Consider the following 102529-nt stretch of genomic DNA (forward strand, 5'->3'; position numbering starts at 1 on the left):
GGGCTTACGGGTACCGCGACGACGAATACTTCTTCCTCAAGATCCGCGCCGCGTTCCCCGGTAATCCTCGATGAACCGAAAAAAAGCCGCCCGGATCGACTCCGGGCGGCTTTCCTTGCTGCATCCTGCGTGCGCTGCGTCAGACCACGACCGTCTGCGCTTCGCCTTCGCGGCTCGCACGCACGGTGCCGATCTTCCACACCTGTTCGCCGGCGGCCGTCAGGTCGGCGATCGCCGCGTCGGCATCGGCTGCCGAAACGATCACGGCCATCCCGATCCCGCAGTTGAACACGCGGTGCATTTCCGCGTCGGCGACGCCGCCGTGCTCCTGCAGCCACTTGAACAGCGGCGGCAGCGGCCACGCGTTCTGGTCGAGCTCGGCCGTGAGACCTTCGCGCAGCACGCGCGGAATGTTCTCGACGAGGCCGCCGCCGGTGATGTGGGCCATGCCCTTCACCGACAGCTTCTGCATCAGCGCGAGCAGCGGCTTCACGTAGATGCGCGTCGGCGCCATCAGCGTGTCGGCCAGCGAGTGGCCGTGGAAATCGGCCGACAGGTCGGGGTTCGCGCGCTCGATGATCTTGCGCACGAGCGAGAAGCCGTTCGAGTGGATGCCGCTCGAGGCAAGGCCGAGCACCACGTCGCCTTCGGCGATCGTGCTGCCGTCGATGATCTTGCTCTTCTCGACCGCGCCGACCGCGAAACCGGCCAGGTCGTATTCGCCGTCCGGGTACATGCCCGGCATTTCGGCCGTTTCACCGCCGATCAGCGCGCAGCCCGACAGTTCGCAGCCGTGCGCGATGCCCTTGACGACGGTCGCGGCCGTGTCGACGTCGAGCTTGCCGCACGCGAAGTAATCGAGGAAGAACAGCGGCTCGGCGCCCTGCACGAGGATGTCGTTCACGCTCATCGCCACCAGATCCTGGCCGACGGTGTCGTGTTTGTTCAGATGAAAGGCCAGCTTGAGCTTGGTGCCCACGCCGTCGGTGCCCGACACGAGCACGGGCTCCTGGTACTTCTTCGGCACTTCGAACAGCGCGCCGAACCCGCCGATGCCGCCGAGCACGCCGTCGCGCAGGGTTTTCTTCGCAAAAGGCTTGATCTTGTCGATGAGCGCGTCGCCCGCGTCGATGTCGACGCCTGCGTCGCGGTAGGACAGACCTTGGGCGTCGGGAGCGGATTTCGGAGGATTCATGGGGGAATGCGAGAAGGTCGGTAAAATGCGATTTTACCCGAAGCCGGCCCGTTGGCCGGAATTCCCAGCACCGAATCGTCAGGGATTGCATCTTGGTCGACACGTCCCCGTTTTCATCGCCCCGCGAGCCGCGCCGGAAACCGCGCGCCGCCGTGCGTGCGGCCGCGTGTTCAGGCACCGGAGCAGCCCCCCGCGCGTGCCCGGCGTACGGCGCGCGTTTCATCAACCGACCTGCATTGTGACTGTTGTGTCCCGTCAACTGACGCTCGATCTCGGCACGCCGCCGCCCGCCACGTTCGACAACTTCATCATGAATGAGGAGAACGACGAGCTCATCTCGCGGCTCCAGAAGCTCGACCTCGCGCTCGCGGCGGGGCCCGTGCCGGACCGGTCGTTCTACATCTGGGGCGAGCCCGGCAGCGGCCGCACCCACCTGCTGCAGGCGCTCGTGAGCGACGCGTCGTACGGCTACGCGCGCTATCTGACGCCGCAAAGCCCGCTCGGCGCGTTCACGTTCGACCCGCGCATCGGCATCTACGCGATCGACGACTGCGACAAGATGAGCGACACGCAGCAGGTCGCGCTGTTCAACCTGTTCAACGAGGTCCGCGCGCACCCGTCGAGCGCGTTCGTCGCGGCGGGCCCCGCGGCGCCGCTCGCGCTCGACGTGCGCGAGGATCTGCGCACGCGCCTCGGCTGGGGGCTCGTGTTCCACCTGTCGCCGCCGTCCGACGCCGGCAAGATCGCCGTACTGAAGCTCGCGGCGAAGGAGCGCGGGATCGCGCTCACCGACGACATCGCCGCTTACCTGCTCACCCATTTCCGCCGCGACATGCCGAGCCTGATGGCGCTGCTCGACGCGCTCGACCGCTTCTCGCTCGAGCAGAAACGCGCCGTCACGCTGCCGCTGCTGCGCCGGATGCTGGCCCGCCCCGGCGACGACATCGCACCACCGGGCACAGGCCCGAACCGCTTCGAGTAAAATGCGCTTCCATGACTAATCTGGCACTCTTTGACCTCGATCACACGCTGATCCCGACCGATAGCGACCACGAATGGGGCCGCTTCATGGTGAAGCTCGGCATCGTCGACGCGGAAAGCTTCTCGCGTCAGAACGATCAGTTCTTCGCCGACTACAAGGCCGGCAAGCTCGACATCCATGCGTACCTGTGCGCGATGCTCACGCCGCTCGCGAAGTATTCGCGCGCGCAGCTGGCCGAATGGCACGAGCAGTACATGCACGAGGTGATCCGCCCCGCGATGACGCCCGCCGCGCTCGAACTCGTGCGCAAGCACCTCGATACCGGCGACCTGTGCTGCGTCGTGACCGCGACCAACGAGTTCATCACGCGTCCGATCGCGACCGCGTTCGGCGTCGACACGCTGATCGCGTGCGAGGTCGAAACGACCGACGGCCATCCCGACTCGCCGTACACGGGCCGGCCGACCGGCACGCCGAGCTATCGCGAAGGCAAGATCGTGCGCACCGAAGCGTGGCTCGCGTCGCTCGGCAAGCACTGGGACGACTTCGAACACAGCTACTTCTACAGCGACTCGCACAACGACATCCCGTTGCTCGAGAAAGTCACCGACCCGATCGCGACCAACCCCGACGACACGCTGCGTGCGCATGCAAGCGACCGCGGCTGGCGCATCCTCGATCTCTTCTGAACGTCGTGATCAAAAAATTCATTCGCAAGCTGCTCGGCCAGGACGGCGCCGAACACACGTCGCCCGTCGAGGCGCCCGCCGTCGAAACGGCCCCTGCCCCGCGCCCCGCGAAGGGGAGCCGCGGCGGCGGCGCCAGGAAGGCGCGCAGCAACCACGAGCCGACCGTCGTGCCGGCCAGCGTGCACCAGATCGATCCGTCGCTGATCTCGCGGAACGCCGTGCGCGTGACCGACACGCTGCAGCAGGCGGGCTTTCGCGCGTTCATCGTCGGCGGCGCCGTGCGCGACCTGCTGCTCGGCATCGCGCCGAAGGACTTCGACGTCGCGACCGACGCGACGCCGACCGAGGTGCAGCGCCTGTTCCGCCGCGCGCGCCTGATCGGCCGCCGCTTCCAGATCGTCCACGTGCAGTTCGGCCAGGAACTGATCGAGGTGTCGACCTTCCGCGCGCTGGTCGACGCGCCGCCCGAAGCCGCCGCGGCCGAGCCGCCGAAGCGCCTGAAGCGCGACGAGCTCGACCGCCGCACGCACGCGGTGGACGCGAGCGGCCGCGTGCTGCGCGACAACGTGTGGGGCGAACAGCACGAAGACGCCGCGCGCCGCGACTTCACGATCAACGCGATGTACTACGACCCGTCGACACAGACGGTGCTCGACTACCACGACGGGATGGCCGACATGCGCGCCCGCCTGTTGCGGATGATCGGCGACCCGGCCACGCGCTTCCGCGAGGATCCGGTGCGGATGCTGCGCGTCGTGCGCTTCGCGGCGAAGCTCGGCTTCGAGATCGAGCCGCACACGCGCGAGCCGATCAACGCGCTCGCCGACCTGATCAACAACGTGCCGGCCGCGCGCCTGTTCGACGAAATGCTGAAGCTGCTGCTGTCGGGCCATGCGCTCGCGTGCCTGCAGCAGCTGCGCAAGGAAGGCCTGCACCACGGGCTGCTGCCGCTGCTCGACGTCGTGCTCGAGCAGCCGCAGGGCGAGAAGTTCATCACGCTTGCGCTGAACAACACCGACGCGCGCGTGCGCGCCGGCAAGCCGGTGTCGCCGGGCTTCCTGTTCGCGACGCTGCTGTGGCACGACATGCGCCAGCGCTTCGAGCAATACACGGCGGAGGGCGAAATCCCGGTGCCGGCGCTCCATCGCGCGATGGACGACGTGCTCGACATGCAGACCGAGAAGCTCGCGATCCACAAGCGCTACTCGGCCGACATGCGCGAGATCTGGGGCCTGCAACTGCGCCTCGAAAAACGCTCGGGCCGCAGCGCGATGCGGCTGCTGGAACACCAAAGGTTTAGAGCGGGGTATGATTTCCTCCTGTTACGCTGCGAATCCGGCGAGCTCGATGCGGAAGTCGGACAGTGGTGGACGGATTTCATCGAAGGCGACGCGGCCGCCCGTGAGGCACTCCTCACGCAGGGCGGCTCGAAGGAAAAATCGCCCCGCAAGCGGCGCCGCCGCGGCGGTGCGCGAAACCGCAAGCCGGGCGAAGGCGCCGCCGAGCAGGCGCCGGACACCGCGGGCGGTTCCGACGACTGACGCGCTCGCCGGCGAACGACGTAGGAAGTGATGCCATGACGGTTGCATATATCGGACTGGGGGCGAATCTCGGCGATGCGCGCCAGACCCTGAAGGACGCGGTGGTGTGCCTCGCGCAGCAGCGCACCATCTCGATCCTCGGCAAATCGAGCCTGTATCGCACGGCGCCCTTCGAAGCGGGCGGCGACGATTACTACAACTGCGTCGTCAAGCTCGACACGACGCTGTCGGCCCGGGAGCTGCTCGCGCTCTGCCAGAAGATCGAACATCACTTCGGGCGCGAGCGCCCGTATCGCAACGCGCCGCGCACGCTCGACCTCGACATCCTGCTGTTCGGCTCCGATTCGATCGACGAACCCGACCTGATCGTCCCGCATCCGCGCCTCACCGATCGCGCATTCGCGCTCGTGCCGCTCGTCGAAATCGAACCGGCGCTCGACATCCCCGCGCGCGGCCGCGCCGATGCGTTCCTCGCCGCCGTCGCCGATCAGCGCGTCGAGAAGGTGCAGACCTGCCAATGCCTGATGCAGAAGGCCCTTGCCGCCGGCGCTGACGCCGACAAGAACCCCTGCCGATGAACACCACTCCGCTGACCGTCACCGCGCCCGACCTGCGCGCCCCGCATCGCTACCTCGTGATCGAAGGCCCGATCGGCGTCGGCAAGACGACGCTCGCGCGCCTCTTCGCCGAGCGCTGGTCGATGCAGGCGCTGCTCGAACGCCCGCAGGACAACCCGTTCCTCGAACGCTTCTATCGCGACACCGCGCGCTATGCGCTGCCCGCGCAGCTGTCGTTCGCGCTGCAGCGCGCGCAGCAGGCGCGCGAACTGATCGGCGCGCTCGATACGGGCCGGCCCGTCGTCGCCGATTTCATGCCGCAGAAGAACGACATCTTCGCGCGGCTGAACCTGCCGGAAGACGAATGGCAGCTGTACCGGTCGATCGCGACGCACCTCGACGTGCCGCAGGCACCCGCGCCCGATCTCGTCGTCTACCTGCAGGCGAGCCCCGAGGTGCTGTTCTCGCGCATCCAGAAGCGCGGGCTGCCGATGGAGCTGCAGATCAGCGACGCGTACCTGCGCTCGCTCGTCGATGCATACAACGAATTCTTCTATCACTACGACCGCACGCCGGTGCTGACGGTCGCAGCCGAACACCTGAACCCGCTGGATTCCCCCGAAGACCTCGCGCTGCTGATCGAGCGCATCGACACGATGCGCGGCCGCAAGGAATTCTTCGTCAAGGGCGAGACGACGCGCTGACGCGTCCTCGCCTGTCGTTCCTCCCCATCGAACCGGATTTCCCATGACCTATCTCCAGGAATCGAGCCGGCCTGCCGTCACGGTGCCCAAGCTGCAGGCAATGCGCGAAGCCGACGAGAAGATCGCGATGCTCACCTGCTACGACGCGAGCTTTTCCGCGCTGCTCGATCGCGCCGGCACCGACGTGCTGCTGATCGGCGATTCGCTCGGCAACGTGCTGCAGGGCCACACGACCACGCTCCCGGTGTCGCTCGACGACATCGCGTACCACACCGCATGCGTCGCGCGCGTGCAGCCGCGCGCGCTCGTCGTCGCCGATCTGCCGTTCGGCACGTACGGCACGCCGGCCGAGGCGTTCGCGAACGCGGTCACGCTGATGCGCGCCGGCGCGCAGATGGTGAAGCTCGAAGGCGGCGAATGGCTCGCCGACACGATCCGCTTCCTCGTCGAACGCTCGGTGCCGGTGTGCGCGCACCTCGGCCTCACGCCGCAGTCGGTGCATGCGTTCGGCGGCTTCAAGGTGCAGGGCCGCACGGAAGCCGGCGCCGCGCAGCTGCTGCGCGATGCGCGGGCGATCGAAGATGCGGGCGCGCAGCTCGTGGTGCTCGAGGCGGTGCCGACGCTCGTCGCGTCCGAAGTCACGCACATGCTGAAGATCCCGACGATCGGCATCGGCGCAGGGCTCGATTGCTCGGGTCAGGTGCTGGTGCTGCACGACATGCTCGGCATCTTCCCCGGCAAGCGGCCGCGTTTCGTGAAGGATTTCATGCAGGGCCAGCCGAACATCCAGGCGGCCGTCGAGGCGTACGTGAGCGCGGTGAAGGACCGCACGTTCCCGGGCCCGGAACACTCGTTCTGACGCGGGACGGGCGTGCCGTGGCGCGCGGTCGGCGCTTGCTGCGGCACACTCGCTGACGTGGCCGCGATGCGGTGCGCCGTTGCTCGTAGTGCATGACGAACAGCGCGTACTTTCTAACTCGTCCTATTCCTGCACACCTTCGTCGCTGCGACCATCAAGCCTTCGTCGATCGAAGGAGTGGAAAGGATGGCGCATGTGTATGAAAAGGCGGCTGAACATCGGCTGCTCGCCATCGCCGCGCTCGCATGCAGTTCACTCGTCGCATTACCCGCGTCCGCTGCGACCGAAGACTGCCCCGCACGCGTTGCCGTTACCCAGCAACTTGACGGTCAACCACCCGATGGCTGGAAAAGCTTCGACACGCAAAGCACCTACCCGCTTGCCAGCGTCACCTTCTGGTCAGGGCCGCCGGACCGGATGATGTCCTTGCTGCCGAACCGCTCGCGCTCCGAACCCAAAAGCGACGTCTATACCTGGTCGCTCGCTGAAAACCGTGAGGATTACTGGGTCTCATGCGACTACGGGAATACGAGCGTCGTGATCGCACGACCGCTCGGCAGACAGGCGCAGACTTGCGTCGCGCGTTACAGGCGTGGGCACGCCATCGTACAAAGCTGGCAATGCACGCCGCGGAAGTAATCCGCGTTCAGGCCGGTGCGCTGCCTTGAATCAGCCGCGCCGCGACCGACCCGCGCAACGCATTGCAGATCATCAACTCGTCTGCGTTCAGCACATCGTCGAGCGTCAGCACACGCTCTTTTGCGCCTAGCGCCGGATCGTCGAGCAGCACACCGCGCATCACGCCGGGCAACACGCCGCACGACAACGGCGGCGTCAACCACACGCCATCACGCTTCACGAACACATTCGACCGCCCGCCTTCCGTCACCTCGCCGCGCTCGTTCACGAACAGCATGTCGAAGCCGCCGAGCGCTTCCGCCGCCTGCCACGCGCGATCGTACTCGGCGCGGCGCGTCGTCTTGTGCAGCAGCAGCGCGTCGTCCGTGCGGGTTGGCGCAAAGCCGTGCGCGGACGCGAGCATCACGCCGACCGGCCCCGCGGGCAGCGGCTTCAATACCGCGGCCGTGATGTCGACCGTGCCGTCCTTCGCGAGCGCGAGCTTCATCCGGTACGGGCCGTCGCCGTCGAGCGCCGCGCAGCGCACGTCGATCTCGCGGCGCAACGCGTCGGCGTCGAGGCGGAAGCCGAACGCATCCGCGCTGCGCTGCAGCCGCGCGAGATGACGCTCGAGATGCCGGATGCCGTCCGCACGTGTCGCGGCCGTGGTTTCGAACAAATGGAAGCCGGGATCGGCATCGGTCAGGAATCGCGCTTTCAATTCGCACTCCGCATATTCGTCGGCGGCGACGCTGTCGAGCACGATGCCCGCGCCGACACCCATCCTGCCGCGCCGCCGGCCGCTAGCGGCCGTTGCCGCGTCGCGCGCGTCGATCGTTGCGGCCGCATCGACGGCGATCGCATCGAGCGTCAGCGTCCGGATCGCGACCGACAGGCAGAAATCGCCGCAGCCGGCCACGCCGTCGGGCACCGCAGCGCCTGCCGAAGGGCCTTCCTTCGGTGCATCGAGCCAGCCGATCGCGCCCGTATAGAGCCCGCGCGGCGTCGACTCGATTGCGTCGATCAGTTCCATCGTCTTGTGCTTCGGCGCACCGGTGATCGATCCGCACGGAAACAGCGCACGCAGCATCTGCGCGAACGTGGTGCCGTCGCGCCAGCCGGCCTCGACCGTCGACGTCATCTGCCACACCGACGCGTACGGCTCGACCGAGAACAGCGCCGGCACCTTGACCGTGCCCGTGCGCGCGATCCGCGACACGTCGTTGCGCAGCAGGTCGACGATCATCACGTTTTCCGCGCGGTTCTTCGGATCGCTCGCGAGGAACGCGGCGGCCGCCGCATCGTCGCGCGGATCGGCCGAGCGCGGCGCGGTGCCCTTCATCGGCCGCGCGCGCAGCACGTCGCCGTGCTTCTCGACGAACAGCTCCGGCGAGCACGACACGACCCACGCGCCGTCGGGCAGCGCGATCAGCGCGCCGTAACGCACGGGCTGACGCGCGCGTAGCCGCCGGTACAGCGCGAGCGGCGTGCCGAACATGTCGAAATTCAGCCGGTACGTGTAGTTGATCTGATACGAATCGCCCGCCCGCAGCGCGTCGTGCACCGCGGCGATCGCCGCGTCGAACGCGTCGCGCGACACACTCTTCGCGACGTGCGCGACGCCCGCGATCGACGGCGGGCCGCCGCCGTCCTGCTGCGCGAGCCATGCATCGACTTCATCGCGCGACAGGCGCTCGCAGCGCGCATACAGCAAAAAGCGCAGCGGGGCATGGCCCGGCTGCGCTCTGTCCAGATTGCGTCCGAATTCGTAGTCGCCGACGACGATCGCATGCAGCCCGTCGCGCAGATCCTGCGCCACCGCCGCATCGACTTCGTCGAGCCGTGCCGGATCCGTGCACACGCGTTCGCGCACGAAACCGGAATACAAACGACTCGACCGCGCGGACGCGGTCGAGTCGCAATCGTCCAAGAGCGCGAACGACGCGCTCTCGTTGCCTTCAGTCATGCCGTTACTCGAAGAAGCTCTTCACCCGGTCGAACCAGCTCTTGCTCTGCGGGCTGTGACGCGCACCGCCCTCGGCCAGCGACTTCTCGAACTGCTTGAGCAGATCGCGCTGCTGGTCGGTCAGCTTCACGGGCGTCTCGACCTGCACGTGTACGTACAGATCGCCCGCGATGCTCGAACGCAGACCCTTGATCCCCTTGCCGCGCAGGCGGAACGTCTTGCCCGACTGCGTGCCTTCCGGCACCGGGAACGACGCACGGCCGGCCAGCGTCGGCACCTCGATCTCGCCGCCCAGTGCGGCGGTCGTGAACGGGATCGGCATCTGGCAGTGGAGATCGTCGCCGTCGCGCTCGAACACCGAGTGCGGCTTGATGTGGATCTCGACGTACAGGTCGCCCGGCGGCCCGCCGTTGATGCCCGGCTCGCCGTTGCCGGCGGAGCGGATCCGCATCCCGTCGTCGATGCCGGCCGGGATCTTCACTTCGAGCGTCTTGGTTTCCTTCACCTTGCCCGAGCCGTGGCAGTGCACGCACGGTTCCGGGATGTAGGTGCCGGTGCCGTGGCACTTCGGGCAGGTCTGCTGGATGCTGAAGAAGCCCTGCGACATGCGCACCGTGCCCTGGCCGTGACAGGTCGGGCAGGTTTCCGGCTTCGTGCCGGGCTTCGCGCCCGACCCGTGACAGACTTCGCACGATACCCAGCTCGGCACGCGGATCTGCGTGTCGTAGCCGTGCGCGGCCTGCTCGAGCGTGATTTCCATGCTGTAGCGCAGGTCGGCGCCGCGATACACCTGCGGACCGCCGCGGCCGCCGCGCGCGGCACCGCCCGCGGCCTGGCCGAAGATGTCGCCGAAGATGTCGCCGAACGCATCCGCGAAGCCGCCGAAACCCTGTGCGCCCGCACCGCCCATGTTCGGATCGACGCCCGCGTGGCCGTACTGGTCGTACGCCGCGCGCTTCTGGTCGTCCGACAGCATTTCATAGGCTTCCTTCGCCTCCTTGAAATGCTCTTCCGCATCCTTGTTGTCCGGATTGCGGTCAGGGTGATACTTCATCGCAAGCTTGCGATACGCCTTCTTGATTTCGTCGTCGCTCGCGTTCTTCGCGACGCCCAGAACCTCGTAGTAATCCCGTTTCGCCATATCGATTCACTGTGCCGTCGCGCGTCACGCACGCGGCGGCTCCTTTCGCCCGCAGTAAAGTCTCTCGACTCGTCTGGCGCTGCGCCGTCCGCGGACGGCTCGCGCAGCACCCGCCAAAAAACAAATGTGCCCGGAGGGCCGCGAAGCCCGCCAGGCGTGGAGTCGATCCGGCCATCCGGAAGGAAAGACAGACCGCTTTCAGTCGTTGGTCAACCGCGCCGCGCGCGTTTCCACGCGCGGCGTACGGTGCCATTGCAACCCGGCTTAGTCCTTCTTCACTTCCTTGAACTCGGCGTCGACGACGTCATCGGCAGCCTGCTGCGCACCGCCCGCCTGGGCCGCGCCTTCCGCTGCACCCGCCGCGCCGGCTTGCTGCGCCTGCATGTCGGCGTACATCTTTTCGCCGAGCTTCTGCGAAGCCTGACCGAGTTCCTCGACCTTCGCGTCGATCGCCGCCTTGTCGGCCGACGTATCCTTCAGCACGTCCTCGAGCGACTTCAGCGCCGCTTCGATCTTTTCCTTCTCGCCCGCGTCCAGCTTGTCGCCGTACTCGGTGAGCGCCTTCTTCGTGCTGTGGACCAGCGCGTCGCCCTGGTTGCGCGAATCAGCCAGCTCGCGCAGCTTGTGGTCTTCCGCTGCGTTCGCTTCCGCGTCCTTGATCATCTGGTCGATTTCAGCGTCGGACAGGCCCGAGTTCGCCTTGATCGTGATCTTGTTTTCCTTGCCGGTCGCCTTGTCCTTCGCGCCGACGTGCAGGATGCCGTTCGCGTCGATGTCGAAGGTCACTTCGATCTGCGGCACGCCGCGCGGCGACGGCGGGATGCCTTCGAGGTTGAACTCGCCGAGCAGCTTGTTGCCTGCCGCCATCTCGCGTTCGCCCTGGAACACCTTGATCGTCACGGCCGACTGGTTGTCGTCCGCCGTCGAATACACCTGAGCGTGCTTCGTCGGGATCGTCGTGTTCTTGTTGATCATCTTCGTCATCACGCCGCCGAGCGTCTCGATACCGAGCGACAGCGGGGTCACGTCGAGCAGCAGCACGTCCTTGCGGTCGCCCGACAGGACCTGGCCCTGGATCGCCGCGCCGACTGCGACGGCTTCGTCCGGGTTCACGTCACGGCGCGGATCCTTGCCGAAGAACTCCTTCACCTTCTCCTGCACCTTCGGCATGCGGGTCTGGCCGCCGACCAGGATCACGTCGTCGATGTCCGACACCTTGACGCCGGCGTCCTTGATCGCGATGCGGCACGGTTCGATCGTGCGCTCGACCAGATCCTCGACCAGCGCTTCCAGCTTCGCGCGGGTGATCTTCAGGTTCAAGTGCTTCGGACCCGATGCGTCGGCCGTGATGTACGGCAGGTTGATTTCGGTCTGCTGGCTCGACGACAGCTCGATCTTCGCCTTTTCAGCGGCTTCCTTCAGGCGCTGCAGCGCGAGCACGTCCTTCGACAGGTCGACGCCCTGCTCCTTCTTGAACTCGCCGATGATGTAATCGATGATGCGCTGGTCGAAGTCCTCGCCGCCGAGGAACGTGTCGCCGTTGGTCGACAGCACTTCGAACTGCATTTCGCCGTCGACGTCCGCGATCTCGATGATCGACACGTCGAACGTACCGCCGCCGAGGTCATACACGGCGATCTTGCGGTCGCCCTTCTCGGCCTTGTCGAGGCCGAACGCGAGCGCGGCTGCCGTCGGCTCGTTGATGATCCGCTTGACTTCCAGGCCCGCGATGCGGCCGGCGTCCTTGGTTGCCTGGCGCTGGCTGTCGTTGAAGTACGCCGGCACCGTGATCACGGCTTCCGTGACCGGCTCGCCGAGGTAGTCTTCGGCCGTCTTCTTCATCTTGCGCAGCACTTCGGCCGAAACCTGCGGCGGCGCGAGCTTCTCGCCGTGCGCTTCGACCCATGCGTCGCCGTTGTCGGCCTTGATGATCGCGTACGGCATCAGGCCGATGTCCTTCTGGACTTCCTTCTCTTCGAAGCGGCGGCCGATCAGGCGCTTCACGGCGAACAGCGTGTTCTTCGGGTTGGTCACGGACTGACGCTTGGCCGGCGCGCCGACGAGCACTTCGTTGTCGTCCATGTAGGCGATGATCGACGGCGTCGTGCGCGTGCCTTCCGAGTTCTCGATGACCTTGACCTGGTTGCCTTCCATGATGGCGACGCACGAGTTCGTGGTGCCGAGGTCAATACCGATGATCTTTCCCATTTTCACTAATCTCCAGAAATGCTTGTTTGCTGCGCGAAACCCCGCGTTTTGGGCAGTTTCGCGCGCCAGAATTCAACTCTGTTCCCGAAATGCGTCCGGCCGATCCGTTTTCAAGACCCGCCAAGCGATGCGGATATTAAATTTTTTCAATCGCCGCCGGTAGCCGGATCGTACGAACCGGCGTCGCGGCCCGACTGCGCGCCAGCCGCCGCGGCGATCTTCGCGCGCGCCGCCGACACCGCCGCCTGGAACTGCGCGAGGCCATGCCAGCCGGTCGCGCGGCCGAGCCGCTTGCCGCGGTGGAAGAAGAACCACGTCGGCACGCCGTGCAGGCCGAAGCGGCGTCCCAGCTCATGATGTTCGTACACGTTGCAATGGAACCACTTCAGATCCAGCGCGCGGATCGCGTCCGGCTGGGCGAGCATCGCCTTCTTGGCGATCTCGCAGTTGAAGCAGTCGACGCCCCAGAAGAACACCACGGCGAGCGCATCACCGGCGCCGGCGATCGCGGCGTCGAACGTGTCGGCCGCCAGCGCCTGCATGTCGAACGCGTCGAACGCGGCCGGATCGACGCCGGCGGGAACCATTGCGTCGGCCTTACTTCGGCTGGGCGACCGTGACGAGCGCCGGGCGCAGCACGCGGTCGGCGATCATGTAACCCTTTTGCAGGACGGTCACGACGGTGTTCGGCTCCTGCTCGGCCGGCACCATCGAAATCGCCTGGTGCTGGTGCGGATCGAACTTCTCGCCGACCGGGTTGATCGCGACGACGCGGCCCTTCTCGAGCGCGCTCGTCAGCTGGCGCAGCGTCAGTTCGACGCCTTCGCGCACCTTCGTGATGTCGCCGGACGTATCGCCGACGGCAGCCTCGAGGCTGTCCAGCACGGGCAGCAGGTGCTCCGCGAAGCCCTCGATCGCGAACTTGTGCGCCTTCGAGACATCTTCCTGCGCGCGGCGGCGGACGTTCTCGGTCTCGGCCTTCGCCCGCAGGAAGCTCTCCTGCAGCTCGGCGACCTTGGCTTGAGCCTCCGCGAGCGCCGCGTCGGCTGCTTCGGCGGCGGGCGCCGCGCCTTGCGCCGCCTGCTTCTCGCTGCCGATGTCTTCGGCCGATTGGGTAGCCGGGTTCTCTTGCGTGTTTTCCATGTCGCTGAAAGTCGATTAGAGGTTGAAGCCAAATCGGCAACCGCCGGACCGTATGCCGGCGGCACCGCACATTGTTGGTGCAAATAAGGGCGAAAACTGCGATTTCAAGGGGGTTATTCACCGGCATTCGCCAATGCCGTGAAACAACCGCGCTGCGCGCCGCCGATTACGTGCATTTGTCGCCGGATCGGACGAAACGACCGGTAACAACGCTTACCAGGCAAGTACTAGCTCGGCACAGGGGGGTGCACTACACTCCATTCAAGCGTCGAAAAAGCGCGTTTACCCTAGCTTACCGGCGCCTGACATCCACCTGGCGCTGCATTCACAGTCCCATCGAGGCGCGTACCGTGAAACTGACCTTTGCCATATCGGTGGTCGCGCTGGTACTGATTGCCGGCACCACCACCATCTGCCTGTCCGGAGCCGTCACCGACCGCACGACCGAATACGGAAGCGCGCGGGCGACGTTCGACCAGATGTTCAGCTCCCACCAGAAAATCTGTCGATGATGCGCCGGTCGCGCTTGGTCGGCCGGCCGTGCAGTTCCGCCGCCGGCTCGCGATAGGTGCGGCGCCGTTCCAGTTCGGCGAGCCGCGCGACGCGCCCCGCTTCCGTTTCCTCGTAAAGCGTCTGCGCGATGCTCGCGGGCCCGCGCACGTCGCAAATGCCAAGCACGGCAATGTGCCAGACGACACCGTCGATCGCAATCTCGACCTCGTCGCCGACGCGCACGTCCTTGGCCGGCTTCACCGCCGCGCCGCCGATCTTCACGTGGCCCTTGTCGACCGCGTCGGACGCGAGCGAGCGCGTCTTGAAGAAGCGGGCCGCCCACAGCCATTTGTCGATGCGCAGCTTCGCGCCGGGTTCAGTCGAAACCCTGTAGTTCATCGCGTTCAACTCACCGTTTCGGGCTGCGCGGCCTTCACCGGCCAGCCCTGCAGATTCTCGGCGACGATCTCGCCCAACGCGCCGATCCACGCGGGCGCGCCGTTCAGGCACGGAATCCGGTGGAACGCCTGGCCGCCGCCCGCGATGAACTCGTCGCGCACCTCCATCCCGATCTCCTCGATCGTCTCCAGACAATCGGCCGTAAAACCGGGACAGAACACGTCGGCCCGCCGCACGCCCGCCTCGCCGAGTTCGCGCAGCGTCGGCGCCGTGTACGGCTGCAGCCACTCGGCCTTGCCGAAGCGCGACTGGAACGTCACGCGGCATTCGAGCGTCGACAGCCCGAGCGCGGCCATCAGCAGCGCGCCCGTCTGCTGGCACTGGTCGTGATAGGGGTCGCCCAGGTCGAGCGTGCGCTTCGGCACGCCGTGGAAACTCAGCACGAGCTTGTCGCCGGCCGCGAAGTCGGGCCGGCCATGCTGCGCCCAGTACTGGCGCACCTGTTCGGCGAGCGCGTGGATGTAGGCCGGATGGTCGGCGTAGTGCCGCACCGTGCGCACTTCCGGCTGGTTGCGCATCCGCGCGAGCGCGGCGAACGCGGCATCGAATGCCGTCGCGGTGGTGGACGCCGAGTATTGCGGGTACATCGGCATCAGCAGCACGCGCTCGACGCCAGCACGCTTGAATTGCGCGAGCGCCTGCGCAATGCCCGGGCTGCCGTAGCGCATCGCGTAGTCGACCGTCACCTGATAGCCGTTCGACGCGAGCAGGTGGCGCACGCCGTCGGTCTGGCGCTCGGTGTATACGCGCAGCGGCGAGCCTTCGGGCATCCAGACGGCCGCGTACTTCTTCGCGGACGCGCGACCGCGCAGCGGCAGGATCAGCGTGCGCAGCAGCACCTGCCAGACGACCTGCGGGATTTCGACGACGCGCGGGTCCGACAGGAACTCGGCCAGATAGCGCCGCACCGCGCGTGGTGTCGGGGCGTCGGGCGTGCCGAGATTGATCAGCAGCACGCCGATGCGATGGGCAGCTGCGACGCTCGAAGGCGGCTCAAGATCGAAACGCATGGGCAGGAACGTGCTCGGGGCACGCAGTCGGACGGCCCTCAATTATAGCGGGCCGTCTCGCCCGGGTCGGCTGGCCGTTCGGCCGACTGGCGGTACGCACGGCGCCGCGGCACGATGGCGGGACGGTATCGGTCGGGTTACTGCTGGCTCAGCGTGAGCGACAGCAGCCGCGCGGTGATGTCGACGATCGGGATCACGCGGTTGTACGCCATGCGGGTCGGGCCGATCACGCCGAGCGTGCCGACGATCTGGCCGTTCACCTCGTAGGGCGCGGTCACGACGCTCATTTCCTCGATCGGCACGAGCGTCGATTCGCCGCCGATGAAGATCTGCACGCCCTGGGCGTGGCTCGACACGTCGAGCAATTGCAGGAGGCCCGTCTTTTGGTCGAACACGTCGAACAGCTTGCGCAGCCGCGCCATGTCGGACGACAGATCCGCCACTTCGAGCAGGTTGCGCTCGCCGGAAATGAGCACGGTGTCCTCGGTATCGGGCACCTCGGTGCTGGCCGTCACGGCCGCATGCATCAGCGTGGTCATGTCGCCGCGCAGCTGGTCGATCTCGTCGCGCAGGCGGCGGCGCACCTCGTCGAACGACAGCCCGGCGAAGTGCGCGTTGATGTAGTTGGACGCCTCGGTGAGCTGCGACGGCGAATAGTCGCGCGGCGTCGCGAGCATCCGGTTCTGCACGTCGCCCTCGGGCGTGACGATGATCAGCAGGATGCGCTTGTCCGACAGCCGCATGAACTCGATCTGCTTGAACACGTGGCTGCGGCGCGGCGTCAGCACGACACCCGCGAACTGCGACAGGTTCGACAGCACGCTCGCCGCGGCCGCCACGACCCGCTGCTGCGGTTCGCCGGCCTGCAGCGTGTTCTGCACCTGGCGCGCGACGGCCTCGGCGTCGATCGGCGCCTCGACCGTCAGCATCGTGTCGACGAACAGCCGGTAGCCGCGCGGCGTCGGCACGCGGCCGGCCGACGTATGCGGGCTCGACACGAGGCCGAGCTCCTCCAGGTCGGACATCACGTTGCGGATCGTTGCCGGGCTCAGTTCGAGCCCGGAGTAACGGGACAACGTGCGCGAGCCGACCGGCTGACCGTCGGCGATATACCGTTCGATCAGGGTTTTCAGGAGGGTTCGTGCGCGAGGATCTAGCATGGTGGAAAATTTTAGCGCAACCGCGCGAGCACGGCGAGTGGCCGCGGCCACTGTCGCCCGGGCCGACCGATCCGGCCCCGTTCGCGCACAGCCGGTTCTTTTCGTCAACGAGCTATGGTGTAATGCCGGCATGAAAACCGGTAATCAGTTCAACACCGTCGCGCTCGTCGGCCGGAGCAACACGCCCGGCATCGCCGAGCCGCTCGCCACGCTGGCTGGCTGCATCGCGAAGCTCGGCTTCGAGGTCGTGTTCGAAGCCGAAACGGCGCGCGAGATCGGCATCTCCGGCTATCCGGCGCTCACCCCGGCGGAGATCGGCGCGCGCGCGGACGTGGCGGTCGTGCTCGGCGGCGACGGCACGATGCTCGGCATCGGCCGCCAGCTCGCGCCGTACAAGACGCCGCTGATCGGGATCAACCACGGGCGGCTCGGCTTCATCACCGACATCGCGGCGGCCGACATGCAGGCGCGCGTCCCGGTGATCCTGTCGGGCAAGTTCGAGCGCGAGGAGCGCTCGCTGCTCGAGGCCCGGATCGTGCGCGACGGCGAACCGATCTACCACGCGCTTGCGTTCAACGACGTCGTCGTGAACCGCAGCGGCTTTTCCGGGATGGTCGAGCTGCGCGCGTCGGTCGACGGCCGGTACATGTACAACCAGCGTTCGGACGGCCTGATCGTCGCCACGCCGACCGGCTCGACCGCGTACGCGCTGTCGTCGGCCGGCCCGATCCTGCATCCGCAGCTCCAGGGCATCGTGCTCGTGCCGATCGCGCCGCACGCGCTGTCGAACCGGCCGATCGTGCTGCCCGACGATTCGAAGATCGCGATCCAGATCGTCGGCGGCCGCGACGTCAACGTGAACTTCGACATGCAGTCGTTCACCTCGCTCGAGCTGAACGACACGATCGAGGTGCGCCGCTCGAAGCACACGGTGCCGTTCCTGCACCCGGTCGGCTACAGCTACTACGCGACGCTGCGCAAGAAGCTGCACTGGAACGAACACGCATCGAACGAAGACGACAAGGCGTCCTGACGCACCCACGCCCGACACCATGCTCCGCCACCTCTCGATTCGCGACTTCGTCATCGTCGCCGCGCTCGATCTCGAATTCGACAGCGGCTTTACCGTCTTTTCCGGCGAAACCGGCGCCGGCAAATCAATCCTGATCGACGCCCTGGCCCTCGCGCTCGGCGAACGCGCCGACGCGAGCGTCGTGCGCGCCGGCTGCGGCCGCGCCGACATCACCGCCGAATTCACGCCGCACGACCGCGTCGCGCGCTGGCTCGACGAACACGCGTTCGACGCCGAGGACACCGTGATGCTGCGCCGCGTGATCGACGCGAACGGCCGCTCGCGCGCGTTCATCAACGGCACCAGCGCGACGCTCGCGCAGCTGCGCGAGCTCGGCGAGATGCTGGTCGACATCCACGGTCAGCACGCGCACCAGCTGCTGATGCGGCCCGACGCGCAGCGCGAGCTGTTCGACACTCACGCGGGGCTCGTGGCAGATGCCGCGAACGTCGCACGCGCGTGGCGCGTCTGGCGCGACGCAACGCAGGCGATCGACGCCGCGAAGGCGCACGAGCGCGAACTGCAGCTCGAACGCGAGAAGCTCGCCTGGCAGCTCGCCGAGCTCGACAAGCTCGCACCGCAACCCGGCGAATGGGACGAAGTCGGCAGCGAGCACAAGCGCCTGTCGCATTCGGCGAACCTGATCGCCGGCGTGCAGGGCGCGCTCAACGCGCTGTCCGAGGCCGACGACGCGATGCTCCCGCAGCTCGGCGCGATCGTGTCGAAGTTGCGCAGCCTGGCCGACTACGACACGGGGCTCGGCGATGCGCTCGCGTCGCTCGAACCGGCCGAAATCCAGCTGCAGGAAGCCGTCTATTCGCTGTCGCACTACGCGCAGCGCCTCGATCTCGACCCGGCCCGGCTCGCGCAGGTCGAAACGCGCCTCGACGCGCTGCACTCGACCGCCCGCAAGTTCCGGCTGCCGCCCGACACGCTGCACGAGGAACATGCGGCACGCCGCGCGCAGCTCGCCGCGCTCGACGCGGCCGCCGATCTCGGCGCGCTCGAAGCCGCGCAGGCGAAGGCACGGGAAGCCTATCTCGCCGACGCGAAACACCTGTCGACGGCCCGCGCGCAGGCCGCGAAGGCGCTCGGCACGGCCGTCACGGCCGGCATGCAGGAACTGTCGATGGCGGGCGGCAGCTTTGAAGTCGCGCTCGTGCCGCTCGCCGACGGCGGCCCGCACGGGCTCGAACAGGTCGAATTCCGGGTCGCCGGGCACCCCGGCGTGCCGCTGCGGCCGCTCGCGAAAGTCGCGTCGGGCGGCGAACTCGCACGGATCAGCCTCGCGCTGGCCGTGATCGCTAGCGCCGCCAGCCCGACGCCGACGCTGATTTTCGACGAAGTCGACACGGGGATCGGCGGCGGCGTCGCCGAGGTGGTCGGCCGCCTGCTGCACCAGCTCGGGCGCGACCGCCAGGTGCTGTGCGTGACGCACCTGCCGCAGGTCGCCGCACGCGGCGACCATCACTTCCAGGTCGCGAAAGGCGCCGACGAGCGCGGCGGCACCGTATCGTCGGTCGTCCCGCTCGACAAGGCGAGCCGGGTCGAGGAAGTCGCGCGGATGCTCGGCGGGCTCGAGATCACCGCCACCACGCGCAAGCACGCGAAGGAAATGCTGGCGGCCTGACGCCGGCTTCGTCGGCCGAAATGCAGAAGATCGGCGCATGCGCCGGTCCCGGACCGCCGACGAACCCCACGTTTTTCGGAACGCGGCGTGTCGCCTTTCCCGGAACAGGCCTGCAGCGGCACGGCGAGCAGGCAGACCGATCTGCCGGTCGAACCGCTCGCACGGCGCAGTTTTTCGATGGACGGGCGCCGCCCGAGCGCCGCCCGCCCTACCCCGCGGATTCGAGCGTCCTGCCGCGAACGCGGGATTCAAACGTCCGCATCAAACGCCCGTTTCGACCGCGCCGAACACACGCTCCCACAACGCCGTCACGGCCGCCCGCTCGTCGGCCACCAGCGCCGGATCGACCCGCGCCTTCTCCATCCCGTCGAGCCGCAGCTTGTGCTGCAGCTTCCGGTACTTGCGGTACGCGGCGCCGACGCGCTCGGCCTCGTCCTCGCCCATCAGCCCGAACCGCGCGACCTCGCGCAGCAGCGCGATGTTGCCGGTGTTGCGGATCAGCTCGGCATCGCTCGACGCATGCAGCAGCACCCAGTACTGGACGATGAACTCGATGTCGACCATCCCGCCGCGATCGTGCTTCAGGTCGAACAGCTCGGTCTGGTTCGGGTGGCCGGCGAACACCTTGCCGCGCATGTCGACGATTTCCTTCGCGAGCACCGCCCCGTCGCGCGGCGTCGTCAGCACCTGCTGGCGGATCGCCTCGAAGTCCGTGCCGATCTGCGGGTCGCCCGCGCTGTAGCGGGCGCGCGTCAGCGCCTGGTGTTCCCACACCCACGCGGTATTGGCCGCGTCGCCCTCGCGCAGCTGGTAGCGGCGGAACGCGTCGAGATCGGTCACGAGCAGCCCGGCCTCGCCGTTCGGCCGCAGCCGCAGGTCGATGTCGAACAGCGCGCCCGCGCCGGTCGCGGTCGTGAGCCACGTGATCAGCCGGCGCGTGAACGTCGTGTAGACGTCCGCCGAGCGCTCGTCGGGGTCGTCGTACAGGAAGATCAGGTCGAGATCGGATGCGTAGCCGAGCTCCTTTCCGCCGAGCTTGCCGTATGCGATCACCGCGAACTTCGGCACGTCGCGGTGGCGCTTCGCGAGCTGCGACCAGACGACTTCGATCGTCACGTCGAGCACCGCGTCGGCGAGCTCGGACAGGCGGTCGCTCACATGCTCGACCGACAGCTGGCCGGCCAGGTCGATCAGCAGGATGCGGAACACTTCCGCGTGCTGCGCGTGCCGCAGCAGGTCCATCTGCTGCTCGGGGCCGTCGGCGGCCGCGAGGCGCGCACGCAATGCGTCCTTGAACGCAGGCCAGTCGAACGGGCTCGCGATCGCTTCGTCGTCGAGCAGTTCGTCGAGCAGCTGCGGATGGCGAATCAGGTAGCCGCCGCCCCAGCGCGTCGCGCCGAGCACCGACAGCACGCGGTCGAGCGCGGCCGGATATTCGGTCAGCAGCGCGAGATAAACGCCGCGCCGGCTGACCGTCTCGAGCAGGTCGAACAGCCGCACGATGGTGTCGTCGCGGCGCGCGGCGTCGATCTGCGGCGCGGCCTCGAGCGCGCGCTGCGCGACGCTGTCGAAGCGCTGCCGGCTCTTTTCGGGCAGGCCCGCGTAGCGCGACGACTGCCAGATCGCGCGCAGCCGCGCGAGCACGGCCGCCGGATCGGTGAAGCCCACGCCGTCGAGGCGCGCGAGCAGCGCGTCGTCTTCGCCGTCGTCGGCGAGCGCCCCGCTCCAGATCCACGTGGCGGCCGTGTCCTCGCCCGCCGCGCAGGGGCCGCCGTTCACCTTGTCGGCAAAGATCTGGTCGAACTGCGCCTCGACGAACGTCCGGTGACCGTCGAGCACCGTCATCAGCGCAGCATAGTCGGCAAAGCCGAGCGACGCGGCCAGCACCGCCCGCTCGCCCGCATCGACCGGCATCGCGTGCGTCTGCGCGTCGTCGCGGTACTGCAGCCGGTGCTCGAGCGTGCGCAGGAAGTTGTAGGCGTCGGTCAGGCGCTCGCGCACGTCCTCGCCGATCAGCCCGCGCGCCTGCGCATGGCGCAGCACCGCGAGCGTCGGCCGCACGCGGAATTCCGCATCCTGGCCGCCGCGGATCAGCTGGAACACCTGCGCGCTGAATTCGATCTCGCGGATTCCGCCGCGCCCGAGCTTGATGTCGTCGGCCTTGTCGGGCCGCATCGACGCGCGGCGCGCGGCTTCCTGGCGAATCTGCTGGTGCAGCGCACGGATCGCGCCGATCACGCCGAAGTCGAGATAGCGGCGGTATACGAACGGCTTGACGATCGATTCGAGCTGCGCCGCCAGCCGCCGCGCCGCGTCGCTGTCGCCTTCGGATACGAGCCGCCCCTTGATCCACGCGTAGCGCTCCCATTCGCGCCCCTGCACGTAGAAATACTCCTCGAGCATCCCGAGACTGCAGACGAGCGGCCCCGAATCGCCGTTCGGGCGCAGTCGCATGTCGACGCGAAACACGTAGCCGTCGGCCGTGACCTCGGACAGCACGCCGATCAGGCGGCGGCCGAGCCGCGTGAAATATTCCTGGGTGGACAGCGGCGAGCGCGTGCCGCCGGCCGTTTCGCCGTCGTCCTCGTAGACGAAGATCAGGTCGATGTCCGACGACACGTTCAGCTCGCGGCCGCCGAGCTTGCCCATCCCGACCACGCCGAGCACGACGCGCTGGCCGTCGGCGCCGCGCGGCTCGCCGTACATCGCCTCGAGTTCGGCCGACAGCAGCGCGAGCGAGCGCTGCACGGCCACTTCGGCGAGATCGGTCATCGCGCCCGTCACCTCGGCGACGCTCGCGACGCCGCGCAGGTCGCGCTCCGCGACCGCGCCGAACACCTCGATACGCAACTGCCGCAGCGCACGCTTCAGTTGCTCGTCGCCCGGCGCGGCCGCGCCGGCCGGCGTGGCGAGCAGTTCGGTCAGGCGCGCGTCGAGCTGCGCGCGCGTGAGCGGCGCGGCGGCCCACGCGGCGATCTGGTCGGACAGCGCGGGACGCGCGGCGGCCGCGCGGGCGAGATAGCGGGAATAGGACGTGCTGATCAGGGCGGAAGCGTCGGTCATCGAAAAGCGGGCCTGGCAGTATGGCCCCGCTGCGGGAGCAACGCGTGCGCGCCCCGCTGCCGACAGGCCCCTTGGACTCGGCGCGGTGTCGCGACGCGGATGCGCCGCCGCGACAACCGCGCGCCGGAAAGCCCGTGCCGTGCGGCCTCAACGGCCGCCGGCACGAACCCGTGTGATACATTTCAACGTCAGTCTGCAAAACTACCATATCGCCGCCCTTCCGCCGCATGTCCGACCGTCAGGAATCCGCCGTAGCTGAGCCCGAAGCGGGACCTCCGAAGCACGATCATCCGGTCCTGCGTCGCGTGTTCAGGGTGACGCTGGCAGTCGGGATCGGCACGTACTTCGTCGCGTCCGGCGTGTTCCTCGGGATGCGCTACGTGCTGCTGCCGCGCATCGACGAGTACCGCCCGCGCATCGAGCGCGCGGTGTCCGACAAGCTGCACGCACAGCTTTCGATCGGCAAGCTGTCTCCGCACTGGTCCGGCATGCAGCCGGGCGTCGAAGTCGCCAACCTCACCATTCGCGGCCGTGACGGCCAGATCGCGCTGTCGGTCCCGCACGCGACGGCAGCGCTGTCGTGGATGTCGCTGCTGCGGCTGTCGCCTGCGCTGTCGAGCCTGATCGTCGACCATCCCGACCTCGTCGTCGCGCGCGCCGCCGACGGCTCGCTGAGCGTCGCGGGCGTCGGCGTCGCGACCACCCATGGCGGCAACGACACGTTCGGCACGTGGCTGCTGAAGCAGGAAGCGATCGTGCTGCGCAACGGCACGCTGCGCTGGCGCGACGCGCAGCACGACGCACCGGAACTCGCGCTGTCCGGCATCCGCCTCGCGGTGCTCAACCACGGCCGCGAGCACAAGGCCGCGCTGCAGGCGCCCGCGAACGGCACGCTGCTGCTCGGCCCGCTCGATTTCCGCGCGCGTTTCCGCCACAAGCCGCTCGCGCCGATCGGCAAGCCGACGAACTGGACCGGCGACGCGTACCTGTCGACCGGCCCGGTCGACCTGCAAACGCTCGGCCGCTATCTCGACATTCCGCTCACGATCCACGCGGGCCGGATCGACAACGCGATCTGGGCGACCTTCCAGGACGGCCACCTGCGCTCCGCGGGCGGCGACTTGCAGGGCGCCGACGTCGTGCTGCGCGTCCGGCCGACCCAGCCGCGCCTCGACGTGCCGACGGTCGGGTTCGGCTGGGACATGGCGCTGGACGCCGGCCACGACTACACGCTGCACCTGACGCGCTTCAACGCGGAGCTCGGCCAGCCGCCGCTGCCGGACGGCACGCCGCTCGCCCGTTCGCTCGCGCTGTCGACGCTGACCGCCCGCTACCGCGTGCCGACCGCCGACCAGGGGCAGTTGCTCAGCGTCGTCGGCGACCGCGTCGATCTCGGCATCCTCAGCGAGTTCATCCGCGGGCTGCCGCTGCCCGCGCGGCTGCGCAACGAGCTGATCAAGCTCGACCCGCGCGGGATGGTGTCGAACTATCACATCGAGGTCGAACGCGCGAAGCCGGCGCGGCCCGACCTGGCCGACGAAGAGCGGCGCATGGGCGCCGCGCCGATCGTCCGCTACCGCTTCCTCGGCGATCTGCAGGGCATCAGCGTCGCCGCGCAGGAGCCGCCGCCGGGTCTTTCCCCGCGTGGTCACCCGCGCGCCGGCTGGCCGGGCGTCGAGAATTTGTGGGGCCGCATCGATGCGAAGGAAACCGGCGGCACCGCGCACTTCGACACGGTCAATGCGGCGGTCACGGTGCCCGGCGAATTCGACGAGCCGCGCCTGACCTTCGACCGGCTGCGCGGCAACGCGAAATGGGTGATCACGCCGGCGCCGGGCGAGAAGCACGCGCGCGTCGACGTGACGTTGCCCGACCTGTTCGTCGCGAACCCCGACGCGGAAATCGCGGTGTCGGGGACGTACACGAACCCCGGCCACGGCCGCGGCTCGCTCGACCTGCGCGCGGATTTCGCGCGCGCGTCGGTTGCGCGCATTCCGCGCTACCTGCCGACCGGGATGTCCGAGCACCTGCGCGACTATCTCGGCCATGCGCTGCAGGACGGCCAGGTGACCAAGGGAGCCTCGATCGTCGCCCGCGGCCCGCTCGAGAAATTCCCGTTCGAACACGAGCCGGACGCCGGCGTGTTCCACATCGTCGCGCCGTTCACCGGCGGGCGCTTCGAGCCGACGCCGTACCCGCCGCGCAAGCTCGCGAACGGCACGCCGAGCATCTGGCCCGCACTCGACGGAATCGACGGCGTGTTCGAGCTCGCGCAGAACAAGCTGCGCTTCGACATCGCGCGCGCGCACTACAAGCGCGTCGCGCTGACGAAGGTCGCCGGCCGGATCGACGATCTCGGCAATCCGTCGAAGTCGCCGCTCATCATCGACGGCCATGCGCAAGGCCCGCTCGCGGACCTGATCGACTACGCGGACAACAGCTCGCTCGGCGCGATGAGCGGGCACATCGGCCAGCGGATCGATGCGCAGGGGCCCGCGGCGCTCGCGCTCAAGATCACGATTCCGCAGCACGTTCCGCATCCGCATACGCACGTCGAGGGCACGCTCGCGTTCGGCGGCAACACGCTGTCGACCGACGGCGTGCCGCCGCTGTCCGCGCTGCGCGGCAGCGTGCGCTTCAGCGAGGCCGGCGCGTCGCTGCACGAGCTGTCGGGGCGCTTCCTCGGCGGCCCGGTGCGCGCGAACGGCAACTTCCAGTCGCACGGCCCGTACGCGGTGGACGTCGACGGCAAGCTCGCGCTCGACGCCGCGCGCGGCCTGAACCTGCGCGGCACGGCCGCGGCGCTGCTCGAGCACGTGGTCGGCGACGCGCCGTACCAGCTCGCCGTGCGCGGCGCGCCGGGCCGCCTGCCGGAGGTCACCGCGCATTCCGACCTGACGGGCGTCGCGCTGAATTTCCCGGCGCCGTTCGCGAAACCGGCCGGCACGCCGATGCCGTTCCGCTTCACACTGCAGCCGGCCGCCCAGGCCGGCGGCAAGCGCCTCGAGCATGCCGACCTGACGCTCGGGCCCGTGTCTGCGACCTACCTGCTCGACGCCACGTCGGGCCAGCCGCTGCGCGCGGTGCGCGGCGCGATGGGCATCCACCGGATGCCCGACCTGCCGCAGGACGGCGTGAGCGCCGCCGTCGACGTCGACGAACTGGACGCCGACGCGTGGCTCGCGCTCGCCCGCACGCTGCAGCACGACACACCGCGCGCGCCGGAGCCGCAGGCCGCGCCGCGCGTCGACGTCGCGAGCTTCACGCCGAAGCGCTTCGCGCTCCACTTCGGCACGCTGAAGCTGCTCAAGCGCAACTGGGAAAACGTGATCATCGGCGCGTCGCACGTCGACGAGCTGTGGCAGGCGAACATCGCGTCGAACCAGGTATCGGGCTACCTGTCGTGGGCGCCGGGCGGCGGCCACAACGGTGCGGGCGTGCTGAACGCGCGGCTCGCGAAGCTCGTGATCCCGCAGAGCGCGCAGCACGACCTCGTCGGCCGCGCGATGAACCTGCCGACGCCGACCGACCGGCCGATGCCGTCGGTCGACCTGATCGTCGACCAGGTCGTCGCGCGCGATCACGACATCGGCAGGCTCGTCGTCAACGCGCGCAACCTCGAGGAAGACGGCGCGCCGGTGTGGCAGCTCGACAAGTTCGAGCTGGCGAACCCGGCCGCGAAGCTGACGGCGACCGGCAACTGGCGCACGTCGCGCCGCGCGCTGGCCCGCGGCGTCGACGAAAATGATGCGCCGCGCCGCAGCGTGTTCGACTTCAAGCTCGACGTCGGCAACGCGGGCGCGCTGCTCGACCTCGTCGGCCTGCCGCGCACGCTTGCAAACGGCCACGGCACCGTGACCGGCAAGGTCGGCTGGCGCGGCGGCCCGACCGCGGTCGATCTGCCGTCGCTCGGCGGCCAGGTCGCGCTCGACCTGGAACACGGCCAGATCCTGAAGGTCGATCCGGGTGCCGCGAAACTGCTCGGCGTGCTGAGCCTGCAGAGCCTCGCGCGCTTCCTGACGCTGAATTTCCGCGACGTGATCGGCAAGGGACTGCCGTTCGACAAGATCACGGGCACCAGCCGGATCTCGAACGGGATCGCGCGCACCGACGACTTCTCGATGACGACGGCACCGGCGAACGTGACGGTGCGTGGCGCGGTCGACCTCGGCGCCGAGACGCAGGACCTGCACGCGCACGTCGCGCCGAAGATCGGCGCCGGCACGGCGGCAATCGCGGCCGCGATCATCAATCCGCTGCTGGGTGTCGGCGTGCTGGCCGCGAACTACGCGCTGTCGGAGACGCTGTCGCACGCGTTCGCGCTCGACTACGCGATCACGGGCTCGTGGGCGCATCCGCACATCGAGCGGGTGCGAGGCGATCAGGGTAAGATGAATCACGGTCCGGCCGATGCGGCGAGCCACTGACGCGCGCAGGGTGCCGGGCCGCACCCCATTTATGACGCAACCGATCCAGCGATGACCGATCACACCCGTTCCGCCACGCCCTTTCGGGTCGCCGCGCTGCAGATGGTGAGCACGCCGGACGTCGCACGCAATCTCGCCGAAGCCGGCCGCCTGATCGCGGAAGCGGCCGGCGACGGCGCGCAGCTCGTACTGCTGCCCGAGTATTTCTGCTTCATGGGCCATCGCGACACCGACAAGCTCGCGCTCGCCGAACCCTACCGCGACGGCCCGATCCAGCGCTTCCTGTCGGAGGCCGCGCACCGTCACGGCATCTGGGTGATCGGCGGCACGCTGCCGCTGAAGGCGCCGGAGCCCGATCGCGTGCTGAACACGACGCTCGTGTTCGACCCGAACGGCCAGGAAGCCGCCCGCTACGACAAGATCCACCTGTTCAACTTCGAGAAAGGCGACGAATCGTTCGACGAGGCGCGCACGATCCGCGCGGGCGACACGGTCGTCGCGTTCGACGCGCCGTTCGGGCGGGTCGGCCTGTCGGTCTGTTACGATCTGCGCTTTCCGGAGCTGTATCGCAGGATGGGCGACTGCGCGCTGATCGTCGTGCCGTCGGCGTTTACGTATACGACGGGCCGCGCGCACTGGGAAATGCTGCTGCGCGCGCGGGCCGTGGAGAACCAGTGCTACGTGCTCGCGGCCGCGCAAGGCGGCAAGCACGAGAACGGCCGGCGCACCTGGGGCCACAGCATGCTGATCGACCCGTGGGGCGAGATCGTCGCGGTCCGCGACGAAGGCGCGAGCGTCGTGACCGGCGCGCTCGATCCGCAGCGCATCGCCGACGTGCGCCAGAGCCTGCCCGCGTGGCGGCATCGCGTGCTGGCCTGAACCGCTGAACCGCCCGGCGCTTGAAACGCCGCCCGGCCAACCCATCTGCCCAGAACGCACCCGACAACTTTTTGAGAACCCTCGATACCCGCATGAACATCATCGAACCCGGCATCCGCAATCTTGCGCTGGCGAAGGACATCCTCCTCACGCCGTACGGCCTCGACGAGAGCCTGCTCACGCGCACGATCGCCGACATCTTCACGCATCGCGTCGACTACGCCGACCTGTACTTCCAGGCGACCCGCAGCGAAGCGTGGAGCCTCGAGGAAGGCATCGTGAAGTCGGGCAGCTTCAGCATCGACCAGGGCGTCGGCGTGCGCGCGGTCGCGGGCGACCGCACCGCGTTCGCCTACTCGGACGACCTGTCGCCGGAAGCCATCGCGCAGGCGGCCGCGGCCACCAAGGCGATCGCGGCGGCCGGCGGCGGCCGCCAGAAGATCAAGGCGGCGACGTCCCTGAAGGGCATCTCGGGCCGCGACCTGTACCTGCCGTCCGATCCGCTCGCGTCGCTCGACGCGACCGCGAAGGTCAAGCTGCTCGAGCGCATCGAGCAGATGGCGCGCGGGCGCGACCCGCGCGTCACGCAGGTGATGGCGGGCCTCGCCGGCGAATACGACGTCGTGCTGGTCGCGCGCAGCGACGGCGCGCTCGCGGCCGACATCCGCCCGCTCGTGCGCGTGTCGGTCACGGTGATCGCCGAACAGAACGGCCGCCGCGAGATCGGCTCCGGCGGCGGCGGCGGCCGCTTCGACTACGGCTACTTCACCGACGAAGTGCTGTCGCGCTACGTCGACGACGCCGTGCACGCGGCGCTCGTCAACCTCGACGCGCGCCCCGCGCCGGCCGGCGCGATGACGGTCGTGCTCGGGCCGGGCTGGCCGGGCGTGCTGCTGCACGAGGCGATCGGCCACGGCCTCGAGGGCGACTTCAACCGCAAGGGTTCGTCGGCGTTCGCCGGCCGGATCGGCGAGCAGGTCGCCGCGAAGGGCGTGACGGTGGTCGACGACGGCACGCTGCCGAACCGCCGCGGCTCGCTGAACATCGACGACGAAGGCAACCCGACGCAGTGCACGACGCTGATCGAGGACGGCATCCTGAAGGGCTACATCCAGGACACGCTGAACGCGCGCCTGATGAAGATGCCCGTCACCGGCAACGCGCGGCGCGAGTCGTACGCGGCGCTGCCGATGCCGCGCATGACCAACACGTACATGCTGAACGGCGACAAGGATCCGCAGGAAATCATCGCGTCGGTGAAGAACGGCCTGTACGCGGTGAACTTCGGCGGCGGCCAGGTCGACATCACGAACGGCAAGTTCGTGTTCTCGGCGTCCGAGGCGTACATGATCGAGAACGGCAAGATCACCTACCCGGTGAAGGGCGCGACGCTGATCGGCAGCGGCCCGGAATCGCTGAAGTACGTGAGCATGATCGGCAACGACATGTCGCTCGACTCGGGCGTCGGCGTGTGCGGCAAGGAAGGCCAGAGCGTGCCGGTGGGCGTCGGCCAGCCGACCCTGCGGATCGACAAGATGACGGTCGGCGGTACGGCATAACCGCATCGCGGCGCAGACAATCCGCGCATTTTGACAAAAGCGCGCGGATTCTCCGCATTTTTGAGCACCCCCGGTTGCCAGCGACGCGGCGACCGGGTATAAATTCCGAATCAACTTTTTTGACGAACCGAATCTCCGTCATGTCCGCCAAGTTTTATTTTTACTTTTTTTGGCATCTCAGACCGCTGGCGGATCGAGAGGGTTGATGGCGCGTGAAGCGCAACCGAAATTCCCGAAAAAACCGCCGGCGAACCCGGCGGTTTTTTTTCGCCCTTCGCCACCCGGTCGCCGCCGCAGCGGATCCCGCGGCCCCGACCGAAATCACTGAATCGCTTGAATCGCTTGAATCGATGAATCTGCCGCACGCGCACTGACCGAACGGCGCCCGCAAAACCAGGAGAAACAGCATGCCCCCGCACAACACCGACGACGTCCGCATCCGCGAACTCAAGGAACTGACGCCGCCCGCCCACCTGATCCGCGAATTCGCGTGCTCCGAGGCCGCGTCCGAGCTGATCTACAACTCGCGCCAGTCGATGCACCGCATCCTGCACGGGATGGACGACCGGCTGATCGTCGTGATCGGGCCGTGCTCGATCCACGATACGAAGGCGGCGATCGAGTACGCGGGGCGGCTCGTGAAGGAGCGCGAGCGCTTCAAGGGCGAGCTGGAAATCGTGATGCGCGTGTACTTCGAGAAGCCGCGCACGACGGTCGGCTGGAAGGGGCTCATCAACGATCCGCACCTCGACAACAGCTTCAAGATCAACGAAGGGCTGCGCACCGCGCGCGAGCTGCTGCTGCAGATCAACGAGATGGGGCTGCCGGCCGCGACCGAATACCTCGACATGATCAGCCCGCAGTACATCGCCGACCTGATCTCGTGGGGCGCGATCGGCGCGCGCACGACCGAGTCGCAGGTGCACCGCGAGCTGGCGTCGGGGCTGTCGTGCCCGGTCGGCTTCAAGAACGGCACCGACGGCAACGTGAAGATCGCGGTCGACGCGATCAAGGCCGCATCGCAGCCGCACCATTTCCTGTCGGTGACGAAGGGCGGCCATTCGGCGATCGTGTCGACGGCCGGCAACGAGGACTGCCACGTGATCCTGCGCGGCGGCAAGACGCCGAACTACGACGCGGACAGCGTGAACGCCGCGTGCGCGGACATCGGCAAGGCCGGCCTCGCCGCGCGCCTGATGATCGACGCGAGCCACGCGAACAGCTCGAAGAAGCACGAGAACCAGATTCCCGTGTGCGCGGACATCGGCCGCCAGGTCGCGGCCGGCGACGAGCGCATCGTCGGCGTGATGATCGAGTCGCACCTCGTCGAGGGGCGCCAGGACCTGAAGGAAGGCTGCCCGCTGACCTACGGCCAGAGCATCACCGACGCGTGCATCGCGTGGGACGACAGCGTGAAGGTGCTCGAAGGCCTCGCGGAATCGGTGAAGGCACGCCGCGTCGCGCGCGGCAGCGGGAACTGATCGCCGGCGGGCCCGAGGCGGCACATGCCGCCTGCGGGCTCCGGCCTGCGCCGCAAGAAACGAAGCCCGGCTTGCGCCGGGCTTCTTCATGTGCGAGCAGCCGCCGTCAGATCCTCACTCGAGCGCGCCCGAGCCGAAGATCTCGGTGTTGATGCGTTCCGGCGTGACGCCGAGCGCGACCAGCGCATCGCGTTGCGCCTTCATGAACGCGATCGGGCCGCAGATGTAGTAGTCGGCATCCGGCACCAGCGCATCGTGCTTCACGCGCTCCGGCGTCAGGCGCCCCTCGAGGTCGTGATCGACGCCGACCCGGTCGGTCGGCCCCACCAATTCATACAGCACCGTGCGCTTGACGTTCGCGTGTTCGCGCACCGTATCGTTCAGCCAGTCGCGGAACGCATGCACCGCGCCCGACCGGCATGCGTGGACGAACCGTACTTCACGCGTGCTGCCTTCGCCGACCAGCGTCGAGGCCATCGACACCATCGGCGTGAGCCCGACGCCGCCCGAGATCAGCACGACCGGCGTATCGACGCCGCGCTTCAGCGAGAATTCGCCCATCGGCGCGGTCACCTCGACGATCGCGCCCTCCTCCACGCCGTCATGCATCAGCGTCGACACCTTGCCGGCCGGGATCGCTTCCGGCTGGCCGGCCTCGCGCTTCACCGAGATGCGCAGCCACTTGCCGTGCGGCGCGTCGGACAGGCTGTACTGGCGCGGCTGATCGACGCCGAGATCGCCGACGAAGCGCTTCACCGTGACGTACTGGCCCGGCGCGAAGGTCGGCGCGTCGCCGCCGTCGGCGGGCGTCAGGTAGAACGACGTGATCTCGTCGCTCTCACGCACCTTGCGGGCAACCCTGAACGGACGGAAGCCGCTCCACGCGGCGCCCGCGTACAGGTCGGCCTCGGCGCCGATCAGGATCTGCGCGAGCTGGCCGTACGCGACGCGCCATGCCTCGAGCGTCTCGGCGTCGACCGCATCGCCGAGCACTTCGACGATCGACGCGAGCAGGTTCTCGCCGACGATCGGGTAATGCTCGGGGCGGATGTTCAGGCTCGCGTGCTTGTGCGCAATGTGCGACACCGCCCCGCCGAGCGCGCCGAGGTTGTCGATGTTCGCCGCATACGCATAGACCGCCTTCGCGAGCGTTTCCGGCTGGCTGCCGGTCTTCTGGTGCGTCTGGTTGAACAGGTTCTTCAGTTCCGGATGCCGCGCGAACATGCGCTGGTAGAAATGCTTCGTGATCGTCGCGCCGTGCACGGCGAGGACAGGGGCAGTGGCCTTCACGCGAGCCATCTGGTCAGCGGTGATGTGGGTCATGTTCGTTCTCCGTTAAACATGCTCACACGATACATCTTTAAAAACAGACGTCCGTCGGGCAAATTGTCGCAGTGCGGAAACACGACGCCGGGGGTCAGCGGACGCGCCCGCGCTCCCACAGCACGTCCGAGCCGCCATCCGCGCGGTTCAGCACACGCGCCAGCACGAACAGCAGGTCCGACAGCCGGTTCACGTAACGCCGCGGCGCATCATTGAGCGTGTCGGTGCGCCCGAGCGCGACGATCGAGCGCTCCGCGCGGCGGCACACCGTCCGGCAGACGTGCGCGAGCGACGCCGCGCGCGAGCCGGCCGGCAGGATGAATTCCTTCAGCGGCGGCAGCGTCGCGTTGTAGTCGGCCAGCCACGTGTCGAGGCGCGCGAGGTGTGTGTCGTCGAGCACCGCATGGCCGGGAATGCACAGCTCGCCGCCGAGATCGAACAGGTCGTGCTGGATCGTGACGAGCGCCGTGCGCACGTCGCCCGGCAGCGTCTCGGCGAGCAGCACGCCGAGATTCGAGTTCAGTTCGTCGACGTCGCCGATCGCGGCGATCCGCGCGTCGTCCTTGCCGATGCGCCGGCCGTCGCCGAGGCCGGTGGTGCCGTCGTCGCCCGTGCGTGTCGCGATCTTGCTCAAGCGGTTGCCCATGCGAATGTCCTCTCGTGCGCGGCCGCGATGCGGCCCGGTTGGGTTGGTACGCGATTATCGCAGCCTGCGGCGGCGGGCGCAGCGGGCGTTCCAGCGTAGAATGGGCCGAAGGTTTGACAAGCAGTCGTCAGGAGACGTTCGTGAATCACCCTGCCCCGCCGGCCACCACGCGCCGCCCGCTGCCCCCCGCCATGCTCGATGCGCTGCGCGCCGCCTTCGGCGAGCGCGTGTCGACCGCCGACGCCGTCCGCGCCCATCACGGCCGCGACGAATCGCCGTTCGATCCGCAACTGCCCGACGCCGTCGTGTTCGCCCGCAACGCCGATGAAGTCCGCCAAGTCGTGTCGCTGTGCGCGCTCTACAGCGTGCCGCTGATCCCGTACGGCGCCGGCTCGTCGCTCGAAGGCCATCTGCTCGCGGTGCGCGGCGGCGTCTCGCTCGACTTGTCGGAAATGAACCGTGTGCTGTCGATCAACGCGGAAGACCTGACGGTCACGGTCGAACCGGGCATCACGCGCAAGGCGCTCAACGAAGCGCTGCGCGACACCGGCCTGTTCTTCCCGATCGATCCGGGCGCCGACGCCAGCATCGGCGGGATGACCGCGACCCGCGCATCGGGCACCAACGCCGTGCGCTACGGAACCATGCGCGAGAACGTGCTCGGCCTGACCGCCGTGCTCGCCGACGGCCGCGTCGTGAAGACGGGCTCGCGCGCGCGCAAGTCGTCCGCCGGCTACGACCTCACGCGCCTGTTCGTCGGCTCCGAAGGCACGCTCGGCGTGATCACCGAGATCACGCTGCGCCTGCATCCGCTGCCCGAAGCCGTGTCGGCCGCGATCTGCACGTTCCCGTCGATGGGCGACGCGGTGCGCACGGTGATCGAAACGATCCAGATCGGCGTGCCGATCGCGCGCGTCGAATTCGTCGACGCGCTCGCGGTGCGCTCGATCAACCGCCATTCGAACCTGACGCTCGCCGAAGCGCCGACGCTGTTCTTCGAATTCCACGGCACCGAGGCCGGCGTGAAGGAACAGGCCGAGCTCGTGCAGGCGCTCGCGGGCCAGAACAACGGCCAGGGCTTCGAATGGGCGACCCGCCCCGAGGACCGCACGCGGCTCTGGGCCGCGCGCCACAACGCGTACTTCGCGATGCTGCAGCTGAAGCCCGGCTGCCGCGCGGTGACGACCGACGTGTGCGTGCCGATCTCGCAGCTCGCCGCGTGCGTCGAGGAAACCGAGATCGATCTGCGCGCATCGTCGCTGCCCTGCCCGATCGTCGGCCACGTCGGCGACGGCAATTTCCACGTCGCGATCCTGATCGATCCCGACAAGCCCGAGGAAATCGACGAAGCCGAACGCATCAACGACCGGATCGTCGAGCGCGCGCTGCGCCTCGGCGGCACCTGCACCGGCGAACACGGCGTCGGGCTGCACAAGATGCGCTTCCTGCCGAAGGAGCACGGCGACAACGCGATCGACGCGATGCGCGCGATCAAGCTGGCGCTCGATCCGCGCAACCTGATGAATCCCGGCAAGATCTTCACGTGCTGACACGGCGGCGCGCCGCCGCGCCCCGGCTGGAGACCCAATGAACGCTTCCGTCGAACTGTCGAGCGCGACCCGCGCGCAGCGCCAGCGCGAAGTCGTGCAGGCGCTGATGGCCGTGCTGCCGACGCATTGCCTGCTGTTCCGCGACGAAGACACCGCGCCGTACGAATGCGACGGCCTGTCGGCGTACCGCCGGCTGCCGCTCGCGGTCGCGCTGCCCGAAACCGAATCGCAGGTGCAGCGGATCGTGCAGATCTGCCGCCGCATGGAAGTGCCGATCGTGCCGCGCGGCGCCGGCACGAGCCTGTCCGGCGGCGCGCTGCCGATCGCGAACGGCGTCGTGCTGTCGCTCGCGCGCTTCACGCGCATCGTCGAGGTCGATCCGTACGCGCGCACGGCCACCGTGCAGCCCGGCGTGCGCAACCTCGCGATTTCGGAAGCCGCCGCGCCTTACGGGCTGTACTACGCCCCCGATCCTTCGTCGCAGATCGCCTGCACGATCGGCGGCAACGTCGCCGAAAATTCCGGCGGCGTCCATTGCCTGAAATACGGGCTGACGGTGCACAACGTGATGCGCGTGCGCGCGGTCACGATCGACGGCGAGGTCGTCGAATTCGGCTCGCTCGGTCTCGACGCGCCGGGCCTCGACCTGCTCGCGGTGATGATCGGCAGCGAAGGGATGTTCGCGATCGTCACCGAAATCACGGTGAAGCTGATCCCGAAACCGCAGACCGCGCAGCTCGTGATGGCAAGCTTCGACGATGTCGTGAAGGGCGGCGAGGCGGTCGCCGCGATCATCGCGTCGGGCATCATCCCGGCGGGGCTGGAGATGATGGACAAGCCGGCCACCCAGGCCGTCGAGGCGTTCACGCACGCGGGCTACGACCTCGACGCGAAGGCGATCCTGCTGTGCGAATCGGACGGCACGCCCGAAGAAGTCGCGGAGGAAATCGTCCGCATGACGGCCGTGCTGCGCGAGCATGGCGCGACGCGCATCCAGGTGTCGCGCAACGAAAGCGAGCGGCTGCGCTTCTGGTCCGGCCGCAAGAACGCGTTCCCGGCCGCCGGGCGCATTTCCGCCGACTATTACTGCATGGACGGCACCGTGCCGCGCCGTGCGATCGGCCCGCTGCTCGCCCGCATCGAGCAGCTCGAGACGCGCTACGGGCTGCGCTGCATCAACGTGTTCCATGCCGGCGACGGCAACATGCATCCGCTGATCCTCTACAACGCGAACGATCCGGACGAGCTGCACCGCGCCGAGCAGTTCGGCGCGGAAATCCTCGAATGCTGCGTGGAATTCGGCGGCAGCGTGACGGGCGAGCACGGCGTCGGCATCGAAAAGCTGAATTCGATGTGCGTGCAGTTCTCGCCGCAGGAGCGCGATGCGTTCTTCGCGGTCAAGCGCGCGTTCGATCCGGCCGGGCTGCTGAATCCCGACAAGGGCATCCCGACCCGCGCGCGCTGCGCCGAATACGGCCGCCAGCACGTGCGCGGAGGGCTGCTGCCGCACCCCGACCTGCCGCGCTTCTGAGCGCCGCGCGGTGCGCGGCCCGTGCCGCCGCGCGGGCCGCGATGTGCCGCCCTGCCCGCGCCGGCCGTGCGCGCGGCGACGCCCGCATGCATTCGTCATGCGCGGCTTAGGGATAGTCGCGATGTGGATTCGCGCCACCCCGGTACAATCGACCGGACAACAACGAGGCAGCAATACAACATGGAAGAGGACGACATCGTCGCCGGATGGGCCGAACGCGTCCGCGCCGCCAGTGCCGACGGCCGGCCGCTGCGGATTCGCGGCGGCGGCACCAAGGACTGGTACGGCCAGGCGCTGGACGGCGAAATACTCGACACGCGTGCGTTTCAGGGCGTCGTGTCGTACGACCCGGCCGAACTCGTCGTCACGGTCCGCGCGGGCACGCCGCTCGCGCAGCTTGAAGCCGTCCTCGCCGAGTGCGGCCAGATGCTGCCGTTCGAGCCGCCTCACTTCGGCCGCGCGGCCACCGTCGGCGGCTGCGTCGCGGCGGGCCTCGCGGGGCCGCGCCGCGCGACCTGCGGCGCGCCGCGCGATTTCGTGCTCGGCGTCACGCTGATGAACGGCCGCGGCGAAGCGCTGCGCTTTGGCGGGCAGGTCGTGAAGAACGTCGCCGGCTACGACGTGTCGCGGCTGATGGCCGGCTCGCTCGGCACGCTCGGGCTGATGCTCGAGCTGTCGATCAAGGTGCTGCCGGTGCCCGTCGCCGAAGTCACGCTGAAGTTCGAGATGACCGCGACCGACGCGGTGCGCAAGCTCAACGAATGGGGCGGCCATCCGCTGCCCGTCAGCGCGAGCGCGTGGCGCAACGGCACGCTCGTGCTGCGGCTGTCGGGCGCCGAGGCGGCCGTGAAATCGGCGAAGACGCTGCTCGGCGGCGAAGTCGTCGACGCGGTCGAGGCCGAGCGCTTCTGGGCCGGCGTGCGCGAGCACACCGACCCGTTCTTCAACGGCATCCCGCCCGGCTATGCGCTGTGGCGGCTCGCGCTGCCGTCGATCACCGAACCGATGCACCTGCCCGGCACCCAGCTGATGGAATGGGGCGGCGCGCAGCGCTGGTGGATCACCGACGCCGACGCGCAGACGGTGCGCATGAGCGCAAAGCAGGCCGGCGGCCATGCGACGCTGTTCCGCGCGGGCGAGTCCTACGACCGCAGCGCGGGCGTGTTCACGCCGCTGCCCGCGCCGCTGATGAAGATTCACCGCGGGCTGAAGGCTGCGTTCGATCCCGCGCGCATCTTTAATCGCGGCCGGCTTTACCCTGATCTTTAGGGTCTGTTTATATATGGAACGCACATGCGAATGCCCGAAATCGCGCGTAGGGCAAGAAGTGAGGAGCGCCGTTTGGCCGAGCCAAACAAGCGACGAGCGACGCCGCCATACGGGCGATTTCGGGCATTCCCGTGGAATGAATCTTTTGATTAGGGGTTGCCACGAGAACGGCCGCTCGCCGCGTTGCGCTCCTTGCGAATACGCCAGTATTCGCGGCGTCACGCGCCTCGCGAGCGGCCGTTCTCGTGGCAACGCATGCGCGTTCCATATATAAACAGACCCTAAGATCGATGCAAACGAACCTCGCCGATTTCATCCGCAATACGCCCGACGGCGACGAGGCCGACGCGATCCTGCGCAAGTGCGTGCATTGCGGCTTCTGCACCGCGACGTGCCCGACCTATCAGCTGCTCGGCGACGAACTCGACGGCCCGCGCGGCCGCATCTACCTGATCAAGCAGATGGTCGAAGGCGCGCCCGTCACGCGCAGCACGCAGCAGCACCTCGACCGCTGCCTCACCTGCCGCAGCTGCGAGACGACCTGCCCGTCGGGTGTCCAGTACGGCCGGCTCGTCGAAATCGGCCGCAAGCACGTCGAGGCGCAAGTGCAGCGCCCCGTGCAGCAACGGCTCGTGCGCCGCGTGCTCGCCAGCCTCGTGCCGAACGCGGCGCTGTTCTCGCCGCTCATGCGGCTCGGCCAGCACATGCGGCCGCTCTTGCCGAAACGGCTGCGCGACAAGGTGCCGCCGCGCACGCGGCTGCTCGAATGGCCGCAGCGCCCCCATTCGCGCAAGATGCTGATGCTCGCCGGCTGCGTGCAGCCGTCGATGCTGCCGAACATCAACATCGCGACCGCGCGCGTGCTCGACGCGCTCGGGGTCGAGACGATCGTCGCGCCCGACGCGGGCTGCTGCGGCGCGATCCGCCTGCACCTGAACTATCACGACGAGGCGCTCGACGACGCGCGCCGCAACATCGACGCGTGGTGGCCGTACGTCGAGCAAGGCGCCGAAGCGATCGTGATGAACGCAACGGGCTGCGGCGCGACGGTGCTCGAATACGCGCACCTGCTGCGCGACGATCCGGCCTACGCGGAGAAGGCGCAGCGCATCGTCGCGCTGACGCGCGACATCTCCGACGTGCTGCTCGCGTTCGAGGCCGAGATCGCGACGCTCGCGCGGCGCCGCGCGATCCATACCGTCGCGTACCACCCGCCGTGCACGCTGCAGCACGGCCAGCAGTCGCGCGGCAAGGTCGAGCGCCTGCTCGAGACGCTCGGCATCGACGTGCGGCTGCCGGCCGACAGCCATCTGTGCTGCGGCTCGGCCGGCACCTATTCGCTGACGCAGCCGTCGCTGTCGTACCGGCTGCGCAAGCAGAAGCTGCTGAAGCTGCAGGCACTCGAGCCGCAGATGATCGTGTCCGGCAACGTCGGCTGCATCGCGCACCTGCAAAGCGGCACGCAGATTCCGGTCGCGCACTGGATCCAGCTCGTCGAACATCTGCTGTACGGCTGACGCGGATGGCCGGCCCCGCCGGCGCCCCGTCCGTATAATGGGCGAACCGATGCGGCGCGTGCCGTGCCGCACCCGCTGCCGCATTCGTCGCCATTCGCCGCCGTACTCGCTTCCCGTGCCTGCTTCCGTGCCCGTCATGTCCGATTTCGCCGTCCGTCTCGATTCCGTTCACCGCCGCATCGCCGACGCCGCCCGCGCGGCCGGCCGCGATCCCGCCACCGTCTCGCTGCTCGCCGTGTCGAAGACGTTTCCCGCCGACGACGTGCGCGCCGCGCATGCGGCCGGCCAACGCGCGTTCGGCGAGAACTACGTGCAGGAATCGATCGACAAGATCGACGCGCTCGCGGATCTGCGCGCCGCGCTCGAATGGCATTTCATCGGGCCGCTGCAATCGAACAAGACGCGCCCGGTCGCCGAACGGTTCGACTGGGTCCATTCGGTCGACCGGCTGAAGATCGCGCAGCGCCTCGCCGAACAGCGCCCCGCGCACCTGCCGCCGCTCAACGTATGCGTGCAGGTGAACATCAGCGGCGAGGCGTCGAAGAGCGGTGTCGCGCCGGCCGACGTGGCCGACGTCGCGCGCGCGGTCGCCGCGCTGCCGGCGCTGCGCCTGCGCGGCCTGATGGCGATTCCCGAGCCGGCCGGCGATATCGATGCGCAACGCGTGCCGCATCGCGCGCTGCGCGCGCTGTACGACGCATTGCGTGCCGACGGCCTGCCGCTCGACACGTTGTCGATGGGCATGTCCGCCGATCTCGAGGCCGCGGTGCTCGAAGGCGCGACCATCGTGCGCGTCGGCACCGCGATCTTCGGCGCCCGCGATTATTCGCGCTGAGCGCCGCCCTTTTCCGCCTTCCCGTTCACTCACTTGCTCAATTCGACACCATGAAAATCGCATTCATCGGCGGCGGCAACATGGCCGCGGCCCTGATCGGCGGCCTGATCAAGCGCGGCGTCGCCGCTGACGGCCTGTATGCCATCGACGTCAACGAAGACGCCCGCGCGCGCACCGCGCAGCAGTTCGGCATCCGCACCGGCGCGGCCGTCGACGCGACGCTCGCGGACTACGACGCGATCGTGCTCGCGGTGAAACCGCAGGTGCTGAAGGACGTCGCGCAGGCGCTCGCGCCTCACCTGAAGTCGCAGCTCGTGATCAGCATCGCGGCCGGCATCCGCGGCACCGACCTCGCCCGCTGGCTCGGCGACTACGCACGCGTCGTGCGCACGATGCCGAACACGCCGGCGCTGGTCGGCATGGGCGTGACGGGCCTCGCCGCGCTGCCGGGCGTCGACGCGGCCGGTCGCGAGCTCGCGTCGAACGTGCTCGGCGCGGTCGGCGAGATCGTCTGGTTCGACGATGAAGCGCAGCTCGACGCGGTCACGGCGATCTCGGGCAGCGGCCCGGCGTACGTGTTCTATTTCATCGAAGCGCTGCAGGAAGCCGCGCGCCGCCTCGGTATGAACGACGAACAGGGCCGCGCGCTCGCGGTCGCGACGTTCGCGGGCGCCGCGCAACTCGCCGCGCAGTCGGGCGAACCGGCGAGCGTGCTGCGCGAGCGCGTGACGTCGAAGGGCGGCACGACGGCCGCCGCGCTCGCGTCGTTCGACGCGCAAGGCGTGAAGGAAGCGATCGTGCGCGGCGCGCTCGCGGCCGAGGCACGCGCGAAGGAAATGGGCGACGAGCTCGGTCGCGCGTAAGCGCCGCGTCGTCGGCCGGGCTTGCCCGGCCGCGCCAACAAAAAAAGCGGCCACGGCCGCTTTTTTGTTGGCATCGCGCACCGGCGAGGTGCCCGTACCGCTTCAGTTGGCAGCCGGCCCCGCCAGCAGGTAATGCACGGCGATCCCCGCGAACAGCACGCCGCCGAGCCAGTTGTTGTGCCGGAACGCCGCGAAGCACGGCATCCGCTCGCGATCCTTGATCAGCGTGTAGTGATACAGCGCGCAGCCGACCGCCGCCGCCCAGCCGGCCCAGTACGCGAGACCGAAGCCGAGCGTCACGCCGATCCACACGTAGATGCCGAGCGTCACCGCATAGCACGCCATCACGGCCGCGACGTCGAAGCGGCCGAACGTCAGCGCGGACGTGCGAATGCCGATCTTGATGTCGTCGTCGCGGTCGACCATCGCGTATTCGGTGTCGTACGCGACCGACCAGAAGATGTTCGCCACCAGCATCACCCACGCGAGCATCGGCACCGTGTCCTGCACGGCCGCGAACGCCATCGGGATGCCAAAGCCGAACGCGATGCCGAGATACGCCTGCGGAATCGCGAAGAAACGCTTCATGAACGGGTACGAGCCGGCGACGAACAGCGCGACGACCGACAGCTCCTTCGTCAGCGTGTTGAGCGGCAGGATCAGCAGGAACGCGATGAACGACAGCACCACCGCGATCGCGACGGCTTCCCATGCGCGGATCTTGCCCGACGTCAGCGGCCGGTCGGCCGTGCGCTTCACGTGACGGTCGAAATCGCGGTCGGCATAGTCGTTCATCGCGCAGCCGGCCGAGCGCATCAGCAGCGTGCCGAGCGCGAAGATCACCAGCAGCGGCCAGCGCGGATGACCGTCCGACGCGATCCACAGTGCGTTGAGCGTCGGCCAGAGCAGCAGCAGGCTGCCGATCGGCTTGTCCATCCGGACGAGCCGCAGATACAGGGGAAAGCGGGCGAGCATGGCGAACCACCGGGAAGAGAATCCCGGCATTTTAGAGCCGAGCGGCGGTTCGCGTCATGTCGGGACGGCCCGCAGCCGGGTGCGGCGGCGCGCGCGCAGGCTGCTCGGGCCCGCTGCACGCGGCCGAGCAGCCGCATACGTCGATCAGGGGACAGATGCATGGGCGGTGCGCAGCCCGCCCTGCCGACATTCGATGCCGATGCAGGCAATCCGACCCCGCTTCGACTTCGGGACACCGCCCGGTTGCCGATCACCCGCTGACACCGGCCGCACGACGCACGGCCGGTCACCCCGGATTCAGGCAAGCAGCGACCGCAGCATCCACGCAGTCTTTTCATGCGTCTGCAGGCGCTGCGTCAGCAGGTCGGCGGTCGGCTCGTCGCTCGCCGCATCGGCGATCGGGAAGATTTCGCGCGCGGTGCGCACGACCGTCTCGTGCCCTTCGACGAGCTGGCGGATCATCTCTTCGGCCGCCGGCACGCCGTTCGCTTCCGGCACCGACGACAGCTTCGCGAAATCCGCGAACGTGCCCGGCGCGACGACGCCGAGCGTGCGAATGCGCTCGGCGACCAGGTCGACCGCGAGCCACAGTTCGTTGTACTGCTCTTCGAACATCAGATGCAGCGTGTTGAACATCGGCCCGGTGACGTTCCAGTGGAAGTTGTGGGTCTTCAGGTACAGCGAAAACGTATCGGCGAGCAGACGCGACAGGCCGTCCGCGATCTTCTTGCGGTCCTTGTCGCTGATGCCGATGTTGATCTGCGTGGCGTTGCCTTTCCTGGCCATCTTCGGGACTCCTCATTCGAAATGTTGAACCGGCGAAAACGCGTCGAGCAATCCGCACGCCGCGCCGTGCGGCATCCGTTCGCGACGTGCCAGTCTAGCGCGGCGCGCGATTCGCTGCGCTCAGCCGCCGGCGCTCGACACGAGCGGTGCAAGCGCGTGCAGCGCCTGCGCGACCAGCTCGGCCGCACCGCCGATGACGATCGCGAAACCGACGATACGGCGCGCCAGCTCGGCCGGCGTGAACGCGGCGCGCATGTTCAGCATCATTTGCGTCATGGTCGTCACTCCTTCGACAAGACCTTGAATCGGAAGAAAAAACGGCCGGTCGTGCGACCGGCCGTTTCACGTTACAGCGTGACTGCGTCAGCGCATCGCGACTTTCACGCGAGGTCGAAGCGGTCGAGGTTCATCACCTTGTTCCAGGCCGCGACGAAATCGCGCACGAACTTCTCGTGCGCGTCGGCGCTGCCGTACACCTCGGCCAGCGCCCGCAGCTGCGAGTGCGAACCGAAGATCAGGTCGACGCGCGTGCCGGTCCACTTGACCTGGCCCGTCGCCCGGTCGCGCCCTTCGAACACGTCGTTCGCGGCCGACACCGGCTTCCACTCCGTGCCCATGTCGAGCAGGTTCACGAAGAAGTCGTTGGTCAGCGCGCCCTGACGATCGGTGAACACGCCGTGCTTTGCGTCACCGACGTTCGCGCCGAGCACCCGCAGGCCGCCGACGAGCACCGTCAGCTCCGGCCCGCTCAGCGTCAGCAGCTGGGCCTTGTCGACCAGCAGCGCCTCGGCCGGCGTCTTGTACGCGTGCTTCAGGTAGTTGCGGAAACCGTCCGCAACCGGCTCGAGCACGGCCATCGCCTCGATGTCGGTCTGCTCTTGCGACGCGTCCATCCGGCCCGGTGCGAACGGCACCGTCACCGCGACACCCGCGTTCTTCGCGGCCTGCTCGACGCCGGCTGCACCGGCGAGCACGATCAGGTCGGCGAGCGACACCTTCTTGCCGCCCGTCTGCGCATCGTTGAACGCCTTCTGCACGCCTTCGAGCGTCTCGAGCACCGCGGCAAGTGCCGCCGGCTGGTTCACTTCCCAGTCCTTCTGCGGGGCGAGGCGGATGCGCGCGCCGTTCGCGCCGCCGCGCTTGTCCGAACCGCGGAACGTGGAAGCCGACGCCCACGCGGTCGACACGAGCTGCGCGACCGACAGCCCCGACGCGAGCACCTTCGCCTTCAGCGCCGCGACGTCGGCGGCGTCGATCAGCGGGTGGTCGACGGCCGGGATCGGGTCTTGCCACAGCAGTTGCTCGGCCGGCACTTCCGGGCCCAGATAGCGCGCACGCGGACCCATGTCGCGGTGCGTGAGCTTGAACCAGGCGCGCGCGAACGCGTCGGCGAACTCGGCCGGGTTCTCGTAGAAGCGGCGCGAGATCTTCTCGTAGGCCGGGTCGAAACGCAGCGACAGGTCGGTCGTCAGCATCGTCGGGCGATGCTTCTTCGCCGGATCGAACGCATCGGGAATCACCTCGTCGGCGCCCTTCGCAACCCACTGGTGCGCGCCGGCCGGGCTCTTCGTCAGTTCCCATTCATAGCCGAACAGGTGCTTGAAGAAGTCGTTGCTCCACTTCGTCGGTGTCGACGTCCACGTGACTTCGAGGCCGCTCGTGATCGCGTCGCGGCCCTTGCCCGATGCGTACGTGCTCTTCCAGCCGAGGCCCTGCTGCTCGATGGCCGCCGCTTCCGGCTCGGGGCCGACGTTCGTAGCGGGGCCGGCGCCGTGCGTCTTGCCGAACGTGTGGCCGCCGGCGATCAGCGCAACCGTCTCTTCGTCGTTCATCGCCATCCGCGCGAACGTCTCGCGGATGTCGCGGGCCGCCGCGACCGGGTCGGGGTTGCCGTCGGGGCCTTCCGGGTTCACGTAGATGAGGCCCATCTGCACGGCCGCGAGCGGGTTCTCGAGATCACGGTCGCCCGAGTAGCGGCTGTTCGGGCCGCCGCTCAGTTCCAGCCAGATCTTTTCCGAACCCCAGTAGACGTCGTCCGGTTCCCATGTGTCGACGCGGCCGCCCGCGAAGCCGAAGGTCTTGAAGCCCATCGATTCGAGCGCGACGTTGCCGGTCAGGATCATCAGGTCGGCCCACGAGATGTTGCGGCCGTACTTCTGCTTGATCGGCCACAGCAGCCGGCGCGCCTTGTCGAGGTTGCCGTTGTCCGGCCAGCTGTTCAGCGGGGCGAAGCGCTGTTGCCCGCCGCCCGCGCCGCCGCGGCCGTCGGCGGTCCGGTACGTGCCGGCGCTGTGCCAGGCCATCCGGATGAACAGGCCGCCGTAGTGGCCGAAGTCGGCCGGCCACCAGTCCTGCGACGTGGTCATCAGCGCCTGCAGATCGCGCTTCACCGCCGCGAGGTCGAGCTTCTTGAACGCTTCCGCGTAGTCGAAATCCTTGTCCATCGGATCGGACAGCGCCGAGTGCCGGTGCAGGATGTTGAGATTGAGCTGGTTCGGCCACCAGTCCCTGTTCGACGTGCCGCCGGCCGCCGTATGGTTGAACGGACACTTCGATTCGGTCGACATGCTTTTTTCTCCTTTGCTTGACTCGTAAGCCCCCACTTGCCGGGCGCGGTTCATGGAGCATTGCGGGGGATGAAACGGAACAGGTTGATCCTGTCGTACTACGGGGTGTCAGGCCGCGCGGCCTTCGATGCGGGTTGCGGGACTTCGGACATGCAACGCTCCCTCATGGCTGAACGGCGGTGAGTCGGGGAACATCGAACCTGCATGCAACGGCACTCATCCGCCATACGTACGGTCCGCCAGGTACGCGAACGCAATCGGGCGCAGGCTCCGGGCCGCGGCCCTCGCACGATTGACGACCTCGTCGCGCGACGGGATGTTCCGCTGCGCGTGCTGCAGTACCGACCGCATCATGACATCCTCCTTTGACGCTTGCATTCAACGTGCGAATCGAACCGCCGATCCGACGCAATCCATGGAAATGATTCTAATTACGTCTATCGATAATTTGAATTTAATAAATTTCATCTATTCGATAGGCAAAAATAAACGGGGTCGCCAGACCCCGTTCATCCGCCTGCCTCGGGAGCACCGCTCCCTGATCAGTTCACTCAGTTCATCGTCGCCGGCATGTCGAGCTTCGCGACGCCCGGCAGCTCGCACGCGGCGATCGCCTCGCTGATCGCGTCGATCGCGGGCATCCGCGTGAAGCTCTTGCGCCACACCAGCACGACGCGGCGATCCGGCACCGGTTCGTTGAACGGCACGTACGACAGCAACTCGGCGTCGGGGCCGTTCGCGCGCGGACCAACCTCGGCGACCGACATCCGCGGCAGCACCGTGATGCCGACGCCGCTCGCGACCATATGGCGAATCGTTTCGAGCGATGAGCCCTCGAAGGTCTTCTGGATGCCGTCGGCCGTCTGCGAGAAGCGCATCAGCTCCGGGCACACGCCGAGCACGTGATCGCGGAAGCAATGGCCGTTGCCGAGCAGCAGCATGGTTTCCTGCTTCAGGTCCTCGGCGTCGATTTCCTCGCGCTTCTCCCACGGATGGCCGGCCGGCAGCGCGACGACGAACGGCTCGTCGTACAGCGGCCGCACCATCAGGCCGGTTTCGGGGAACGGCAGCGCCATGATCGCGGCGTCGATCTCGCCCTGCTTCAGCAGTTCGAGCAGCTTCAGCGTGTAGTTTTCCTGCAGCATCAGCGGCATCTGCGGCACGCGCTGGATCATCTGCTTGACGAGCGTCGGCAGCAGATACGGCCCGATCGTGTAGATCACGCCGAGCCGGAACGGGCCGACGAGCGGGTCCTTGCCCTGCTTCGCGATCTCCTTGATCGCGAAGGTCTGCTCGAGCACGCGCTGCGCCTGCGTGACGATCTGGTCGCCGATCGGGGTCACGCTCACTTCGCTCGCGCCGCGCTCGAAAATCTGCACGTTGAGCTCGTCTTCGAGCTTCTTGATCGCCACCGACAGCGTCGGCTGGCTCACGAAGCACGCTTCGGCCGCGCGACCGAAGTGCCGTTCGCGCGCGACCGCGACGATGTATTTCAATTCAGTCAGGGTCATTGTGGGTCAATCAGGGATATACAGGCGATAGGTTTAATTTATACACCCGTTGGCACCGGTTCGCCAAGTTTCTCTGTATCGCAACACGCCGAATCAGCGCTGCATGGCGGTTTTAAATCCGACCCTGAATGCGCGAATCAGGCCTTCAGATATTGCTCGCGCGCGCCGAGCCAGCGGGCGAGATGCTGCGTGACCACGTCGGGATACGCGGCGATCAGCCGCGCCGCCGCGTCGCGGGCCGGATCGATCAGCCAGCCGTCGGTCTCGAGGTTCGCGAAGCGCAGCATCGCCGCGCCGGACTGGCGCGCGCCGAGGAATTCGCCGGGGCCGCGGATCTCGAGGTCGCGCCGCGCGATCTCGAAGCCGTCGGTCGTCTCGCGCATCGTCTTCAGCCGCTCGCGGCCGGTCAGCGACAGCGGGCCCGTGTACAGCAGCACGCACACCGACGCCGCGGTGCCGCGCCCGACGCGGCCGCGCAGCTGGTGCAACTGCGCGAGGCCGAAGCGCTCCGCGTGCTCGATCACCATCAGCGAGGCATTCGGCACGTCGACGCCGACTTCGATCACGGTCGTCGCGACGAGCAGTTGTACGTCGTTGCGCGTGAAGGCCTCCATCACGGCCGCCTTGTCGGCCGGCGACAGCCGCCCGTGCACGAGCCCGACCTTCAGCTCGGGCAGTGCCGCGGCCAGCGTTTCATAGGTTTCGACGGCCGTCTGCAGCTGCAGCGTCTCGCTCTCCTCGATCAGCGGACACACCCAGTACACCTGGCGGCCGGTCAGCGCGGCCTCGCGCACGCGGGCGATCACCTCCTCGCGCCGCGCGTCGCCGACGAGGCGCGTCAGCACCGGCGTGCGGCCCGGCGGCAGCTCGTCGATCGTCGACACCTCGAGGTCCGCGTAATACGTCATCGCGAGCGTGCGCGGGATCGGCGTGGCCGACATCATCAGCTGGTGCGGCTGGAAATCGCGCGCGCCGTTAGCCGCGTTCGCGGCCTTCGCGCGCAGCGCGAGACGCTGCTCGACGCCGAAGCGGTGCTGCTCGTCGACGATCACGAGGCCGAGCCGCGCGAATTCGACGGTGTCCTGGATGATCGCGTGCGTGCCGATCACGAGCTGCGCGGTGCCGAGCGCCGCGGCCTCGATCGCCGCGCGCTTCTCCTTCGCCTTCAGGCTGCCCGCGAGCCATGCGACCGTGACGCCGAGCGGTTCGAGCCACGCGCGCAGCTTGCGCGCATGCTGTTCCGCGAGGATTTCGGTCGGCGCCATCAGCGCGGCCTGGTAGCCGGCGTCGATCGCCTGCGCGGCCGCCAGCGCCGCGACGACCGTCTTGCCGCTGCCGACGTCGCCCTGCAGCAGCCGCTGCATCGGGTGCGCGAGCGTGAGGTCGTGCGCGATCTCGTCGACGACGCGCGACTGCGCGCCCGTCAGCGTGAACGGCAGCGCCGCGTAAAGGCGTGTGGTCAGCGCATCGGCATCGGTCGCGACGCGACGCGGCATCGCGGGCGCCGCGCGCGTGCGGCGCTCCTCGTGCGCGCGCTTGAGCGACAGTTGCTGCGCGAGCAGCTCCTCGAACTTGATGCGGGTCCACGCCGGATGCGAGCCGTCCATCAGTGCGGCTTCGTCGGAATCGACGGCCGGGTGGTGCAGGATGCGCACGGCCTGCGCGAGCGTCGGCACGCCGAGCGGCTTCAGGTAGTCGCGCTCGATCTCGGGCGGCAGCAGCTCGGGCAGCGGCGTGCGCTCGACCGCGTTCTCGATCGCCTTGCGCAGATACGCCTGCGACACGCCGGCCGTGCTCGGATAGACGGGCGTGAGCACCTGCGGCAGCGGCGCATCGGCCTCGACGACGCGCACGGCCGGATGCACCATCTCCATCCCGAAGAAGCCGCCGCGGACGTCGCCGCGCACGCGCAGCCGCTGGCCGACGGCCATCTGCTTGACCTGCGAGCCGTAGAAATTGAGGAAGCGCAGCACGAGCTGCTCGCCGTCGTCGTCCTGGATCTTCACGACGAGCTGCCGACGCGGCCGGTACGCGACCTCGTTGTCGAACACGACGCCTTCGGTCTGCGCGATGCCGCCCGGCAGCAGTTCGCCGATCGGCGTGAGCGTGGTTTCGTCTTCGTAGCGCATCGGCAGATGCAGCACGAGATCGATCGAGCGCGTGAGGCCGAGCTTCGCGAGCTTGTCGACGGTCTTCACGGGTTTGTCGGCGGCCGGCTTCTTCTTGCGTTTCGCACCGGATGGTCCCGCTGCACCCGCTGCACCCGCTTCGTCGCCTCCCGCGCCCGGTTCGGCGTCGGGTGCGGCAGCGGCCGGCTGCGCGAGCCGCCCGTCGGCACCGCGCTTCGGGCCCGTGCGCCGCGGCGCGATACCGAGCGGTGACTCGTGCTCCCCCGCGCTGCGCGCGGGTAACGCGGCATCGTCCGCGTCGAACGGATCAGCGGAATCGGCAACGGCGGCGGTGGAACGGCGTGGTGACACAGGCATCGGATCGTCTGGGTGCTTCGCAAGGCAAGTACAATAGCGGCTTTCACGTCGTCCGAACGAACGACGCCGGCCAGGCCGCGCATCCCGCCATCATAGCGGCTCGCGCGCCACATTCATGCGTTTCCGCCTTGTCGGCGGCGCCCGCCGGCCGTTTCGAACCAGCCCGCATGTTCACGCTTTCCGATTTCGATTTCAATCTGCCTCCCGAGCTGATTGCGCAAACCGCGCTGCCCGACCGTACCGCGAGCCGCCTGCTCGAGGTCGACGGCACCGTCGAGCCCGCGCGCCTCGTCGACCGCCGCTTCGCCGAGCTGCCGTCGTGCATCGCGCCCGGCGACCTGCTCGTGTTCAACGATACCAAGGTCCTGAAGGCACGCTTCTTCGGCCAGAAGGCCAGCGGCGGCAAGATCGAGGTACTGATCGAGCGCGTGACCGGCACGCACACCGCGCTCGCGCAGATCCGCGCGAGCAAGTCGCCGGGCGCCGGCACGACGCTGCGCCTCGCCGACGCGTTCGACGTGACGGTCGGCGAGCGCGTCGAGCCGTTCTTCACGCTGATCTTCCCCGAGCCGTGCCTCGACCTGATCGAGCAGTTCGGCCGCCTGCCGCTGCCGCCCTATATCGAGCACGATCCGGACGCGACCGACGAAACGCGCTACCAGACCGTCTATGCGAGCAATCCGGGCGCGGTCGCCGCGCCCACGGCCGGGCTCCATTTCGACCAGCCGCTGCTCGAGCAGCTCGACGCGATGGGCGTCGAGCGCGCGACGCTGACGCTGCACGTCGGCGCCGGCACGTTCCAGCCGGTGCGCGTCGAGAACCTCGCCGAGCACAAGATGCACAGCGAGTGGTATGACCTGCCGCAGTCGCTAGTCGACAAGATCGCCGCGACCCGCGCGCGCGGCGGCAATGTGATCGCGGTCGGCACGACCTCGATGCGCGCGCTCGAAGCCGCGGCGCGCAGCGCCGACGAAGCCGGCCGCCCGCTCGCGGCGACGCAGGCCGAGACCGACATCTTCATCACGCCCGGCTACGCTTTCCGGATCGTCGACCGGCTCGTCACGAACTTCCACCTGCCGAAGTCGACACTGCTGATGCTGGTGTCGGCGTTCGCGGGCGTCGAGACGATCCGCGCCGCGTACCGGCACGCGATCGACGCACGCTACCGCTTCTTCAGCTACGGCGACGCGATGCTGCTCACGCGGCGCGACACGCCGGAGGCGCCGCGCGCGTAAGCGCGGCAGGTGCGAAGACACGCCGGCCCGCGACCGCGCTGCGGCCGCTGCGCGTCGCGCCGTCGCGCCGTTGTCCCCGCGCCGTCGCCCCCGTTTTGCTGCGGTACGCGCTACGATGGCGCGCACCCGCTTTTCCCCGCCGCCGGTTGCCCGGCGGCGTTTCCAACATGCGCCGGACTGTTCTCCGGTGGCAAGGAGAATGACGCGATGACCGAAGGTTCATCCCACGATACGCACGCTCATCCGCACGCCCCCGTGCAGGACCGCCCCGCGAACGGGCTCGAATTCGAACTGCTGACGACCGACGGCCATGCGCGCCGCGGCCGCGTGAAGCTCAACCACGGCGTGGTCGAGACGCCGATCTTCATGCCGGTCGGCACGTACGGCACCGTGAAGGCGATCCAGCCGCGCGAGCTGCACGAGATCAAGGCCCAGATCATCCTCGGCAACACGTTCCACCTGTGGCTGCGCCCGGGCCTCGACACGATCGACGCGCACGGCGGCCTGCACGGCTTCATGGGCTGGAACAAGCCGATCCTGACGGACTCGGGCGGCTTCCAGGTGTTCTCGCTCGGCGACCTGCGCAAGATCACCGAGGACGGCGTGACGTTCGCATCGCCGATCAACGGCGACAAGCTGTTCCTGTCGCCGGAAGTGTCGATGCAGATCCAGAAGGTGCTGAACTCGGACATCGTGATGCAGTTCGACGAGTGCACGCCGTACGCGACCAACGGCGTGCCGACCACGCACAAGGAAGCGGCCGAGTCGATGCGCATGTCGCTGCGCTGGGCGAAGCGCTCGCTCGACGAGTTCGACCGGCTCGGCAACCCGAACGCCCTCTTCGGGATCGTCCAGGGCGGGATGTTCGAGGACCTGCGCGACGAATCGCTCGCGGGCCTCGCGGAGCGCGGCTTCCACGGCCTCGCGATCGGCGGGCTGTCGGTCGGCGAGCCGAAGGAAGACATGATGCGCGTGCTGCGGCACGTCGGCCCGAAGCTGCCGGCCCACAAGCCGCACTACCTGATGGGCGTCGGCACGCCGGAGGACCTGGTCGAGGGCGTCGCGAACGGCATCGACATGTTCGACTGCGTGATGCCGACCCGCAACGCGCGCAACGGCTGGCTCTTCACGCGCTTCGGCGACGTGAAGATCCGCAACGCGACGCACAAGAACTCGCTGAAGCCGCTCGACGCGAGCTGCACGTGCTACACGTGCCAGAATTTCTCGCGCGGCTACCTGCATCACCTGCACCGCGTCGGCGAAATCCTCGGCGCGCAGCTCAACACGATCCACAACCTGCACTACTACCTGCAGCTGATGAGCGAGATCCGCGACGCGATCGAGACCCATACGTTCGACGCATTCCGCCAGCGCTTCGCGGAGGATCGCGCGAGAGGGGTCGACTGACGGGCCGGCGGCCCGCAGCGCGCCCGTCACATAGGACGTGTACTAAATAATGCGTTCCGGGTGCCCGTCGCGACCGCCAAACATTACAATCGCCTTTCCAAACGAGTCGCAACGGCGTCGTTTCACGCTTAACAGCTTGATCCGAAAGCGCATTTGCCGAGCCGTTCGCGCATGGGGCCGGTGGTAGAATAACCGGCTTATTTTTCGATCTTCCCCTACGGAGAGACCAACGTGCCGTTCATTTCCAATGCCTTCGCGCAAGGCGCCGGTGGCGCCGAATCGAGCCTGATGAGCTTCCTGCCGCTCATCCTGATGTTCGCGGTGCTGTACTTCATCATGATCCGTCCGCAGATGAAGCGCCAGAAGGAACACCGCAACATGCTCGCGGCCATGGCGAAGGGCGACGAAGTCGTCACGAGCGGCGGCCTCGTCGGCAAGGTGACGAAGGTCACCGAAGGCTACATCGGCGTCGAAATCGCCGAAGGCACCGAAATCACCGTGCAGAAGGCTGCGGTCACGACCATTCTGCCGAAGGGCACGATCAAGTCGCTGTAAGGTTTTCACCGAGCGTCCGGCTCCCCGCGCCGTGCCCGCCTGACAGCGCGGGCCGCCGCGGCGCCGGACGCGACGCTTTCACGCCAACCACCCGTTCGGCCCCCTCATGAATCGTTATCCACTCTGGAAATATGTCGTGATGGTCGTGGCGCTCGCCATCGGCCTTCTGTACACATTGCCCAACTTCTTCGGTGAAGCGCCGGCGGTGCAGGTGTCGAGCGGCAAGGCCACGGTCAAGCTCGACTCGACCACGCTGACCCAGGTCGAATCCGCGCTCGCGTCCGCGCAGATCACGCCGGACGACGTCACCTTCGAGAACACGGCGTCCAACGCGAACATCCGCGTGCGCCTGAAGGACACCGATACGCAGCTGCGCGTCAAGGACCTGCTGCAGAAATCGCTGAACACCGACCCGAACGATCCGCAGTACGTCGTCGCACTGAACCTGCAAAGCGCGTCGCCGCGCTGGCTGACCGCGCTGCACGCCCTGCCGATGTATCTCGGCCTCGACCTGCGCGGCGGTGTCCACTTCCTGCTCCAGGTCGACATGACGGGCGCGCTCACCAAGAAGCTCGACTCCGACGCGTCCGACGCCCGTGCGCTGCTGCGTGACAAGAACATCCGCGACGGCGGCGTGAGCCGCGTCGACCAGTCCGTCGTCGTCAACTTCAGCGACGCGCAAACGGCCGAAGACGCCCGCAAGGTGCTCGCCGCGTCGGTCACCGAACTGCAATGGGCGACCCAGCCCGGCGGCGGCGGCACGCAAGTCGTCGGCACGTTCACGCCGGCCGTGCAGAAGGCCGTCGAGGACGCCGCGCTCAAGCAGAACCTGACCACGCTCCACAACCGCGTGAACGAACTCGGCGTGTCCGAGCCGATCCTGCAGCAGCAGGGCAGCGACCGTATCGTCGTCGAACTGCCGGGCGTGCAGGACACCGCGAAGGCGAAGGACATCATCGGCCGCACCGCGACGCTCGAGGCGCGCCTCGCCGATCCGCTCAACACGCACCCGAACCCGAACGACCCCGTGCCGCCGGGCGAGGAGCTGTTCACGCAGGGCAACCAGGCGCCCGTGCTGCTGAAGAAGGACGTGATCTTCACCGGCGACCGCATCATCGATGCGTCGGCCGGCTTCGACGAACACCAGCGTCCGTCGGTCAACATCCGCCTCGACTCGGCGGGCGGCCGCTCGGTGCGCGCGGTGTCGCGCGAGAACATCGGCAAGCCGATGGCGATGGTGCTGTTCGAGAAGGGCAAGGGCGAGGTGCTGACGGTCGCGACGATCCAGTCCGAACTCGGCGACCGCTTCCAGATCACGGGCCAACCGACGCCGCAGGCGGCGGCCGACCTCGCGCTGCTGCTGCGCGCCGGTTCGCTCGCCGCACCGATGGACATCATCGAGGAACGCACGATCGGCCCGAGCCTCGGCGCGGACAACATCAAGATGGGCGTCCACTCGGTGATCTGGGGCTTCTGCGCGATCGCCGTGTTCATGATCGCGTACTACATGCTGTTCGGCGTGATCTCGGTGATCGGCCTGTCGGTGAACCTGCTGCTGCTCGTCGCGGTGCTGTCGCTGATGCAGGCGACGCTGACGCTGCCGGGTATCGCGGCCATCGCGCTCGCGCTCGGCATGGCGATCGACTCGAACGTGCTGATCAACGAGCGCGTGCGTGAAGAACTGCGCGCCGGCCAGCCGCCGCAGCTCGCGATCCAGGCCGGTTACGCGCATGCGTGGGCGACGATTCTCGACTCGAACGTCACGACGCTGATCGCCGGCCTCGCGCTGCTCGCGTTCGGCTCGGGCCCGGTTCGCGCATTCGCGATCGTGCACTGCCTCGGCATCCTGACGTCGATGTTCTCCGCGGTGTTCTTCTCACGCGGGATCGTCAACCTCTGGTACGGCGGCCGCAAGAAGCTGAAGTCGCTCGCGATCGGCCAGGTGTGGAAGCCGGAAGGCGCCACGGCCGGTGCCGCAGGTGCAGCGTTCGGCGCGGCCGACGAATCGACCGACACCGCGCGCGCCGCGAAGCTCGCCGCACCCGCGAAGGGCGACGCACCGCGCGCCGGCAAGCCGCAGCTGCGCAACCGCGCGCAGCAAGGCGTGTCGCCGAAGAAACCGGGCTCGACCCAATAAGGCCCCGGAGACGAAGCCATGGAATTTTTCCGCATCCGTAAAGACATTCCGTTCATGCGGCACGCGCTGGTGTTCAACGTGATCTCGCTGGTCACGTTCCTCGCCGCCGTGTTCTTCCTGTTCCACCGCGGGCTGCACCTGTCCGTCGAATTCACCGGCGGCACGGTGATCGAGGTCCAGTACCAGCAGGCCGCGCAGCTCGAACCCGTGCGCGACACGCTCGGCAAGCTCGGCTATGCCGATGCGCAGGTGCAGAACTTCGGCACGTCGCGCAACGTGCTGATCCGCCTGCAGCTGAAGGAAGGCCTCACGTCCGCGCAGCAGAGCGACCAGGTGATGACCGCGCTGAAGGCGCAAAGCCCCGACGTGACGCTGCAGCGCGTCGAGTTCGTCGGCCCGCAGGTCGGCCGCGAGCTTGCGACCGACGGTCTCCTCGCGCTCGCGTGCGTGGTGATCGGCATCGTGATCTACCTGTCGATCCGCTTCGAATGGAAGTACGCGGTCGCCGGTATCATCGCGAACCTGCACGACGTCGTGATCATTCTCGGCTTCTTCGCGTTCTTCCAGTGGGAGTTCTCGCTGGCGGTGCTCGCGGCGATCCTCGCGGTGCTCGGCTACTCGGTCAACGAGTCGGTCGTCATCTTCGACCGGATCCGCGAAACGTTCCGCCGCGAACGCAAGATGAGCGTGCAGGAAGTGATCAACCACGCGATCACGACCACGATGTCGCGGACGATCATCACGCACACGTCGACGGAAATGATGGTGCTGTCGATGTTCTTCTTCGGCGGCCCGACGCTGCACTACTTCGCGCTCGCGCTGACGGTCGGCATCATGTTCGGCATCTACTCGTCGGTGTTCGTCGCGGGCTCGCTCGCGATGTGGCTCGGCATCAAGCGCGAAGACCTCATCAAGGAAAAGAAGACCGCGCACGATCCGGACGATCCGAACGCGGGCGCGCAGGTTTAAGCGCTGTATCGCTTCGGCTGATACCGGAAGGCCGGTCCCTCGTGGACCGGCCTTTTTTCATGGGCGAGCCGCCGCCCTCCCCGTCCGTCGCGACTGCACGGACCGTCGGCTACAATCGCGTCACCGTCCCGCCCCGCCACCCGCCGAAGCCGCGGTCCTCATGATGCCAGCCACGCGTGTCGTTCATCGCATCGTCGCCTGGAGTACCGGCGCAGCCGCCGCGGCTGCGTTCGTTGCATGCGCATCGGCCGCGCGCGCGCAATCCGCGTCCGCGCCGCCTGCCGTCCCGCCTGCGGCCCCGTCCGCGGCCGCTCCGGCAGCTGCTGCCGCCGCGTCGCAACCGTCACCCTGCCCGCCCGACTGGGAACCGCAGCTCTGCGAACTGAAGGCCGCGGTCGACGTGCTGAAGAAGCAGCACCTGACCGACGTCGACATCGGCGCGCTGCTCGACGCCACCGTGCACGACGGGATCAAGACGCTGCCGCACGCGCGCTTCTTCAACGCGAAGGAGGAGCAGGAACGGCGCGACGGCACGCCGGGCATCGGCATCGTGTTCGAGACACGGCCCGACGGGCTGCACATCCTCGACGTCATCCCCGACGCGCCCGCCGAACAGGCCGGCGTGCGGCCCGACGATCTCGTCGTCGCGATGAACGACCGGAGCGTCGTCGGCATCGACAGCAGCGAGGTCGTGAAACTCGCGAAGGGCGACGCGGGCGTGCCGCTCAAGCTCACGGTCCGGCGCGGTCCGAACCACACGACGCTGACCTTCGCGCCGGTCCGCGCGATCGTCCGGCCACACCCGGCGACGACGAAGCGGCTCGCCGGCGACATCCTGTACACGCGGCTGTCGAGCTTTCCGGAGCCCGCGGTCGGCAGCTATATCGACGCGGTGCAGGCCGCGCGCCGCGCGGGGCCGCCGGTGAAAGGCGTGATCCTCGACCTGCGCATCAACGGCGGCGGCGCGCTGAATGCGGCGATCGGCATCACCGCGCTGTTCGCCGGGCGCGACCGTACCGCGATGATCACGCTCGAGCGCGACGGCACGAAGCGCCGCCGCTTCACGACCAACTGGCCCGACTACGAACTGCCGGTCATGCGCGGCCAGGATCCGCTCGCGCCGCTGCAGGCCGACGACTGGTGGCGCACCGTGCCGCTCGTGGTGCTCGTCGACGGACAGAGCGCGTCGGCCGCCGAAGCGACGGCGGCGGCACTGAAGGATCTCGGCCGCGCGCGGCTGCTCGGGATGCCGACCTACGGAAAGGGACTCGCGCAGACCGGCGTCGACCTGATCGACGGCACGCGCCTCGCTTTCACGTTCGCGCGCAACCTGCGGCCGAACGGCTGCCCGATGGACGGCTACGGCGTCGTGCCGGACTGGCTCGTGCCGCCGCGCCGCGACTCGGACGTCGACGGCGTGCTGCTGTGGTACCGCGAAGTCGATCTCGCCCGCGCGCCGTATGCGGACCGGGTCGCGCCCGACCCGTTCGCGCAGGTTCGCAAGGCACGGCAGGCACTGCGCGAAGCCCGCGTGCGCGCGAAGATCGATACGGCGAAGAGCGCGGCGCTTCCGCAGCGCGAATTCGGCACGGCAAGTGACTGGCAGCTCCGGCAAGCGCTCGACGCGCTCGCCGGCCGCCCGGTGCAGACCGTCGCTGCACCGGCGCAACTGATGCCGGCGCAGCCGGTATGCGAGCGCGGCGAGCACTGACGTGCCGTCGGACCGACCGCATCGGCCGCGGTGGTAGATTGAACGCTCCGTCACCTCCGGACCGAAGCCGATGACACACGCCAGACCACGCCGCTCCATCCGCGCATTCCTCGAACATCCGCTCGCCGTGGGAATCGCCTGTGCACTGATCGGCAGCGCCAGCACCTGGATCGTCAACCACGAGATGGCGCGCGCCGACGAGCAGCGCAAGGCCTTCGATGAAGCGTGGGGTCGAGCCGAGCTTTTCGCCGAGAAGCAGGCACGGTACGACGATGTCGCGGCACTCGACGCGCTGGCGGCAGAGATGCCGCAAAACCCGGTGTCGGCGCTCCTCCGGAAGCACTATCGCGCGCTCGGTGCCGATGCGCAACGTGCTCGAGACGACGCACGCGATGCACTGGCCACTCGGCGCCTGCTGCTCTCGAAACCACAGTACGACGCCACTTACCGCTTCATCGAAACGGTATCCGCGACGAACCCGGCCGGCCGGCAGAACATCCCGGCCGATCTCGAAACGCTGCGCGCGACGGCAAAGACGCTGCGCGATACCGACGGCTGATCGACGGCCGCCCTTCCCGATCACCGGAACCCGAACCGCCGCCGCAACACCACCAGCGCCGCGAGGCTCAGCACGGCCGCGAACATCAGGTAGAAGCTCGGCGCGGTCTTCATCCCGGTCGCGCGGATCAGCCATGCGATGATGAACGGCCCGAAGCCGCCGAAGATCGTCACCGCGACGTTATACGCAAGCGACATCCCGGTCGTGCGCGTCTGCACCGGAAACACTTCGGACAGCAGCCCCGGCAGCGCCGCGAAATAGCCGGTCATCAGGAACGCGAGCAGTACCTGCAGCGCGATCAGCGTGCCGAAGCCCGGATGCGCGACGAGATACGCGAACGCCGGATAGATCAGCACGAGAATGCCGACGGCCGGCGCGAGCATCACGCGCACGCGGCCGTAACGATCCGACCAGTGGCCGACGAGCGGCGCGAACGCCATCTGGATCACGCCGACGACGAGGATCGCCGCGAACGCGGCCGACGGCGCGAGGCCGAGCTGCTTCACGCCGTAGGTCGGCATGAACAGCACGAGATAGGTCGCGACGGTGCCGAGCACCACCACGCCCATCGCGGCGACGAGCCGCGCCTTGTGCGACGCGAACGTGTCGCGCAGCGGGCTCGCGGTGCTTTCCGCCGCGAGGAATTCGGGCGTCTCGTCGACCTTCGAGCGGATGTAGTACGCGACGGGCCCGAGCAGCAGTCCGAAAAAGAACGGGATGCGCCAGCCCCACGCGGCCATCTGCTCGGCCGTGAGCTGCGCGTTCAGCACGGTGCCGAAACCCGCCGCGAGCAGCGTCGTGAGCCCCTGGCTCGCGACCTGCCAGCTCGCGAAGAAACCGCGCCGCCCGGGCACATGCTCGGCCAGGAACGCGGTCGCGCTGCCGAATTCGCCGCCGGCCGAAAAGCCCTGCATCAATCGCGCGGCGACGAGGATCAGCGGCGCCGCGACGCCGATCGTCCGGTAGGTCGGCAGTACCGCGATGACCAGCGTGCCGGCCATCATCAGCAGGATCGACAGCGTGAGCGCGGCCTTGCGGCCCGCGCGGTCGGCGTACGCGCCGAGGACGATCGCGCCGAGCGGGCGCATGAAGAACGACACGCCGAACGTGCCGAGCGTGAGCAGCAGCGACACGGTGTCGTTGCCGGCCGGAAAGAACAGCTTCGAGATCGTCACCGCGAAGAAGCCGTAGACGACGAGGTCGAACCATTCGAGCGCGTTGCCGATCGACGCGGCGACCACCGCGCGCCATACGCGCGACGACGAAGCAATGGAGCTGGACTGCGTGACGGCGTGCATCGGCGATCTCCTTGTCGTTGTACGTTCTGTCCGACGCGTCCGTTCTCGCGCCGCGAGCTGTGCGCACGATTATAGGCGCGCAAAAAAAACCGCCGCGCCCCCGAACAACGGGAGCGCGGCGGCTGGCACGCGACGGGCCGGCGAGCGTGACGCGGCGGCCGGCCCGGCCGGGCGCGTTACTGCTGCTTGACGGCTTCGGCCGTGATCAGCAGCTTCGTCTTCATCTTGAAGCCGTACTGCTTGCCGTAGTCGAGGCCGAAATCGTCGCGGCTGAATTCGCCGACCGCGTCGACGCCGCACACTTCACGCTTGAGCATCGGATGCGGCATGCACTTGAACGAATCGATCTTCAGCGTGAGCGGCTTCGTGACGCCGTGCAGCGTCAGGTTGCCGACCACCGACACCGGCTTGTCGCCGTCGAACTTGATGGTGCCCTTGTAGTTCGCCTGCGGGAACTTGGAGACGTCGAAGAACTCGGCCGTCTGCAGGTGCTCGTCGAGCTTCGCGCTGCCCGTCTGGATCGACGCGACGTCGGTCGTCACGTCGACCGTGCCGGTCTTCGCCGCGCGGTCGAGCGTCACGCTGCCGCTCGACTTGTCGAACTTGCCGCGCCAGACCGACAGGCCGCCGAAGTGGTCGGCCTCGAAGCTCGGGTACGTATGGCTCGGGTCGAACTGGTACGTCGCGCTGTCGGCGAATGCCGAGAACGACAGCGAGGCGGCCAGCGCGCCCGCGGCGATGATCAGATGCTTTTTCAAATGCTTTCTCCTTGGAACAGCGCCGCGCCCTCGCGCGGCATTCGGGGTGATGCGACAGCCCGCCGCTTACTTCGTGGCGACGAGATGGAACTTGATCTGCACTTCGTCGGCGACGATCGACGTGTCCTTCCACTCGCCGGTGCCGACGTTGAACGCCGAACGCTTGATCGGCAGCACGCCGTCGAAGGTCTGCGTCGCGCCGCTCTGCGTGACCGTGACGGGCACGGTGACGGTCTCGGACTTGCCCTTGATCGTCAGCTTGCCGGTCACGTTGTACTTGTTGCCGCCGGCCGGCGCGATCGCCGACGACGCGAAGGTCGCCTGCGGATACGCCTTCGCGTCGAACCAGTCCTTGCCCGTGACCTGCTCGTTGTACATCTTGTCGCCGAGGTCGAAGCTCGCGATGTCGATCGACATTTGCGCGCTGCCCTGCGCCGCCTTCGCGGGGTCGAACTTCACCTGCGCGGAGAACTTCTTGAACGCGCCTTCGGTCGGCACGTTCATCTGCTTCGACACGGCGGACACCTTGCTCTTCGAGAGATCGACGTCGGCATGCGCCGCGGCCGACGCGACAAGTGACACCGCGGCGAATGCGGTCAGCATGGAGCGGGAGAAAGACACTTTCATGGGATCCTTCATTTGGCGGAGGGAAGCATCCGCGACAGCAGGCCGTCGCGGTCCAACAACTGGTGCTTGAGCGCCGCGAGCACGTGCATGGCGACGAGCGCAAGCAGAATGTAATTCAAGGACACGTGCAGCGTCTTGAAGGTTTCCTTCAGCACCGGATCGGGATCGATCAGGCGCGGCAGCGGCACGATGCCGAGGTAGACGACCGGGATGTTCGACGCCGAGCTGTACAGGTAGCCCGTGACCGGGATCACGATCATCAGCACGTACAGCAGCATGTGCACGCCGTGCGACACCGCGCGCTGCCACGCCGGCGTGTCGCCCGGCAGCGGCGGCGGCACGTGGGTCGCGCGCCACAGCACGCGCGCGACGGCCAGTGCGAACACCGTCACGCCGATCCACTTGTGCCACGAGAAGTACTTCAGCTTCGTCGGCGTGAAGCCGGGGATGTCGGTCATGACCCAGCCGAGTGCGAAGCCGCAGACGATCAGCAGCGCGATCAGCCAGTGCAGCGCGATCGCGGTGTGCGCGTAGCGTGCCGGCCCGGCCGGCGGCGATTTCGATGCCATCTTGGATTCCTCAGTTGAGCGAACGGCTGCGCCGGCCCATTCGTCCGACGCTTGTCAAGGCCGCCATGCTACCGCAACCTTTTGCCACGCGCGGACTCTGAGGACACGCGCGCCAGCCGGCTGCCAGGTTTACGCCATGTTACCGACCGGTCACGCGGCAACCGGGCGTTGACACGTCGAAAAAGCCGTTTTGGTAAGATTGGCGCGGGTTCCGGCCCCGTCGACGCGTCTCCCGCCCGTCGAACAACCGCTTTTCCCATGCAACGACACGACCTGATTGCCTGCCACGAATGCGACGCACTGTTGCATAAACCGCACCTCGCGCGCCGCGAAATCGCACGCTGCCCGCGCTGCGACGCGCTGCTCTATCGCGACAGCACCACGCAGATCGAGCGAATCAGCGCGCTGGCGGTCGCGGCGCTCGTCACGTTCATCATCGCGCAGGGATTCCCGATCCTCGAAATGGACCTGAACGGCACCCGCGTGCAGACGACGCTGATCGGCGCGATCGACGCGCTGTGGCATCAGGACATGGAGATCGTCGGCGTGATGGTGTTCTGTTCGACCGTGCTGTTCCCGCTCGTCGAGATGGCCGCGCTGCTTTACGTGCTGCTGCCGATCCGGCGTGGCGTCGTGCCGCCGGGCCTGAACTTCGTGCTGCGCATGATCCAGTTCGTGCGGCCGTGGGGGATGATCGAGGTGTTCATGCTCGGGATCCTCGTGACGATCGTGAAGATGGTGAGCCTCGCGCGCGTCGTGCCCGACGCGGCGCTGTTCGCGTTCGCCGCACTCACGCTGATGACCGCCGTCGTGCTGATGTTCGATCCGCGCACGCTGTGGGACATGGCCGACGACCTGCGCGCCGGGCGCTCGCCCGTGCGGCCCGACAACACCCCGCCGCGACCGGAAGCCCCCCGCCGATGACGACGCCGACCGCCGCCCGCGAGGGCTATGCCAGCTGCCACGCATGCGGGCTCGTGCAGACGATCGACCATCCGCACGCGCATTGCGCGCGCTGCGGCAGCGCGCTGCACATCCGCAAGCCGAACAGCATCATGCGTACCTGGGCGCTGCTGATCGCGGCCGCGATCCTCTATATCCCGGCGAACCTGCTGCCGATCCTGCACACGTCGTCGATCGTCGGCTCGCAGGAAGACACGATCATGAGCGGCGTCATCTATTTCTGGACGTCCGGCGACTGGCCGCTCGCGGTCGTCGTGTTCGTCGCCAGCATCCTCGTGCCGATGCTCAAGCTCGGCGTGCTGACGATCCTCGTCACCAGCGCGCAGCGGCGCGCCACGTGGCGGCCGCTGCAGCGCACGCGCCTGTTCCGGATCGTCGAGCGGATCGGCCGCTGGTCGATGCTCGACATCTTCGTCGTGACGCTCACCGTCGCGCTCGTCCATTTCCGTTCGCTCGCCGTCATCACGGCCGGCCCCGGCGCGCTCGCGTTCGGCTCGGTCGTGATCCTGACGATGCTCGCGTCGATGCAGTTCGATCCCCGCCTGATCTGGGATCCAGTCGAAACCTCAGGGAAACACCATGAATAGTCCGCAAGGCCCGCAGCACGATGCGTCCCGGCCGCCCGATCCCGCGATCTCGACGAAAAGCGGCTGGCTGCCGTCGCTCGTCTGGCTCGTGCCGCTGATCGCCGCGCTGATCGGCATCGGCCTCGTGATCAAGTCCGTGCGCGAGCGCGGCCCGGAAATCTCGATCAGCTTCCACAGCGCGGAAGGGCTCGAGCCGGGCAAGACGCAGGTCAGGTACAAGGACGTCGAGATCGGCACGGTCAAGACGATCAAGCTGTCGAAAGACCTGTCGCGCGTGCTGGTGCAGGTGCAGCTGAAGAAGGAAGCCGAGGACTTCGCGATCAAGGGCTCGCGCTTCTGGATCGTGCGTCCGCGCATCGGCGCGACGGGCGTGTCGGGGCTCGGCACACTGCTGTCGGGCGCGTACATCGGCGTCGATGCCGGCCACGGGCAGGACACGCAGACCGACTTCACCGGCCTCGAGACGCCGCCGCCCGTGACCGGCGACCAGAAGGGCACGCAGTACGTGCTGCGCGGCGATTCGCTCGGCTCGGTCGACATCGGCTCGCCCGTCTACTACCGCCGCGTGCAGGTCGGCCAGGTGGTCGGCTTCTCGCTCGACAAGGACGGCACCGGCGTCACGTTCAACGTGTTCGTCAATGCGCCGTACAACCAGTACGTCGGCGTGAACTCGCGCTGGTGGCAGGCGAGCGGCGTCGACCTGCGGCTCGATTCGAGCGGCCTGAAGCTGAACACGCAGTCGCTCGCGACGGTGATCCTCGGCGGCATCGCGTTCCAGACGCCGCCGAACCAGGACAGCGGCGCGACGGCGCCGAACAACACGACCTTCCGCCTCGGCTCCGACGAGGCCGACGCGATGCGCGATCCGGACGGCCAGCCGCTGCAGGTCGTGATGAACTTCAACCAGTCGCTGCGCGGGCTCGCGGTGGGCGCGCCGGTCGACTTCCGCGGCATCGTGCTCGGCGAAGTCACGAACATCGGCATCGACTTCGATCCGAAGACCAAGAACTTCCTGATGCCGGTGACGATGAACGTGTATCCGGAGCGGCTCGGACCGCGCTTCCGCGAAACGATCGAAAGCAAGGGCGAACCGGCCCGCCGCGAGATCGTCGAGCGCCTGGTCCAGCACGGGCTGCGCGGCCAGCTGCGCACGGGCAACCTGCTGACGAGCCAGCTGTACGTCGCGCTCGACTTCTTCCCGAAGGCGCCGGCCGTGAAGATCGATACAGCGCGCCAGCCGCTCGAGCTGCCGACCGTGCCGAACACGCTCGACGAACTGCAGCTGCAGGTTGCCGACATCGCGAAGAAGCTCGACAAGGTGCCGTTCGACCAGATCGGCGCGAACCTGAACAGCGCGCTGTCGAATGCCGACAAGCTGTTCAAGCAGCTCGACACGCAGGTCGCGCCGGAAGCGCGCGACACGCTGTCGGCCGCGCGGCAGACCTTCTCGACCGCCGAGGTGACGCTGCAGCAGGATTCGCCGCTGCAGTCCGACGTGCGCGGTGCGCTGAAGGAACTCACGCGCACGCTGCAATCGCTGAACGCGCTCGCCGACTATCTGGAGCGCCATCCCGAATCGCTGCTCAAGGGCAAATCAGGAGATCGATAATGACGACGACACGCGTGAACGTCCTCGCGAGCGGCGCGGCGGCAGTGTTCGCCGCACTCGCGCTCGCCGCGTGCAGCTCGCCGCCCGCGCGGTTCTATACGCTGAGCCCGGCCGACGCCGCGGCGCCCGTGCGCACCGCACCCGCCAACCCGCCGTTCCTGATCGAGGTGCCGTCCGTCGGCGTGCCCGAACAGGTCGCGAAGAACCAGCTCGTCGTGCAGAAGAACGCCGCGCAGGTCGACGTGCTCGAGCAGGAACGCTGGGCCGCGCCGCCCGCCGACGAGATTCGCCGCGCGCTGTCCGACGACCTCGCCGCACAGCTCGGCACGATCGACGTCGCGAATTCCGCGTATCCGGCCGGCGTGCCCGTCTATCGGATCAGCGTGAACGTGCAGCGCTTCGAGTCGTGGCCCGGCAAGCGTGCGGCGATCGATGCGGTGTGGAGCGTGCGCGCGGTCGGCACGCAGGCACTGATGACCTGCCGCACGAGCGTCGCGGAACCGGTCGCCGACGGCTACGACGCGCTCGTCGCCGGTCACCGGCGCGCGCTCGACGTGATTGCATCGCAGGCCGCGTCCGGCGTGCGCGCGCTCGCCGCGCGGCGCGGCTCGACGGCTGCCTCGACCCCGTCGACGACCGCGTCCGGCAAGGCAGTGGCCGCCGCGCCCGTCATGCCCTGCCCGGCCAATCCGACGCCCGGCGGCGACGCGAGCGCGAGCGTCAAGTCCGGCGCGTAAGCGCGGCGCGCGGCCGGCGTCCGGTGCCTGCGCGCCTGCGACCGGATTCGGCACGCGCTGCCCGATAGTCCTCGTCGGCATCGATCCGCGTGCGCGCGCCGCCGCGCACGCGAACCCGCCGCCCTCGTCGCCACGGCCGACGCAGCACGGCATCCATCGGCCGGACGGCCGCTTTGCAGTGTTTGTCAAAATCCGCCGGAACCGGCGCCATGCAATGCGGTCGGCTTGCGTTTTCGCGCCCGATTGACGATCCTACGCACTTTCCGGCGCGTGCCGCCTGTCGCGCGCGCCAGCCGGCGGCGATCCGCCCGTTGTGGCCGGCCCGGCCGCCGCGTCTCCCGGAGCTCGCACGCGTGTTCGCGTGCACCGTATCGGGGCAGCCGCATCGCGGGTCGCCGCGCATCGTCCGGCATCCCGACCAGCTTCACCGTTCTCGCCGGCGCCGCGCCGTGTGTTCCCGGCCGGCATCCCGAACCCGCCCGTCCAGGGCTATCGCTATTCCGTTTATGTTTCATTCCCTGACGACCCTGATCAAGAAGTGGCGCGCGTCGCGCAATGCGGGCCACCAGCTCGATGCGCTGCTCGCGCATGCCGACGCGGACGCGCCGTACGCCGAGCGCAGCGAATGGCTGATCGAGCTCGCGCACTGGCTGCGCCGCAACGGCGCGATGCAGGCCGCGCACGACACGCCGGCCGCACGCGATGCCGACGCACGCGCGTATCCGGCGCACGCGCGGCTGCGCTACCTGTTCCACGTGCTCGACCGCAACCCGGCATGGAAATCGCACGCGGCGCGCATCCTGCGCGGGATCCTGCGCGAATGCGACGGCATCTCGCTGCTGTGCGACGCGGGGATGCCCGTGCATTCCGGTTTCTTCGGCGCGCTGTTCGAGCGCATCGACTCGTCGCTGATCCCGCCGGCGCCGAACCGCCGTGAGCTGACGGCGCTGTTCACGCTGATGTTCCCGACGCCGGAAGACGCGCAATGGATCGACGCGCTGCCCGACGACCTGCTTGCCCGCCTCGCCGAGCTGATCTCGTTCGACGTCACCGACGAAGAACGCCACGAGCCCGGCTCGTTCTCGCGCGACCTGCTGGCCGCGCTGCACAACCTGACCTGCCAGATCAGCTCGACCGGCCTGTCGCAGACGGTGCGCAGCCGCCTGTCCGACGACGACGCGCGCAAGCCGCTCGAAACGCAGCCGTTCTACCGCCTCACGCGTGCGATGCTCGCGGTCGAGACCGCCCACGCGGCCGTCGAGGACGGCGGCGACCCGAGCAAGCTGCTGCACGAGGTGAATTACCTGCGCGTGCTGCTCGACGAATGCCGGATCGCGGTCGACGACGTGTTCGCGCACCTGTACCGCAACGGCGTGTCGGTCGACATCGTGTTCCAGGTCGAACGGATGCGCATGCGCATCCTGCGCGCGGAACTGCTGCTCAACGCGTGGATGGCACGCGACGACCTGCGCGGGATGGCGCGCCTGACGGCCGAGCTCGTCGACGCGAACCAGAACAGCCAGAGCGTGTCGCACCTCGTGCGCAGCAACTTCTCGCTGTTCGCGCGCAAGCTCGTCGAGACCAACGCGGACACCGGCGAGCACTACATCTCGCGCGGCCGCGCCGAGTACCTGAAGATGCTGCGGATGGCCGCGGGCGGCGGGCTCGTCACCGTCGTGACCGTGTGCGTGAAGTTCGCGATCACGGGCGCGCACCTGCAGTCGATGCTCGAAGGGCTGCTCGCGGGCGTCAACTACGCGGCCAGCTTCATGCTGATGCACTTCCTGCACTTCACGCTCGCGACCAAGCAGCCCGCGATGACCGCGCCGACGCTCGCGCGCGAGCTCGACGACACCGGTCACGAGGAAGGCGTGAAGGCGTTCGTCGCGTCGGTGATCGCGCTGATCCGCACACAGGCCGCGGCGATCTCCGGCAACGTGCTCGTCGTGCTGCCCGTCTGTCTGCTCGTGCAGCTGTTCGCGGGCAACCTGCTGCACGCGAACCTGATCTCGCCGGAAAAGGCGCATGCGACGCTGCATTCGTTCTCGCTGCTGGGCCCGACCCCGTTCTATGCGGCGCTCACGGGCGTGCTGCTGTGGGCGTCGAGCCTGCTCGCGGGCTGGGCCGACAACTGGTTCGTGCTGCACCGGGTCGGCGACGCGCTCACGTACAACCGCCGGCTGCGGCTCACGCTCGGCGCGTCGGGCGCCGCGAAACTCGCGCACTTCTGCCGCTCGAACGTCGCGGGCGTGGTCGCCAACGTCGGCCTCGGCCTGATGCTCGGCCTGATCCCCGCGATCGTCACCGTGTTCCTGTTCCCGTTCGAGGTGCGGCACGTGACGCTGTCGGCCGGCTCGATCGGAATCGCGCTCGGCGTGCTCGGCAAGGGCGCGCTGAGCACGCCCGAACTCTGGTGGGCCGGCGCCGGCGTGCTGAGCATGGCGATCCTCAACGTGCTCGTGAGCTTCGCGCTCGCGTTCACGATGGCCGTGCGCTCGCGCAGCCTGCGCCGCACCAAGGTGCGCGCGCTGGTCGGCGCGATCGTCCGCACGGTGCTCGCGAAGCCGTCCGCGCTGTTCTGGCCGGCCGGCGGAACGGCCGCGCGCGCCGGCCAGCCGGGCTCGCACTGAGCGTTCGACGGCGGCGCGCCCGCCCGGGCGGGCGCCGCCGCGCGGCCCGGCGGGCCGCCCGTCACGGCCGGCCGACCCGCGCCGGCGTCCCGAATCCGACGCAACGCCGGCCCCGGGCGCCCGCGCCGCGTACAATAGTGGACTTTTGCACGTCCTCACCCGCCTTATGTCCTCGCCCACCCTGTACGAATTCTTCGCTCCCTGCCCGCGCGGCCTCGAAGCGGCGCTTGCCGCCGAGCTGGCCGAAATCGCCGGCCGCCATCTGGACGGCGCGCCGTTCACCGCGGGCGCGCAGGTGCCGGGCGGCGTCCATTTCCGCGGCGGCTGGGCCGCCGGCATGGCCGCGAACCTCCATTCGCGAATCGCGAGCCGGATCCTGCTGAAGATCGCGCACCGCCCGTACCGCAACGAACAGGACGTCTACGCGCTCGCGCTCGAGCAGCCGTGGGAACGCTGGTTCGCGTCGACGCAGACGCTGCGCGTCGACATCACCGCGATCAAGTCGCCGCTGAAGAGCCTCGAGTTCGCGACGCTGCGCGTGAAGGACGCGATCTGCGACCGGATGCGCGACAAGACCGGTTCGCGCCCGAGCATCGACACCGGCGCGCCGGACGTGCGCGTGTTCGCGTTCCTGACGGCCACCGAGTGCACGCTGTACCTCGATACGTCGGGCGAGCCGCTGTTCAAGCGCGGCTGGCGCCTCGACAAGGGCGCGGCGCCGCTGCGCGAGAACCTCGCGGCCGGCATCCTGCGCCTGACGGGCTGGACGCCCGGCACCGCGCTGTACGACCCGATGTGCGGCAGCGGCACGTTCCTCGCGGAAGCCGCGCAGATCGCACTCGGCGTCGCGCCGGGCGTCGAGCGCCGCTTCGGCTTCGAGAAGCTAAAGCAGTACGACATCACCGCATGGCAGGGCCTGAAGGTCGCGGCCCTCGACGCGAAACGCGCGGCGCGCGGCAAGCGCGATTCGCTCGGCGTGTACGGCAGCGACATCTCGGGCGACATGCTCGAGAAGGCGCGCGCGAACCTCGAGCGCGCGGGCGTGCCGTCGGTGTGGCTCAAGCAGGTCGATGCGCGCGGCATGACGCCGCCGTGCGACGGCCCGGGCATCATCCTCGCGAACCCGCCGTACGGCGAGCGGATCGAGGTGCGCGGCCGCAGCGCGCGCGGCGAGGTGCGCGAGACGGGCCGCAACCGCGGCAACGACGACGCATTCCGCCGCACGCACACCGACGCGCCGGACAGCGAGTTCTTCAACGCGCTCGGCGATGCGCTCAAGCAGCGCTTCACCGGCTGGCAGGCGTTCCTGCTGACGTCGGACCGCTCGCTGCCGGGCCAGCTGCGCCTGCGCGAATCGGCGAAGACGCCGCTGTTCAACGGCGCGCTCGAATGCCGGCTGTTCCGCTTCGACCTGATCGCCGGCAGCGTGAAGGCACGCCCGGCCACGCCGGAAGGCGACGCCTGATACGCGACGCGGCGGCTGCGGCCGCCTGCTGACACCCTGACGATGCCCGGCCAATCGGCCGGGCATTTTTCTTTCCGCCGCACCCAGGCGAGCGGCGCCACGCGCGCCGCCGAGGTTCCGCGCGGTCGTTGCGGGAGCGAAGCCGCCGTTTGTCAGCGTCATTTGTCAGCGTCGCCACGACTACTGACAGCACGCTGTCAGCAGCCCCCGGTCACACTGCAATCCCGGCGCAATGCAAGGCTGGTTTCCATCAAGAACCCGAACAACACGGAGCTCGTCATGACGTCCGCAACTGCAACCGACACCGCAACCCTGGAACGCGCGATCGCGTGGTTCGACATCCCGTCCCTCGATTTCGACCGGGCGATCCGTTTCTACGAAACCGTGCTGCAGACGACGCTGCAGCGCGAAGTCATCGGCGGCGTGCCGATGGCCATGTTCGATCACGAAGCGTCGAGCACGGGCGGCAGCATCGTGTTCGATCCGCAGCAGATGAAGCCGAGCGCGAACGGCGTGCTCGTCTACCTGAACGCCGGCGAGTCGGTCGTCGCGGCACTCGAACGCGCGAAGCGCGCGGGCGGCGTCGTGCAGGGTTCGGTCGTCGAGTTGCCGAACAACTACGGCTACATCGGCTACCTGATCGACACCGAAGGCAACCGCGTCGGCCTGCACGCGCCGAAATGCCACTGAGCGCGTCCACCCTCCGGCGGGCGCGGCGCTATCATCGCGAAGTCCCCGTAGCCGTTGGAGTCGAGGTGCAGCCATGACGCGCCGTGCCGACCGCCTGTTCCAGATCGCCGAGCTGCTGCGCGGGCGACGTCTCACGACCGCGCAGCAGCTCGCCGACTGGCTGTCGGTGTCGCCGCGCACGGTCTATCGCGACGTGCGCGACCTGCAGCTGTCGGGCGTGCCGATCGAAGGCGAAGCCGGCATCGGCTACCGGCTGAACCGCAACGCCAGCCTGCCGCCGCTCACGTTCACGGCCGAGGAGCTCGCGGCGCTCGCGGCCGGCGCGCGCATGCTCGAGACCTGGGGCGGCGCGCGCTTCGCGGGCGGCGCGCGTTCGGCGCTCGCGAAGATCGCGTCGGCGATGCCGGCCGACAAGCGCACCGCGCTCGATCGCCTGCCGGTGTTCGCGCCGTCGTTCCACATCGACGAGACGTTCTGCGCGAAGGTCGACGCGATCCACCAGGCGGTCGACACGCATCACGTCGTCAGCTTCGACTACCGCGACCGGCTCGGCGCGCACACGAAGCGCCGCGTGTGGCCGCTCGGGCTCGTCTACTGGGGCGGACGCTGGACGATCGGCGCATGGTGCGAGCTGCGCGACGACTTCCGCACCTTCGACATCGCGCGGATGGGTGATATCTCCGTGCACGAGCAGTTTCCGGACATGGAAGGCCGGCGGATCGCCGACTACATGCGGATCGCGGAAGCGCCGATGCGCTGAGGCGGGGAGAGCCGCCGCCCGCTGAATGCCGCGCCCCGGTTCGGCGGTTCGGCTACCTGGTTGTCCGGCGGTCTGTCTGGCTGTCCGGCCGCCCGACTGTCAGGCCACCTCGCCGCCATTCGCACGCCGGGGCGTCCGCGCCCCGGTCGCACCCGTCACTCGCCGAACACCACCGACCGCTTCGGCCGCTCGTCGACGTGCAGCGAAAACACGTCCGGGCGCGCATAGTGCCCGACCACATCGAAGTCGTAACGCGCGCGCACGAGTTCGTCGGTATCGATACGCGCGGTCACGAGCCCGGCCTCGCCGATCAGCGGCTCGGTCAGCAGGTCGCCGAGCGGCCCGACGATCACGCTGCCGCCGCGGATCAGCGGCCGCTCCGGATCCCAGCCCGGCACGTCGATGCCGAGCGCGCGCGGCGACGGCTGCACCTGGCAGGCGCTCACGACGAAGCAGCGTCCCTCGTGCGCGATGTGCCGCATCGAGCTTTGCCACAGGTCGCGCTCGTCGACGGTCGGCGCACACCAGATCTGCACGCCTTTCGCATACATCGCGCAGCGCAGCAGCGGCATGTGGTTCTCCCAGCAGATCACGGCGCCCGCGCGGCCCGCGGCCGTGTCGACCACCGGCAGCGTCGAGCCGTCGCCCTGCCCCCAGATCAGCCGTTCGGTGCCGGTCGGCATCAGCTTGCGGTGCTTCGCGACGAGCCCGTCGCGCGGATCGAAGAACAGCGCCGTGCAGTACAGCGTGCTGCCGCCGCGCTCGATCACACCGACCACGAGGCTCGCGCCCGTGCGCTGCGAGAGCGCGGCCAGTTCGTCGGTTTCGGGGCCCGGCACGTCGATCGCCTGCGCGGCGTAGCGCGCATACGCGTCGCGGCCCTCGGGCAGCCGGTAGCCGAGCCGCGTGCCGAAGATCTCGCCTTTCGGATAGCCGCCGAGCACGGCTTCGGGCAGCACGACGAGCGACGCGCCGCTGTCGCGGATCGCGGTTTCGTAGCCGAGGATCGTGTCGAGCGTGGCGCGCGTGCCGGCGGGCGATGCGCCGATCTGCAGCGCGGCGATGACTGAGGTGGACATGACGACGTCTCCGGTGAATGGGGTGACGCCATCTTTATCGATATCATTTCATCGATCAAATCGATACGACGATAACTGACATGAATACGGATGATATCGCCGGGCTCGACCTGAACCTGCTGAAGGTGTTCGAGGCGCTGTACGAGGAAGGCGGCGCGAGCCGCGCGGCGCTGCGGCTCGGCCTCACGCAGTCGGCCGTCAGCGCGGCGCTCGCGCGGCTGCGCGTGATCTACGCCGACCCGCTGTTCGTGCGCACCGGCCGCGGGCTCGCGCCGACGCCGCGCGCGGACGAGCTCAAGCCGATCCTGTCCGACGCGCTCGATCGCTGCCGCGCGAGCCTCGCGATCGCGGCCGACGGCGGCGAGCGGGTCGGCCGCACGATCTCGATCGGGCTGTCGGACGACTTCGAGATCGCGCTCGGCCGCGCGCTGATCGACGCGGTCGCGCGGGAAGCCGCGGGCATCCGGCTGATCTTCCGGCAGACCCACAGCGGCATCGCGGGCGACGCGCTGCTGCGGCACGGCGTCGATCTCGCGATCGCGTCGGGCGGGTTCTCGGCGAACGGGCTCAGCCGGCGCGCGGTCGCGACGGGCGGCTACGCATGCCTGATCGATCCGGCCGGCCGGGCGCGCGCGCCGCGCACGCTCGCGCTCGCCGATTTCCTGCGGCGCGATCACCTGCTCGTGTCGTCGGGCGGCGTGATCGGGATCGTCGACGAGGCGCTGGCCGCGCTCGGCCACAAGCGGCGCGTGGCGGCGTCGACCACGCATTTCGCGGCGCTGCCGTACCTGCTCGCCGGCTCCGACGCGGTGGCGACGATACCGGCGCACGCGGCCCGCGCGATCGCGCAGTCGACGTCGCTGCGCGCGCTCGCATGCCCGGTCGAGCTGCCGCGCTACCCGGTGGAAATCGGCTGGCGCACGAGCACGCAGCGCGACCCGGCAATCGTGCGCGTGCGGGACACGATCGCCGCCTGCGTCGCGACGATCGTCGCGCCATAAAAGGGCGCGATGCGGCGTGCACCGGCGAGGCGAGGGCGAGAGCACGGGGTCGGATTCGTCTAACGTAATGGCCGGCAGCGTCCGGGCGCAACCGGTAAAATGCCGATCCATGAAACCCGAAATCTGGACCCCGCATGTGACCGTCGCGGCGCTCGTCGAGCGCGCCGGTCGCTTTCTCGTGATCGAGGAAGAAACCTCGACGGGCCTGCGCATCAACCAGCCGGCCGGCCATCTCGAGGCCGGCGAGACGCTCGCCGACGCCGTGATCCGCGAGACGCTCGAGGAAACCGCGCATCCGTTCGTCCCCGATGCGCTCGTCGGCGTCTATCTCGCGCACTACGACCGCCCCGGCAGCGCCGGCGCGACCTACCTGCGCTTCACGTTCTGCGGCACGGCCGGCGAGCCGCTGCCGGGCCACGTGCTCGACGACGGCATCGTCCGCACGCTGTGGATGAGCGCCGACGAGCTGCGCGCGTGCAGCGAGCGTCACCGCTCGCCCGCGGTGATGCGCTGCGTCGACGACTACCTGGCCGGGCGGCGCATTCCGCTCGATTTCGTGCACACGCATTCGGTCGCGCCGCGCCCGGACGCATTCGACCGTCAGGCGGTAAACAAATGAGCAAGCGCCGTGTAGTAGTGGGCATGTCGGGCGGCGTCGATTCGTCGGTGACCGCGTGGCTGCTGAAGGAACAGGGATACGACGTGGTCGGCCTGTTCATGAAGAACTGGGAAGACGACGACGACGGCGAATACTGCTCGACGCGCCAGGACTGGATCGACGTGGTGTCGGTGGCCGACCTGATCGGCATCGACGTGGAAGCCGTGAACTTCGCGGCCGAATACAAGGACCGCGTGTTCGCCGAATTCCTGCGCGAATATTCGGCCGGCCGCACGCCGAACCCGGACGTGCTGTGCAACGCCGAGATCAAGTTCAAGGCGTTCCTCGACCACGCGATGTCGCTCGACGCGGAAATGATCGCGACCGGCCACTACGCGCGCGTGCGCGAGCGCGACGGCCGCTTCGAACTGCTGAAGGCATTCGATCATACGAAAGACCAGTCGTACTTCCTGCACCGGCTGAACCAGGCGCAACTGTCGAAGACGATGTTCCCGCTCGGCGAGATCCCGAAGACGAAGGTGCGCGAGATCGCCGCGCAGATCGGCCTGCCGAACGCGAAGAAGAAGGACTCGACCGGCATCTGCTTCATCGGCGAACGGCCGTTCCGCGACTTCCTGAACCGCTATCTTCCGACGAAACCCGGCCCGATGAAGACGCCGGACGGCAAGGTGGTCGGCGAGCACATCGGCCTCGCGTTCTACACGTTCGGCCAGCGCAAGGGCATCGGCCTCGGCGGCAGCAAGAGCGGCAGCGGCGAGCCGTGGTTCGTCGCGGCGAAGGACATCGCGTCGAACACGCTGTACGTCGTGCAGGGCCACGACCATCCGTGGCTGCTGTCGCGCGAGCTCGTCGCCGGCAACGTGAGCTGGGTCGCGGGCGAACCGCCGGCCGACGGCTTCGCGTGCGGCGCGAAGACGCGCTACCGGCAGGCCGATGCGGCATGCGCGTTCGGCGCCGCCGCACCCGGCCCGGGCGGCGAAGCCCGCTTCTCGCTCGCCTTCGACGACGCGCAATGGGCGGTCACGCCCGGCCAGTCGGCCGTGCTGTACGACGGCGAGATCTGCCTCGGCGGCGGCATCATCGAGTTCGCGGCCACCGGCCAGCCCGGCCAGACGGCGCCGGCACCGGCGGCAGCCCGCGCGGGTGCGCTCGCCGAAGCACGCTGACATCCATTCGGTTTAGACTTGCGGCACGCCGCGCCCGGCGGAACACGATTCCGCCGCGGCCGGTGCGCCGCCGCGCAGCGTACGCATGGCGGCATTTCAAGATGCAGGGTCTATTCATGTATGGAACGCACATGCGTTGCCACGAGAACGGCCGCTCGCGAGGCGCGCGACGCCGCGAATACTGACGTATTCGCAAGGAGCGCAACGCGGCGAGCGGCCGTTCTCGTGGCAACCCCAAATTAAGAAATTCATGTCACGGGAATGCCCGAAATCGCCCGCATGGCGGCGTCGCTCGTCACTTGTTTGGCTCGGCCAAACGGCGCTCCTCGCTCCTTGCCCTGCGCGCGCTTTCGGGCATTCGCATGCGCGTTCCATACATGAATAGACCCTAGGAGTCCCCATGCTTTCCAGACGCTACCTCGCGATGTGGTGTGCCGTCCTGCTGCTCGTTGCCGCGGCCGCGCTCGCGTCGATCCACGTGCTTTCCTGGCTGTGGATCATCATCCCCGTCGCCCTCGTCGCCGTCGGCCTGTACGACCTGAACCAGGACCGTCACGCGATCCTGCGCAACTACCCGCTCTGGGGCCATTTCCGCTTCCTGTTCGAGTTCATCCGGCCTGAAATCCGCCAGTACTTCGTCGAGGACGACACCGACGAGAAACCGTTCTCGCGCGCGCAGCGCAGCCTCGTCTACCAGCGCGCGAAGAACGTCGCCGACAACCGCCCGTACGGCACCGAACTGAACGTGAAGTCCGTCGCGCACGAATGGATCAGCCACTCGCTCGCGCCGACGAAGCTGCCGAACCACGACTTCCGCATCCGGGTCGGCGCGAACCGCGCGCAGCCGTACGACATCTCGATCTTCAACATCTCGGCGATGAGCTTCGGCTCGTTGTCCGCGAACGCGATCCGCTCGCTGAACCTCGGCGCGAAGAAAGGCGGGTTCGCGCACGACACCGGCGAAGGCTCGCTGTCGAAGTACCATCGCGAAAACGGCGGCGACATCATCTGGGAAATCGCGTCCGGCTACTTCGGCTGCCGCAACGAGGACGGCACGTTCAACCCGGACAAGTTCGCGAAGCAGGCCGCCGATCCGCAGGTCAAGATGATCGAGATCAAGCTGTCGCAAGGCGCGAAGCCGGGCCACGGCGGCGTGCTGCCGGCCGCGAAGATCACGCCCGAGATCGCCGAGACGCGCGGCGTGCCGATGGGCAAGGACTGCATCTCGCCCGCGACGCACTCGCAATTCTCGACGCCGCGCGGGCTGCTCGAATTCGTCGAACGGCTGCGCACGCTGTCGGGCGGCAAGCCGACCGGCTTCAAGCTGTGCATCGGCCATCCGTGGGAATTCTTCGGGATCGCGAAGGCGATGCTCGAGACGGGCATCGTGCCCGACTTCATCGTCGTCGACGGCGCGGAAGGCGGCACCGGCGCGGCGCCGCTCGAATTCACCGACCATGTCGGCGTGCCGCTGCAGGAGGGCCTGCTGCTGGTGCACAACACGCTCGTCGGGATCGGCGTGCGCGATCGCGTGAAGATCGGCGCGAGCGGCAAGATCATCAGCGCGTTCGACATCGCACGCACGCTCGCGATCGGCGCGGACTGGGTGAACTCGGCACGCGGCTTCATGTTCGCGGTCGGCTGCATCCAGGCGCAGCACTGCCACACCGACCGCTGCCCGACCGGCGTCGCCACGCAGGACCCGGTGCGCCAGCGCGCCCTCGTCGTGCCCGACAAGGCCGAGCGCGTGTTCAACTTCCACCGCAATACGCTGCACGCACTGCAGGAACTCGTGCAGGCGGCCGGCCTCGGCCATCCGTCCGAGCTGCGCGCGCATCACATCGTGCAGCGCGTCGCGCCGCACGAGGTGCGGCTGATGTCGCAGCTGCTGAAGTACCTGAAGCCCGGCGCGCTGCTCGACGGCCAGACCTGCGGCTATACGCTGTACGACAAGTGGTGGCCGATCGCGCGCAGCGATTCGTTCGTGCTCGGCGAAACCGTTTACACGTCGATCGAGTAACGCGCGAGCGCCCGCCGCCGGGCGGCTCGCCAAAAAGAAAAGCGCCCCGCGGGGCGCTTTTCTCTTGTCTGCCCGATCCGCCGGCGGCGGCCGGTCAGCCTTGGGGCAGCGTGTCGACGAACGTTTGCCGCTGCGACAGCTTCACGAAATGCTTGTCGAGATTCGGATGGCGGTCGCGCCAGTTGAGTTCGGACATCCGGAAGTCGAGGTAGCCGAGCGCGCAGCCGAGTGCGATGTCGGCGAGCGTGTAATGATTACCGACGCACCACGTCTTGCCGCCGAGGCCCTGCGACATCGCGACGAGCGCGTCGTCGATCTTGCGCTGCTGGCGCGCGATCCAGCTCGCGCTGCGCTGCGCTTCGTCGCGCAGCGTGTGTTCGAGACGGATCGCCACGGCCGCGTCGAGCACGCCGTCGCCCAGCGCTTCCCAGCACCGCACTTCGAGCCGCTCGCGCCCCGACGGCGGAATCAGCTTGCCGACCGGCGACAGCGTGTCGACGTATTCGCAGATCACGCGGGAATCGAACACCGCGGCACCATCCTCCATCACGAGACACGGGACCTTGCCGAGCGGATTCGATGCATGAATGTCCGTCTCCGGCGCCCATACGTTCTCGAGCTCCAGCTTGTAGTCGATCTTCTTTTCAGCAAGCACGATCCGCGCCTTGCGGACGTACGGGCTGCTGAGCGAACCGATTAATTTCATCATCTGCCTTTTCAAGGGAACTGCCGAGAGTATACGTTGTCGCCGATCATAACCGGCCGGCGCGGCCCGATAGAAAATCGCCCGTCCGGCCTGTGGATGGTTTGCAACAGCCGCCGCCGAGCCCCGTCCGGCGCGGCTTGCGGCCGTGTCTCTCACGCGCCGCGTCCGGCGGCGCTACAATCGCACGATGAATGCGCCCCTCGATACCGCCATCGCCGTCGACGTCTACCGCCAGCGCCGTGAACGCGTGCTTGCCGCACTGCGCGCCGCCGGCGGCGGCGTCGCCATCGTTCCCACCGCGCCGGAAATGCTGCGCAACCGCGATACGGCCTTTCCGTACCGGCACGACAGCTACTTCCACTACCTGACGGGCTTCACCGAGCCGGATGCCGTGCTCGTGCTGAACGCGGCCGGGTCGCACGGCGCGCCGGAATCGATCCTGTTCTGCCGCGCGAAGAATGCCGACCGCGAGATCTGGGAAGGTTTCCATTACGGGCCCGAGGCCGCGCGCGATGCGTTCGGCTTCGACGCGGCCTACGCGGTCGACGTGATCGACACCGAAATGCCGCGCCTGCTCGCCGATGCGGGCACCGTGCACTACCGGTTCGGCGCGTCGGCCGAGTTCGACCGCCAGCTCGCCGGCTGGATCGATGCGGTGCGCGCGCAGGCGCGCAGCGGCGTCGCCGCACCGGACGCGCTGCTCGACCTCACGCCCCTGCTCGACGACATGCGGCTCGTGAAGGACGAACACGAACTCGCGATCATGATGCGCGCCGCACACATCTCCGCGCTCGCGCACCGTCGCGCGATGCAGGTGTGCCGCCCGGGGATCCGCGAGTACGAACTCGAGGCCGAGCTGCTGTACACGTTCCGCAAGCATGGCGCGCAGGCGCCCGCGTACGGCTCGATCGTCGCGGCCGGCGCGAACGCGTGCGTGCTGCACTACCCGGCCGGCAACGCGGCCGCGCGGGACGGCGACCTGATCCTGATCGATGCCGCGTGCGAACTCGACGGCTACGCGTCGGACATCACGCGCACGTTCCCGGCCAACGGGCGCTTCTCGCCCGCGCAGCGCACGCTGTACGACATCGTGCTCGCCGCGCAGCAGGCCGCGATCGACGCGACGCGCGCGGGCGTGCCGTTCGAGGCGCCGCACGACGCGGCCGTGCGGGTGCTGGCGCAAGGGCTGCTCGATACGGGCATCATCCCGAAGACGCGCTTCTCGAGCGTCGACGACGTGCTCGCCGAGCGCGCGTACGCACGCTTCTACATGCACCGCACCGGCCACTGGATCGGCATGGACGTGCACGATTGCGGCGACTACCGCGAGCGGCTCGCCGCGCGCGACGCCAACGGCGCGCTGCCGTGGCGCACGCTGAAAGCCGGCATGACGCTCACCGTCGAGCCGGGCCTGTACGTGCGCGCCGCCGACGACGTGCCGTCCGAATACTGGAACATCGGCATCCGCATCGAGGACGACGCGATCGTGCGCGAGCACGGTTGCGAGCTGATCACGCGCGACGTGCCGGTGGCGGCCGACGAGATCGAGGCGCTGATGCGTGCGGGCGCGGCGCACGGCGCGTGAGCGTGCCGCAGGTTGCCAACGCGCCGGTGCCGGGCCGCCGTTGGCCCGGTGTTGATCTGCCGTTGACCTGCCGTTGACCCGCAGTTGACCGTTACCCCGTTTCACGAACACTGATGACGACCGCTTCCTCCCCGGCCACGCCGGACCATGACCTCGCCATCGTCGGCGCGGGCCCCGTCGGGCTCGCGCTCGCCGGCTGGCTCGCCCGACGCAGCGCGACGCAGCACGCGTCGATCGCGCTGATCGACGCGCGCGAGCCGGCCGCGAGCGCGAACGACCCGCGCGCGATCGCCGTGTCGCACGGCAGCCGCGTGCTGCTCGACACGCTCGGATGGCCGGCCGACGCAACGCCGATCGAACACATCCACGTGTCGCAGCGCGGCCATTTCGGCCGCACGCTGATCGACCGCGACGAGCACGACCTCGCCGCGCTCGGCTACGTCGTGCGCTACGGCTCGATCGTGCAGGCGCTCGCGCAGGCCGTGCGCGGCACGCGCGTCGACTGGCTCACGTCGACCACCGCACGCACGCCGCAACAGGACGCCGACGGCGTCACGCTGACGCTCGACGGCCCGCAAGGCGAGCGCACGCTGCGCGCGCGCATCGTCATCAACGCCGAAGGCGGGCTGTTCCACGAACAGCAGGCCGATACCGGCAAGCATCGCCGCGACTATGGCCAGACCGCGATCGTCGGCTCGGTCACCGTCTCGGCGCCGCGCCCGAACGTCGCCTGGGAGCGCTTCACGCACGAAGGCCCGCTCGCGCTGCTGCCGCTTGGCGGTGCCGATTATTCGCTCGTGTGGTGCTGCACGCCCGACGAGGCGGCCCGCCGCGCCGCCCTTCCCGACGACGCGTTCCTGCGCGAACTCGGCGCTGCATTCGGCGAGCGGATGGGCCGATTCGTCGCGATCGCGGGGCGCGCATCGTTCCCGCTCGGATTGAACGCGGCACAGACGCTCGTCAACGGGCGCATCGCGATCGTCGGCAACGCCGCGCAAACGCTGCATCCGGTCGCCGGCCAGGGGCTGAACCTCGGGCTGCGCGATGCGCACACGCTCGTCGACGCGCTGTCCACGCAGGGCTTCGAAGCGACCGCGCTCGCCACCTTCAACGCACGGCGCGCGCTCGACCGGCGCTTCACGATCGGCGCGACGGACACGCTCGCGCGCCTGTTTACCGTCGACGCCGGCCCTCTTCCGCTGCTGCGCGGCGCGGCGCTCACCGCGCTCGAATTCGTGCCGCCGCTCAAGAAGGCGATCGCACGCCAGATGATGTTCGGCCAGCGCAACTGACACGCCGCGCGTTGCGCGCGGTCAGGCCGCGCAAACCGGGTCAAATCGGCGGGGCATGGGAATACGGTAAAATAGCTGTTTTCCCTCTGCCCTTTTTTGCCCGCGACGCCCGGCGCTCGCGGGCGGTGCCATTGCGATGCCCGTTATCGGCTCTCACGTATTGCGTAACAACCTGTTCGTCGCCCCGATGGCCGGCGTGACGGATCGTCCGTTCCGCCAGCTGTGCAAGCGGCTGGGGGCCGGGTACGCCGTGTCCGAGATGGTCGCGTCCAATGCGCAGCTGTGGAAGAGCGCGAAGACGATGCGACGGGCGAACCACGAAGGCGAGGTCGAGCCGATCGCGGTGCAGATCGCCGGCGCCGATCCGGCGATGATGGCCGAAGCGGCCCGCTACAACGTCGACAACGGCGCGCAGATCATCGACATCAACATGGGTTGCCCGGCGAAGAAGGTCTGCAACGTCGCGGCCGGCTCCGCGCTGCTGCAGAACGAGCCGCTCGTGCAGCGGATCGTCGAGGCCGTCGTCGCGGCGGTCGGCACGGGGCCGGATGCGGTGCCCGTCACGCTGAAGATCCGCACCGGCTGGGATCGCGAGCACAAGAACGCGATCACGGTCGCGCGCCTCGCCGAGGCGGCCGGCATCTCGATGCTGACCGTACACGGCCGCACGCGCGCCGACCTCTACCGCGGCGACGCGGAATACGACACCATCGCGGCCGTGAAGGCGGCCGTGCGCATCCCGGTCGTCGCGAACGGCGACATCACGTCGCCGGCAAAAGCGAAGGCCGTGCTCGACGCCACCGGCGCCGACGCACTGATGATCGGTCGCGCCGCGCAAGGCCGGCCGTGGCTGTTCCGTGAAATCGCTCATTTCCTGCAAACCGGCGAGCTGCTGCCCCCGCCGCGGATCGACGAGATCCAGCACGTGATGAACGAACACCTGGAAGACCACTACGCGTTCTATGGTGAATTCACGGGCGTCCGTACTGCGCGCAAGCACATCGGCTGGTACACTCGCGGCCTTTCCGGTGCCAACGGGTTCCGGCACAGGATGAACACGCTCGATTCCACCCGCGAGCAACTCGCCGCCGTCAATGCATTCTTCGAGGCGCAAAAGGCGCTGTCGGACCACCTCGTCTACGTCGATGACGAAGAGGAAAACGGCCAGGGCGAGTCGGACGACCATAACCAGTTAGCAGCATGAGCAAGCACAACATCGAACAATGTGTCCGCGAGAGCCTGGACGTGTATTTCCGGGATCTAGACGGCTCCAATCCGCACGACGTCTATGAAATGGTGATGTCCTGCGTCGAAAAGCCGATGCTCGAGGTCGTGCTCGTACAGGCCGGCGGCAACCAGTCGCTCGCCGCGGAGTACCTCGGCATCAATCGCAATACGCTGCGCAAGAAGCTGCAGCAGCACGGCCTGCTGTAGGCGGCCGTCCCGTCCCCGTTTCCCTGGCTATTGGTGGTTCCATCATGATCAAGCAAGCGCTCATTTCCGTTTCCGACAAGACCGGCATCGTCGACTTCGCGAAGTCGCTGTCCGACCTCGGCGTCAAACTCCTGTCGACCGGCGGCACCGCGAAACTCCTCGCCGACGCGGGCCTGCCCGTGACCGAAGTCGCTGACTACACGGGCTTCCCGGAAATGCTCGATGGGCGCGTGAAGACGCTCCACCCGAAGGTGCACGGCGGCATCCTCGCCCGCCGCGACCTGCCCGAGCACATGCAGGCGCTGGAGCAGCACGGCATCCCGACGATCGACCTGCTGGTCGTGAACCTGTACCCGTTCGTCGCGACGATCGCGAAGGACGACTGCACGCTCGCCGACGCGATCGAGAACATCGACATCGGCGGCCCGACGATGCTGCGCTCGGCCGCGAAGAACCACCGCGACGTGACGGTCGTCGTCGACCCGGCCGACTACGCGGTCGTGCTCGACGAAATGAAGGCGAACGGCAACGCGATCGGCTATGCGACCAACTTCCGCCTCGCGACCAAGGTGTTCGCGCACACCGCGCAATACGACGGCGCGATCACGAATTACCTGACGAGCCTGACCGACGAGCTGCAGCACGCATCGCGCAGCGCATACCCGGCCACGCTGAACATGGCGTTCGACAAGGTGCAGGACCTGCGCTACGGCGAGAACCCGCACCAGAGCGCGGCGTTCTACCGCGACCTCGCGGCGCCGGCCGGCGCACTGGCGAACTACCGCCAGCTGCAGGGCAAGGAACTGTCGTACAACAACATCGCGGATTCGGACGCGGCGTGGGAATGCGTGAAGACGTTCGACGCGCCGGCCTGCGTGATCATCAAGCACGCGAACCCGTGCGGCGTCGCGGTCGGCAACGATTCGGCCGACGCGTACGCGAAGGCATTCCAGACCGACCCGACGTCGGCGTTCGGCGGCATCATCGCGTTCAACCGCGAAGTCGACGAGACGGCCGCGCAGGCGGTGGCCAAGCAGTTCGTCGAAGTGCTGATCGCGCCGTCGTTCACGGACGCCGCGAAGCAGGTGTTCGCCGCGAAGCAGAACGTGCGCCTGCTCGAAATCGCGCTCGGCGACGGCCATAACGCGTTCGACCTGAAGCGCGTGGGCGGCGGCCTGCTCGTGCAGTCGCTCGATTCGAAGAACGTGCAGCCGAGCGAGCTGCGCGTCGTCACGAAGCGTCAACCGACCGCGAAGGAAATGGACGACCTGCTGTTCGCATGGCGCGTCGCGAAGTACGTGAAGTCGAACGCGATCGTGTTCTGCGGCAACGGCATGACGCTCGGCGTCGGCGCAGGCCAGATGAGCCGCGTCGATTCGGCACGCATCGCGAGCATCAAGGCGCAGAACGCGGGCCTCACGCTGGCCGGTTCGGCCGTCGCGTCGGATGCGTTCTTCCCGTTCCGCGACGGTCTCGACGTCGTCGTGGCGGCAGGCGCGACCTGCGTGATCCAGCCGGGCGGCTCGATGCGCGACGACGAAGTGATCGCGGCGGCCGACGAGCACGGCATCGCAATGATCCTGACGGGCGTGCGCCACTTCCGTCACTGATCGCACGCGGCCCGCGCGGCCGCCGCACGAAAACCCGGCGGCATCATACCCGCCGGGTTTTTTATTGCGCGGCGCCGGCGCACGCAGCCACGCGGCCGGCCCCGCGCACCATTCGTTGTAGTATCGCGGCATCAGGTTTTTCTCCTCACTCATGCGAATTCTCGGCATCGACCCCGGCCTGCGCGTCACCGGCTTCGGCGTCATCGACGTCAGCGGCCACCGGCTCGCCTATGTCGCAAGCGGCGTGATCCGCACGCCTACGGCTGACCTGGCTACCCGGCTCGGCACGATCTTCCAGGGCGTATCGACGCTCGTGCGCGAACACGCGCCCGACCAGGCCGCGATCGAACAGGTGTTCGTGAACGTGAACCCGCAGTCGACGCTGCTGCTCGGCCAGGCGCGCGGTGCCGCGATCTGCGGGCTCGTCTCCGGCGGCCTGCCGGTGGCGGAATACACCGCGCTGCAACTGAAGCAGGCGGTCGTCGGTTACGGCCGCGCGACCAAGTCGCAGATGCAGGAGATGGTCACGAGACTGCTCAACCTGACCGGCCAGCCTGGCAGCGACGCAGCCGACGCGCTCGGGATGGCGATCTGCCACGCGCACAGCGGCAATACGCTCGGCACGATCGGCGGCCTCGCGCCGGCGCTCGCGAAAAGGGGGCTGCGCGTGCGGCGCGGACGGCTCGTCGGCTGACGCGACGGCACGCGTCCCCTCGGTGCGGCGCGCGGCTACCCGCGTCGCGCGCATTGCGCCTGCCACCGCCCTGCCTGCCTGATCGCCCCGCGTCGCGCGGCGCCCCGACCTGACGGCCAACCCATCGGCATCGCGCCGCACCTGCGCTACACTCGCGCTTTCTTCCTCGCATCCCGCCATCCATGATCGGTCGCATCGCCGGCATCCTGCTCGAAAAGAATCCGCCTCACCTGCTCGTCGACTGCAACGGCGTCGGTTACGAAATCGACGTGCCGATGAGCACCTTCTACAACCTGCCGCAAACGGGCGAGCGCGTCGTGCTGCTCACGCAGCAGATCGTGCGCGAGGACGCGCACCTGCTGTACGGCTTCCTGACGCCGCAGGAGCGCACGACCTTCCGCGAACTGCTGAAGATCACCGGCATCGGCGCGCGCATGGCGCTGGCCGTGCTGTCCGGCATGAGCGTGCAGGAGCTCGCGCAGGCGGTGACGATGCAGGACGCCGCGCGCCTCACGCGCCTGCCCGGCATCGGCAAGAAGACCGCCGAGCGCCTGCTGCTCGAGCTGAAGGGCAAGCTCGGCGCGGACCTCGGCGCACTCGCCGGCGCCGCGTCCCAGTCCGACCACGCGACCGACATCCTCAACGCGCTGCTCGCGCTCGGCTATTCGGAAAAGGAAGGCCTCGCCGCGATCAAGAACGTGCCGGCCGGCACCGGCGTGTCCGAAGGCATCAAACTCGCGCTCAAGGCACTGTCGAAGGTGTAACGGCCGCCCGAGCCGGCTGTCGGAGCCAGTGTCGCGCCGTCGCGCGGCACGCGCCAGTCGGCCGTTCGGCCAGTTCGGCCGCGCGACGGCGCGCGGTACAATGGCCGCATGATTGAAACCGACAAACTCGCCGCCGAGCGGATCATCGCCGCCACGCCCGCCTCGTCGCACGAGGAGGTGTTCGAACGCGCGCTGCGGCCGCGCCAGCTCGACGACTACGTCGGCCAGGAAAAGGTGCGCGGCCAGCTCGAGATCTTCATCGAGGCCGCGAAGCGCCGCGCCGAGCCGCTCGACCACGTGCTGCTGTTCGGGCCGCCCGGCCTCGGCAAGACCACCCTCGCGCACATCATCGCGCGCGAGATGGGCGTGAACCTGCGCCAGACGTCGGGCCCCGTGCTCGAACGCGCGGGCGATCTCGCCGCGCTGCTGACCAACCTCGAAGCGAACGACGTGCTGTTCATCGACGAGATCCACCGGCTGTCGCCGGTCGTCGAGGAAATCCTGTATCCGGCGCTCGAGGATTACCAGATCGACATCATGATCGGCGAAGGGCCGGCCGCGCGCAGCGTGAAGCTCGACCTGCAGCCGTTCACGCTGGTCGGCGCGACCACGCGCGCGGGGATGCTGACCAACCCGCTGCGCGATCGCTTCGGGATCGTCGCGCGCCTCGAGTTCTACGATGCCGAGCAATTGTCGCGCATCGTGCGGCGCTCGGCGTCGCTGCTGAACGCGCAGATCGATCCGAACGGCGCGCTGGAGATCGCGAAGCGCTCGCGCGGCACGCCGCGGATCGCGAACCGGCTGCTGCGCCGCGTGCGCGACTATGCGGAAGTGAAGGCCGACGGCCAGATCACCGCGGCCGTCGCCGACGCCGCGCTCGCGATGCTCGACGTCGACCCGGTCGGCTTCGACCTGATGGACCGCAAGCTGCTCGAGGCGATCCTGCACAAGTTCGACGGCGGCCCGGTCGGCATCGACAACCTCGCGGCTGCGATCGGCGAGGAGCGCGACACGATCGAGGACGTACTCGAACCGTACCTGATCCAGCAGGGCTTCCTGCAGCGCACGCCGCGCGGGCGCGTCGCGACGCTGCTCACGTACCGCCACTTCGGGCTCTCCGCGCCCGACGCCGGCAACCCCGAACGCGGGATGTGGGATACCGCCGACGGGAAGTAACCCGCTGCCCGCGCCAAGCTCGCCATGACCACGCCGCCCAGCCCGCACCCCGCCCCGCCCACACCGGGCCCGCGCTGGGTCGAACCGATCCGCAAGCGGCTCGTGGCCGGCATCACGCACCTGACGACGGGCGGCGGCGGTCCGTCGATCGATCTCTCGTCGCCGCCCGGAGACCCGGGGCTGTTCGGCCCCGACGCGATCTGCTGGCGCGTGCATGCCGATTTCACGTCGATGATGACGGGCGGCATTGCCGCGCTACTGCTGCAGGCGCTCCATCCGCTCGCGCTCGCGGGCGTCTGGGATCACTCGTCGTTTCGCACCGACATCCTCGGCCGCTTGCGGCGCACCGCCACGTTCATCACGGGCACGACGTTCGGCAGCCGCGCGGACGCACTCGCGCTCATCGAGCGCGTGAAAACGATCCACGCGCGCATATCGGGCACTGCGCCCGACGGCCGGCCGTATCGAGCCGACGATCCGGCGTTGCTGACGTGGGTGCATGTCGCGGAAGTTTCGAGCTTCCTCGCCGCGCATTTGCGCTATGTGAATCCGTCGCTGTCGGGCGAGCTGCAGGACGGCTACTACGCGGAAACGGCATTGATCGCGGAGTTGCTCGGCGCCCGGGATGTGCCCCGTTCACGCGCCGAGGTAGCGGCCTATTTCGCGCGCATGCAGCCCGAACTCGAAGCCGGGCCGCACACCTTCGAGGTCATGGACATCCTGTTGAACGTGCCGGTCGCAACGCCCGCGCTGCGGCCAGCCGCGTCGCTGATCATGCACGCGGGAATCGACCTGCTGCCGCCCTGGGCGCAGCGCATGCTCGACGTGTCGACGTTCGCGCCGCTGCGACGCGCGGTGGTCCGGCCCGGTGTGCGGGCAGTCGCCCCCGTGCTGCGCTGGGCGCTCGTCAACGGCGCGTCGAAGCGCGCACGCCGCCGCGCAACCGCGACACCGCCCGACGGCACCCCGCCCGCCTGACGATCTGCTTCTTCCGCCGGGCGAAGCCGGTACGACCGGATCAGAGTACCTTGCGATACCCGTCGTCGTCGCTCGCGGCGTCGAGGTGCGACACGTCGGCCCATTGCACGACCTGTGCGCGACCATCGACGTAATCGACGACGTTGATGCTCGTGTTGAGCAGCTGATAGCTGCGCGGCGCCGACAGGTCGATATCGTTGGCGAAGCGGTACACGCAGTCGAGCACGCCGCCGTGTGCGACACACGCGATCCGGCCGCCCGGATGCGCGGCGACGATCGGCTCGAGCGCATGCAGCACGCGATGATAGAACTCGCGCTGCGACTCGCCGCCGTCGGGCGCGAAGCCCGGGTCGCGCGTCTGCCACGCGGCGTAGGCATCCGGAAACAGCGTCTCGATCTCGGTGCTGTCATGCCCCTGGAACACGCCGTACGCGCGTTCGCGCAGCCCTTCGCGCAACTGCAGCGGCAGCCCGAGCGCATCGGCAAAGGGTTGCGCGGTTTGTTGCGCGCGCATCAGGTCGCTCGAATAGATCGCGTCGATCCGCTGTCCTTCGCGCGCGTCCCGCGCGAGCCGGACGGCCAGCCGCTGCGCCTGCGCGAGCCCCGTGTCGGCCAGTGGAATGTCGATATGGCCCTGGATGCGCTTGATGCGGTTCCAGGCCGTCTCGCCATGGCGAATGAAGAGAATCTGCGTGGTGGCCATCGCGGCGCGTCTCCGGGAATGAATCAGGGCCGCACTTGCAGCCAGAACGTCACAGGGCCGTCGTTGACGAGCGACACCTGCATGTCGGCGCCGAACTCGCCCGTCTCGACGACCGGATGACGCTCGCGCGCGGCCGCGACGAAATAGTCGAACAGGCGCGCGCCTTCGTCGGGCGGCGCGGCCGGCGTGAAGCTCGGCCGCAGCCCGCTGTTGGTATCGGCCGCGAGCGTGAACTGCGACACGAGCAGCAGGCCGCCGGCGCCGCCCGCGCCGTCGATGTTCGACACCGGCAGGTTCATCTTGCCCGCGGCATCGCTGAACACGCGATAGCCGAGCAGCTTCGCGAGCAGCTTGTCGGCCGCGGCCTCGGTGTCGCCACGCTCCGCGCAGACGAGCGCGAGCAGCCCTGCGCCGATCTCGCCCGTCGTACGGTCGCCGACGCGCACGTCGGCGCGCTTCACGCGCTGGATCAGCGCGATCATGCGGTCAGCGTGACGCGCGCGAAGCGGCGCTTGCCGACCTGGACGACGAACTCGCCGGCCTCGACCTTCAGTCCCTTGTCGGAGACGGTCGCGCCGTCGATCTTCACGCCGCCCTGCTCGATGTTGCGCAGCGCTTCGCTCGTCGACGGCACGAGGCCCGCCTGCTTCAGCAGCTGGCCGATCGCGAGCGGCGCGCCCGCGAGCGTGACCGACGGGATGTCGTCCGGCACGCCGCCCTTCGCGCGGTGGTTGAAGTCCTCCAGCGCACGCTCGGCATCGGCCTGCGAGTGGAAGCGCGCGACGATTTCCTGCGCGAGCAGCACCTTGAAGTCGCGCGGGTTGCGGCCGCCTTCGGCGTCGCGCTTGAAGCCCGCGATTTCTTCGATGCTGCGGAACGACAGCAGCTCGAAGTAACGCCACATCAGCGTGTCCGAGATGCTCATCAGCTTGCCGAACATGTCGGTCGGCTTCTCGCTGATGCCGACGTAGTTGCCCTTCGACTTCGACATCTTCTCGACGCCGTCGAGGCCTTCGAGCAGCGGCATCGTGAGAATGCACTGCTGTTCCTGGCCGTACTGCTTCTGCAGTTCGCGGCCGACCAGCAGGTTGAACTTCTGGTCGGTGCCACCGAGCTCGAGGTCGGCGTTCAGCGCGACCGAGTCGTAGCCCTGCATCAGCGGGTACAGGAATTCGTGGATCGAGATCGGCACGCCGCCCTGGAAGCGCTTCGTGAAATCCTCGCGCTCGAGGATCCGCGCGACCGTGTAGCGCGACGCGAGTTTGATCATCCCGTCCGCGCCGAGCGGCATCGACCATTCGCTGTTGTAGCGGATTTCGGTCTTGGCGCGGTCGAGCACGAGCGCAGCCTGCTCGAAGTAGGTCTTCGCGTTCGATTCGATCTGCTCGCGCGTGAGCGGCGGGCGCGTCGCGTTGCGGCCCGACGGGTCGCCGATCAGCGACGTGAAATCGCCGATCAGGAAGATCACCGTGTGGCCGAGGTCCTGCAGCTGACGCATCTTGTTCAGCACGACCGTATGGCCGATGTGGATGTCGGGTGCGGTCGGGTCGAGGCCGAGCTTGATGCGCAACGGCGTGCCGGTGGCCGCGCTGCGCGCGAGCTTCTGCGCGAACTCTTCCTCGATCAGCAGTTCGTCGACGCCGCGCTTCGTGACGGCGAGCGCATGGCGGACTTCGTCGGTGATCGGGAAAACAGGCTTGGAACTGGGTTCGGTGCTCATCGGGGCCAGGAAGAATGTCGCAAAGACAGGGATTTTCCCATAACTTGCGCGTGCATCGCTTAACGACGCGTCAGGTTGCGCGGATAATCGGGCGCAAGGCGCGTGGCACCGGCCCGCGCCGCTCGATCCAGGAGGACCCAACGTGCCGCAACGACATCCGCAACCCGCCCATCCGGCCGACGGCATCTACTTCGGGCTGATGTCGGGAACCAGCATGGACGGCGTCGACGGCGTCGCCGTGCGTTTCGAGACCGGCCGCGCGCCGGTCGTGCTCGCGGAAGCGTTCGTCGGCTTCGCCCAATCGCTGCGCGACGCGCTGTTCGCGCTGCAGCAGCCCGGCGACAACGAGATCGACCGCGAATCGGTCGCGGCGAATGCGCTCGTCGCGCGCTATGCGGTGTGCTGTCACGAGCTGCAGCGCACGGCCGGCCTGTCGCGCGACGAGATCCGCGCGATCGGCGTGCACGGCCAGACGGTCCGGCACCGTCCCGAGCGCGGCTACACGCGCCAGCTCAACAATCCGGCGCTGCTCGCCGAGCTCACCCATCTCGACGTGATCGCCGATTTCCGCAGCCGCGACGTCGCGGCCGGCGGCCACGGCGCGCCGCTCGCGCCGGCGTTCCACGCGACGGTGTTCGGCGCGCCGGGCGAGACGCGGGTCGTCTGCAACCTCGGCGGCATCAGCAACATCACGATCCTGCCCGGCGAAGGCGGCGACGTGCGCGGCTTCGACTGCGGGCCCGCGAACGCGTTGCTCGACGAATGGGCGACGCGCCATCTCGGCAAGCCCTACGACGACGGCGGCAAGTTCGCCGCGCGCGGTACCGTGCACGCGGCGCTGCTCGACGCGCTGCTCGACGAACCCTACTTCGTCGCGCCGCCGCCGAAAAGCACCGGCCGCGACCTGTTCAATCCCGCGTGGCTCCACGCGAAGCTCGCCGCGTTCACGCAGGTCGCGCCGGAAGACGTGCAGGCGACGCTGACGGCACTCACCGCCGTCTCGGTCGCGCGCGAGATCGCCCTGCACGCGGCCGGCTGCAAGGCCGTGTTCGTCTGCGGCGGCGGCGCCCGCAACCCGGTGCTGCTCGATGCGCTCCGGCATGCACTGCACGAGGCCGGCGTGCCGGCGACGGTGGAGACGACGGCCGCACTCGGCGTGCCGCCGCAGCAGGTCGAGGCGCTCGCGTTCGCGTGGCTCGCGTACCGCTTCACCGCGCGCCAGCCCGGCAATCTCGCGAGCGTGACGGGGGCCGCGGGCGAGCGCGTGCTCGGCGCACTTTATCCGCGCTGATACGAGAAAACGACGAAACGAGCGGGAGCCCCGATGCGGCGCGTCCGGGACGCGCCGAGAGGCCGCCCGCGCGGTTCGTCGCGTACAACGGATGCAAAAAAAACGGGGCATCAAGCCCCGTTTTTCATTCCGGCGAACCGGACAGGATCCGTCGTGCGTTCAGACCGAGAACGACGAGCCGCACCCGCAGGTGGTCGTGGCGTTCGGGTTCTTGATCACGAACTGGGCGCCGTTGAGGTCGTCCTTGTAGTCGATCTCGGCGCCGACCAGGTACTGGTAGCTCATCGAGTCGATCAGGAGCTGGACGCCGTTCTTGTTCATCACGGTGTCGTCCTCGTTGACTTCCTCGTCGAACGTGAAGCCATACTGGAAGCCCGAGCAGCCGCCACCCTGCACGAACACGCGCAGCTTCAGGTCGGGATTGCCCTCTTCGTCGATCAGTTGCTTGACCTTGTCGGCCGCGGCGTCGGTGAAGACGAACGGTGCCGGCATTTCGGTGGTCGTTGCTGCGGATTCGGTAACAGCGTTCATGCGAACTCTCCAAAAAGCTTTAGCCGCTATTGTAGGGCCGATCAGAAGATCGTGCTGATGTCCATGAAATCAATAGGTTCTTGTTGATTTCAGTAAAGGAAACCGCCCGCGGGGCGCCGCCGCGCGGGCATAAAAAAACCGCCAGCGCGAAAACTGGCGGTTTTTCCGGCGGACGCCGCCCGGAAGCGGCGCGGCCATGAAGCGGAATTAACGCTTCGAGAACTGCTTTGCGCGACGTGCCTTGCGCAGACCAACCTTCTTACGCTCGACTTCACGTGCATCGCGCGTGACGAAGCCTGCGTTCGACAGCGACGGCTTCAGCGTTGCATCGTAGTCGATCAGCGCGCGGGTGATGCCGTGACGCACTGCGCCTGCCTGACCCGTTTCGCCGCCGCCGTTGACGTTGACCTTGATGTCGAACGTCTGGCCGTGGTTCGTGAGTTCCAGCGGTTGACGCACGATCATCAGCGACGTTTCACGCGAGAAGTAGTCGGCGATGGGCTTGCCGTTGACGATGATGTCGCCCTTGCCAGCCTTGATGAAGACACGTGCGACTGCGCTCTTGCGGCGGCCCGTACCGTAGTTCCAGTTACCGATCATGTGGGCTCCCCTTAGATCTCGAGCGCCTTCGGCTGTTGAGCCGAATGCGGATGCGTAGCTTCAGCGTAGACCTTCAGCTTCTTGATCATCGCGTAGCCGAGCGGGCCCTTCGGCAGCATGCCCTTGACCGCCTTCTCGAGCGCACGGCCCGGGAAGCGTTCTTGCATCTTGCCGAACGTCGTTTCATAGATACCGCCCGGGTAGCCCGAGTGACGGTAGTACTTCTTGTCCAGAGTCTTGTTGCCCGTGACCTTCAACTTGCTCGCGTTGATGATGATGATGAAATCACCAGTGTCGACGTGCGGGGTGAACTCAGGCTTGTGCTTGCCGCGCAGACGGCGTGCCACTTCGCTGGCAACACGGCCGAGAACCTTATCCGTCGCGTCAATCACGTACCATTCGCGCGTCACCTCATGGGCTTTTGCGGAAAACGTCTTCATGATCGATCCAAAAAAAATGCTTTGCCCGATGTGTTCTTCCTGCTTGTCTGTGTGCGCTTCGAGGCGCGGTGCAGGCTCTCCCTGTTCTTTTTCCGTGGGCATGAATGCGGAAAAGCCCTGAATTATAAAGGAAATACCGCAGCGCGGTCAAAGAGAATCCACGCCCCGTGCCGACGGCGCCCGAAATGGGCCAAAATCCGGTCGTGCCCCGATACACCAGGCGAACCGAGCGCCTGGGGCGGCACCCATCGACGCGCGGCACCTGACCTGGCCGCGCCAGACCGGCCGATCACGGAAAACAACAAACAAGCATGATGAAACAACGACTTACGCCCTTTCTCGCGGCCGCGCTGCTGGCCGCCGCGGCGCCCGCCGTGGCCGCCCGGGCCGGCTGCGAGGCCAAGCTCGACGCTCTCGACGCCCGCATCGCCGACGCCCGCCACGCCCATGCCGAAGATCGCATCGCCCGCCTGCGCGCGGTGCGCGAACGCGTGCGCCACTTCTGCGCGCGCGGTCATGGCCATGCCTCGGCCGCACACGTTCCGGCCCCTGCCGCCCGTTCGACGGACACGCCGCCCGGCGCGGCATCGCAGCCAGCCGCGCGGCGGCCGGCGTAAACGGGAGTCAATGACGGATATCGACGCGCGCAAACTGCGCGCCGATGCTTGCATGGGACGAAAAAAAGCCCGAACGGCTGGTTCGGGCTTAATCCACCTTAGGAGGAGGGTGGAGGAGACATGCGGAGGTTGCCGCAGCGCGACAACCAATGAGGCTCATTATACGAATGCGTCGCCGACTTCACAAGAAAATTTGCATTACGAAATCCAACACCATAATGCGGAATTCAGTGAGCCTCACGGGATGAATGGATTTTCCCTTTTAAAATCAATCAACTGGGAAGAAAGCGCGCAGCCGGAAGCCCGCCACGCCTAGAGTAAAACCCCTAAAGACAGCAGGGAAATCGCCGTTCGGCGCCCCGCCGCGCGCCGCACGCGGCGGCATGGCGTGGCGCGTCGTGCAGCGCATCAGCCGAGCGAAGCGCTGCGGGCTACAATGCCGGATCGAATTCGAATCAGGCAACGCTGGAGTGCAAGCATGGAATGCAAAGTAAGCTGGATGGGTCAGGACGGCATGGCGTTTTCCGCCCAGACCGGAAGCGGGCACCTCGTCGCGATGGACGGCGCGCCGGAAGGCGGCGGCCACAACCTCGCGCCGCGCCCGATGGAAATGGTGCTGGTCGGCACCGGCGGCTGCACCGCGTACGACGTCGTGCTGATCCTGAAGAAGAGCCGCCAGGAAGTCACCGGCTGCTCGGTCACGCTGAAGGCCGAACGCGCGAGCGAAGATCCGAAAGTGTTCACGAAGGTCCACTTCCACTTCACCGTCACCGGCCGCAACCTGAACCCGGCCACGGTCGAGCGCGCGATCAACCTGTCGCACGACAAGTACTGCTCCGCGTCGATCATGATCGCGAAGACCGCCGAACTCACGCATTCGTTCGACATCGTCGCCGACTGAACGCACGGCGGCCACGCATGAAAAAAAGGGCCGGCGCTCCTGACGGAGCGCCGGCCCTTTCGCATTCGAACGGCAAAGCAGGCCGATAAGCCGGATTCTGTGCACGCTGCGCGCCGAAGCGCGCGGCGCGTGGCAGCCATTCCTCTAGGCGCGCCATTGCTGACGCGCTCAAGCTTCCTACCCGCAGACGAGACGGGGGCCCCGTCCTGCATCCGAAAATGCGCGCCTGCCTACTTGGAATTGCTCCGGGTGGAGGTTACCGTGCCGGCGAACGTCGCCGTCGCCGCGGTGCGCTCTTACCGCACCGTTTCACCCTTACCTGATCCCGGCTTGCGCCGGGCCATCGGCGGTTTGCTTTCTGTTGCCCTGTTCCGCGTGTCGCCACGGATGGCCGTTAGCCATCACCCTGCCCTGTGGAGTCCGGACTTTCCTCGCCCCCGCCTGCCCGAAGGCGGCGAGGCCGCGACTGCCTGGCCTGCTTTGCGACGCGCATTCTAGCACTGTGCGCCGCCGCCGGCAGCGCGCGAGCGGCGGCCGCTGCGGAAAACCGCCGGATCGTCGTAGAACGCGGGCGCGGCATTCGCTTCGCACCAGCCAGGCACGCCGAGCACCGGCAGCGGCGCGAAATCGCGGCTCGTCAGGTCGCGGGTCGCGAGCTCGCCGGCGATCCGCGCATCGACATGCGCGGCACGCTGCGCGTCAGGCCACGAAAAATAGTCGTCGCCCACTTCGACGATCCATGCGTGCGCGGTGCACGACTTGTAGGGCGCGACGAGCTTCTCGAGCAGCGCATGGCCGACGAGCCGCGCCTCGCAGCGCGTGCCCCACGCGTCGCGCGCCGCCACCAGCAGCTGCTGCCAGCTGAAGCCGCGCAGCGCATCGGCGAGCGTGCGGTCGGCCGTCACGAACAGCGCGGCATTTTCGTCGAACAGCGTCAGCGCATCGCGCAGCGTGCCGCGCACCGGCCCGACGCCGCCCGCGACATCGATCGCCGCGGCCTGGCGTGCGTTCAGCGCAGCCTTGGTGCGCGGATACGCGAACCAGACGAGCGCATTGAAGAAGTCGTGAAGATTGTGGCGGGTCGGGACGCCGCCGGTGTCGGCGATATGGGTTTCGTATGCGATGCCGGGCGGCAGCTCGGCCTGCGGCACGAAGCGCAGCGGCTTGCCGCGGCCGCTGACACGGGCATCACCGCGCAGCGCGCCGTTCAGTGCGTCGAGCAGCGCGGCCTCGCCGGCGAGCGCGGCCGCCTGAAGCGTGCGGCCCGGTTCCGCGTAACGCGCGAGCCACGGCGCGGACCAGTCGATCCGCGCGAACACCGCCGCGCCGCCGCCGGCCGCGTGGCCGGCCGCGCGCGGCGGCGTGCCGGTCACGCGAACTTCCAGCCGATCGATTCGCCGGCGCGCAGCGGCACGACCGGCGTATCGCCCGCGAACACCTCGCGCGGCAGTTCCCAGGTCTCGCGGCGCAGCGTGATCGTCTCGGTGCTGTGCGGCAGCCCGTAGAAATCGGCGCCGAAGCGGCTCGCGAAATTTTCCAGCTTGTCGAGCGCGCCCGCCTTGTCGAACGCTTCCGCATACAGCTCGAGCGCGTGCAGCGCCGTGTAGCAGCCCGCGCAGCCGCACGCGGTTTCCTTCGCGTCGCGTGCGTGCGGCGCGCTGTCGGTGCCGAGGAAGAAGCGCGGGTTGCCCGACGTCGCGGCTTCGACGAGCGCGACGCGGTGCGTTTCACGCTTCAGCACCGGCAGGCAGTAGTAATGCGGGCGGATCCCGCCGACGAACAGCGCGTTGCGGCTGTACAGCATGTGCTGCGGCGTGATCGTCGCGCCGAGCAGGCCCGGCGCCGCATCGGCGTCGCGCACGTAGTCGGCCGCGTCCTTCGTGGTGATGTGCTCGAACACCACCTTCAGGCCGGGGAAATCGCGGCGCAGCGGCGTCATCACGCGGTCGATGAACACCTTCTCGCGATCGAACATGTCGATCGCCGGGTCGGTCACCTCGCCGTGCACGAGCAGCGGCATGCCGGTTTCCTGCATGACCTCGAGCGTCTTCGCGCACTTCGCGAGATCGCTGACGCCGTGGTCGGAGTTCGTCGTCGCGCCGGCCGGATACAGCTTCACGCCGTGCACGAAGCCGCTGTCGCGCGCACGGCGGATTTCGTCGGGCGACGTGTTGTCGGTCAGGTACAGCGTCATCAGCGGCTCGAACGCCATGCCCGCCGGCAGCGCGGCCAGGATTCGCTCGCGATAGGCCTGCGCTTGCGCGGTGGTCGTGACGGGCGGCTTCAGGTTCGGCATGACGATCGCGCGGGCGAACTGGCGCGCCGTGTGCGGCAGCACCGCGGCCAGCATGTCGCCGTCGCGCAGGTGCAGGTGCAGGTCGTCGGGACGGGCGAGCGTGAGCGTCGCCGGAGAGGAAGCGTTCGAGGCAGTCATAGGAGGCGTCGTGAGGAACGGGCTGGCCATCTGCGGGGCCGGAACGCGCGTGCGCGGGCCGACTGACGGCAAACCGCAACACGGGGCCTTCGGCCGGCGGAATCCGCTTTTTACCGCTCAAGGCTCGGTGATATGCTAGAAGCCACATTGTACCGGGGTTCACCCGGTTGGTTACCCTGCTTCCGCCCCCGCCCCAAGTAAAATGTGCCAACTCCTAGGAATGAACTGCGCCGCGCCGACGGACGTCACATTCTCCTTCACAGGTTTCGCGGCCCGGGGCGGCCTCACCGATCACCATGCCGACGGCTGGGGAATCGCGTTCTTCGAGGACAAGGCCTGCCGCCTCTTCGTCGACCACCAGGCATCGGCCACGTCGCCGCTCGCCGAAATGGTCAAGCGCTACCCGATCAAGTCCAAGAACACGATCGCGCACATCCGCAAGGCCACGCAAGGCCACATCCTGCTCGAGAACAGCCACCCGTTCATGCGCGAGCTGTGGGGGCGGCACTGGATCTTCGCGCATAACGGCGATCTGCAGGAGTACGAACCCGATCTCGACGGCAGCGTCTACCACCCGGTCGGCACCACCGACAGCGAGAAGGCGTTCTGCGTGCTGATGCAGGGGCTGCGCGAAGCGTTCCCCGGCGCGCAGCCGCCGTTGCCGGAGCTGTTCGAGCGCGTCGGCGAGCTGACGCGCGACATCACCGATCACGGCGTGTTCAACTTCCTGATGTCGAACGGCCAGGCTCTCTTCGCGCACTGCTCGACGCGGCTGCACTACCTCGTGCGGCGCTGGCCGTTCTCGACCGCGCATCTGGTCGACGAAGACCTGTCGATCGACTTCGCGAAATACACGACGCCCGAGGATCGCGTCGCGGTGATCGCCACGCAGCCGCTGACCGACAACGAAATCTGGACCTCGTTCGAACCGGGCGAGCTGATCATGTTCCAGTGCGGCGACGTCGCCGCGCGGATGCAGATCCCGGTGCCCGAGTGCGTGCTCGAGAAACTGCGCAACCCGGCGCTCGACGCGTCGGCGTCCGCGCCGTGCGGTACGCAGCACGCCGCACTCGCGGCCGGCGCCGACGACGATTCCGACGACTCGATCGATTTCTGAGCGCGCCGCGCCGCCGCCGGGCGCGCGCTTCATGCGTTGCGCTGTTCCGCCAGCGTCGCGGCCCGGCGATCCCGCGTCATGCCCGGATCGTCGAACCACGCATCCGGCGCCCGGCATCCGCCGATGATTGCCCGCATTGAAAATCTCCCCCGACAACTCCATTCAGGCTGCCATTTCAAGCACGCGTGCGTCGCCACACGACATTCACTTTTATTTAATTAATTTTCAAGTGAAAATAATTAACCGTCGAAACAAATAAACCAAGATATTCGAAACCGGATAATCCGGAAGCCTCAGCTTAAAGCAAAATCCCCACGCCTATCGTGCGCCAGCCTACCGAACCGGCGCTTCCGCCTGTTCTATAAAAAATCCACCAAGCCCTTACCCACAAAGGCTTTCAGTTCGATTACCCACACAACTCAGAAATACCACTCAATACCGTTACCATCCCCACATTTTCTGATTTTTTGAAAATCGCCCGCCCCGCCAATTAGTAGACTCGCTCCATCTTCGGTGTAACGAAACCCGACCGGCGCGTCATGCAGCCACGGCTGCCGCATGTCCATTCGCGTCACGCGTCACCGTGGAATGCGCATTCGCCGCATGCGGCGAATACCACTTCAAAACAAGAAAGAGGGCATGTCGTGAATCACTCATTTCGATCGATCTGGAGCGACGCCGCCGGCTGCTGGGTCGCGGTCGCGGAAACGACACGGGCGCGCGGCAAGCGTTCACGCCGCGAATCGGGCGCAAGCACCCGCGCCGGCCGCACGGCGATGCGCCGCTCGCCGCTGCGCGTCGCCGCGCTCGGTGCCGCGCTGGCCGCGCTGTCGGCCGGCTCCGCGTACGGGTCGAGCTGCGGCGACGGTTCGGCGGTCGCGAGCGGCGGCAGCTGCGCGCTCGGCAGCGTCAGCCCGACCGTGAACGACAACCTGGCCGGCGCCACGACCGTGTCCGGCGGCGACGCGGTCGGCGTGACGGGCGCATGGACGGCGCAGAACAGCGGCGACGCCGGCTACACGCGCATCCCGTTCGGCACGACGACGATCGTGTCGGGAAATCCGGATCAGCCGCTGGTGTCGCTCGGCGGCAAGACGCAAAACATCGGCACGCCCGACACGATCACGGGCACCCATACGTCGGTCGCCACCTACGACTCGTCCGCGTTCTCCGCGTCGACGGTCGGCACGACCGACGTGCCCGTCTACCGCGACGTCAACGGCGACCAGTACGTGAACACGCGGATCGGCACCGTCGACCGCTCCGGCGGCACGCTGAACGTGTCGATCGGCAATCCCGCCAACGCGCCCGGCTCGGCCGGCAACGCAATCACGATGGCCGCGAAGCAGACGGACCTCACCGTCGCGGACGGGACGGGCGCCACCCCGAGCGTCGTCAACTGGAATTCACGCAACCAGGTCTGGTTCACCACCGGCGACTACCTCGCGAGCGGCGGCTCCGTCGGCAGCCTCCAGCTCGACGTGCCGGCCTATGCGGGCACTTTCACCGCGTTCGACGGCAGCACGTGGACCGTCAGCGACGCCGCGTCGCTCGCCGCCTACAACGACTTCCTCGTGCGTTCGGTCCGGAGCGGCGCGCTCGGCTCGCAGGCCGCGTACGACACCGCGTTCGGCCAGGCCGTCACGTTCTCGAAGGAGACCTTCCAGTACGCGAACAACGTGTCCGCCGGCGACAAGAACACGCTGCCGATCGATCACCTGTCGGCAATGCACGGCACCGGCGCGAACGCGACGCTGCAGATCGGCAAGGACGGCCAGATCGACTTCCGCGGCACCAACACGATCGCATCGAGTTCGGCCGTCCTCGCGGAAAACGGCGCGCACTTCGTCAACGACGGCCGCCTGTCGGGTGATTTCACGCTGGTGCGCCTGCTGAGCGGCGCGAGCGGCGTCAACAACGGCGTGATCTCGTCCGGCTACGCGTCCGGCGACAATTTCGACACGAGCAGCGGCACGCCGCCCGACAACTTCGGGTTCCATGCGTACACCGAGGGCAACGGCGTGTACGCGAACGGCTCGGGCACCTCGTTCGTCAACCACGGCGTGATGAACGTCGGCGCGTGGACGCTCGCGGGCGACCGCCCCGACCTGCAGAACTACGCGGTGGCCGTGACGGGCGGCGCGAACGCGTCGAACGCCGGCACGATCAACGTCGGCGTCAACGCGACGACGCTCGACAGCCAGGTGATCGGCGGCTTCGCGGCGGGCGGCACCTTCACGAATGCGGCCGGCGGCACGATCTATCTCGGCCGCGCGGCCCAGTACGGCCCGGGGGCGGCGGCGAACGACGTCGCGCTGTCCGCGCATGCGTACGGGATCCTGCTCGGCGCGTCGGGCACCGCCAGCAACCTCGGCTCGATCGTGATCGGCTCGCAGACGCAGAACGGCGCCGGGATGGCGAGCATCGGTTCGTCGTCCGGCACGCTGCGCAACGCGGGCACGATCGTCGTGAACGGCGCGGCGCCCGGCACGCCGTTCGCCAACGTCGGCATGCTCGCGGCCAACACGGCCGCGACCGTGACCAACACCGGCACGATCACGCTGAACGGCGTGAACGGCATCGGCATCATGGTGGTCGGCACCGGCTCGACCGCGACGGCCGCAACGTCGACCGGCACGATCAACGTGGCCGGCGGGCTCGATCCGGCATCGGACACGCGCAACTACGGCGTGTGGGCCGAAGGGCCGCGCGCGAAGGCCACGGTCGACGGCGCGCTCAACCTGACGGGCACCGGCGCGATCGGCGTCCATGCGCGCTCGGGCGCGACGATCAACGTCGACGCGAACGCGGTGCCCCACTTCATGTCGGGCACGAACCAGATCGGCTTCTATGCGTATGGCGCAGGCTCGAAGATCAACGTCGCCGCGCAGCACCTGAGCGTCGATACCGACGATTCGACGCTGTTCCGCATGGCGGGCGGCGCGGCCTATACGGGGGCATCGGCCGCCGGCACGCTGACGACCGACGTCAACGGCCAGCGCGCGCGCGGCGTGCTCGCGACCGGTGCCGGCACGACGCTGTCCACCGGCCACGCCACCTACAACGTCAACGGCGCGAACGGCATCGCGGTAGCAGTCGAAGGCGGCGCGAAGGGCACGATCGACTCGGGCGCGACCATCAACCTGAATGCGGCCGGCGCGATCGCGGGCGTCGTCGACGGCCAGGCGCACGACCTCGCCGGCGCGAATGCCGGCGCACCGGTCGCGACGACGCTGACCAACGATGCCGCGGTCACCTCGTCGACCGCGGGCGTGACGGGTTTCGTCGCGCAGAACCTCGGCACGCTCGACAACCGCGACACGGTGCTGCTGAGCGGCGCAGGCTCGACGGGCGTCGTGGTCGGCACGCTCGGCACCGTGAACAACGCGTCGGCGATCCGCGTGGCCAACGGCACCGGCGCGCTCGTGCAGGGCGCGTCGGCGACGCTCGCCAACGCGGGCACGATCGAGGCCGACGACGGCGTCGCGGGCGTGCACCTGACCGGCGCGGGTGCGTCGGTCGCGCTGTCGGGCGCGGGCACCGTCGTCGCGAACGGCAGTGCCGACGGCGTGCTGATCGACTCGACCGTCTCGAACGGCGGGATCGCGGCCGGCGCGACGTCGATCGCGGCGGGCGGCGCCGGCAAGGGCATCGACAACCTCGGCACAAACACGACGATCGCGCTGTCCGGCACGCAGATCGGCACGACCGGCAATGGCGCCGACGGGCTGTCGTCGACGGGCACGGGCGCACGCATCGCGACCGACGCGGCGACCGTCGTACGCACCGCCGGCGACAACGCACGCGGCTTCTTCGTGACGGGCGCGGATTCGACGCTGGCGGCCGACGGCACGACCGTCGCGACGACCGGCGCCGGCGCGCATGCGATCGTCGCGGGCAGCGGCGCGACCGTGTGGCTGTCGGGCACGAAGGTCTCTGCGGCGGGCGTGGCAGCCGACGGTCTCGTCGCGCGCAACGGCGGCCGTATCGGCGACACGGGTTCGTCGCTCGCGAGCGCGGCCGGCAACGGCGCGACCGTCGACGGGGGCGGCGTGCTCGCGCTGACGGGCACGACGCTCAAGGGCGCGACGGCCGGCGTCATGAGCACGGACACGCTCGCGACCGGCGCGACGAGCTCGGTGCGCGTCGACGGCGGCAGCGTCGCGTCCGTCGCCGGGCCGGCGTTCGCCGCACGCGGCGGCACCGTCGACATCGCGGTGCGCAACGGCACCGTCGTGACGGCCGGCAACGGCACGCTGCTGGACCTCGCGAACGGCAGCACCGCGACCTTCAACGCATCGGCCGTGAATCTCGCGGGCGACATCGTGTCGGACGCGTCGAGCACCGGCAACGTGTTCCTGACGAACGGCACGACCCTGACCGGCACGATCGACCCGGTCGCGCTGAGCGTCGACGGCTCGAGCACGTGGCACATGACCGGCAGCTCCGTGCTGAGCAGCCTGAACAACGCGGGCCTGGTCGCGTTCGCCGCACCGTCCGGTTCACCGACGGCGGCCGCCAGCTACCGGACGCTGACGACCGGCAATTACGTCGGCAACGGCGGCACGATCGCGCTGAACACCTACCTCGGCGCCGACGCATCGCCGACCGACCGGCTGATCGTGAACGGCGGCACCGCGAGCGGCACGACCGGGCTGAAAATCGCGAACACGGCCGGCACCGGCGCGCAGACGACGGGCGACGGGATTCCGGTGGTCGTCACGGCCAATGGCGGCACGACTACCGCGTCGGCGTTCCATCTCGCGGGCCCCGTACAGGCCGGCGCGTACGAATACCGTCTCTACCGCGGCGGACAGGGCGATGCGAACGGCTGGTACCTGCGCTCGCAACTGGACCCGACGGACCCCGGCGATCCGGTCGGCCCGTCCGTCATCGAAGGCGGCGACAACGGCGGCAATCTCGCGTACCGTCCTGGCGTCACGGGTTATGCGATGACGCCGCTGCTGAACGCCGACTACGGCTTCTCGACGCTTGGCAAGCTGCACGAGCGCGTCGGCGACATCTACAACCTCGAGAAGCAGGCGCCGGGCAACCGCGACGGCGTGTGGGGCCGCATCGGCGGACAGAGCCTCGACGCGAACGCGGGCCGCTTCGCGGCCGACGAGCGCACGTTCTTCGCGCAGTTCGGCAAGGACTGGACGCTCGACCAGGCGGCCGCCGGCGGCAGCACGCATGCGGGCGTGACGGCGAGCATCGGCGTCGCGAACGCGAGCTTCAGCGACACGGCACGCGCCGACACGGCCGGGCTGTCGACGTCGACGGGCTCGGTCGAGATGCACGCGCAGAGCGTCGGCGGCTACTGGACACGCTACCTGTCCGACGGCACCTACTTCGACAGCGTCGGCCAGGTCACGCACTACGGCAACCGCTATCGCGACAGCTACGGCAACGAGGCCTCGCAGAACGGCTTCGGCATCGCGCTGTCGCAGGAGGTCGGCAAGCCGTTCGGGATCGGCGGCACGCCGATCGCGGTCGAACCGCAGGCGCAGCTGATGTACCAGTACCTGAAGCTGAACGGGTTCAACGACAACGTATCGGCCGTGTCGGGCACGACGACCCACGCGCTGCGCGGACGCGTCGGCGTGCGCGTCTTCCGGCCGAACCTCGACGCGAACGCGGGCGGCGGCGCCGCGACACCGTACTTCACGGCCGACGTGCTGCACGACTTCCTGTCGCCGGGCCAGACCGTCGTCGGCGGCACGCCGTTCGCGACGCACCTGGGCCGCACGTGGTACGAGCTCGGCCTTGGCGTGACCGCGGGCTTCGGCAAGTCGGGCGCGTTGTACGCGAACGTGAAATATGCGCGCAACATCGGCGGCGATTACCGGCGCGGCGTGACCGGGCAGGTCGGCTACCGCTACAGCTGGTAACGCCCGACTCGGCAACCCGTCCGCTGCCACCGGCGGGCGACGGGCAGCCCGCGAAAAAAACCGCCCGGTGTTCAGCCGGGCGGTTTTTTTCATCGCGTGCATGCGGCGCACGCGCTGCACGAACGCTCAGTGCAGGATTTTCGCGAGGAAGTCCTTCGCGCGGTCCGACTTCGGATTCGAGAAGAAATCGTCCTTGCGGT

At 68.3% G+C, this 102529-nt stretch carries 86 protein-coding genes and 1 other RNA gene; 53 read left to right on the forward strand and 34 right to left on the reverse strand.

Annotated elements, in window-relative coordinates; translation table 11 throughout:
* Window positions 1–139: 139 nt before the first annotated feature.
* Window positions 140–1195 carry a phosphoribosylformylglycinamidine cyclo-ligase gene (gene purM, locus DID99_RS22225; protein WP_124667549.1) on the reverse strand — a complete coding sequence of 352 codons (1056 nt, stop codon included), beginning with the start codon at window positions 1193–1195 and terminating at the stop codon, window positions 140–142.
* Window positions 1196–1442: 247 nt separating this feature from the next.
* On the opposite strand from purM, the gene hda reads away from it, so the two are divergent.
* The 7 genes from hda to DID99_RS22260 all read left to right on the forward strand — a co-directional run bounded on the left by hda (window position 1443) and on the right by DID99_RS22260 (window position 7166).
* Window positions 1443–2177 carry a DnaA regulatory inactivator Hda gene (gene hda, locus DID99_RS22230; RefSeq protein WP_044844057.1) on the forward strand — a complete coding sequence of 245 codons (735 nt, stop codon included), beginning with the start codon at window positions 1443–1445 and terminating at the stop codon, window positions 2175–2177.
* Between the two features lie 11 nt (window positions 2178–2188).
* Window positions 2189–2866 carry an HAD family phosphatase gene (locus DID99_RS22235; protein WP_124667550.1) on the forward strand — a complete coding sequence of 226 codons (678 nt, stop codon included), beginning with the start codon at window positions 2189–2191 and terminating at the stop codon, window positions 2864–2866.
* A gap of 5 nt (window positions 2867–2871) precedes the next feature.
* Window positions 2872–4407 carry a polynucleotide adenylyltransferase PcnB gene (gene pcnB / locus DID99_RS22240; RefSeq protein WP_124487954.1) on the forward strand — a complete coding sequence of 512 codons (1536 nt, stop codon included), beginning with the start codon at window positions 2872–2874 and terminating at the stop codon, window positions 4405–4407.
* 35 nt (window positions 4408–4442) lie between these two features.
* Window positions 4443–4985 (forward strand): 2-amino-4-hydroxy-6-hydroxymethyldihydropteridine diphosphokinase, encoded by a 543-nt coding sequence (gene folK, locus DID99_RS22245; protein WP_044844054.1) that lies wholly within the window; start codon window positions 4443–4445, stop codon window positions 4983–4985.
* The gene (locus tag DID99_RS22250) at window positions 4982–5668 is read left to right on the forward strand and encodes a deoxynucleoside kinase (RefSeq protein ID WP_124487955.1); all 687 of its coding nucleotides are present in this window, start codon (window positions 4982–4984) and stop codon (window positions 5666–5668) included. Before folK ends, DID99_RS22250 begins: the two co-directional genes overlap by 4 nt.
* 43 nt (window positions 5669–5711) lie before the next feature.
* On the forward strand, window positions 5712–6527 hold the full coding sequence (gene panB, locus DID99_RS22255) for a 3-methyl-2-oxobutanoate hydroxymethyltransferase (protein WP_044844052.1): 816 nt from the start codon (window positions 5712–5714) through the stop codon (window positions 6525–6527).
* Window positions 6528–6713: 186 nt separating this feature from the next.
* Window positions 6714–7166: an STY0301 family protein gene (locus tag DID99_RS22260; protein ID WP_124667551.1), complete on the forward strand. Its 453-nt coding sequence runs from the start codon at window positions 6714–6716 to the stop codon at window positions 7164–7166.
* Window positions 7167–7173: 7 nt separating this feature from the next.
* On the opposite strand, the gene DID99_RS22265 is transcribed toward DID99_RS22260, so the two are convergent.
* The 5 genes from DID99_RS22265 to grpE all read right to left on the reverse strand — a co-directional run bounded on the left by DID99_RS22265 (window position 7174) and on the right by grpE (window position 13603).
* Window positions 7174–9111 carry a chorismate-binding protein gene (locus DID99_RS22265; protein WP_124667552.1) on the reverse strand — a complete coding sequence of 646 codons (1938 nt, stop codon included), beginning with the start codon at window positions 9109–9111 and terminating at the stop codon, window positions 7174–7176.
* A gap of 4 nt (window positions 9112–9115) precedes the next feature.
* Window positions 9116–10252, reverse strand: coding sequence for a molecular chaperone DnaJ (gene dnaJ, locus DID99_RS22270; RefSeq protein ID WP_044844050.1), 1137 nt, complete (start codon window positions 10250–10252; stop codon window positions 9116–9118).
* A 264-nt stretch (window positions 10253–10516) separates the two neighbouring features.
* On the reverse strand, window positions 10517–12460 hold the full coding sequence (dnaK, locus tag DID99_RS22275; RefSeq protein WP_044844049.1) for a molecular chaperone DnaK: 1944 nt from the start codon (window positions 12458–12460) through the stop codon (window positions 10517–10519).
* A gap of 146 nt (window positions 12461–12606) precedes the next feature.
* Entirely contained in the window at window positions 12607–13047 is a 441-nt protein-coding gene (locus DID99_RS22280; RefSeq protein WP_124529730.1) for a thioredoxin family protein, read from the reverse strand.
* A 10-nt stretch (window positions 13048–13057) separates the two neighbouring features.
* Window positions 13058–13603, reverse strand: coding sequence for a nucleotide exchange factor GrpE (gene grpE, locus DID99_RS22285; RefSeq protein WP_044844047.1), 546 nt, complete (start codon window positions 13601–13603; stop codon window positions 13058–13060).
* A gap of 350 nt (window positions 13604–13953) precedes the next feature.
* Here grpE and DID99_RS37355 point away from each other — a divergent pair, with 350 nt between their 5' ends.
* Complete coding sequence (locus tag DID99_RS37355; protein WP_006476841.1) at window positions 13954–14115, forward strand: hypothetical protein; 162 nt, start codon at window positions 13954–13956, stop codon at window positions 14113–14115.
* On the opposite strand, the gene DID99_RS22295 is transcribed toward DID99_RS37355, so the two are convergent.
* From DID99_RS22295 to hrcA, 3 genes are all read right to left on the reverse strand, one after another.
* Entirely contained in the window at window positions 14087–14494 is a 408-nt protein-coding gene (locus DID99_RS22295; RefSeq protein WP_124667554.1) for an RNA-binding S4 domain-containing protein, read from the reverse strand. The two genes, DID99_RS37355 and DID99_RS22295, sit on opposite strands and share 29 nt — an antisense overlap.
* A 5-nt stretch (window positions 14495–14499) precedes the next feature.
* Window positions 14500–15564: a ferrochelatase gene (gene hemH, locus DID99_RS22300; protein ID WP_044844045.1), complete on the reverse strand. Its 1065-nt coding sequence runs from the start codon at window positions 15562–15564 to the stop codon at window positions 14500–14502.
* Window positions 15565–15701: 137 nt separating this feature from the next.
* Entirely contained in the window at window positions 15702–16724 is a 1023-nt protein-coding gene (gene hrcA / locus DID99_RS22305) for a heat-inducible transcriptional repressor HrcA (protein ID WP_011544637.1), read from the reverse strand.
* Between the two features lie 130 nt (window positions 16725–16854).
* Here hrcA and DID99_RS22310 point away from each other — a divergent pair, with 130 nt between their 5' ends.
* Both DID99_RS22310 and recN read left to right on the forward strand, forming a co-directional pair.
* Window positions 16855–17757: an NAD kinase gene (locus DID99_RS22310; protein ID WP_124487961.1), complete on the forward strand. Its 903-nt coding sequence runs from the start codon at window positions 16855–16857 to the stop codon at window positions 17755–17757.
* A gap of 19 nt (window positions 17758–17776) precedes the next feature.
* Window positions 17777–19426 (forward strand): DNA repair protein RecN, encoded by a 1650-nt coding sequence (recN, locus tag DID99_RS22315; protein WP_124519945.1) that lies wholly within the window; start codon window positions 17777–17779, stop codon window positions 19424–19426.
* Window positions 19427–19687: 261 nt separating this feature from the next.
* Here the strand turns inward: recN and glnE are convergent, their stop codons facing one another.
* A complete protein-coding gene (gene glnE, locus DID99_RS22320) occupies window positions 19688–22489 on the reverse strand; it encodes a bifunctional [glutamate--ammonia ligase]-adenylyl-L-tyrosine phosphorylase/[glutamate--ammonia-ligase] adenylyltransferase (protein WP_124519947.1) in 2802 nt (933 codons plus the stop codon).
* A gap of 227 nt (window positions 22490–22716) precedes the next feature.
* Between glnE and DID99_RS22325 the strand changes: the two genes are divergently transcribed.
* From DID99_RS22325 to tldD, 3 genes are all read left to right on the forward strand, one after another.
* A complete protein-coding gene (locus DID99_RS22325) occupies window positions 22717–26916 on the forward strand; it encodes a YhdP family protein (RefSeq protein WP_124551340.1) in 4200 nt (1399 codons plus the stop codon).
* A gap of 51 nt (window positions 26917–26967) precedes the next feature.
* Window positions 26968–27795, forward strand: coding sequence for a carbon-nitrogen hydrolase family protein (locus DID99_RS22330; protein ID WP_044844040.1), 828 nt, complete (start codon window positions 26968–26970; stop codon window positions 27793–27795).
* A 92-nt stretch (window positions 27796–27887) separates the two neighbouring features.
* The gene (gene tldD, locus DID99_RS22335) at window positions 27888–29354 is read left to right on the forward strand and encodes a metalloprotease TldD (RefSeq protein WP_059451318.1); all 1467 of its coding nucleotides are present in this window, start codon (window positions 27888–27890) and stop codon (window positions 29352–29354) included.
* Window positions 29355–29464: 110 nt separating this feature from the next.
* Here the strand turns inward: tldD and DID99_RS22340 are convergent, their stop codons facing one another.
* Entirely contained in the window at window positions 29465–29719 is a 255-nt protein-coding gene (locus tag DID99_RS22340; protein ID WP_185733808.1) for a hypothetical protein, read from the reverse strand.
* A gap of 42 nt (window positions 29720–29761) precedes the next feature.
* Here DID99_RS22340 and aroG point away from each other — a divergent pair, with 42 nt between their 5' ends.
* A complete protein-coding gene (aroG, locus tag DID99_RS22345; protein ID WP_059465445.1) occupies window positions 29762–30835 on the forward strand; it encodes a 3-deoxy-7-phosphoheptulonate synthase AroG in 1074 nt (357 codons plus the stop codon).
* Between the two features lie 114 nt (window positions 30836–30949).
* Here aroG and hmpA read toward each other — a convergent pair whose 3' ends face one another.
* Entirely contained in the window at window positions 30950–32158 is a 1209-nt protein-coding gene (gene hmpA / locus DID99_RS22350) for an NO-inducible flavohemoprotein (RefSeq protein ID WP_124667555.1), read from the reverse strand.
* Between the two features lie 94 nt (window positions 32159–32252).
* Window positions 32253–32804 (reverse strand): cob(I)yrinic acid a,c-diamide adenosyltransferase, encoded by a 552-nt coding sequence (locus DID99_RS22355; protein ID WP_124667556.1) that lies wholly within the window; start codon window positions 32802–32804, stop codon window positions 32253–32255.
* 140 nt (window positions 32805–32944) lie between these two features.
* Between DID99_RS22355 and DID99_RS22360 the strand changes: the two genes are divergently transcribed.
* The 6 genes from DID99_RS22360 (at window position 32945) to proC (ending at window position 40369) form a co-directional block, all read left to right on the forward strand.
* Entirely contained in the window at window positions 32945–34354 is a 1410-nt protein-coding gene (locus DID99_RS22360; protein ID WP_124667557.1) for an FAD-binding oxidoreductase, read from the forward strand.
* Between the two features lie 37 nt (window positions 34355–34391).
* Window positions 34392–35885, forward strand: a complete 1494-nt coding sequence (locus DID99_RS22365; RefSeq protein WP_044844032.1) for an FAD-linked oxidase C-terminal domain-containing protein — start codon at window positions 34392–34394, stop codon at window positions 35883–35885.
* Window positions 35886–36065: 180 nt separating this feature from the next.
* Window positions 36066–37154 carry a glycolate oxidase subunit GlcE gene (gene glcE / locus DID99_RS22370; protein ID WP_124571186.1) on the forward strand — a complete coding sequence of 363 codons (1089 nt, stop codon included), beginning with the start codon at window positions 36066–36068 and terminating at the stop codon, window positions 37152–37154.
* A 290-nt stretch (window positions 37155–37444) separates the two neighbouring features.
* A complete protein-coding gene (glcF, locus tag DID99_RS22375) occupies window positions 37445–38671 on the forward strand; it encodes a glycolate oxidase subunit GlcF (RefSeq protein ID WP_044844030.1) in 1227 nt (408 codons plus the stop codon).
* Between the two features lie 136 nt (window positions 38672–38807).
* On the forward strand, window positions 38808–39506 hold the full coding sequence (locus DID99_RS22380; RefSeq protein WP_124667558.1) for a YggS family pyridoxal phosphate-dependent enzyme: 699 nt from the start codon (window positions 38808–38810) through the stop codon (window positions 39504–39506).
* 50 nt (window positions 39507–39556) lie between these two features.
* Complete coding sequence (proC, locus tag DID99_RS22385; RefSeq protein ID WP_124487970.1) at window positions 39557–40369, forward strand: pyrroline-5-carboxylate reductase; 813 nt, start codon at window positions 39557–39559, stop codon at window positions 40367–40369.
* A gap of 102 nt (window positions 40370–40471) precedes the next feature.
* Here the strand turns inward: proC and ubiA are convergent, their stop codons facing one another.
* The 6 genes from ubiA to recG form a co-directional block, all read right to left on the reverse strand.
* A complete protein-coding gene (gene ubiA / locus DID99_RS22390; RefSeq protein WP_124487971.1) occupies window positions 40472–41344 on the reverse strand; it encodes a 4-hydroxybenzoate octaprenyltransferase in 873 nt (290 codons plus the stop codon).
* 297 nt (window positions 41345–41641) lie between these two features.
* A complete protein-coding gene (gene dpsA, locus DID99_RS22395) occupies window positions 41642–42130 on the reverse strand; it encodes a non-specific DNA-binding protein DpsA (protein ID WP_044844027.1) in 489 nt (162 codons plus the stop codon).
* A gap of 120 nt (window positions 42131–42250) precedes the next feature.
* The gene (locus tag DID99_RS37360; RefSeq protein WP_185500316.1) at window positions 42251–42406 is read right to left on the reverse strand and encodes a hypothetical protein; all 156 of its coding nucleotides are present in this window, start codon (window positions 42404–42406) and stop codon (window positions 42251–42253) included.
* Between the two features lie 104 nt (window positions 42407–42510).
* The gene (gene katG / locus DID99_RS22400) at window positions 42511–44697 is read right to left on the reverse strand and encodes a catalase/peroxidase HPI (protein ID WP_124667559.1); all 2187 of its coding nucleotides are present in this window, start codon (window positions 44695–44697) and stop codon (window positions 42511–42513) included.
* Between the two features lie 551 nt (window positions 44698–45248).
* Complete coding sequence (locus tag DID99_RS22405) at window positions 45249–46208, reverse strand: hydrogen peroxide-inducible genes activator (RefSeq protein ID WP_044844025.1); 960 nt, start codon at window positions 46206–46208, stop codon at window positions 45249–45251.
* Window positions 46209–46345: 137 nt separating this feature from the next.
* The gene (gene recG / locus DID99_RS22410; protein WP_124667560.1) at window positions 46346–48694 is read right to left on the reverse strand and encodes an ATP-dependent DNA helicase RecG; all 2349 of its coding nucleotides are present in this window, start codon (window positions 48692–48694) and stop codon (window positions 46346–46348) included.
* A 167-nt stretch (window positions 48695–48861) separates the two neighbouring features.
* On the opposite strand from recG, the gene queA reads away from it, so the two are divergent.
* The 7 genes from queA to DID99_RS22445 all read left to right on the forward strand — a co-directional run bounded on the left by queA (window position 48862) and on the right by DID99_RS22445 (window position 57267).
* Window positions 48862–49929: a tRNA preQ1(34) S-adenosylmethionine ribosyltransferase-isomerase QueA gene (queA, locus tag DID99_RS22415; RefSeq protein WP_124487974.1), complete on the forward strand. Its 1068-nt coding sequence runs from the start codon at window positions 48862–48864 to the stop codon at window positions 49927–49929.
* A 207-nt stretch (window positions 49930–50136) separates the two neighbouring features.
* On the forward strand, window positions 50137–51336 hold the full coding sequence (tgt, locus tag DID99_RS22420) for a tRNA guanosine(34) transglycosylase Tgt (RefSeq protein WP_124667561.1): 1200 nt from the start codon (window positions 50137–50139) through the stop codon (window positions 51334–51336).
* 231 nt (window positions 51337–51567) lie between these two features.
* A complete protein-coding gene (gene yajC / locus DID99_RS22425; RefSeq protein ID WP_006476868.1) occupies window positions 51568–51891 on the forward strand; it encodes a preprotein translocase subunit YajC in 324 nt (107 codons plus the stop codon).
* Between the two features lie 106 nt (window positions 51892–51997).
* Window positions 51998–54028: a protein translocase subunit SecD gene (gene secD, locus DID99_RS22430; protein ID WP_044844021.1), complete on the forward strand. Its 2031-nt coding sequence runs from the start codon at window positions 51998–52000 to the stop codon at window positions 54026–54028.
* Window positions 54029–54046: 18 nt separating this feature from the next.
* Window positions 54047–54997, forward strand: a complete 951-nt coding sequence (secF, locus tag DID99_RS22435; protein WP_044844020.1) for a protein translocase subunit SecF — start codon at window positions 54047–54049, stop codon at window positions 54995–54997.
* Between the two features lie 160 nt (window positions 54998–55157).
* Window positions 55158–56708, forward strand: coding sequence for a S41 family peptidase (locus DID99_RS22440; RefSeq protein ID WP_185733809.1), 1551 nt, complete (start codon window positions 55158–55160; stop codon window positions 56706–56708).
* 70 nt (window positions 56709–56778) lie between these two features.
* The gene (locus DID99_RS22445) at window positions 56779–57267 is read left to right on the forward strand and encodes a hypothetical protein (protein ID WP_124571191.1); all 489 of its coding nucleotides are present in this window, start codon (window positions 56779–56781) and stop codon (window positions 57265–57267) included.
* 20 nt (window positions 57268–57287) lie between these two features.
* On the opposite strand, the gene DID99_RS22450 is transcribed toward DID99_RS22445, so the two are convergent.
* The 4 genes from DID99_RS22450 to DID99_RS22470 form a co-directional block, all read right to left on the reverse strand.
* The gene (locus tag DID99_RS22450) at window positions 57288–58565 is read right to left on the reverse strand and encodes an MFS transporter (protein WP_124487978.1); all 1278 of its coding nucleotides are present in this window, start codon (window positions 58563–58565) and stop codon (window positions 57288–57290) included.
* Between the two features lie 176 nt (window positions 58566–58741).
* Window positions 58742–59323 (reverse strand): YceI family protein, encoded by a 582-nt coding sequence (locus tag DID99_RS22460; RefSeq protein WP_044844018.1) that lies wholly within the window; start codon window positions 59321–59323, stop codon window positions 58742–58744.
* 66 nt (window positions 59324–59389) lie between these two features.
* Window positions 59390–59950: a YceI family protein gene (locus tag DID99_RS22465; RefSeq protein WP_124520275.1), complete on the reverse strand. Its 561-nt coding sequence runs from the start codon at window positions 59948–59950 to the stop codon at window positions 59390–59392.
* 8 nt (window positions 59951–59958) lie between these two features.
* The gene (locus DID99_RS22470; RefSeq protein ID WP_124571192.1) at window positions 59959–60519 is read right to left on the reverse strand and encodes a cytochrome b; all 561 of its coding nucleotides are present in this window, start codon (window positions 60517–60519) and stop codon (window positions 59959–59961) included.
* Window positions 60520–60777: 258 nt separating this feature from the next.
* Here DID99_RS22470 and DID99_RS22475 point away from each other — a divergent pair, with 258 nt between their 5' ends.
* From DID99_RS22475 to DID99_RS22515, 8 genes are all read left to right on the forward strand, one after another.
* Window positions 60778–61443 (forward strand): paraquat-inducible protein A, encoded by a 666-nt coding sequence (locus DID99_RS22475; RefSeq protein WP_124551333.1) that lies wholly within the window; start codon window positions 60778–60780, stop codon window positions 61441–61443.
* A complete protein-coding gene (locus DID99_RS22480; RefSeq protein ID WP_124487981.1) occupies window positions 61440–62069 on the forward strand; it encodes a paraquat-inducible protein A in 630 nt (209 codons plus the stop codon). Before DID99_RS22475 ends, DID99_RS22480 begins: the two co-directional genes overlap by 4 nt.
* Entirely contained in the window at window positions 62062–63678 is a 1617-nt protein-coding gene (locus tag DID99_RS22485) for an intermembrane transport protein PqiB (RefSeq protein WP_044844014.1), read from the forward strand. Before DID99_RS22480 ends, DID99_RS22485 begins: the two co-directional genes overlap by 8 nt.
* Window positions 63678–64415, forward strand: coding sequence for a membrane integrity-associated transporter subunit PqiC (locus DID99_RS22490; RefSeq protein ID WP_124571193.1), 738 nt, complete (start codon window positions 63678–63680; stop codon window positions 64413–64415). The genes DID99_RS22485 and DID99_RS22490 overlap by 1 nt, the downstream gene beginning before the upstream one ends.
* Window positions 64416–64921: 506 nt before the next feature.
* A complete protein-coding gene (locus DID99_RS22500) occupies window positions 64922–67045 on the forward strand; it encodes a site-specific recombinase (protein ID WP_124571195.1) in 2124 nt (707 codons plus the stop codon).
* Window positions 67046–67211: 166 nt separating this feature from the next.
* Entirely contained in the window at window positions 67212–68510 is a 1299-nt protein-coding gene (locus DID99_RS22505; RefSeq protein WP_044848269.1) for a class I SAM-dependent RNA methyltransferase, read from the forward strand.
* Window positions 68511–68789: 279 nt separating this feature from the next.
* Window positions 68790–69200 carry a VOC family protein gene (locus tag DID99_RS22510; protein ID WP_044848270.1) on the forward strand — a complete coding sequence of 137 codons (411 nt, stop codon included), beginning with the start codon at window positions 68790–68792 and terminating at the stop codon, window positions 69198–69200.
* Window positions 69201–69273: 73 nt separating this feature from the next.
* Window positions 69274–69960: a YafY family protein gene (locus tag DID99_RS22515; RefSeq protein WP_044848271.1), complete on the forward strand. Its 687-nt coding sequence runs from the start codon at window positions 69274–69276 to the stop codon at window positions 69958–69960.
* Between the two features lie 155 nt (window positions 69961–70115).
* Here the strand turns inward: DID99_RS22515 and DID99_RS22520 are convergent, their stop codons facing one another.
* The gene (locus DID99_RS22520; protein WP_044848272.1) at window positions 70116–71039 is read right to left on the reverse strand and encodes a carbon-nitrogen hydrolase family protein; all 924 of its coding nucleotides are present in this window, start codon (window positions 71037–71039) and stop codon (window positions 70116–70118) included.
* Between the two features lie 80 nt (window positions 71040–71119).
* Here DID99_RS22520 and DID99_RS22525 point away from each other — a divergent pair, with 80 nt between their 5' ends.
* The 4 genes from DID99_RS22525 (at window position 71120) to DID99_RS22545 (ending at window position 75845) form a co-directional block, all read left to right on the forward strand.
* Window positions 71120–72040, forward strand: coding sequence for a LysR family transcriptional regulator (locus DID99_RS22525; RefSeq protein WP_124520272.1), 921 nt, complete (start codon window positions 71120–71122; stop codon window positions 72038–72040).
* A 109-nt stretch (window positions 72041–72149) separates the two neighbouring features.
* Window positions 72150–72659 carry an NUDIX hydrolase gene (locus tag DID99_RS22530; RefSeq protein WP_124487985.1) on the forward strand — a complete coding sequence of 170 codons (510 nt, stop codon included), beginning with the start codon at window positions 72150–72152 and terminating at the stop codon, window positions 72657–72659.
* The gene (mnmA, locus tag DID99_RS22535; protein ID WP_124667563.1) at window positions 72656–73825 is read left to right on the forward strand and encodes a tRNA 2-thiouridine(34) synthase MnmA; all 1170 of its coding nucleotides are present in this window, start codon (window positions 72656–72658) and stop codon (window positions 73823–73825) included. Before DID99_RS22530 ends, mnmA begins: the two co-directional genes overlap by 4 nt.
* 400 nt (window positions 73826–74225) lie before the next feature.
* Window positions 74226–75845, forward strand: a complete 1620-nt coding sequence (locus tag DID99_RS22545; protein ID WP_044848276.1) for an FMN-binding glutamate synthase family protein — start codon at window positions 74226–74228, stop codon at window positions 75843–75845.
* A 94-nt stretch (window positions 75846–75939) separates the two neighbouring features.
* Here the strand turns inward: DID99_RS22545 and DID99_RS22550 are convergent, their stop codons facing one another.
* Window positions 75940–76551 carry a glutathione S-transferase family protein gene (locus DID99_RS22550; RefSeq protein ID WP_044848297.1) on the reverse strand — a complete coding sequence of 204 codons (612 nt, stop codon included), beginning with the start codon at window positions 76549–76551 and terminating at the stop codon, window positions 75940–75942.
* 187 nt (window positions 76552–76738) lie between these two features.
* On the opposite strand from DID99_RS22550, the gene DID99_RS22555 reads away from it, so the two are divergent.
* The 9 genes from DID99_RS22555 to DID99_RS22595 all read left to right on the forward strand — a co-directional run bounded on the left by DID99_RS22555 (window position 76739) and on the right by DID99_RS22595 (window position 86084).
* Entirely contained in the window at window positions 76739–78136 is a 1398-nt protein-coding gene (locus DID99_RS22555) for an aminopeptidase P N-terminal domain-containing protein (protein ID WP_124667564.1), read from the forward strand.
* A gap of 113 nt (window positions 78137–78249) precedes the next feature.
* Window positions 78250–79428: a UbiH/UbiF/VisC/COQ6 family ubiquinone biosynthesis hydroxylase gene (locus tag DID99_RS22560; protein ID WP_124551331.1), complete on the forward strand. Its 1179-nt coding sequence runs from the start codon at window positions 78250–78252 to the stop codon at window positions 79426–79428.
* A 136-nt stretch (window positions 79429–79564) separates the two neighbouring features.
* Window positions 79565–80632, forward strand: a complete 1068-nt coding sequence (dusB, locus tag DID99_RS22565) for a tRNA dihydrouridine synthase DusB (RefSeq protein ID WP_124667565.1) — start codon at window positions 79565–79567, stop codon at window positions 80630–80632.
* On the forward strand, window positions 80629–80862 hold the full coding sequence (locus DID99_RS22570) for a Fis family transcriptional regulator (RefSeq protein WP_006476892.1): 234 nt from the start codon (window positions 80629–80631) through the stop codon (window positions 80860–80862). Before dusB ends, DID99_RS22570 begins: the two co-directional genes overlap by 4 nt.
* A gap of 44 nt (window positions 80863–80906) precedes the next feature.
* Window positions 80907–82472, forward strand: a complete 1566-nt coding sequence (gene purH / locus DID99_RS22575) for a bifunctional phosphoribosylaminoimidazolecarboxamide formyltransferase/IMP cyclohydrolase (RefSeq protein ID WP_044848279.1) — start codon at window positions 80907–80909, stop codon at window positions 82470–82472.
* Between the two features lie 151 nt (window positions 82473–82623).
* The gene (gene ruvC / locus DID99_RS22580) at window positions 82624–83166 is read left to right on the forward strand and encodes a crossover junction endodeoxyribonuclease RuvC (protein WP_044848280.1); all 543 of its coding nucleotides are present in this window, start codon (window positions 82624–82626) and stop codon (window positions 83164–83166) included.
* A 182-nt stretch (window positions 83167–83348) separates the two neighbouring features.
* Window positions 83349–83930, forward strand: coding sequence for a Holliday junction branch migration protein RuvA (gene ruvA, locus DID99_RS22585; RefSeq protein ID WP_044848281.1), 582 nt, complete (start codon window positions 83349–83351; stop codon window positions 83928–83930).
* A gap of 108 nt (window positions 83931–84038) precedes the next feature.
* Window positions 84039–85106 (forward strand): Holliday junction branch migration DNA helicase RuvB, encoded by a 1068-nt coding sequence (ruvB, locus tag DID99_RS22590; protein WP_044848282.1) that lies wholly within the window; start codon window positions 84039–84041, stop codon window positions 85104–85106.
* Window positions 85107–85130: 24 nt separating this feature from the next.
* A complete protein-coding gene (locus DID99_RS22595) occupies window positions 85131–86084 on the forward strand; it encodes an oxygenase MpaB family protein (protein WP_044848283.1) in 954 nt (317 codons plus the stop codon).
* A gap of 40 nt (window positions 86085–86124) precedes the next feature.
* On the opposite strand, the gene DID99_RS22600 is transcribed toward DID99_RS22595, so the two are convergent.
* From DID99_RS22600 to tyrS, 3 genes are read right to left on the reverse strand one after another with little or no spacing between them, the layout of a single operon-like run.
* Window positions 86125–86787 carry a histidine phosphatase family protein gene (locus DID99_RS22600; protein ID WP_124667566.1) on the reverse strand — a complete coding sequence of 221 codons (663 nt, stop codon included), beginning with the start codon at window positions 86785–86787 and terminating at the stop codon, window positions 86125–86127.
* A gap of 23 nt (window positions 86788–86810) precedes the next feature.
* On the reverse strand, window positions 86811–87269 hold the full coding sequence (gene dtd / locus DID99_RS22605) for a D-aminoacyl-tRNA deacylase (protein ID WP_006751891.1): 459 nt from the start codon (window positions 87267–87269) through the stop codon (window positions 86811–86813).
* Entirely contained in the window at window positions 87266–88507 is a 1242-nt protein-coding gene (tyrS, locus tag DID99_RS22610) for a tyrosine--tRNA ligase (RefSeq protein ID WP_044848285.1), read from the reverse strand. The genes dtd and tyrS overlap by 4 nt, the downstream gene beginning before the upstream one ends.
* A 142-nt stretch (window positions 88508–88649) precedes the next feature.
* Between tyrS and DID99_RS22615 the strand changes: the two genes are divergently transcribed.
* Window positions 88650–89798 carry an anhydro-N-acetylmuramic acid kinase gene (locus DID99_RS22615; RefSeq protein WP_124571200.1) on the forward strand — a complete coding sequence of 383 codons (1149 nt, stop codon included), beginning with the start codon at window positions 88650–88652 and terminating at the stop codon, window positions 89796–89798.
* 159 nt (window positions 89799–89957) lie between these two features.
* On the opposite strand, the gene erpA is transcribed toward DID99_RS22615, so the two are convergent.
* The 3 genes from erpA to rplM form a co-directional block, all read right to left on the reverse strand.
* Window positions 89958–90329: an iron-sulfur cluster insertion protein ErpA gene (gene erpA / locus DID99_RS22620; protein ID WP_006401687.1), complete on the reverse strand. Its 372-nt coding sequence runs from the start codon at window positions 90327–90329 to the stop codon at window positions 89958–89960.
* A 207-nt stretch (window positions 90330–90536) separates the two neighbouring features.
* Complete coding sequence (rpsI, locus tag DID99_RS22625; RefSeq protein WP_011883283.1) at window positions 90537–90929, reverse strand: 30S ribosomal protein S9; 393 nt, start codon at window positions 90927–90929, stop codon at window positions 90537–90539.
* Window positions 90930–90940: 11 nt separating this feature from the next.
* On the reverse strand, window positions 90941–91369 hold the full coding sequence (rplM, locus tag DID99_RS22630) for a 50S ribosomal protein L13 (RefSeq protein WP_009687896.1): 429 nt from the start codon (window positions 91367–91369) through the stop codon (window positions 90941–90943).
* Window positions 91370–91680: 311 nt separating this feature from the next.
* Here rplM and DID99_RS22635 point away from each other — a divergent pair, with 311 nt between their 5' ends.
* Together DID99_RS22635 and DID99_RS22645 are read left to right on the forward strand one after the other, a co-directional pair.
* Window positions 91681–91986, forward strand: coding sequence for a DUF1090 family protein (locus tag DID99_RS22635; RefSeq protein ID WP_124487992.1), 306 nt, complete (start codon window positions 91681–91683; stop codon window positions 91984–91986).
* Window positions 91987–92422: 436 nt separating this feature from the next.
* On the forward strand, window positions 92423–92887 hold the full coding sequence (locus DID99_RS22645; RefSeq protein WP_072465471.1) for an OsmC family protein: 465 nt from the start codon (window positions 92423–92425) through the stop codon (window positions 92885–92887).
* A 70-nt stretch (window positions 92888–92957) separates the two neighbouring features.
* Here DID99_RS22645 and rnpB read toward each other — a convergent pair.
* The 3 genes from rnpB to pyrC form a co-directional block, all read right to left on the reverse strand.
* Window positions 92958–93369: RNase P RNA component class A (rnpB, locus tag DID99_RS22650), an RNA gene on the reverse strand.
* 12 nt (window positions 93370–93381) lie between these two features.
* Window positions 93382–94260 carry a DUF3025 domain-containing protein gene (locus DID99_RS22655; protein WP_124667568.1) on the reverse strand — a complete coding sequence of 293 codons (879 nt, stop codon included), beginning with the start codon at window positions 94258–94260 and terminating at the stop codon, window positions 93382–93384.
* Window positions 94257–95321, reverse strand: a complete 1065-nt coding sequence (gene pyrC / locus DID99_RS22660) for a dihydroorotase (RefSeq protein ID WP_044848289.1) — start codon at window positions 95319–95321, stop codon at window positions 94257–94259. The genes DID99_RS22655 and pyrC overlap by 4 nt, the downstream gene beginning before the upstream one ends.
* Before the next feature lie 202 nt (window positions 95322–95523).
* Between pyrC and DID99_RS22665 the strand changes: the two genes are divergently transcribed.
* Together DID99_RS22665 and DID99_RS22670 are read left to right on the forward strand one after the other, a co-directional pair.
* On the forward strand, window positions 95524–96438 hold the full coding sequence (locus tag DID99_RS22665) for a class II glutamine amidotransferase (protein WP_124551328.1): 915 nt from the start codon (window positions 95524–95526) through the stop codon (window positions 96436–96438).
* 644 nt (window positions 96439–97082) lie between these two features.
* Window positions 97083–102329, forward strand: a complete 5247-nt coding sequence (locus tag DID99_RS22670) for an autotransporter outer membrane beta-barrel domain-containing protein (protein ID WP_124667569.1) — start codon at window positions 97083–97085, stop codon at window positions 102327–102329.
* The last annotated feature ends 200 nt before the right edge of the window (window positions 102330–102529 follow it).

The organism is Burkholderia sp. Bp8986, assembly GCF_003854225.1.
In the GTDB taxonomy this organism is placed as follows: Bacteria; Pseudomonadota; Gammaproteobacteria; order Burkholderiales; family Burkholderiaceae; genus Burkholderia.

Coding starts and splice junctions, on each gene's coding strand:
- purM (WP_124667549.1), bottom strand. CDS start 1,195: ATGAATCCTCCGAAATCCGCTCCCGACGCCCAAGGTCTGTCCTACCGC.
- DID99_RS22235 (WP_124667550.1), top strand. CDS start 2,189: ATGACTAATCTGGCACTCTTTGACCTCGATCACACGCTGATCCCGACC.
- folK (WP_044844054.1), top strand. CDS start 4,443: ATGACGGTTGCATATATCGGACTGGGGGCGAATCTCGGCGATGCGCGC.
- DID99_RS22250 (WP_124487955.1), top strand. CDS start 4,982: ATGAACACCACTCCGCTGACCGTCACCGCGCCCGACCTGCGCGCCCCG.
- panB (WP_044844052.1), top strand. CDS start 5,712: ATGACCTATCTCCAGGAATCGAGCCGGCCTGCCGTCACGGTGCCCAAG.
- DID99_RS22260 (WP_124667551.1), top strand. CDS start 6,714: ATGGCGCATGTGTATGAAAAGGCGGCTGAACATCGGCTGCTCGCCATC.
- DID99_RS22265 (WP_124667552.1), bottom strand. CDS start 9,111: ATGACTGAAGGCAACGAGAGCGCGTCGTTCGCGCTCTTGGACGATTGC.
- dnaJ (WP_044844050.1), bottom strand. CDS start 10,252: ATGGCGAAACGGGATTACTACGAGGTTCTGGGCGTCGCGAAGAACGCG.
- dnaK (WP_044844049.1), bottom strand. CDS start 12,460: ATGGGAAAGATCATCGGTATTGACCTCGGCACCACGAACTCGTGCGTC.
- DID99_RS22280 (WP_124529730.1), bottom strand. CDS start 13,047: ATGGTTCCCGCCGGCGTCGATCCGGCCGCGTTCGACGCGTTCGACATG.
- grpE (WP_044844047.1), bottom strand. CDS start 13,603: ATGGAAAACACGCAAGAGAACCCGGCTACCCAATCGGCCGAAGACATC.
- DID99_RS22295 (WP_124667554.1), bottom strand. CDS start 14,494: ATGAACTACAGGGTTTCGACTGAACCCGGCGCGAAGCTGCGCATCGAC.
- hemH (WP_044844045.1), bottom strand. CDS start 15,564: ATGCGTTTCGATCTTGAGCCGCCTTCGAGCGTCGCAGCTGCCCATCGC.
- hrcA (WP_011544637.1), bottom strand. CDS start 16,724: ATGCTAGATCCTCGCGCACGAACCCTCCTGAAAACCCTGATCGAACGG.
- DID99_RS22310 (WP_124487961.1), top strand. CDS start 16,855: ATGAAAACCGGTAATCAGTTCAACACCGTCGCGCTCGTCGGCCGGAGC.
- recN (WP_124519945.1), top strand. CDS start 17,777: ATGCTCCGCCACCTCTCGATTCGCGACTTCGTCATCGTCGCCGCGCTC.
- glnE (WP_124519947.1), bottom strand. CDS start 22,489: ATGACCGACGCTTCCGCCCTGATCAGCACGTCCTATTCCCGCTATCTC.
- DID99_RS22325 (WP_124551340.1), top strand. CDS start 22,717: ATGTCCGACCGTCAGGAATCCGCCGTAGCTGAGCCCGAAGCGGGACCT.
- DID99_RS22330 (WP_044844040.1), top strand. CDS start 26,968: ATGACCGATCACACCCGTTCCGCCACGCCCTTTCGGGTCGCCGCGCTG.
- tldD (WP_059451318.1), top strand. CDS start 27,888: ATGAACATCATCGAACCCGGCATCCGCAATCTTGCGCTGGCGAAGGAC.
- aroG (WP_059465445.1), top strand. CDS start 29,762: ATGCCCCCGCACAACACCGACGACGTCCGCATCCGCGAACTCAAGGAA.
- hmpA (WP_124667555.1), bottom strand. CDS start 32,158: ATGACCCACATCACCGCTGACCAGATGGCTCGCGTGAAGGCCACTGCC.
- DID99_RS22355 (WP_124667556.1), bottom strand. CDS start 32,804: ATGGGCAACCGCTTGAGCAAGATCGCGACACGCACGGGCGACGACGGC.
- DID99_RS22365 (WP_044844032.1), top strand. CDS start 34,392: ATGAACGCTTCCGTCGAACTGTCGAGCGCGACCCGCGCGCAGCGCCAG.
- glcE (WP_124571186.1), top strand. CDS start 36,066: ATGGAAGAGGACGACATCGTCGCCGGATGGGCCGAACGCGTCCGCGCC.
- glcF (WP_044844030.1), top strand. CDS start 37,445: ATGCAAACGAACCTCGCCGATTTCATCCGCAATACGCCCGACGGCGAC.
- DID99_RS22380 (WP_124667558.1), top strand. CDS start 38,808: ATGTCCGATTTCGCCGTCCGTCTCGATTCCGTTCACCGCCGCATCGCC.
- proC (WP_124487970.1), top strand. CDS start 39,557: ATGAAAATCGCATTCATCGGCGGCGGCAACATGGCCGCGGCCCTGATC.
- ubiA (WP_124487971.1), bottom strand. CDS start 41,344: ATGCTCGCCCGCTTTCCCCTGTATCTGCGGCTCGTCCGGATGGACAAG.
- dpsA (WP_044844027.1), bottom strand. CDS start 42,130: ATGGCCAGGAAAGGCAACGCCACGCAGATCAACATCGGCATCAGCGAC.
- DID99_RS37360 (WP_185500316.1), bottom strand. CDS start 42,406: ATGACGCAAATGATGCTGAACATGCGCGCCGCGTTCACGCCGGCCGAG.
- katG (WP_124667559.1), bottom strand. CDS start 44,697: ATGTCGACCGAATCGAAGTGTCCGTTCAACCATACGGCGGCCGGCGGC.
- DID99_RS22405 (WP_044844025.1), bottom strand. CDS start 46,208: ATGACCCTGACTGAATTGAAATACATCGTCGCGGTCGCGCGCGAACGG.
- recG (WP_124667560.1), bottom strand. CDS start 48,694: ATGCCTGTGTCACCACGCCGTTCCACCGCCGCCGTTGCCGATTCCGCT.
- queA (WP_124487974.1), top strand. CDS start 48,862: ATGTTCACGCTTTCCGATTTCGATTTCAATCTGCCTCCCGAGCTGATT.
- tgt (WP_124667561.1), top strand. CDS start 50,137: ATGACCGAAGGTTCATCCCACGATACGCACGCTCATCCGCACGCCCCC.
- secD (WP_044844021.1), top strand. CDS start 51,998: ATGAATCGTTATCCACTCTGGAAATATGTCGTGATGGTCGTGGCGCTC.
- secF (WP_044844020.1), top strand. CDS start 54,047: ATGGAATTTTTCCGCATCCGTAAAGACATTCCGTTCATGCGGCACGCG.
- DID99_RS22440 (WP_185733809.1), top strand. CDS start 55,158: ATGATGCCAGCCACGCGTGTCGTTCATCGCATCGTCGCCTGGAGTACC.
- DID99_RS22445 (WP_124571191.1), top strand. CDS start 56,779: ATGACACACGCCAGACCACGCCGCTCCATCCGCGCATTCCTCGAACAT.
- DID99_RS22450 (WP_124487978.1), bottom strand. CDS start 58,565: ATGCACGCCGTCACGCAGTCCAGCTCCATTGCTTCGTCGTCGCGCGTA.
- DID99_RS22465 (WP_124520275.1), bottom strand. CDS start 59,950: ATGAAAGTGTCTTTCTCCCGCTCCATGCTGACCGCATTCGCCGCGGTG.
- DID99_RS22470 (WP_124571192.1), bottom strand. CDS start 60,519: ATGGCATCGAAATCGCCGCCGGCCGGGCCGGCACGCTACGCGCACACC.
- DID99_RS22475 (WP_124551333.1), top strand. CDS start 60,778: ATGCAACGACACGACCTGATTGCCTGCCACGAATGCGACGCACTGTTG.
- DID99_RS22480 (WP_124487981.1), top strand. CDS start 61,440: ATGACGACGCCGACCGCCGCCCGCGAGGGCTATGCCAGCTGCCACGCA.
- DID99_RS22485 (WP_044844014.1), top strand. CDS start 62,062: ATGAATAGTCCGCAAGGCCCGCAGCACGATGCGTCCCGGCCGCCCGAT.
- DID99_RS22490 (WP_124571193.1), top strand. CDS start 63,678: ATGACGACGACACGCGTGAACGTCCTCGCGAGCGGCGCGGCGGCAGTG.
- DID99_RS22500 (WP_124571195.1), top strand. CDS start 64,922: ATGTTTCATTCCCTGACGACCCTGATCAAGAAGTGGCGCGCGTCGCGC.
- DID99_RS22505 (WP_044848269.1), top strand. CDS start 67,212: ATGTCCTCGCCCACCCTGTACGAATTCTTCGCTCCCTGCCCGCGCGGC.
- DID99_RS22510 (WP_044848270.1), top strand. CDS start 68,790: ATGACGTCCGCAACTGCAACCGACACCGCAACCCTGGAACGCGCGATC.
- DID99_RS22515 (WP_044848271.1), top strand. CDS start 69,274: ATGACGCGCCGTGCCGACCGCCTGTTCCAGATCGCCGAGCTGCTGCGC.
- DID99_RS22520 (WP_044848272.1), bottom strand. CDS start 71,039: ATGTCCACCTCAGTCATCGCCGCGCTGCAGATCGGCGCATCGCCCGCC.
- DID99_RS22525 (WP_124520272.1), top strand. CDS start 71,120: ATGAATACGGATGATATCGCCGGGCTCGACCTGAACCTGCTGAAGGTG.
- DID99_RS22530 (WP_124487985.1), top strand. CDS start 72,150: ATGAAACCCGAAATCTGGACCCCGCATGTGACCGTCGCGGCGCTCGTC.
- mnmA (WP_124667563.1), top strand. CDS start 72,656: ATGAGCAAGCGCCGTGTAGTAGTGGGCATGTCGGGCGGCGTCGATTCG.
- DID99_RS22545 (WP_044848276.1), top strand. CDS start 74,226: ATGCTTTCCAGACGCTACCTCGCGATGTGGTGTGCCGTCCTGCTGCTC.
- DID99_RS22550 (WP_044848297.1), bottom strand. CDS start 76,551: ATGAAATTAATCGGTTCGCTCAGCAGCCCGTACGTCCGCAAGGCGCGG.
- DID99_RS22555 (WP_124667564.1), top strand. CDS start 76,739: ATGAATGCGCCCCTCGATACCGCCATCGCCGTCGACGTCTACCGCCAG.
- DID99_RS22560 (WP_124551331.1), top strand. CDS start 78,250: ATGACGACCGCTTCCTCCCCGGCCACGCCGGACCATGACCTCGCCATC.
- dusB (WP_124667565.1), top strand. CDS start 79,565: ATGCCCGTTATCGGCTCTCACGTATTGCGTAACAACCTGTTCGTCGCC.
- DID99_RS22570 (WP_006476892.1), top strand. CDS start 80,629: ATGAGCAAGCACAACATCGAACAATGTGTCCGCGAGAGCCTGGACGTG.
- purH (WP_044848279.1), top strand. CDS start 80,907: ATGATCAAGCAAGCGCTCATTTCCGTTTCCGACAAGACCGGCATCGTC.
- ruvC (WP_044848280.1), top strand. CDS start 82,624: ATGCGAATTCTCGGCATCGACCCCGGCCTGCGCGTCACCGGCTTCGGC.
- ruvA (WP_044848281.1), top strand. CDS start 83,349: ATGATCGGTCGCATCGCCGGCATCCTGCTCGAAAAGAATCCGCCTCAC.
- ruvB (WP_044848282.1), top strand. CDS start 84,039: ATGATTGAAACCGACAAACTCGCCGCCGAGCGGATCATCGCCGCCACG.
- DID99_RS22595 (WP_044848283.1), top strand. CDS start 85,131: ATGACCACGCCGCCCAGCCCGCACCCCGCCCCGCCCACACCGGGCCCG.
- DID99_RS22600 (WP_124667566.1), bottom strand. CDS start 86,787: ATGGCCACCACGCAGATTCTCTTCATTCGCCATGGCGAGACGGCCTGG.
- dtd (WP_006751891.1), bottom strand. CDS start 87,269: ATGATCGCGCTGATCCAGCGCGTGAAGCGCGCCGACGTGCGCGTCGGC.
- tyrS (WP_044848285.1), bottom strand. CDS start 88,507: ATGAGCACCGAACCCAGTTCCAAGCCTGTTTTCCCGATCACCGACGAA.
- erpA (WP_006401687.1), bottom strand. CDS start 90,329: ATGAACGCTGTTACCGAATCCGCAGCAACGACCACCGAAATGCCGGCA.
- rpsI (WP_011883283.1), bottom strand. CDS start 90,929: ATGATCGGTAACTGGAACTACGGTACGGGCCGCCGCAAGAGCGCAGTC.
- rplM (WP_009687896.1), bottom strand. CDS start 91,369: ATGAAGACGTTTTCCGCAAAAGCCCATGAGGTGACGCGCGAATGGTAC.
- DID99_RS22635 (WP_124487992.1), top strand. CDS start 91,681: ATGATGAAACAACGACTTACGCCCTTTCTCGCGGCCGCGCTGCTGGCC.
- DID99_RS22645 (WP_072465471.1), top strand. CDS start 92,423: ATGCCGGATCGAATTCGAATCAGGCAACGCTGGAGTGCAAGCATGGAA.
- pyrC (WP_044848289.1), bottom strand. CDS start 95,321: ATGACTGCCTCGAACGCTTCCTCTCCGGCGACGCTCACGCTCGCCCGT.
- DID99_RS22665 (WP_124551328.1), top strand. CDS start 95,524: ATGTGCCAACTCCTAGGAATGAACTGCGCCGCGCCGACGGACGTCACA.